Origin of the sequence: Cuneatibacter caecimuris (genome assembly GCF_004216775.1) — a bacterium.
Lineage (GTDB): Bacteria > Bacillota > Clostridia > Lachnospirales > Lachnospiraceae > Cuneatibacter > Cuneatibacter caecimuris.
The window spans coordinates 1-103,334 of the sequence record NZ_SGXF01000010.1 but is presented as its reverse complement, the minus strand read 5'-3'; the positions used below and the strand labels follow the sequence as shown (position 1 = coordinate 103,334).

Below are 103,334 nucleotides of genomic sequence, written 5' to 3'. Positions count from 1 at the left end.
GTCTGTGCACGTCAACTATTGAAACCGCCGTGTACCGAACGGTATGCACGGTGGTGTGAGAGGACGGGAGTTAATCACTCCCTCCTACTCGATTGTTGCATTTGAAGTATGGGGGCAGCGCCTTGCGCGGACTGTTCCGACATGATATACTTACCATAGAAATTCACAGGACAGAATGATCGTGTGCAGAAGTCAGAAAAATAAAGAGGCTGTATAAAATGAATATTAATGAACAGAGATTGTGGAATCAGCTGGAAGAGCTTGGGAAGATCGGCCGGCAGGAAGATGGAAGCATTACCAGATTCCCCTTTACAATGGAAGACCGCCAGGCAGAAGAACTGATTGCCGGTTACATGAAAGACGCCGGTTTGGAAGTATCCCGCGACGCGGCGGGAAATTTGATCGGAAGATGGGCAGGCGCTGAACCAGAAGCAAATGCTGTGATTTGTGGTTCCCATTATGATACCGTACAAAACGGCGGGAGATTTGACGGAAGCCTGGGCGTTTTGGGAGGGATTGAAGCGGTCAGGCAGCTTCGGGAAGAAGGATTTCGCCCCAGAAGGCCTGTACTAGTGATCGGGTTTAAGGATGAAGAAGGAAACCGTTTCGGGTACGGCATGGTGGGAAGTAAGTCCGTCTGTGGTTTTAGCAGCAAAGATGGTCTGCAGAGCAAAGATCAGGCGGGGTTTTCCCTTTATGAAGCAATGAAAGAAGCAGGGCTGCAGCCTGACCGGCTGGAATCCTGCCGTATCCCCAATATACGCTGCATGCTGGAACTGCATATTGAACAGGGCCGTGTTCTGGAAAACAGTAATTGTTCTGTGGGGATTGTTACTGGAATTGCAGGCCTGATCCGTCATATGGTTACAATTTATGGAGAAAGCGGACATTCCGGGGCAACGCCCATGGAAGGGAGAAAGGACCCGGCAGTTCAGATGTCCCGGTGGATACTCAGGATTACAGAACTGGCAGAAGCCCATGAAAATTGCGTGGCAACTGTAGGCAGTATCAAAACTTTTCCGGGACAGTGCAACATCATCTGCAGCCATGTGACATTTTCCCTGGATCTTCGCTGCACGGATGACAAGTATATTCAATATGTGCTGGACGAGATGCACTGTTTTGAAAAGCAACATTCCATGAAAGTTCAGTATCGGTTGGACCAGCAGCTGCCTGCGGCCCCCTGCGACCGGAATTTACAGATGAAAATGGAGGAAATCTGCAGAGAGAACCACATTTCTCACAGGCATTTCATGAGCGGAGCAGGACATGACGCAATGAATTTCAGGGGATTATGTCCAATCGGTATGATTTTTGTGCCATCTATGAATGGATATTCCCACAGAAAGGAAGAATTTACTTCTATGGAAGATTGCGGCAGGGGCGTTTTCGTGCTGAAAGAGATGCTGAGGTCTGAGGCTGAGGCTGCAAAACAGTAATTTTTATACTTTTTTTATAAATAGTTTACAAGTAAGGAAAAAGCGTTTATGATAGAAGGTAAATAAAACAAAAGGAGCAGAGATTATGGAAAAGATCAACCAGTTTTTCAAAATCAAAGAGCGAAAAACCAATCTCAGGACGGAAATCATTGCCGGTATCACCACCTTTATGACTATGGCCTATATTCTTGTCGTCCAGCCGGCCCTGATCGTAGGCAACGCCGGCACGATCACGGATGTGAACGGCGTTGTGATCTCAAAAGAAGCCATTATGGTTACCTGTGCCCTTGTCAGCGCCGTCATTACGATGTTCATGGCGGTGTATGCGAACCTGCCGTTTGCGCTGGCTACCGGCATGGGGAGCAACGCGCTGTTTGGCGGAATGCTGATCGCCGGAGAAATTTCATTTGGCGGCATTATGTCTATGACGCTGATTTCCGGACTTATATTCCTGATATTGACCATCTTTGGCATTCGGGATCTGATTGTGAAAACGATACCCAAAAATATCAAGGTGGCCATTGGAGTGGCCATCGGCTTTTATATCGCCTACCTGGGCTTTAAAAACAGTGGAATCGGAACTTTTGCCAATGGTATTTCCGCCGGAGATTTCACCCAGCCTTCTGTATACCTGGCAGTTTTCGGATTGATCCTGATCGCAGTTCTGAATGCAAAAAAGGTGACAGGCGCGATTCTTATCGGCATTGTGGTTGTAACGCTGCTGGGGATTCCTTTTGGAGTGACAACTCTGCCGGATACGATATTCAAGGTGCCTGATTTTAAGGGCTTGGGCAATGTGATGTTCCAGTTCGACTGGAAATCTGTGCTGACCTTCAGCGCGGTTCCCCTGATCTTTACCGCGTTCTGCGGAGACTTTTTCTCCACCCTGGGAACGATTCTGGGCGTGGGCGCGAAGGCCGGAATGCTGGACAAGGACGGCAATTTCCCGGATATTCAGAAGCCGTTTCTGGTGGATGCCATCGGTACCTGTGTGGGCGCCTGCACCGGTAATACTGTGATCACCACCTATGTTGAGTCCAGCGCAGGCGTAGAGGCAGGCGGCCGGACCGGATTTTCCAGCATTGTCACAGCAGTGCTGTTTTTGATCATGATCTTTTTGTCCCCGCTGGTGCTGATTATTCCCAACGCGGCCACCGGCCCGGCCCTGATTTTCGTGGGATTTCTGATGATCCAGGGTGTTACCAACATTGACTTTTCTGATTTCACAGAAGCGTTCGGCCCGTTTGTCATGATTATGTTTACCATTTTCATCGGCTCCATCGCCGGCGGTATCTCTGCAGGGATTATTGCTCATGTGCTGATCAAAGTGCTGACAGGCAGGTTCAAAGACCTGCATCCGTTCCTGTATATTTTATGTGTTCCCCTGATTCTGTACTTCATTTTCTGATAAGGAGAATTTATGAAAATTAAACCGAAAAATAAAAAGGCGCTGCTGAAAGCGGCTCTGGGAGAAATTGAATCTGATCTTCTGATCAAAAATGTTCAGCTGGTCAACGTGATTACCGGTGAAATTTATCCGGCAAATGTTTTTGTATACGATGGAATGATCGCCCATGTGGAATACCGCGATCTGTCTTTGGATACTGACAGGGCCAAAGAAGTGATCGACGCCCAGGGGAAATACCTGATTCCAGGCTTTATCGATGCGCATGAGCATATCGAAAGCTCCATGATGACGCCCAGGAATTTTGCCCGCTGTGTGATCCCGCACGGAACCACCACAGTGGTGACTGACCCCCATGAAATTGCCAATGTATGCGGGATGGAAGGCGTCCGCTATATGCACGAGGCTTCTGAGGGGCTTCCCATGCGCCAGCTGATCGACATACCCAGCTGCGTCCCCTCTGTTCCGGGTCTGGAACATGCGGGAGCAGTGTTTACAGCGAAAGAAGTGGAGGAACTTTCTCATTTGGACAGAGCCATAGGGCTGGCGGAAGTGATGGATTTCCTGGCGGTCATTCACGGCGAGGACAGGATGATGGATATCCTGGATGTGATGGACCGGCAGGGCCGTTATCTGCAGGGACATGCTCCCTATCTGTCCGGCCGCATGCTTTCCGCCTATCTCTGCGGCGGGCCGTCCACCTGCCATGAGACCAGGGATTCTTCGGAGGCTCTGGAGAAGCTGAGAAACGGGATGTATGTGGATGCAAGGGATTCTTCCATCACCAAAAACGTGAAAGCTATCTGGGAAGGCGTCAAAGATGTACGCTTTTTTGACCGCCTCTGTTTCTGCACAGACGACAGAGAGGCGGACGATATCCTGCATAACGGCCATATGAATGACGTGACCAGGGCGGCGATTTCTTATGGGATGGATCCGGTGGCTGCGATCAAGAGCACTACTTATAATACAGCTCAGGAAATTCATATTGAGAATCTGGGAGCCATCGCTCCGGGCTATGCGGCCGATATGCTGCTGGTGGAGGACCTCAGAGAATTGAAGCCGTCCCATGTGTTCTTTGGAGGAAAGCTGGTGGCAAAGGACGGGGAACTTTTGGAATCCATTGAAGAGAAATCTTATCCGTTAGAGCAGGAAAACACCATGTTTGTCAGAGAACTGTCCGCAGATGATTTCAGAATTAAGGCTCCGGTGGAAAACGGAACCGTTCAGGTCAACTGTATGGTGTACAAAGATCTGCTTTTATCATCCACTTTACTGGAGACCATCCAGCTTCCGGTGAAGGACGGCGCGGTCCTCCTGGATGATCCCGACCTGAAGTATGTGGCTGTAGTGAACCGCCACCAGGGACATGATACCATTGGACTTGGGATTGTAAAAGGGTTCGGGACAAACTGCGGAGCCCTGGCGTCCACGGTTTCCCATGACTGCCACAATCTGACTGTCGTTTATGATACGCCTGAAAACGCGCTGGCGGCGGCTCAGGCACTGGTCAGCTGCGGCGGAGGCATGAGCGCGGTGAAGGATCAAAAGCTGCTGCATGTTCTTGAGCTCCCTCTGGCAGGCCTGATGTCTCTGAAACCGGCAGGGGAGCTGGCGGAGGACAGCAGGAAGATGAAACAGGCTAACTATGAGCTAGGACTGACGGGCATGGAAAACCCTTTGCTCCGCATTGTAACGCTGGCGCTGCCGGTGATCCCCAATGTGAAAATGTCCGACTTGGGCATGATTGATGTGAACCGGAAAGAAATTATTCCGACGTTTGCAGAAAAATAAAATGTAGGAAAACGAGAGCCCGGAAAGCTGCAGCCGAGAATTTCCGGGCTCTTATTCTGCTGCTGCCGTGAGGCTGTTTTCAGAACGGTGATTGAGCCTTGCATTGGCTGGGGAAATATGCTAAAATAACTACCATAAAAATTTTTAAATCTGATAGATTTTGGAGGACCCATGAAAATATTGATTCGAGGCGGCCGGGTTTTGGACCCGGCTACAGGAACGGATGCAGTGATGGATTTGTTCCTGGAAAATGGAAGGATCAGCAAGCGGGGTACAGATCTGCAGGAAGCAGCTGAACGGGTGATCAACGCGTCCGGCTGCTATGTGCTGCCCGGATTAATTGACCTGCATGTGCACCTCAGGGAGCCTGGTCTGGAACATAAAGAAACAATCCGTACAGGCGGTGAGGCGGCGGCCCGAGGCGGTTTTACCACAATCTGCCCCATGCCTAATACAAAACCTGCCACCGACAGCCCGGAGATGATCGGGTATGTGCGGGAAAAGGCTGAGACGGACGCGCCGGTCCATGTGCTTCCCTATGGGGCTGTGACGGCGGGCCAGAAGGGGGAGAAGCTGGCGGATATCGCCGGAATGGCAAAGGCAGGGGCTGTGGGGATCAGCGAGGACGGAAAGTCAGTGATGAATTCCGCGCTGTACCGGAAAGGGATGCGGGAGGCCGCAAAGGCCGGCATTCCTGTGATGGCGCACTGTGAGGATATCGACCTGGTGGAAGGCGGCTGCATCAATGACGGCGAAAAATCCAGGGAACTGGGCCTGCCGGGCATCAGCAATTCTGTGGAAGATGTAATTACTGCCAGGGATATTCTCCTGGCGAAAGAGACCGGGGCCAGGCTCCATCTCTGCCATGTTTCCACTGCAGACAGCGTGAAGATGATCCGGGAGGCGAAAAGAGAAGGGCTGCAGGTGACGGCTGAGGTCTGCCCCCACCATTTTACGCTGACAGAGGATGATATTCCGTCTGCGGACAGCAATTTTAAAATGAATCCTCCGGTGCGCGGGGAGGCGGACCGCCAGGCGCTGATCGGCGGGCTGCAGGACGGGACCATAGACGCGATCGCAACAGACCATGCGCCCCACCATGCGGATGAGAAGGCAAAGCCCATTACAGAAGCGCCCTTTGGAATTGTGGGCAGTGAAACCGCCGTAGCCCTGACCATCACCCAGCTGGTGGAGCCGGGGATTTTGACTCCCATGCAGATGGCGGAACGGATGAGTCTGGCTCCGGCGCGGATTCTGGGCATTGACAAAGGCAGCCTGGAAGAAGGTAAATGCGCGGATGTGACGGTGATCGACCCTGCGGCGGAGTATGTGATCGATCCTTCCCAATTTGCTTCCAAAGGGAAGAATACCCCGTTTGCAGGCTGGAAAGTCCGGGGAAAAGTGGTGGCTACCATTGTGGACGGCAATGTGGTCTACCAGGCATAAATACCATATCGGAGGAACAGACAGATGATTAACGAATTAGTGAAAAAGATACAGAAACTGCAGGCGCCCGTAGTGGTGGGGCTGGACCCCATGCTGTCCTATGTGCCGGAACAGGTTCAGAAAAAAGCTTTTGCTGAGTACGGAGAGACCCTGGAAGGCGCTGGGGAGGCAATCTGGCAGTTTAATAAAGAAATTGTTGACAAGACCTGGGATCTGATCCCGGCAGTGAAGCCGCAGATCGCCATGTATGAGCAGTTCGGCGTGCCCGGTGTGGAAGCCTTCCGGAAAACAGTGGAATACTGTAAGAGTAAGGGGCTGGTGGTGATCGGAGATGTGAAGCGGGGCGACATCGGATCCACTTCAGCCGCTTACGCGGCGGGACATCTCGGAAACGTTCAGGTGGGAAACAGCCGTTTGACCGCTTTCGGTGAAGATTTTGCTACCGTGAATCCCTATCTGGGCACAGACGGGATCAAACCGTTTATTGATGTCTGCAAAGAAGAGAACAAAGGCCTGTTTATCCTTGTAAAGACTTCCAACCCTTCTTCCGGCGAGTTCCAGGACAGGCTGATCGACGGCCGCCCGCTGTATGAGTGGGTCGGAGAAAAAGTGGCCCAGTGGGGTGAAACGCACATGGGAGAAAGCTACAGCTATATCGGCGCTGTGGTAGGCGCGACTTATCCGGAAATGGGAAAAGTGCTGCGCCGGGTGATGCCGAAGTCTTATATCCTGGTGCCCGGCTATGGCGCGCAGGGGGGAAAAGCCGCGGATCTGAAGCCTTATTTCAATGAGGACGGCCTTGGCGCCATCGTGAATTCCTCCCGTGGTATTATCGCCGCTTATAAACAGGAGAAATACGCGCATATTGGAGCTGCGAACTTCGGTGACGCTTCCAGAGCGGCAGTAGAAGACATGATTGCGGATATCAACAGTATTTTCTAAGGATGGGCGGAATATGAGCAAATGTAAAATGCAGGCAGAGGTGCTGCGTCAAACGCAGCTGACAGAAGATATATTCGATCTCTGGATCAAAGCTCCGCAGATCGCGGAGGAGGCGAAGGCAGGACAGTTTGTGTCTCTGTATACAAAGGACGGGGCCCATCTGCTGCCCAGACCCATCAGCATCTGTGAGACAGACAGGGAAACGGGGTCGCTGCGTCTGGTTTACCGTATTGCCGGCTATGGCACCGGCGAGTTTTCCGGATACCGTCCGGGAGATTTTGTGGAGGCCATGGGCCCTCTGGGCAACGGCTTTCCCCTGAAGAACAAAAAGGCAATGCTGATCGGCGGCGGCATCGGGATTCCGCCGATGCTGGAATTGGCGAAGGAACTGGACGGGGAGAAGGAGATCGTGGCAGGATACCGGGATGTACTCTTTCTTACGGAAGATCTGGAAGCCCAGGGCAGGCTGACGGTGGCGACAGAAGACGGCAGCGCGGGCACCAGGGGAAATGTGCTGGACGCCATACGGGAGAAGGACATTCAGGCAGAGGTGATCTATGCCTGCGGCCCCACCCCCATGCTCCGCGCCGTCAAAGCCTATGCGGCAGAAAAAGGCATAGAGTGCTGGCTTTCCCTGGAAGAGAGGATGGCCTGCGGCGTTGGGGCTTGTCTGGCCTGCGTCTGCAAATCGAAAGAAGTGGATTCTCATTCTCATGTGCACAACAAGAGGGTTTGCAAGGACGGCCCTGTGTTCGAGGCAGGGGAGGTGGAACTGTGAGGAAGATCAATACAGAAGTGAATCTGGCGGGCGTGAAGCTGAAAAACCCAGTGATGGTGGCTTCCGGGACTTTTGGCTCCGGAGAGGAATACAGCGAGTTCGTGGATCTGAACCGGTTGGGCGCAGTGGTGACCAAAGGGGTGGCCAACGTCCCCTGGCCGGGAAATCCCACGCCCAGAGTGGCGGAGACCTGCGGGGGGATGCTGAATGCCATTGGCCTGCAGAATCCCGGGATAGATGTATTTGTGCAGAGAGATATTCCGTTCCTGCAGCAGTTTGATACAGTGAAGATTGTCAATGTCTGCGGCAGGACGGAGGAAGACTACCTGGAGGTGGTGGAGCGGCTGGGCGATCAGCCGGTGGACCTTCTGGAAATCAATATTTCCTGCCCCAATGTAAAGGAAGGGGGCATTGCCTTCGGCCAGGACCCGAAAGCAGTGGAAGCCATCACAAAAGCAGTGAAAGCAAAGGCAAAGCAGCCTGTGATCATGAAACTCAGCCCCAATGTGACGGATATTACCGTGATGGCGAAAGCGGCGGAGGCAGGGGGCGCTGACGTGCTTTCCATGATCAATACCCTGACCGGGATGAAGATTGACGTTAACCGCAGGACCTTTGCCCTGGCGAATAAAACAGGAGGCCTGTCCGGCCCGGCGGTGAAGCCGGTTGCAGTGAGGATGGTATATCAGGCGGCCCGGGCGGTGAAAATACCCATTATCGGCATGGGCGGCATCGCAACGGCGGAAGACGCCCTGGAGTTTATACTGGCGGGCGCTTCGGCAGTGTCGGTGGGGACCGCGAACTTTTATAATCCCTGCGCTACAGTGGAGATTATAGAAGGCATCGAAGAATATATGCAGAAGAATGAGATTCCGCGCCTGACGGATCTGGTGGGCGCTGTGAGATAAAATTTAAAAATTATTTGAGGTTAAGAATAAGCTGCCTATTGAAAATAATGGGGGCTTATTTTTTTATTACAGTACCTTTTATTAAGTAATATATAATTTTTGGCGTATACTCAGCCTAGAAAATGCTGAAAAAAGTCGAAATATGTCAGGATACGGTTTGACAATATTAAAAAACAAGAAATAATATCTAAAAAGTATTGACTTTTCTCGAAATAGAGAGTAAACTATAATCAAAAACAGGACGTGATCAAATCTTAAAATTGGGGTGATACCAATGGGGGACTTTTTGCAGTAAAGTAATGACTTAATTGTCTAATACAACTGAAAAGGAGAATGGGATATGAAGAAGAACTATAGCTTATTTATTATTTCGCTTATTGCAACCTTTTTATTTTCTGTGGTTTGTTTAGCCTCTTCTGATAATAATGTATATGAAGGGAAAATAAGAGATGGGATACCAGAGAAAATGGAGGAGGTTTCGACTGATTTAAATGAGGCTATATTAAGAAATCCGTTGTTTTATATTACAGATAATAGTATTCGTCTTGACGCGGAGGTGGGAACAGGTGAAAGTTTAGTTCCAATTAGTTTGTCAGGAAAAATCTTTAAATCTCAACAGTATAAGGGGTCGTATACAATCAAGGCTATTGATGATTCTAATCACTTTGAGGTGATGAATTTCCAGATTATTAAAAAATTGTTGCCTGAAGAGTTACTGATTCCAGACAATACTAGAATGACTTCCACCCTGCTACTGTATTTAAAAGAATTAAGTACTGGCAAGGTAGTCCTTTTTGAATTACCACTTGAAGATTTGCAAATTGATTTGTTTGGTGAAATTGAGGAAGATATTATTCCGGGGCTTTCAGACCCTGTCGAGGAACACTGGTGGTTAAATTATTTTTCTCCTTCTTCTGCAGCTATTATTGAACCGCGAGCTGTAGGGGCTGCAACAAGGGTGGTTACTTCATATCATGGAGTATACCGTTATACTATGACAATTAAATTAAACGTTGAGGCGAAAAATTATCCAAGCAGTAATATTTCGTTTGGAACGTCAATGGCGTCCAACTTGACAGTTGTTAGTCAGACCTATTATTATAACAATACATATCAAGGGAATGGGGATTATTTAAGTATTTATAATTGTATTGGTGAGATGGCTTTGAATGGAAGTAAAGATTATATTTTTACTGGTGGTTTTGGAAGTAAAAGTACAGAAACAAGCGGTGGATTTGTTGCATCTGCATCTTTTAATATAAGTTTAGGTGCATTTGGTATGAGCATCGCGTGGTCACCGTATGAAACGGTAACAAATTTGAGTGGCTCTTTTAATTTCGCTGGTAAGAATAATTCTGTAAATGGGGTTCAGATACCGTTACGACAGCCTCTTACAGCAGCAAATGATTCCTATTATATCAATTTGGATAATGTTTATAGAAATTCTTCTGGAGGCGGAGTTAGAAGCGTTACTGCAAAATATTCCTTTGATGTGGGGTATCAGGGAGCGAGTGGGCCCAGAGAAAGTTTTGTGATGACTGCAACTACAAATTATCAATGATGTAGAGAGGGACTTTAGTCTCTCTCTTATAAAATAGGGGAGGAGAATTATGAAAACTAAAATTTTAACTGTTGTTCTGATCATCGGATGCATATCTTTAGCCATTCTTTTTCAAGTGAACTATAACAAAATTTTACAGGATAAATCAGATAAAGCAAACGATATACAAATAACCTATGACCTTTTTAAAAATTCATTTCACAGCGCCGCAGTTTCTTATGAAAACAAGGATCTGGAAAATGCCTGGATAAGCTATGGAGAAGCGAAATATCTTGCTTCCCAAGTGGTAAAAAATATAAGGCCGTTATTAGGTGAGAAGGAACAATGCGATTTGGACAGGATTCTGTATCATATATCGTCTCGATGGTGGGCGGCAAGGGAAAACTGGTCGTCATATTCAGCTGAGACCAGCGAATATCTTTGGAAAGTAGATTCGTGGTTTCAGAAGGAAGAACAAAGTTCCCCTTTTTCATTGGAAATGTATAACTTTCAGTCATATCTTTCAGAGGAAACGGAGGAGTAGCTATGATGCAGGCGGAAAAAAAGAACAAAATAAAGAAGATATTGTTTATAATACTATGTCTGTTGTTTGTGGTCCTGGTTTTTATGGCAGGGTTAAGTCTGTGGAGAGTAAACAATATAAAGAAGGAACAGAGAGCGCAGGTATATAGAGATTATGATGAATTTCGCGGCTTATTTAATCAGGCTGCGGTGAGTTACCAGTCTAAGAAAACAGAAGACGCGGGATATTTTTTCATGCAGGCATTACAATGCAGTACCCAAATTCGTAAGACAGCAAAAAAATGTAAGACTGACGGAGAAAATAATGATTTAGAGGATATCATGGGGCAGATTTATTTGGCAGTTCATTTTTCTGAGGGAAAATGGAGTGAATATTCAACGGACACAGAGTATCTTTTGAATTTGGCAAACTTATGGTTTGCCGAATCGAATCATGAAGATCCATTCCAGATATATTTTCTGGATTTTCCGCCGATCTACTGATTTATTTGTTTTAATTCCAATGAAATACTTGCGGATTGCTGATTGAAAATAGATATTAAATATGTTAAAATTGGGGATGAATATTTTTATGGGATTCTTCCCCAATTTTTATAGTTATGGAGGTCTGAAAGAGAATGGAACAGTATAAACAGGAATTTATCGAATTTATGGTTGCCAGCGATGTTTTGAAGTTCGGAGATTTTACACTGAAAAGCGGCCGGAAATCCCCGTTCTTTATGAACGCTGGCGGATATGTGACAGGTTCCCAGCTGCGCCTCCTGGGCGAATATTATGCGAAGGCCATCCATGACAACTTCGGCCTGGATTTTGACGTGCTGTTCGGGCCCGCATACAAAGGGATTCCGCTGTCTGTGGCCACCGCCATGGCGATCAGCGAGCTGTACGGAAAAGATATCCGTTACTGTTCCAACCGAAAAGAGGTGAAAGACCACGGAGATACGGGAATCCTTTTAGGGAGCAAGATAAAGGACGGAGACAGGGTGGTGATCATTGAGGATGTGACCACATCCGGAAAATCCATCGAAGAGACCTTCCCGATTCTGAAAGCCCAGGGAAATGTGGAAATCAAAGGGCTGATGGTATCCTTAAACCGCATGGAGCGGGGCAAAGGGGAGAAGTCTGCGCTGGATGAGATCCAGGAGATGTATGGGTTCCCAGCTGCGGCTATTGTGACCATGGCTGACGTGACAGAGCACTTATATAACAGAGAGTGCCAGGGAAAAATAGTGATAGACGATCAGATAAAGGATGCAATCGATGCATATTATGAACAGTACGGCGCAAAACAGCAGTGACCACAAGGAGGCAGCGATGAACGAAAAGATTTATAAAGCAATGAGCCGCAGCGGCGTATCTAATCTGATTATCGGAATTATCTTGATTGCAACTGGTGTCGGGTGCGGCATCCTGGCAATTATCAGCGGCGCAAGGCTGCTGAAACGCAGAGGCGAGATAACCTTTTAGGGGATTGATGGCTTGAAAAAAAAGAAAAATAGCAGATGGCTGTTGTTTGCCGGATTCGCAGCTTATCTGGTGCTTCTGCTCTACCTGACCATGTTCGCGGAAATGCTCGGCAGGACGGGAGCGCATCGGGGTTATACCTATAATCTGGAGCCTTTCCGGGAGATCCGGCGCTTTATCCGCTATGCCCATGTACTGGGGTTTCCCGCAGTGTTTATGAACCTGGCCGGAAATGTGCTGGCTTTTATGCCGTTGGGCTTCATGACGCCGGTTTTGTGGAAGCGGCTGCGCAGCTTCTGGCTGGTGGCCCTGATTTCGCTGGCCGCCAGCCTGTGTATAGAAACGGTTCAGCTGGCATTCCAGGTGGGCAGTTTTGATGTGGATGACATTCTTTTAAATACTATCGGCGGTATGCTGGGATATGGGGCTTACCGCCTGTTCCTGCGTGGAGGAGACTGATGGCAAAAGAGCAACAGGAAAAAGCAAACAGGAAAGCGGCTTGGTGCGCCTGGCTTTCCTGCATTCTTGTCCCGGCGGCGGCCGGTTGTCTGTCCGCCGGCCTGCGCATGGCTTATCTTGCGGAGGGAAAGGGCGGCGGCACGGTAGGGCTGTTGGGTTTGTTGGGCCTGCTGCTGGCCGCGGCGGGTTTGATTTTAGCTGTTTCGGGAAGAAAAACGGAGGGGAAAACGCGCCGGGCTTTTATCGTGGGAACGGTTTTAAACGCGCTGATTCTGGCAGGGGCGGCCGCGTTGTTTGCGGCGGGCCTGCAGGCGGGCTGAGAATACAGCAGAGGAAGGATAAAAAAGATGAAAAAGATTGGAATTATCGGCGGCGGACAGCTGGGTAAAATGATGATTCTGGACGCGAAGAGGCTGGATTATCAGTTCATGATCCTGGACCCTGCGCCGGATTGCCCTGCGCACAGCATTGCGGATGTACATATTGTGGCAGATTTTGACGATGTGGATGCGATTCTGCGTCTGGCGGCGAAAGTAGACGTAGTGACCTATGAATTTGAGCATATCAGTCTGGCGGCTCTGCAGAAGCTGGAAACCATGGGACATAAGGTATACCCTTCCGCAGCCACGCTGGAACATATTCAGAATAAATACAGACAGAAGGTATGGCTGGAGAAGCATCACCTTCCGGTTCCTCAGTTCATCCGGGTGGAATCTGTGTCTGATATATCACAGGCGGAGCGGCAGTTCGGCTATCCGCTCATTCTAAAAACCTGCACTGGAGGATATGACGGCAAAGGGAATGCGGTGATCCGGAATGCGTCAGAAATTGAACCTGCCTATCAGGCCCTGGGAGCGGGGCGGCTGCCCCTCATGGTGGAGGAATGCGTTCCTTTTACAAAGGAAGTTTCCGTACTGGCCTGCCGCAGCACTAACGGGGAGAAAGCGGTTTTCCCTGTGGCAGAAAATGTGCATAAAAACAGTATTCTGGATGAGACCACAGTGCCCGCGGATATCAGCGGGGCTACTGCAAAGGAAGCCATGGAGGTGGCAGCCGCATGCCTGGACGCTTTTGATGCCTGCGGCATGCTGTGCGTGGAACTTTTTGTCACTCCGGAAGGACATGTGCTGGTAAATGAGCTGGCGCCCCGGCCGCATAATTCCGGGCATTATACCATTGAGGGGTGTTATACCTCGCAATATGAACAGCATATCCGCGCGATTTTAGGGCTGCCTCTGGGAAATACCGGATTAATCCGTCCCACAGCAATGAAAAATTTGATTGGTGACAGGTCCGGAAGAGCTGAGGTGTCCGGGTTGGAAACAGCTTATCAAAATCCAGATGTAAAAATCCATATTTACGGGAAATCTGCGGTGAAGCCGGGCAGAAAGATGGGCCATATTACAGCTACCGCGGAAACCATTGAAGAAGCGCTGCGCCAGGTTCGCTGCGCTCACCAGGCAATTACAATAGGAGAAGAGGAGGAGAAGCAATGAGTAAACCAGTTGTGGGAATTGTGATGGGCAGTGATTCCGACCTGCCGGTGATGTCCAAAGCTGCGGAAATTCTGGACAGGCTGCAGGTTCCCTATGAACTGACTGTGGTCAGCGCCCACCGGACGCCGGACAGAATGTATGATTATGCAAAATCTGCAAAGGAGCGGGGGCTGAAGGTGATCATCGCAGGGGCGGGAGGCTCCGCGCATCTGCCGGGAATGATCGCGGCAATGACTGTGCTTCCGGTGATCGGCGTGCCGGTTCAGACAAAAGCGCTGGGCGGCTTGGATTCCCTTTATTCGATTGTACAGATGCCGCCCGGAATTCCGGTGGCGGCTGTGGCGATCAATGGAGCGCTCAATGCGGGACTTCTGGCGGCCAAGATACTGGCAGCGTCAGATGAGGCGCTGGCCTCCAGAGTACAGGTATATGCGGAGAGCCTGAAAGTAATGGTAGAAGAGAAGGCTGAGAAGCTGGAGAATATCGGTTATGGAGAATATCTGAAACAGATGTAAATCCGTTTGACACAGAACTTCAGATCAGGTAAGATAAGGATGAAAATATTTGCAGTAGCATACAGGAGGAAAACATGGATTACAAGAACGCAGGAGTAGATATCGAGGCCGGATATAAAGCGGTGGAATTGATGAAAAAGCATGTGCAGGGAACCATGCGTCCGGAAGTTCTGACAAACCTGGGCGGTTTTTCCGGCGCATTTTCCATGGCGTCATTTAAGAACATGGAAAATCCCACGCTGGTTTCCGGTACAGACGGCGTAGGAACAAAACTGAAGCTGGCATTTATTATGGACAAGCATGATACCATCGGCATTGACTGTGTGGCGATGTGCGTGAACGATATTGCCTGCGCGGGCGGCGAACCATTGTTTTTCCTGGATTATATTGCCTGCGGCAAAAACGACCCGGAAAAGATCGCGACCATTGTAAAGGGAGTAGCAGATGGCTGCAGGCAGTCCAACGCGGCTCTGGTGGGCGGTGAAACAGCTGAGATGCCAGGCTTTTATCCCAAGGAAGAATATGATCTGGCCGGATTCGCGGTGGGGATTGTGGATGCCAAAGATATGATCACAGGCGCTGAGATCAAGCCTGGAGACGTGCTGATCGGGGTTGCTTCTTCCGGCGTACATTCCAACGGATTTTCGCTGGTCCGCAAGGTATTCACCATGACCAAAGAAGCCCTGAACACTTATTATGACGAGCTGGGCAGGACTTTGGGAGAAGCCTTGCTGGCGCCCACCAGAATCTATGTGAAGATGCTGCGCGGTGTGAAAGAGGCGGGCGTACGGGTGAAAGGATGCAGCCATATCACCGGCGGCGGCTTTTATGAAAATATACCGAGGATGCTGCATGACGGCGTGCGCGCTGTGGTGAAGAAGGACAGCTATCCGATTCCTCCGATTTTTACAATGCTGCAGCGGGAAGGCAACATTTCAGAACAGATGATGTACAATACATATAATATGGGCCTGGGAATGGTGCTGGCCGTGGATCCTGAAGATGTGGAGGCCACGCTGCGCGCAATCTCCGAGTCCGGTGAGGAAGGTTTTGTGATCGGCAGTGTGGAAGCCGGAGAAAAGGGTGTGACAGTATGCTGAAAATAGGCGTACTGGTGAGCGGCGGAGGAACGAACCTGCAGGCCATTATCGATCAGATCGCTGCTGGGCATATGAAAGATACAGAGATCGGCTTTGTAATCAGCAACAATCAGAATGCTTATGCGCTGAAACGCGCGCAGGCAGCGGGGATACCGGCGGAATGCGTGAGCCCCAGAGATTATGAGACCAGGGAAGCGTTTAACGAAGCCTTTTTGGATATCGTGGACGCTTATCAGGTGGATCTCATTGTGCTGGCAGGATTTCTGGTGATTATTCCTCCGGAGATGATCCGGAAATACAGAAACCGCATGATTAATATCCATCCGTCCTTGATCCCTTCTTTCTGCGGGACAGGCTTTTATGGGCTGAAAGTGCACCAGGCTGCATTAGAGCGGGGCGTAAAGGTAACTGGCGCAACGGTGCATTTTGTGGATGAAGGCACAGATTCCGGCCCCATCCTCCTTCAAAAGGCTGTGGCTGTGGAACAGGGCGATACGCCCGAGATTCTCCAGCGCAGAGTGATGGAGCAGGCGGAATGGATTCTGCTGCCCAAGGCAATCAGCCTGATTGCGGAAGGAAAAGTTCACGTGGAAGACGGAAAAGCAGTGATTGACGCATAAAGGAGACCAGAGAAGATGAAGGTTTTAATTGTTGGAAGCGGCGGAAGAGAACATGCGATTGCCTGGAAAGTGGCGCAGAGCCCCAGGGTGGAGAAAATCTACTGCGCGCCCGGCAATGCGGGAATTGCAGAATTTGCAGAGTGCGTGCCCATCGGAGCGATGGAATTTGATAAGCTGACTGCATTTGCAAAAGAAAATGAGATCGGCCTGACGGTGATTGGAATGGATGACCCTCTGGTAGGAGGCGTGGTGGACGCATTTGAGGCCGAAGGGCTTCGGGTATTCGGTCCCAGGAAGAACGCCGCTGTGTTGGAAGGCTCCAAGGCTTTTTCTAAAGAACTAATGAAAAAGTACGGCATTCCCACAGCTGCTTACGAGACATTTGACGACCCGGAAAAAGCGCTGGAATACCTGGAAACGGCCAAAATGCCCATCGTGCTGAAGGCGGACGGGCTGGCTCTTGGAAAGGGAGTGCTGATCTGCGGCAATCTGGAAGAAGCCAGAGAAGGAGTGCGGACGCTGATGCTGGACAAGCAGTTTGGTTCCGCGGGAAACACGATTGTGATTGAGGAGTTCATGACCGGCAGGGAGGTCTCTGTGTTATCTTTTGTAGATGGAAACACGGTTCGGATCATGACTTCCGCCCAGGATCATAAGCGGGCGAAAGACGGGGACCAGGGATTGAATACCGGAGGAATGGGGACATTTTCACCCAGCCCGTTCTATACTCCAGAAGTGGATTTATTCTGCAGAGAACATATTTACCAGGCTACGGTGGACGCTATGAAGGCTGAGGGGCGCCCGTTCCAGGGTGTGATCTTCTTTGGCCTGATGCTCACAGAAGAAGGGCCAAAAGTTCTGGAATACAACGCCAGATTCGGAGACCCTGAAACTCAGGTGGTTCTGCCCCGGATGAAGAACGATATTGTGGATGTGTTCGAAGCCTGCGTGGACGGAACGCTGGATCAGATCGAGCTGGAATTTGAAGATAACGCAGCCGTATGCGTGGTGCTGGCTTCCGACGGCTATCCGGAGCATTATGAAAAAGGGCTGCCTATCAGCGGGCTGGAGAATTTTCAGTCCCAGGACGGATATTATGTGTTCCATGCAGGCACCAGGTTTGCAGAGGACGGGCAGATTGTGACGAACGGAGGGCGCGTGCTGGGGGTGACTGCGAAGGGGACAGACCTGAGGCAGGCCAGAGCCAATGCTTATGCTGCCACGGAGTGGGTCCAGTTTGATAATAAATATAAAAGAAATGATATTGGAAAAGCAATTGATGAGATATAGAGGTCGAATGGTGTCAATTGGAATAGTTTAAGGAAATAATACTGTATAGTAAAATAGACTTCAGACACATTCATATAACAGGTGACGTTGAAAAGATAGATTGCTATTTCTGATATTATTGCGTATAATAAATATAGGAAAGCGAGCGTCAACTCGCTGGTGTGGCTGACACCTAAAATCCGAAAGCAATGCAGGGCGAATGTACCTGAGGTTGGCGGGCAACGATAAAATCAGTCAATAAGGGAGACGGACGGCATCAAGGTGTCGTAGTCTCCCTTTAAAATTTATTGGAAGAAGAAAAGTACGGGAAGAATAATTTTCTTGAGAGGTCAAAATAATAATTTTAGAGAGAATTCCGATTATTGATAGATTGGGTTGTGCGAAAGACTTTATTTTGTTACAATCAAGATAGGAAAGGAGGGTTGATATGCCGGGGGCAGTAAGAAAGCAGATTAATTATATGGTGGTTTGTGTGAGCGAATTTGCAAGAGCAAAGGCACTTCATCCGCGAATTGCATTCCAGTATTTGTATGGACATAAAGGAATTGATTTTTTAAAAGAACAGTATGAAGTGGAGCATACATTGTCCATTGAAGATGCAGTAGAGGATTTGAACATTATTTGTAAGAAAAAATATCTATTTCATCCAATCAAGAGAGGTTTAATGGATGAAATAGATATTTTTATGGACAGCTGTGTTTTGGCGAGCATAGTTGTTCTTTTTTGAAAAATATTAAAACTAAGTAAAATCAACGTTAAAATACGGGGTTATAGTAAATTGGATGTTGATTTCTGTAAATTTTTATACTGCCTTTTTTCGAATGAAGATAAATTGATGATTACAGTTCAGTAAAACTGTGGTATACTGTAATCAAAAAGAAGTCATGATGAGAGGGAAGGAGTGTATTGCTTGAATTATCCAGAAAAAAAGAATTATACCAGTCTGGCAGGGGGTTCATCCCGGAATTGACATTGAAATCTTATGAGCAGGCATTTGGAATAGAATACACTCACAACTAACCGCAATTGAGGACAATACTCTGACATTGATTGGAACTATTGAAAGATGAGATGGAACAGGAGCGCTTGATATAAAACGAGTATTAAAGAGTTCACATAAAAAGTAGAGATTATACATGTCGGGACAGGATGAAGCTGTCTGTTGTAGAAGTTGCAAATTAAGAAAAAACAGCTGCAATTTCTGCAGCTGTTTTTTCTTAATCTGAGGTCAGTTCCTGGGACTGGGATTTTTTATTCTCCCATTGCTGCATTTGATCGATATCCTCCGGCCGGATATGCAGATAGGCGCACAGGCGGAGCATTTCCTCTCCGTTTAACGGCCGCTGCGCGTCAGGCGTCAGTTTTATGTAGGGAATGCCGGTTTCTTCGGAGATAGTTTCCGGAGAATAGTTGTTTATTTGAATATAGGCCTGCAGTTTTCGCGTCATGGTATCTTTCATACGGTCCTCCTGATTCTCGGATATGGAGAATAAATTAGTATTTAAATCTATTTTATTCTTGTTAAACAAGAATGTCAATAACTTTTTTCTCGGTATCCGAGACCGTTATTGACAACAGGAGAAAATTGATTTATATTCAGAATATAATTAAAAGTTCGGAATTGTGGATATGATCCAGAAAGGGAATGGTATGGGAAATACAAAAATTGCTGAAATCCTGAAATATTACAGAAAATTAAACGATATGAGTGTGGAAGATGTTTCAGAAGAATTGAAGGGGCGAAATATCGTAGCCGCACCCAAGACAATTTACGGATGGGAAAGTGGAAGAACCAGTCCGGCTGCGGATACTTTAATGAATCTTTGTAAAATATATAACATAACGGACGTGCTGGCGGCTTTCGGTTATGCCGGTCAGGATGAAAGCCTGCTGCTCAAGGACTTGAACGAAGAGGAGAAAAAGGTTCTTTTGGCATATCGGAACCTGCCTCAGATGCAGCCTGCGGTCAAGAAATTGTTGGGAGTGGAGTCGGACAGCAGTACGAAATAAAAAGAATGGAGGGGTTTGCGGTGCTGGAGAAAATTGATCTGAGCAAAAAAATGGGGAAAAAAGACTTTAAAGAACGGATGGAGGTACTGGACCCGGAACTGGGCCGGCTGCAGCGCGCCTGCAAGGAAAAGGGAATCCCTGTTATCATTGTTTTTGAAGGCTTTGGCGCTTCGGGAAAAGGCACGATGATCAACAGGCTGATCGAACCTCTGGATCCCAGGGGTTTTAAGGTCTATACCACCCAGAGCGAAACCCTGGAGGAACACTATCGCCCGTTCCTGTGGCGCTTTTGGAATATGATGCCGGAAAAAGGCCGCATATCTGTTCTGGACAGAAGTTGGTACAGGATCCTGCTGAATGACCGGTTCGATAAGAAAACCACGGAAAAACAGCTGGGATATGCTTTTGACGAGATTGTGTCTTTTGAAAAACTGCTGACAGATGATGGGGTAGTGATCATCAAATTTTTCCTGCACATCTCTCAGAAGGAGCAGGCAAAACGTTTTAAGGCGCTGCTGGATTCCAAAGAGACGGCGTGGAGAGTCACGGAGGACGACAAGAAGAGGAATAAACACTTTGATGAGTTCCTCAGGATTAATGAAGAGATGCTCCAGAAAACAGACCGGGATAACGCTCCCTGGCATGTCATTGAAGCCCAGGACCGGGAATATGCCGCAGCCAAGGTTGTCTCCACTGTGGTGAACTGCCTGCAGGAAGCGATTCGTGCCAAAGAACGGAGAGATGCCCTTCCCAAACTGCCGCCGGAAGAAAGCGCCCAGATCCGCCAGGACCCTTACAGGACTTCCGCCCTGGCCGGTGTGAATCTAAACAAGGCGCTGGATAAAGAAGAGTATAAAGCGAGGCTGAGGGATCTGCAGGCCCGGATTTCTGTTCTGCACAATGAAGTATATAAGCGGAGAATCCCGGTTATACTTGCATTTGAGGGATGGGATGCGGGAGGAAAAGGCGGGGCCATCAAACGCCTGACCCAGGCCATGGACCCCAGGGGATATGAAGTACATCCCGTCTCCGCTCCAAATGATATCGAAAAAGCGCATCATTATCTGTGGCGTTTCTGGACGGCTCTTCCCAAAGCCGGCCATATCGCGATTTTTGACCGTTCCTGGTATGGAAGAGTGATGGTGGAGCGCATAGAGGGATTCTGTACAGAGGAAGAGTGGAGAAGAGCGTACAAAGAAATCAATGCCATGGAAGAGAGCTGGGCCAACGACGGCGCTGTAGTGCTTAAATTCTGGATGCAGATTGATAAAGAGGAACAGGAGAGAAGATTTAAAGAGCGCCAGGAAAACCCGGACAAACAGTGGAAAATCACAGAGGAAGACTGGAGGAACCGGGCAAAATGGGACGCCTATGAGGTGGCTGTGGATGAGATGCTGGTCCATACCTCCACGACTTACGCGCCCTGGATCATAGTGGAAGCCAATGATAAATACTATGCCCGGATTAAAGTGCTGGAAACCGTGGTCAGCGCCATAGAAAAACGGCTGAAATGATCGGATTTTGTTGAAAACATCAAATTTGCAGGAATGATCAGCAGCCAGTTTGAACGATAAGAGTTTGTAAAATTCTCCTGAAATCTTAAATGCAAAATTATCTATCTGGTTTGACGAATAACCTGAGGTACAGAGGAATAAGAATGTAGAAAATTGCCGAAAAACGGGACGGGTACACTTTGCAAAGTTGAAGTGTAAAAATGTTTGACAAATTTTTTACGGTATGGTATAGTTCTTCAAAACCTGAAAAGATCAGCCAGCCAGCCCGTTCTGGCAGTCCCTGCGAGGGGATACACAAATATTAGGAGAGTGGATCAAATGTATCAGAAAAATATTAAATTGAGCGCTGAAGAAGAAGTTCGCGAGTTCGTGCGGGCTGCCAATCGATGCGATTTTGATGTGGATCTGGGATATAACCGCGTTGTGGTTGATGCGAAGTCGATCCTAGGGGTTTTCAGCCTGGACCTGAATCAGCCTCTGGTGGTGAATTACCAGAAAGAAGACCCGGAATTTGAGCGCGTGCTGCAGCAGTATGTGATGTCCTGAATAATCTTAATACAATCAAAATATAAAATGAGCGGAGCCGCGCTGCTCCGAGGTCTGCCTGATTGCAGGGGAGCCTTCGGAGCGGTGCGGCTTCAGTTGCTTTCTGGCAGCGGCCCGGCGCAGGGGGAGCCGCCTGCAAGAGGGCTCCTTTTTTGGGGAAACAAGGGCGAAAAAGAAGAAAAAATGTAAAAAGGACTGGACGAATAGATGATTTTGTGAGAAAATACATGAAGGTACATATGCCTTATATTCTATTGTAAGCGAAAGGAGTTTTACGATGATTTATTCAAAGGAAGTAGAAGAAATGTGCACAGTGGCACAGGGCGTGAATCATGGCGCCGCTCCGATCCCTGAAGAAGCAAAATGGGTGAAGTCAAAAGAGGTCAAGGATATTTCCGGCCTGACACATGGTGTGGGCTGGTGCGCTCCTCAGCAGGGCGCCTGCAAACTGACTTTAAATATTAAGGAAGGCATCATTCAGGAGGCTCTGGTGGAGACCATCGGCTGTTCCGGAATGACTCATTCCGCAGCGATGGCAGCTGAAATCCTGCCCGGAAGAACCGTGCTGGAAGCGCTGAACACCGACCTGGTATGCGATGCCATTAACACTGCCATGCGCGAGCTGTTCCTGCAGATCGTATACGGACGTACCCAGTCCGCGTTTTCCGAGGACGGGCTGCCGGTAGGCGCCGGCCTGGAAGATCTGGGCAAGGGCCTGCGTTCTCAGGTGGGCACCATGTACGGAACGCTGAAAAAGGGTCCCCGTTACCTGGAAATGGCAGAAGGTTATGTGACTGGAATTGCTCTGGACGCTGAAGATCAGATCATCGGTTACCAGTTTGTAAATCTGGGCAAGATGACAGACTTCATCAAGAAAGGTGATGACCCCAACACTGCTTATGAGAAGGCAAAGGGTCAGTACGGACGTGTTGCAGACGCAGTGAAGATCATCGACCCGAGACAGGAATAATCCGGGAATATCAAGGAGGACAAGGAAATGGCTTTATTTGAATCATATGAAAGAAGAATTGATAAGATCAATGCCGTGCTGAACAGCTATGGCATCGCATCCATCGAAGAGGCTGAAAAGATCACTAAGGACGCCGGGCTGGAAGTGTATGACCAGATCAAGAAGATTCAGCCCATTTGTTTTGAAAACGCCTGCTGGGCTTATATTGTAGGCGCGGCAATCGCCATCAAGAAGGACTGCAGAAGAGCGGCAGACGCAGCTGCAGCCATCGGTGAAGGCCTGCAGGCTTTCTGCATCCCCGGTTCTGTAGCGGACCAGCGCAAGGTAGGCCTGGGCCATGGTAATCTGGGCAAGATGCTGCTGGAAGAGGAGACCGACTGCTTCGCATTCCTGGCAGGCCATGAGTCTTTCGCTGCTGCAGAGGGAGCCATCGGCATTGCCGAGAAAGCTAACAAGGTTCGTAAGAAACCCCTTCGCGTCATTTTGAACGGCCTGGGCAAGGATGCTGCGCAGATTATTTCCAGAATAAACGGCTTTACATTTGTAGAGACAGACTATGACTATTACACCGGAGAGCTGAAGGAAGTGTACCGCAAGTCTTATTCCGACGGCCTGCGCGCTAAGGTGAACTGCTACGGCGCCAACGACGTGCGTGAAGGCGTTGCTATCATGTGGAAGGAAGGCGTGGACGTATCCATCACCGGCAACTCCACCAACCCCACCAGATTCCAGCATCCCGTAGCAGGTACTTATAAGAAAGAATGTATCGAGAAGGGCAAGAAGTACTTCTCCGTTGCTTCCGGCGGCGGCACAGGACGTACCTTGCATCCCGACAACATGGCGGCGGGCCCTGCATCCTACGGCATGACAGATACCCTGGGACGTATGCACTCTGACGCTCAGTTCGCAGGATCTTCTTCCGTTCCGGCTCATGTGGAAATGATGGGCCTGATCGGCGCAGGCAACAACCCTATGGTTGGAATGACTGTGGCTGTGGCTGTAGCTGTGGAAGAAGCGGCAAAGGCTGGGAAATTCTAAGAAATCCAGTAAAATTAAGGATTTAAGATGTTGTTAAAAGTAGAAAAAAGTAGGGAAATGTATGTAACTCATACATTATCCCTACACTACTTCTACACCCATATTCCTACACTAAAAACAAGCTATTTTATTTTTTCTATATCTTCTCTCAGCCATTCCAAATCGCGGACAGTATAAGTAGATTCTGTTATGTCTTGTATGGTATGTCCAACCATTTCTTTAAGTGCATACTCATCCATACCGGATTTTTTCCCCATCGTAACAAAGGTTGTTCGTGGATCATGAGGTCTATGATTCGGGTTTAGATTCAATTGACTAATCACTTTTTCAAAACGATTAGCGTATTTGTCGTACGTTACAGACCAGGAACCGGAATGTGTCTGTCCTTTATCATTAAAAAGATATTCACTATTGATAGAAATTGCAAATTTATAATTACGTTCAACGAATTTTAGGATTCTTGGATGAATAGGAACTATCCGTTGCTTCCCTGCTTCTGTCTTCATTCCAGCTTGCATATACCTTTTTTCTAAATTGACCTCGTCCAACCGTAAGGTAGCGAGTTCTTGCGGGCGCCAACCCATATAACATTGAATGAGAATCCAATCAGCAAATTTTACATTATCAACATTTTGCCACAAAACTTTCATTTCATCATCGGTAAATGGAAAGTGTTTTTTCTTGTTTTTCTCTATTTCAACAATAATGTCTCCAGAAATTTCAAATGTTCTTGCATAATTCATAGGAACGATTTCATACTCAAGAGCGTAGTCAAACATAGTATTAAATAAAGATTTTATTCTGGATTTTGTACTTGGCGATGGATGGATTTTTTCTCCTTTCTTTTTTCCTCTCGTTTCGATTCGAAATCCCTCTTCCATACATCCTTTAATGTGTCGAGCCCTAACATCTTTTGCGCGCATATCGTATATGGAAGAACAATATGTCCATGCGGAATTTACAGAACGTATATAAGTATCAGATGCATCTTTTAAGTATTCACTGAGCCATTTTTCATACAGTTCCTTTATCGTAATATCTGGTTCCAGATCATACGGGTTTTTATTGTATTCCACCAGGGCCGTATATGCATCATTGTACGTTGGAAAATATGACTCCGGTTTTAATGGTTTACATATTGGACGTCCGGTGGATGTCTTTCCAACTGTGACCATAGCTCGAAAGGGGTTCCTGAGATTCCGATTTTTGATTTCGCTTATCTGTCCGAAACCGTTAGGAAGTCGCCTTCGCTTGTTATTTTTGCTTCGAGGCTTTCGTTGTTTGATATCGGGTTGTAGCGGATAGCCACAATGCGGGCAGAAAGTAGCTTTATCGCTAACCTGTAGATCACACTCGGGGCATTTTATCAACATTCTCAATACCTCCTTAAATATTTTATAAATCGAGATTTTTGTGCGGCAAGGTTGATTTATCATTAGTAATCATATATGATAGTGTAGGAATTGTCAACTCCTACACTTAAACTTTTTAAAGGGATGGATATATGGTTAGCAATGAGGAATTAACCTGCCGGAATTGCGGAGTAAGGTTAAAGAGGTACGATAATGTATTGAGAATTGTTCGGACTAAAGGAAGAAAAACTTCATGGGTAAAAGTAAATCGGTTTCGTTGTCCTTCCTGCGGACAGATACGCAGAGAATTGCCGGATTATATTTCCCCTTATAAGCAGTACGAAGCCGAAGTGATTCGTGGCGTACTAGAGGGATTCATTACCTGCGAGACATATGGATATGAAGATTATCCATGCGAGATGACGATGGCTCGATGGAAGAATTCGCAAGAATTACAACTCCTTTTGTGAAAGACAAAATCGAAAGGAGATTCAGGATGTCAAAAGAGGAAAAACACTTACAAACTAAGATTCGTATATTCGAGGATATGCTTTTACGATGTAAGAATTTTGGTCAGGCAGAAGCGATTCAAATTGAATTGACAAGAATGAGAGCAAAACTACAAAAATTGTATTTCAAGAGAATGGAGTCCTAACAAGGGCTCTTTCTTTTTTATCGTTTGGAGAACTATTTTTAAAGGGATGGAGAATGGTTAAAAATCAAAAGAAGCCGTTGGTGGCGGCTTCTCGTGATGAATTACTTTGTGTAGCATTGCCTGTAATTCATAGGCTTTTTGGTGTCTTTATTCTTCAGAAGGAAAAACAGGTACTCGGGTAAAAGTTTGGATTCCTCTTTCGGCTTAAAGCACTTAGAATAAGAGACGTACTGCTTTTTGACCAATGACCATCACCTCCATCCCTTTAAAAATAGTTCTCCTTTCGATACTTTACATTCTAACTGTGGTTTTTCATTCAGTCAATGTAAATAGCCACCGAGGTTGTTTTAACAAATTGCGGTTCTTATCCTAGAATAGCCGTTGAAAGGAGGTAACAGCCAATGGAAGAAATTATATTTGCGCCGGGGTCTGTTCCGGTAGCGGTCGTTGCCAGGGTGTATGGGAAAGATGCTTCCTGGGTTCGAGCCGGTATCATATCCGGATGGCTTCCTATTGGAAAGGCTACTAGAAACGGAAAGTTGATTACCAACATTGAAGAGATGAATTCGAAGTATGGACGCATTAACTTTTATATTTCTCCGAAGCGGCTCTGGGAAGAAACCGGATATTTATGGAAAGGAGAGAAGCGTTAATATGGGAACAACGATTCGCCCGGAATTATCTGAGAAAAATCCATATTGGATTGAACGTCATCGCTACTATGAACTGAAGCATTTCTGTTTACAGTATCCGATATGGAAGAAAGCATACGCCGCCCTGGATGGGCTTAGCCGGCGGCCTTCTGATATGGAAGTATTTTCAAAGAACAGGGTGGTTGGCGATCCGACTGCTCGATGTGCAGAAGCTCGATCTCACTATTTAGAGCGTATGAAGACGGTCGAGCAAACGGCGATTGCGACAGATGCGGAACTATCTAATTATATTTTAAAAGGCGTAACCGAAGGGTGGTCCTACGATATATTGAAAGCTAGGTTAAATATTCCATGCTGCAAGGATGTTTATTACAACTTGTACAGACGATTCTTCTGGTTACTGAATAAAGCGAGGGATTGAAATGAAGGTTGTAGACATAGCAGTCAAGAAAGTCTATCGGTTTAATTGCCCTAACTGCCAGAGCCGGTTGGAGGCGGATACGAAAGAACTGGAAGATATTGGCGGGAAGGTGTGTAAGTTCTATTGTCCGGTATGCAGAAAAGAACGATACATAACATGGTCTGAACTTCGTAAGAAGATTGTGTATGAGGGCGAAGGAACGCAGAAATAACATCTCCTATTGTGAAAGGAGAGTGACACATAATGGAAGAACTTATGAAAATCAACGCAAAAATTAGAAAACAACAAATTGGTAGACTGATTGCGGCTGGGATATGTGTGTTGCGGTATTGGATTGTTAGCGAGTTATAGCTACCAAAAAGGTATCACGGCATGCCAAAAATCAATAGCAAAGTTTTACCCAGATGAGTATGAATCTTTAACAGCGAAGGTTTTAGAAACATTTGAACGGGAAGGAGTTACTAAATTTTAAGAGATTGAGCCAGCAATGGCTCTTTCTTTTTATCCTAGGTTAAAACACAGTACCAAGGTATCTGAAAGACATGCTATGTTGATATTTGAAAAAATCCCGGGTGGAAAATTTAGAAAAATCTTTTTGAAAGGCGGGATGGAATATGGAGCTCATTCTTTGCATGATTGTTGGTATCATTATCGGAATTGTTTTCGGACGACAGGTATTCCGAAGGGATGTCGTTGGTTCGCTGCGAATCGATCAATCTGATCCGGACAGCGGACCTTATTTGTTTTTGGAGCTGTCCCATAAGGGAGCGGATGCGATATATAAGAAAAGATATGTAGTCTTGAAAGTCAACATCAAAGATTATATTTCGCACGAATAACAAGTCCTTTTATGGAACAGTTAATGAATTCACGAAAGGAGAACTAAAATGAGTGAAAACATCAAAGAATTGCTGAATGAGGAGATAGCAGCGGAGATTCAGGCGATATCTTCTCTGAATTCGGGTAGCGAAGAGAAATCAAAGGCTATAGAGGATCTGGCAAAGCTGTATCGTTTGAGAATTGAGGAAACTAAAAGTGAGCTGGACGCAGAGGATAAGCGAAGCCGGCGTACGTTGGATAGTGAAGCGAATGTCCGAGAGAACGAGATTAAGAAATCACAGTTGGACGAACAGATCAAAGCTGACGTACAGGATGAGCAGTATAAGCGTTCTCAGCTTGACGAGCAAGTGAAGGATCGATATTTCAAACTGGGGATTGCAGCGGCAGAGCTTCTCATACCACTGATGTTCTATGGCATCTGGATGCGGAAAGGATTTAAGTTTGAAGAAACGGGAACCTATACCTCAACAACATTCAGAGGATTGTTCAATCGTTTTAGACCGACAAAGAAGTAATTAACCGGTCAGAAATGAGGAGGGCGTGATTTATACATGTCCTCTTCGTTTTTGCGTGATTTTTACAGACGCTATTATGGAAAGGAGATGCTACAAAGAGCTCTTTGTCTCTTGACCGTACACCGGAAGAAACCGTACAATAATAGCGGTTCTTTCGAAAAACGAAAGGAGATAATATTTATGAGCCACAAAATTATCAAACCCGAAGGTATTGAATTGATTGAGTACCTGAATAACGGATATGCGATTTGTAATCGGTGTGGAGCCGTCATGAGGCAAACAGAAGATCCGAAGACTGGATGCGGAGTTTATATCTGTCCATCGTGTGGATTAAAGGTGGACGAAGAGGATTACGAGTATGAGTCCGATGAAGAAGTAGAATGGACGGAAGAAATGCTCGATATGGAACAAGGAGATATTCCGCCAGCCGGATGCAGAGCCTGCGGAGGACCATACCCGTATTGCAAAACGTCATGTAAGCTATTTGATGACTAAAAATATTATTGAGAGAAGGTCTATGCTTCGGCATAGGCTTTTTCTTTTTGGAGAATAAATGATGCGATACCATTATGAAAAACCGAACATCTATTTGTCGATGTACGGAAAAGTATATTTTTGTGACCATCCGGTCTATCATTGCTGCACGCTGTTCCAAATCGGAGAAAAGGGACTGGCAGTTATTCAGCAGAGATTTGACGAGAAAACAAAGAGTACCTGGTGGGGAGACGTGGACCCATGGATTACGGATGATTTATATTTGCATCCTCGTTTTAAAGAATACTTTGATACACATTCCGGAATGGCTACGGACGGGCTTTATTCCACTGTGACACTTCGCCAGATTATGTGGGCCTTAAAAATGAAGCCGATTAAGCGGGAACGATGGGAGACTGTATTTGACAGGAGAAATATTTAGTCCGCAAAAATCACAGCTCCTTTTATGGAAAACTGATTAAAAGCGAAAGGAGTTTAAGGTGATGGACGAAATGAAAATCAGCTCAAAATTTACACGGATGTTGCTTTCGAAATTAGCAAAAGGGGTATTACATAAAAAGCTTGGATATAACGTAGATATCCAGTTAAACGAGTTGAATGCTTCGATTTCAGATGAGAAAGCGCACGTACATGTGAGTATTGATGCAGATATGAGTAAAGAAGAACTCATGAAAATTCTGAAGAAAATCGGTTTAAATTAAGAGGATTGAGCCAGCAATGGCTCTTTCTTTTTACTTCGCAAAATTTACAATTCCTATTATGGAGAAACAGTTAGCTCATTGGTAGAGCGTCACACTTCCGTGGAGGTAATCGGTTCGAGTCCGATACTGGTTCTCTTTTATTTTTTATCAATCAAGAAAGGGGGATTTTAAGGAGGTGGTCAGAAATTTGAGTTTGGACGAATTGGCGTTGATTCTATGTGATATGTACGAAATGGACGAATGGTTGCCAAATCCGGTATTCGACAAGAAAGAGTTCACTAGGGTGAGCAATACATTGTGGGCGATTGGAGAATTTCGAAATTATGTAGCCGATCATATTTTTCCCCAGACCAAAACGTCCATAAAAAATTTAGAAGCGATGGCTCGATCATTTACAGAAAAAATGGATGACTTTGCTTCTATGAATCAACAGAACAGTTCTATATTTATCACCGCTAAGATGGTTGGAGAAAATATTCAAGATCTGTTATATGCCATGGAATAGGATAAAACGAAAGGAGAATATTATGCAAAAAGTTAAAATCTTGAAAAGAGTCGGGCGTCAATTATATCGCTCATCTCCGACAATTTTAACGGTAGTAGCTTCTATTGGAGTCATTGCAACAACCATTACGGCTGTTCAGGCAACCCCTAAAGCAATAAAATTGTTGAAAGAGGCAGAGCTGGAGAAGGGCGAAAATCTAACTAAATTAGAAATCGTCCGAGTAGCGGGGCCGACTTATATTCCTTCTGTACTGCTGGGAGTTTCAACTATTGCTTGTATCTTTGGAGCGAATGCATTAAATCAAAAGAAACAGGCTTCTTTGATGAGTGCATACGTTATGCTCAATGAATCCTATAAGCAATATCGGAAGTCAGCCAAGACAGTTTACGGAGAGGATGCGGATGATAAAATCCATGCGGAAATGGCGAAAGATGCCATGGTGTCTTCCTACGACTGGGGTTATCAGGTTTACAACATGGACATGGATTCTGAAAGTGAACGGTTGCTTTTCTATGATCTTGCCTCAAAGAAGTATTTTAGAACCACAATGGCAGCGGTGTTAAACGCCCAATATCATGTAAATCGGAATCTTTCCATTAAAGGCGATTGTTCATTAAATGAATACTTGTCATTTTTAGGTGTCGAAGGCATAGACGGAGGCGATGAACTCGGATGGGATATTACCTATATGGTGGAAGAAATGGATTGCTATTGGTTGGATTTTGATAATTACAAATCAACTTTGGAAGATGGATTGGAGTGCATCATTATCGATACCATGGCCGTCAACAAATTTGAATGATTCGCAAAAATTACAGACCGTATTATGAAAAGGAGGCTAATGCTTTATGAAAAACAAAAATTTTATCAAAGCCATTGGGATTGCAGTTACGGTGATCGGATTCGGAGTAAGTATCCTTACCGATTGGGTAAACGAAAAGAAAATGGATGAGAAAATTGAAGAAAAGGTAAACGAGGCACTTGCCAAAAAAGATGATGAAAACGAAGAGGAGTCCTAACATGGGCTCTTTCTTTCTGGTTTGGAGCAAGTGCCAATGAATGATGAGGCTATTCAAAAAATCATGAATTATACGAATATGCATCTGTTTGAGCCTGGTGTAAATTGGCCCAAATCAGCTATTAAGGAACGTTCGTATGAAAGATGGGCGGTTGATGAGATTCTACTGGCCCTCATGGATCACCCGATGACGGAAGCCGATTTGGTGATAGAAGGGTTCATATTAAAAATGGAGCTTTTTCTTTATCTGTCGGAAAATCCAGAAAATAACCACATATTTCAAGTTGCAGAAAATACGGCCGAGACACTTCTCGGTCTTATTTTATAACCACAAATTTTATATTTCGAAAGGAGAAGCATTATGAAGGTATTAAGAAAACAGGAAATCGAAACAGCAAACATCCAGGTAGGAGATCAGATAGTCATTCCACTGGCAGAACTTGGGGAGTTTACCGCGACTGCTCACAAGGTTACGGACGAGGGCGTCATGTTTATATTTGACGAATATGTTACCTGCCGGCCGATGAATAACCGGTCTACAAACAAAGGCGGTTTTGAAAAGTCCGATCTGAAGAAGTGGATGGATACAGTTCTGCTTATGGCATTCCCAGAAGAGTTGCGTGATAAGATTTACGGACTTACTATTCCAACCGTTGGACAGATTGTTGGTCATGAGGACGAATGGGATAACAAGAATCTGGAACCAGATAGCGATGAACAGCTTCCTTTGATGAAAGAGTGCAAGAATCGAATTGCTTGTTTTGAGGATCGGCTTACATGGGGATGGCTAAGAAATGCTACAAAAGAGGAGTTTTCTTCGGCTCTTTTCGCTCTTGTGGGCAGCAGCGGTGGCGCTCCGTACTCCAACGGCGCTTCGGGCTCTCTTGGGGTTCGTCCGGAATTCTGGTTGGTTAAGCAGGAATCCAGGGGCCCTGTGCCCCGTGAAGGCGGAGTTTCTCATGTCTCTTATAGGAGTTACTATGGAAGAAGGAACACAAAAGAGGTAACAAAGGAATCATTACAGGAAGAGATTTCTGAAAAGGAAAATGAAATTAAGCTTCTCAGAAAGGAAATCAAAAATCTGGAAGAAAAAGAGATGTTTGCAAAAGCTGCTTCTGAGATGAAGAATCTGAAGGATCGGTTTGTGGAAGCCGGCTTTACCGAAGATGAGGCGTTTCACATGGTTCTTGAATTATCCAAAACGGCTTTGGGAATTGGGGGAACGAAGTAATGAAAAAAGAAATAACCAAAAGCTTTTTGTCACTGAAAACGGCGATTAAAAAGCATAGTCCAGAGATTCTTACAGGAATTGGTATTGCCGGTATGATCACAACGACTGTCATGGCGGTCCGGGCAACGCCGAAAGCACAGATTCTCATTGAGGAAAGAAAAGAGGAAATTGGAGCCGAGGAGCTTGAAGTCGCAGATGTGGTAAAAACAACTTGGTTCTGTTATATTCCGGCAGCGATTACGGGAACCCTCTCCATTGCATGTTTAATTGGAGCCAGCTCAGTAAACGCTAAACGGAATGCGGCACTTGCAACGGCATATACCTTATCGGAATCCGCTCTCAAGGATTATCAGGGAAAAGTCGTTGAGATGTTCGGAGAGAAGAAGCACGAAACTGTGAAAGATGCCGTTGCAAAGGATAAAATCGAGAAAAATCCAGTGGTAACAAGAGAGGTAATCATTACAGAAAAGGGAAATACGCTCTGCTATGACGCGATTTCTGGCAGATATTTTAAAGGCGATATCGACAAAATTAAGAAAGCGGAATGTGAATTAAATCGTCAGATGCGCGATGAGATGTATGTATCCTTAAATGATTTCTACTACGAAGTCGGTCTGGATAATATCAAAATCGGCGATGAGTTGGGATGGAATATTGATAATGGGTATATTGATCTATCATTTAGTTCTCAATTGGCCAGCGATGGAACTCCCTGCCTGGTGATTGATTACAGTATTGCTCCGAGATACAATTTCAGTGAGCTGATGTGACGCGCGAAAAATACAGTGGCTTTAATGGAAGAAGAACCACACATTTTCAAAAATTGAAAGGAGAATAAACATGGAAACCAATGAAATCATGAACAACGAAGAGGTTATGGAGACAGCCACAGAGGAAATCGTTAAAGCGAGTTCTGGTAAGGGGTTTAAGGTTGCGGCCGGTATCGGTTTAGCCGTACTTGCAGGTGTTGTAATCTACAGGTATGTGGGTAAGCCGATGATTGCCAAAATCAAAGCTCAGAAGGAGCAGCAGATTATCGATGCTGAGTGGGATGAACCCGAAGAACCAATCATTGAGAATGAAAAAGAGGATTCCGAAGAAGCCTAAACGAAAAAATGTGTTTCAACACGAGGGAGAGTACCTGTAACAAGGTGCTTTCCCTTTTTTCTTTTATCCGGAGGTGAAATTTATGAACATGTATTCGTATGATGGCCCAGTTATGGAATTTGACAATTGTGTTGCAAATCGCTGGATTGCTTCTACACGGGCAGTTTCAGAAAAGAAAGCAAGGTCAAACCTTACTTATCAGTTTAAAAAGAAAAACAACCGACTTCCGGGTACAAAGATTATATTGCCTGGAAAGATCAGTTTGGTGAGCGGAAAGGAGACAACTTAATGGAGGAATATAAGCCGAATTCCCACAAATCAAAGGAGGAGCAGAAAAATCTTGTTCCTGAAAAACGTGTAGAGAAAGTGATTTCCGGGACGGTAAAATCAAAGAAAAAATCAGAAATGCAGAAGTTTGCAGATGTATTCATTTCTGAAGATGTCAATAACGTAAAATCTTATATTGTGATGGATGTTCTGGTGCCGGCAATAAAAAAGGCAATTTCCGATATAGTTACCAATGGTATTGATATGATCCTCTATGGAGAAACTGGGAAGTCAAAAAAGAACTCTACAGCGTCCAAGGTATCCTATCAGAAGTATTACGACAGCGGAAAGAAAGATTATACAGCACCGAAGAGCCGGACGAGCTACGAATATGATGAGCTTTTATTCGAAACTCGTGGAGATGCGGAATCGGTATTAGACGCCATGAACGAAATTATTGCACAGTATGAGGTAGTTAGTGTTGCAGATCTTTATGATTTGGCAAACGTGTCCAATGACAATTATGCTGCCAATAAATACGGATGGACTGATATTGCTGGATGCAGGGCGGTTCGAGTAAGGGATGGTTATATTTTAAAATTGCCTAAACCAATGCCGTTGTAAAGGAGGGATTCAAGATGTATGAGTCAAAAGACAGGATGGTATCTCATCCGGATCATTATATTTCCGAAACGGGTATGGAAGTTATTGATGTAATCGAAGCCTTTACTTCTGATTTAAAAGGAATTGAGGCTACCGTTGGAAGCAGAAAAACGGAATCCAGGATTTGGAAAAAATCCTTTGGTACGCCCAGCATTTGATCGACCATTTAAAGAAAACAGAAAAAGTAGAAGAGGAGAATAAATAATCATGAAAAAAGCAGAGATTGTAAAGAGCATGAATGGTTTTCTTAGTAAAACCAGTTTCCAGTTAAAGAAGCATAGTCCGGAGATTCTCGTTGTGGCTGGAGTTATCGGCGTGGTTACAAGCGCGGTAATGGCTTGTAAAGCAACGACAAAAGTGGGTGAAATTCTGGACAAGACAAAAGAAGATGTCGAAACAGTTCATAAATGTGAAGCAGACGAATCCGTGAAGGAGCGGTATTCCAGCGAGGATGCCCAAAAAGATTTGGCGATTGTTTATGTTCAGACCGGTATGAAATTTGCCAAACTGTATGGGCCTTCCGTCATACTCGGTGCATTGTCAATCACCAGTATTTTGGCATCTAATAACATTCTTCGTAAGAGAAATGTAGCTCTAAGTGCGGCTTATGCAGCTATTGATAAAGGATTTAAAGAGTATCGCAGCCGTGTGATCGAACGATTTGGCGAAGAGGTTGACCGTGAACTGAAATATAATCTCAAAGCCAAAAAGTTTGATGAAACGGTTATCGATGAAGAGACTGGAAAAGAGAAGAAAGTTAAGAAGAATGGTTTTGTGGTAAGTCCGGCGGATATCAGCGGTTATGCCAGATTCTTTGAAAAGTACACGCAGGATGAGGATGGAGATTCCATTCTTAATCCTCATTGGGAAAGCAACAATGAATATAATTTGATGTTCATCAAAGCCCAAGAGCGTTATGCAAACGACTTGTTGAAAGCAAAGAAGCGCGTATTTCTGAATGAAGTCTATGAGATGCTCGGACTTCCGAGAACAAAAGCCGGCCAGATTGTTGGTTGGGTTTATAATCCGGAAAATTCTAAAGGAGATAATTACATTGATTTCGGTCTGTATTCTGATAATCTGAGTTATTCGGATTATGTCAATGGATTCGACCAGGCAATCCTTTTGGATTTTAATGTGGATGGGAACATCTGGGATTTGATGTGAGAGATAAATTTATAACTATCCCTAGGAGTTATTACGATTCTTGGGGATAGTTTTTATTTGGGAGGAATTTATGCGCAAGTTAATCAAAGTAATAGCGGTTCCGATCTTGTGTGGTATCGTGATAGCATCTTCGTTCTTTGTATCTGAATTTCACTCAGAAGGGGAAGACGTTGTAGCAATACCTAGGGCCAGCATTGTCGAAAAGACAGAACCGGTTATTACAGTTTTGCAAGAGGAATCCATTCCAATTGCCACTGAGAAAATGGAGGGATCAGAAGAAGTTATACCGAAAATGTCGAGAGAAGATGTAGAGTTAATCGCCCTAGTTACTATGGCAGAAGCCGAAGGTGAATGTGAAGAAGGAAAACGCCTTGTTATCGATACTATATTGAATCGGGTAGATTCCGAACATTTTCCCGATACGGTATATGAAGTGGTTTATCAACCGAATCAATTTTCATCTATGTGGAATGGTCGAGTGGACATGTGCGAAGTCCGAGCGGATATTTGTGACCTTGTCTATGAGGAACTGGAGTCAAGGAGCAATTACAACGTTGTGTTCTTTACGGCAGGAGAATACAGTGCGTATGGCGTTCCGATGTTCCAAGTTGAAAATCATTATTTTTCAAGGTATGAGTGAAGAAAGGAGAATCATCATGCGTAATCTTTTAGCATTTGTGTCTTATACACTGGCGGCAATGTCCGGTATCTGCTTTGTTGGTGGAATCGCAATTCTATCAACGGGAAGGGAGCATTGATATGGACGGTCTGGAGAATGTGATATCGGTACTGGACTATGTTCTGGATACTAAGAGAAAAAGACATATTATGGGAGGCATTCTGTTGAGTGTCTCCTTTCTTTTTGGCGGTTTGGCAATAACCGTAATGACAATTAAAAACGAGGAGGAAGAGGATGAGCAGTAAAGGATTGACTTTCCTTGCTTTTATTGCTGGAGCAGGGATTGGTTCTGTATGTACATGGCAACTGCTGAAACGGAAATATGAGCTGATCGCTCAGGAAGAAATCGACTCCGTAAAAGCAGCTTATGCCGAAAGAGAAAGCGGGAAAGAGTTTCGTGATGGCCTTAAAGTAGCGGAAGATAGAACTCCGAAGGATGTAGACGACATGGATTTCAAAAAGTACGCGTCTATCATTCAGAAAGAGGGCTATACGGATTATTCCAAAACGGTTGAGGAAAAGAAAGGAGAGGCATTTGTGGAAAAACCTTATGTCATCTCACCAGAGGAATTTGGCGAATTTGAAGAGTATGAAAAAATCAGCCTCACTTACTATGCAGACGAAATTCTGGCTGACGAGAACGATGAAGAGGTAGACGATGTGGAGGAAATTGTCGGTAAGGAATCGCTGAATCATTTCGGGGAATATGAAGACGACTCCGTGTTTGTCCGAAATGACCGGTTAAAGTGTGATTATGAAATCCTGCTTGACCAGAGAAACTATTCCGATGTTGTAAAAACGATGCCACATCGAATGGAGGAGTAATGACAAAGAACGAGCTTAATGATGCATATTTTAACTGGATGTATCAGCTTGTATTTGATGGAAGATATTCAAAGAGATTATCGTATCAAAAGCTTTTAAGAGAGCTGCATCGAATCGAATTTACTTACAGTATTCCGATGGATGGAAATCGGGCGGAAGATGGAGTGGATTTAAGGTATCGGTTTGGTTATGAAAACGGATACAGCAGCTCGATGGTTTCCACCTATTTGGATAATCGGACTTGCAGTGTGCTGGAAATGATGATCGCGCTTGCGATTCGGTGTGAGGAACATATTATGGATGATCCAGACATTGGAAACCGAACTGGACAGTGGTTTTGGAATATGATTGTAAACCTTGGTCTAGGCTCTATGAACGATTCAAAGTTTGACCGGAACTATGTCGAGGACGTTATTCAGAAGTTTCTGGAACGAAAGTATAGCCGCAATGGTGACGGTGGGCTGTTTACCGTAAATCACAGCCGATACGATTTGAGATCTGTTGAAATCTGGTATCAGATGTGCTGGTACTTAGACGAAAATACTTAGAAGGAGAGATTACCATGAGCCACAGCGAAGTAATGAAGTGGTTTGAAAGTTATTTTCCTGATTATTCTGGAGATCGGATTGATATGTGGTTTCCAAATGGAAGGAACAGTATCCGTATCCGCCAGAAAAATGGCCAAGAATTTATATTCACTTATCACGGTCAGAAAGATTGGAGATTTGAGACGATTACCAGCTTTCTGAATGGAATGAAGGGAGGAAAAAAGTAAGATGTGTGAGGTTATGAATTATATTTTTGGAAGTCTTAGCAGCTCGGAAACAGCGATCCGATCCATTCGGAAATCCATGAATAAACAGGCACGTTATAATCGGAAATTAAGTACGCTTGTTCTTATCGTAACGGTTAATCTGGTTCTCCTGGAGCTGGATCGTATGGAGCAGAAAAAGAGGATTGAGAAACTGGAATCGACAATAGAGGAAATGAAGCGCGATAAAGGAGAGTAAAAAATGAGATGATCGACTTTTTGATGATTTCCACACGTAGTACAAAGCGTGGTGTAATTGAAATTTATCCGAAGTTCATTATTAAGAAAAGCTCCGATCTGATGATTCGAGGTGGTGACTTCTACGCTATCTGGATTGAGGAACGAGGTTTATGGTCTACAGATGAACAGGACGCTTTACAACTTATCGACCGTGAACTGGATAGGTACGCAGAAGAAAGCCGCCAGCGCTTTGACTCTGAAATAAAAGTTCTTCACATGTGGGATGCAGAGTCTGGAATGATTGATTCCTGGCACAAATATTGTCAGAAACAAATGCGGGATTCTTTCCACATGCTGGATGACAAATTGATATTCTCCAACACAAAAACCGATAAAAAAGATTACGCCAGTAAAAAGCTGAAATATCCGCTTGAAGCTGGCGATTTGTCTGCTTATGACCAATTGATGTCTACTCTGTACTCTGAGGCTGAGCGACAGAAAATTGAATGGGCTATCGGTTCTGTGGCATGTGGAGAATCGAAAAAACTGCAAAAATTTATGGTTCTGTATGGAGCTGCCGGAACAGGTAAATCCACAGTTCTCAATATTATTCAGCAGCTCTTTGAAGGGTATTATTCGGTCTTTGACGCAAAAGCTCTGGGGTCGTCCAGTAATTCTTTTGCATTGGAGGCATTCAAGAGTAATCCGCTTGTTGCGATCCAGCATGATGGCGATTTGTCAAGAATTGAGGATAATACCAGGTTAAACAGCTTGGTGTCCCATGAGCTGATGACCGTAAATGAAAAGTTCAAATCGACTTACTCCAACCGATTCAAATGTTTTTTGTTCATGGGTACCAATAAGCCGGTAAAGATTACAGATGCAAAATCTGGTTTGATTCGACGACTGATTGATGTGTCTCCTTCAGGAAATAAGCTGAACCCGAAGGAATACAAAGTAATTATGAAACAGATTGAATTCGAACTGGGAGCGATTGCATATCACTGCCGGGAAATCTATCTAAACAATCCCGGTCTGTATGATGACTATATTCCCATTGCAATGCTGGGCGCATCCAATGATTTCTATAACTTTATCATTGATTCCTACCATGTATTCAAACGGGAAAACGGCACGACTTTGAAAGCTGCCTGGGAGATGTATAAGACCTATTGTGATGAAGCCAAAGTAGGCTATCCATTTTCTCAGAGAATTTTTAAGGAAGAACTGAAGAACTATTTCCATGACTATAAAGAACGGTTCAACATGGAGGACGGTTCGAGAGTACGAAGTTATTATATCGGATTCCGGACTGAAAAATTTGAAGAGGAAATGGTTGCTGAAAAGCCGGAAGAGAAGCCTTCATTATTGCAGTTTAATACTGCCAAATCCATTTTCGATCAGGTATGTTCCGATTGTCCATCGCAGTATGCAACAGACAAAGAAACACCTTCCATGAAATGGGACAAGGTAAAAACGAAGCTATCGGATTTGGATACTTCTAAAATCCACTATGTTAAAGTCCCGGAAAACCACATCGTAATTGATTTCGATATTCCAAATAAGGAAGGGAATAAATCCTTCGAACGGAATGTAGAAGAAGCAAGCAAGTGGCCGGCGACTTATGCAGAGCTAAGCAAAAGCGGAAAGGGGGTTCATCTTCATTATATTTATACGGGAGATGTGAAAAAACTGAGTCGTATTTATGACGACCACATCGAAGTGAAAGTGTTCACGGGTAAAAGCTCATTACGAAGAAAACTTACAAAGTGTAATGATTTGCCCATCGCAACGATTAGCTCTGGTTTACCGATGAAAGGAGAAGATAAAATGGTAAATTTTGAAGCGATTAAAAGCGAGAAAGGGCTTAGAACACTAATCAAGAGAAATCTGAATAAAGAAATCCATCCGGGTACTAAGCCCAGTATCGACTTTATCTACAAAATACTGGAGGACGCATATTCCAGCGATTTGAGTTATGACGTGACGGACATGCGGAATGCGGTTTTAGCATTTGCTGCGAATAGTACGCATCAGGCCGAATACTGTATCAAGCTGGTTAATAAGATGCAGTTTAAATCAGCAGACCCTTCCACAGCGGGGAGAAACGAAGAAGCAAAGTTGGTATTTTACGATATTGAGGTATTTCCAAATCTGTTCCTTGTAAACTGGAAAATCGAGGGCGAAGGAAAGCCTGTGGTGCGTATGATTAACCCGACTCCAACGGAGATTGAGGAATTGATGCGATTCCGGTTGGTCGGGTTTAACTGTCGGCGATATGATAATCATATTCTGTATGCAAGACTCATGGGTTATACAAACGAGCAACTTTATAACCTCTCGCAAAAAATCATCAGCGGCAGCCCCAATTGTTTCTTTGGAGAAGCCTACAATGTTTCTTATACAGATGTGTATGACTTTGCATCTGCTGGAAATAAAAAGAGCCTGAAGAAATTGGAGATTGAGATGGGTATCCACCATCAGGAGTTGGGACTTCCGTGGGATCAACCGGTTCCGGAAGAAATGTGGACGAAAGTTGCCGAGTATTGTGATAACGATGTAATTGCAACCGAAGCGGCATTCCATTATCTGAAAGCTGACTGGACAGCACGACAGATTCTGGCAGATTTGGCTGGAATGACGGTGAATGATACGACCAATACGCTTACCCAGAAAATTATATTTGGAAATGAGCGGAAACCACAGGATCAGTTCAATTACCGAAATCTGGCAGAGCCAGTGCATCACCTTGATGAAGAAACCTATTCCTTCTTGGCCGAAGCGTGTCCTGAAATGATGGCGCAAACGCATGGCGATGAAGGAAGTCTCTTACCATATTTTCCTGGATACAAGTATGAGAATGGAAAATCGACATATCGAGGAGAAGAAGTTGGAGAAGGCGGTTATGTCTATGCAGAACCTGGTATGTACGGAAATGTGGCATTGCTGGATATTTCCTCTATGCATCCTCATAGTGCAATTGCAGAAGTTCTGTTCGGTGTGAAATTTACGAGAGCCTTCCGTGACATTGTGGAAGGACGAGTCAGCATCAAACACGAAGCTTGGGACGAAGTCAATCATATGCTGGATGGGAAGTTGACACCATATATCCAGAAGGTCATTGACGGAGAGATGACAGCAAAGGATTTAGCGAATGCTTTGAAGACGGCAATCAACTCGGTATACGGTCTGACTTCTGCTAACTTCGAGAATCCGTTCCGTGATCCGAGAAACAAAGATAATATTGTAGCCAAACGAGGAGCTCTGTTCATGATTAACCTCAAACACGAGGTACAGGAACGGGGCTTTACTGTTGCTCACATTAAGACGGATTCTATCAAGATTCCTGATGCGACACCGGAGATTATCCAGTTTGTTATGGATTACGGAAAGCGATATGGTTATACCTTTGAGCACGAGGCTACATATGACCGGATGTGCCTGGTAAATGACGCTGTCTATATTGCCAAGTATAAAGACGGAAAATGGACAGCCACAGGAACTCAGTTCCAGATTCCCTATGTCTTCAAAAAACTTTTCAGCGGCGAAGAAATTGTCTTTAAAGATATGTGTGAAACCAAGTCGGTAAGCAGCGCTTTATATTTAGACATGAACGAGAAACTTCCGCAGCTTACAACCGAGGAAGAAAGGGAATTAAGTGCCATCGACAAGGCTTGGAATAGTCAGGCTGGAGGGAAATCTCTTGAAGATGTCGCATCTAAATACGGATATACATACGAAGAAATAGGAGCAAGATACAGCGAGCTTTGTAAAAAAGACGAGGCGACTCACAATTATATTTTCATTGGACGAGTTGGTCAGTTCTGTCCAATTAAGCCTGGAGCCGGCGGCGGTTTGCTCATGCGGGAAAAAGATGGGAAATATTATGCAGCTACCGGATCAAAAGGCTATCGTTGGTTGGAGTCCGAAATGGTTAAAGAACTCTCCAAAGAGGATTCTATTGATCGTTCCTATTATGACAAGCTTGTAGACGACGCAGTGGAAACCATATCCAAATACGGTGACTTCGAATGGTTCATATCCGACGATCCTTATATTCCAAAACCTAAACTCGAGGACTTTATGAACATTCCAGAAGACGCTGATGAGGAAATACCATTTAATTAAAGAAGAGGAGAAGTATATTATGGCTTACAAAAATGTACCCAATATCATTATTGAAAACGCAAGAATTATTTTTCGAAACTTCCGAGGCGAAGAGTCTAAATACAATCGGGCTGGAAACCGGAACTTCTGTGTCATCATCGAAGATCCGGAACACGCGGAGAAACTCTCCAATGATGGATGGAATGTAAGAGTGCTGGCTCCGAGAGACGAGGATGAAGAGCCGAGACAATATATTCAGGTGGCAGTCAGCTTCGAGAATATCCCGCCTAAGGTGTATATGATTACCAGAAAGACAAAAACACCGTTGGATGATGAATCCATTTCCACTTTGGACTATGCGGAGATTCGGAATGTTGATTTGACGATTCGACCGTATTCTTGGGAAGTGAATGGTAAGACCGGAATTAAGGCTTATCTGAAGACGATGTATGTCACCATCGAAGAGGATGAGTTTGCTGAAAAGTATGCGGAGGAAGAAGGCCCGGAAGAAGTTCCATTCCACTAACAAGCGACAAATAGGGTGCCTGATATTGCCAGCAAGGTAAATGTCCTAAGGCTAGAGGAAACAGCCCTTTATTTTGCGAAAGGAGAAAAGCTATGGCATTTTGGAATCGGAAAAAGAAGCGAACCACAGCGAAATCGAAGATCAATGCTTCTATTTCCAAGGTCGAAAAACCAAAGAAAATATCAGAGAAGCACGAAAGCAACTAGAAAAAGAAAATTATAATTATCAAAACCATTTATTAGTTTCCGGACAAGACATTGAAGAAGTTCCAGCTTTGATGTGCTATATTCAACTTTCTCTTCTAGGAATTGCTGGATATTTTAAAGTTGGAAATTCTTTGATCAAACCAATGACTATGGCTGATGATTTGAAGAATTACTGGTTTACACCTATATATTTTTCAGATGTGTGGACTATGAGAAGATTATTTCACAGTATATGAAAGTTTATGAGGAGGGATAAGCGTGAATGAACGATTGAAAGCATTAGAAAAAGAGCTGGATAGTCTGTTAAATATGGCTCCCATAGAAGATGACTGCACGAAGAATGAAAACGAGATGTATTCGGATATGGCGAACCTGAAAAACAGCATAACAGCGGTTCTTGAGGAGCAACGGAATGGCCGTTGAATTGTATGACTATCAAATAGCAGTAGTAAAAAAAATGAGAAATGGTTGTATTCTGTGTGGCGGCGTTGGAAGCGGAAAATCAAGAACAGCATTAGCTTATTACTATCTCCAGAATGGCGGAAATCCGGATTGCTTGATGGGGGTTGAGGATTATGTTGCGATGGACGATCCCCCAAAGGACTTATACATCATCACAACAGCCAGAAAGCGGGACACGATGGAATGGGAGGGTGATCTTTCGCCCTTCCTTCTTTCGGTTCACGAGGATGTCAATCTATATTCAAATCAGATTGTCGTGGATTCCTGGAATAATATCAAGAAGTACGAGGATGTAAAGGATGCTTTCTTTATATTTGACGAGCAGAGAGTGATAGGCTCCGGAGCTTGGGTGAAGGCGTTTTTGAAAATCACCAAATCAAATCAGTGGATTCTATTGTCTGCAACTCCGGGAGATACCTGGCAGGATTATATTCCGGTATTCATCGCAAATGGGTTTTACAAAAACCGGACAGAATTCATCCGAGAACATGTGGTTTATAGTCGATTCAGTAAATACCCAAAGATTGACCGATATTTGAATACTGGGAGATTGATTCGACTCAGAAATTGTATTTTGGTGAATATGGATTTCAAGCGTCAGACGGTTTCTCATCACGAAGATATATTTGTTCGATACAGCATAGAGCGATACAAAGATGTTGGACGAACACGATGGGACCCGTATAAGAATGAGCCGATTGCGAATGCCGCCGGTCTTTGCTATGTATGGCGGAAAATCGTGAATACGGACGAGTCACGACAGATCGCCTTGATGGAAATTGTAGAGAAGCATCCCAGAGCCATTATATTTTACAACTTTGATTATGAGCTGGAGCTTTTGAACGGGTTGTTTCGAATTTATGAAGATGATGAAGACGATGGAGTCTTTGAAATTGCAGAGTGGAATGGTCACAAACACCAGCCAATCCCAGAGTCGAAAAACTGGGTGTATCTTGTTCAGTACAATGCTGGAGCGGAAGGATGGAACTGCATCAAGACAGATACCATTATATTCTACTCACAGAACTATTCTTACAAAATCATGCAGCAATCTGCGGGGCGAATAGACAGGTTGAATACGCCATTTAAAGATTTGTATTACTATCACTTGAAATCTCGTAGTGGGATTGATTTGGCAATTAGTAAGGCACTGAAAGATAAGAGAGATTTTAATGAATCGAGGTTTGCGAAGTGGTGAAAGGAGATCAACCATGAACGAAGAGTATTTGGAAGTGGATTTTAAAAAGTATTGTAAAACCTGTAATCACAAGGAATTGGGAGAAAAATTCGACCCATGTAATGAATGCTTGGATTATGGATACAATCTCAATTCCCAGAAACCTATGAAGTGGGAGGAAAAGAAAAAATGAGCTATCAATATGACCGATATTTGGCGCAACATAAATCCAACGTTGAAGCCGGATTTCGTTGGTTGCAGAAAAATCTTCCTGAAATTACAGAGGGCAGTGGTGCGGAACACAATATCGTATTTGCACATGACCAATCCAAAACAGAGCCTGATGAATATGGCCCCTATGATATTTATTTTTATGGAGGCAATCGCTCTTATGGAGTAGTTGAGGATTTCAGAAAAGCTTGGCTGTTACATATTCATCGAAACCCTCACCATTGGCAGTATTGGGTGCTTATCAATGACGATCCCGAAGAAGGAGAAATTATTTTGGAAATGCCTTGCTGTTATGTTCTGGAGATGATTTGTGATTGGTGGTCCTTTAGCTGGTTTAAAGGGAACCTGCTGGAGATCTTCTCTTGGTATGAGGAGCGGAAAAGCTATATAAAACTGCATCCGAATACGAGAAGATTGGTGGAGGATATCTTAGGGCATATCAAAAATAAGCTTGGGGAGGTGATGGCGAATGAAATCAACAGATAGTGTCATCGTGAGTTGGGATTTTTCTCATGGGAAAGATGTTGGTGTTCTGATTGTTGGAAAGCAGGAGAAAGGCAAAGTCGAAATCATCAACGCCTATCAGGGAGAAGAGGCCAAAGAAATTTATCAAAAGCTGGTATTCCCCAAATCAAAGAAAACCAGTTTTAGCAAGGAGAAAACCACATGAAGCAGCCGAAAAAATTAACCAGAGAGCAAAAAGAATGCTTATCTGCTCATTATTTAAACTGTGAAGATTGGATGTTGGTTGAGGAGACGGAATTCTATTACCGCATTATCAACAAGTATACAGGAACGATAAAGAGCGTGGATAAATTCAGAAGAGTAAAAAGGAGAAAAAATCATGAGAACAATTAAAAACAACTGGAAAGTAGCTTTAATTGTAGCAGTCGGTATTATTACTATTATTTTGTTAGGTATGTTTTGTATACAGAGTTCCCAGAACAGAGCATTTACCTTGGAAGAGCAAGTTAATACTGCTGATTCTGACATCAAAGTTCAGGAAAAACGACGTGTAGATTTGGTTTACAACCTTGCTAATTGTGTTAAGCAGTACGATAAGCATGAAGCGGAAACATTGACGGCGATTGTTGAAAATAGAGGATCTACCGGTGATATCGAAAACGTTACTACAGCTATCACGGCGGTGTCAGAAGCGTATCCAGAATTAAAATCTAATGAAAATTATAAAGAGTTAATGAATGAACTTTCAATTACAGAAAATTTAATTGCAGAATATCGGAGTAACTACAATAAGCAGGTAAAAGAATACAACCGATATATACGCAAATTCCCGACAAGATTTTTTCTCAATATTCTCGGATATGAGGTTCTGAAATATACCTATCTTGATTATAGTGCTTCTGCCGATGCTCCGCAGAATCTGTTTGGAGAGTAAAAGCTATGAGAGGACGCAAGCGTAGAAGTTTTGATTTCGGAAATTTCGAGATTACGAAACGGGAAATACTGGTAAGTGTATCGATTGTCGCTATTATGCTTCTGATTGGAGTCCTTATTGCTGGAAAAATCTCGGATTATCAATTGGATAAAAATGAAAAATACAACAAGGCAATAAAAATAGAATCGCGGGAACTGTTTGAGTATGGAATGAGGACGAATGCCGGGAACGCTTTTGTATATGGCGATTTGAAAGCAGTCGATACAGTTACATATCCTGAAATTGGTGGAGAATACATTTATATTGAAAAAGTGAAAGAACGATATACAATGCATACTCGCCAGGTTGCACATACAACAACTACGAATGGAAAAACCCATACTTACTATACAACGGAAACCTATTGGACATGGGATTATGCTGGTAGTGAGGAACGGATATGTGATGAAATATCATTTTTAAAACACGTTTTTTCAGTTAGTAAAATCGACCTGCCGGGAAAGGAATATATAGACACTGTTAAAGAATCCGAGCACATTCGTTATAAGTATTATGGAGTTGGTTTAAACTTTACCGGAACCATATTTACAGAACTGGCTGATAAAACAATAGCCGATAACTCACCATTTTATGAAAATATGAAGATTGATGAAACCGTAGAATACTTAGAAACCGATTTTGCAATGTGGATATTCTGGATTATTTGGATGGCCTTAATTGGAGTCAGTGTTTACAGTTTCTATTATATCGACAACAAATGGCTTGAGTAATTGGAGAATTTGGGAGAGGGTCGAGCAATAATGAGGGCGACCACAAGGCGGATATAGTAGTTGCATAAGGGATGAGTCCGCTATAAGAAAGCCTGCTAATAAAAAGTCAAGCACTTTTTGAAAATTTTTGTGAAGTGATTTTATGGCACAACTCTAAGACCGCCTCATCAGCCGGTCAAAAAGAAAGCCGTAATAGACGGAATGATTATTCGTTTTGTTCCAGACTGCGCAGATGTGCTTTTACCTTGCCGTAGTAGATGCGGAGGAACTTATTCGCACCAGCAGTCATGTACACATAGTAAGGTTTTCCTTCGGAACGCTTCCGGTTCAGAAACTGGTAGACAGGTTCATTCTCCGGGGCATTCTGGAGCAGGGTGGTCATGACCTGGAACAGGGTCTTACGGAGCCTGCCGGTTCCACATTTGGAAGCTTTGTTGCTCTTTGAGTTGTGCTGCCCTAACTGCTCCACACCGGGATCGACACCTGCAAAAGCAGTGATTGCCTCCCGATGGGTAAATCTTGAAACATCGCCAATCTCAGCAATGAGCTGGGGACCGTAAGTTTTGCCCACGCCATACATGCCCATGACAACCTCGTATTCTGGGAGCGTGGAAGCAAGTGCATTCATCTCCCTGCGGAGCTGTTCGATATGGGCAGAGGCAAGATTGAGCTGCTGGATACTCTGCTGGATCAGAAGCTTATAGGACGTCTCCTTTGGGAACACGGCAACAAGCTCTTTAGAGGCGTTAAACAGTTCTTCTGGTTTGGAAGGCTGATAAATATAATGGTGTTTCCTGCAGAAAGCTTCATAGCGCACTGTAAAAGCTTTCAAGCCGGTTTTACGGACACAGTCCACATGCCAGAATGAGTAAGCGTAATCGACCCATTTTTCACTGCCATCTTCACGGGCAGGGCTGTTGAACAGTTTATTTACACCGGGGTATGTATTATCCAACAGTGCAATCAGGTTTGCCTTTGCGGCAACCTTTTGCTTCATAAAGAAGCTGAATTGTGAATTTAAGGTTTTCAATTGGTTACGTGTATTGTCCATACATGAATACTGCCGCAGTTCAGCCCAGTTGTCAAGGGTATAGCGTGCTATCTTTTTAGCATCAGCAGGGTCAGATTTGACCTTGCGCAACGTATTGTTACCAAAGTTTTTAATCAGATGCGGATTGACGACAGTTACAAAAAACCCGGCATTAGAGAGGGAGTTAGCCATGGACTCATGGTATCTGCCAGTACACTCCATTACAATCCTTGTATCCCCTTCAAGTGAAGCCAGATAATTTGATAGTTCTTTTAAGGATTGGGAAGTGTGAAAAACATCAAAGGGTTTCCTGACAATGACGCCTCCGGGCTGCAGGACTGCGATGGTGCTCTTGCCCTTTGAGACATCAATACCGACAGCGTTGTACATCCTAATGTACCTCCTGAAAATGAATTTGCATGGTATCCAGCATTCCTCACTGCTTATTCAATCTCCTGGGGTATCAAACGGACATGTACAAGGACAGTCCAACCTGCATAAATCGAACGGCTGCAAATGATAGGCTGGCTGACTGGCTTTCTTGCGGACACCTAAAGTGGTCCTAGGAGGTGTCGTCATACCAATGCCTAATCATTATACAGCTTAAACAATGAGAGGATTAAGTCCCAACTGGCTGTTGGGTACTGAAACCCTACACTTATATATTAGGAGGAGGAAAAACGTATGAATCTTAAATCAGTGAAAATTATTGCAGTAGATTTCGATGGAACTTTATGTGAGAACAAGTGGCCGGAGATTGGAGAAGCGAACGAAGAGATGATTGCATATCTTCAGAACCGGAAGAAAAACGGAGACAAGCTTATTCTCTGGACTTGTCGTGTTGGTGAGATGCTTGAGAACTCAGTGAGGTGGTGCATGGAACGTGGTCTTGCGTTTGATGCGGTCAATGAGAATCTTCCGGAGATTGTGAAGTCATTTGGCTCTGATACAAGAAAGATTTTTGCGAATGAGTACATAGATGATCGAAATATTCCTTTGTCATCCTGCCGGGAAAAATCCAATATACAGACATGGGCTGAAAAAGAGGTAGAAATTGCTTGTGAGCACGAAAGAAAAGCCTCCGGAACAAAAGAAGATGAGTGGGATTATGGTTGCGCCTGCTACGAAAGTGCTCTGAAAGCCTATCACAGTCTGGCCGAGGACGGTCATAGTGGATTCAGCATTGGTATGACTAAACATATTCTGAATCGCCTAATCGATGGAAAGCCGCTTACACCTATCGAGGATACGGAGGATGTTTGGAGTGATATTACGGACCTTTCGGGACATCGCGGTGAAATTGTAAACTATCAGTGTAAGCGGATGAGTTCTTTATTCAAGTATGTATACTCTGATGGAACCGTAAAGTATCGCGATATAGATAGATTCTGCGGAATCAATCTGAACAATCCATATGCTTCCTATCACAGTGGCTTGATCAATCAGGTAATGGAAGAGAAGTTCCCTATTACCATGCCATATTTTCCGGCAAGTAAACCATTTAAGGTCTATTGCGAAGATTTTTTAGTTGATCCGGAAAATGGAGATTACGACACGGTCGGAATTTTCTACGCAATTACACCAGAAGACTGTAAAGTGGAGCTTAATCGCTTCTTTAAAGAAGAGAATGACGAATTTATTGAAATAACCAAGGCTGAGTATGATATGAGGAAGCATTGCCATGGCTGTTTCGGAGCAGCGAACAATGATTGTCAACGTTGTGAGGAGGAACTTCGGCATAAATCGGAGTAGGTTTATCCAAGGGTTGAAAAGCGATATCCAGCTTTCAGAAAAAGAACGGAAGCGGATCATTCGCAGAAGCCTTCAGAAGTACCCATGGAAATTGAAATGCACTGTGGCGATGGAGGAACTTGCAGAATTACAGCAGCAGATCAGCAAACAAGTTCGTGGTTATGGCGACAGAATCGGACTCTTGGAAGAGATGGCAGATGCGTATATTTGTCTGAACTTCCTGGAGTCCATTTTTGACATCAAGCCAGAAGATTTACAGAAAGCCATTGATGTCAAGCTGGAACGAGAAAGGGAAAATTGTCAGTAATGAGATTATCAAAGCTTTCAGAAGAATGCAAGAATTGTCCGTTTGTCAGTCGGTGTAAAAATAAGCGAATGGAAGCACTGGCGTATATGACTGAAACACAAGTTTTAGCAAACGCGGCAGGTCCAAGTTCCGAAAACTTAGCAGCGCCTTTATTACGGAGAAACTATGACAATTATGGTAAACGGTACGCCAACCAAGGTTTATAAAGACGAAATAGAAAAACAGATTTATTTCCAGTTATATTCAGGGTTAGGCTTGAAATTAGGAAGTTAAAAAAGGAGAAAGTTTATGAATGAAAACCATTTGAGTCCTCTACCACAGTATCATATCGACAGAGATAAACTGTGTGAGATTGTAAAAGAAACTGTTGGCTACGATAGACTTATGGACGCATTCTGTCATGGAACTGTCGTTTGTGATGAATTTGCTTGGTTTTCTAACTCCGATGAGTATTACATCATCCATTTGGAAAGTGGCATGATGGTAAATTGGTATAAACATCTCGGAAGAACAAACACTTGCTCTCAGAAAGACAGAACTATTGATGATTATTACGAGTTCTTCAGATTATTTAAAGAAGAATTGGACTATTTTGAGAGGAAAAATTGCGAATGAAGAGGGGGAGAAAGCGACGATTGAAAGTTTGTTAAAAGAACTGGGAGAACGCCATTTTGAAATCCTTTGGAGATATGAGAGCGCAACGAATTCTATCGTTATTCAGATGGATAAAAGAGACTGTCATCAACGGCATAGGTTGGTTCGTAAAGTTATGTTCGATGACTTTCATCGTATTAGAAGCAATCAGTTTGAATTTGTTATGGTTCAATTTTTAAAAGACATGGCTCAGGAATTGGAGTATCAAATTAAAGTTGCAGCAGAACCCATGAAAGGAGAAGACAATGATTAAAATTGAAAATGTTGAAGTTATGGGATGGGAACACGCTATCCGAGGGATACGGAATACGATGAACAGTTGGGAGAAATCGGATAGTGGAATCTGCAAAGGTGGGGATGATGGTATCGGATGTGAGAACTGTGCCAATTATGATTCCTGCGAGCATACATATGATCATTCCTGGCAGCTCGGTAAAGCAGACCACGATTTGATGATGCGGCTTGCGGATGTGAGGTATCGGCGAATGATTACGGTGAATCTGGACATCACGGCTCCGCTGTATTGGTGGAAAGATTTTTATACCTACGAGGTTGGTACAGTTGTTGATACCCGCTCTGTGATGTCTGAACTGGCAGCGAAGGCGTTTACATTGGACGATTTCTCATATGAGCATCTGGTCGATGAAGGTGACAACTGCTGGTTTTGTAATTTTGACGTCATCATCGATTCATTAAATTCGGCACGAGAGATGTTTTTAATAACCAAAGACAAGAAATATTGGTGGCAGATGATTCAGCTTCTTCCCGCGTCCTATCATAATCAGAAACGTACTGTGATGACGAATTATGAAACACTAACCAGTGTTTATCCCATGCTAAGAAATCATGAGCTGGATGAGTGGGTAAAATTCTGCAAGTGGATTGAGATGCTGCCGTATTCGGAGATTATTGTTGGAGAGGAAGTTAAATTATATGCCGATGGACAGGAGGTAAACTTATGAACTTAGTCGAAACTATTAAATCTATGGTGGATGATGGCTACGTGATTAGTTTTTCCAAAGCAGACCTCCCCATGGATGGCATTTATATTACCATTAAAAAAGACGGAATCAATACCAGGCAAGTTATTCCAGAAGATGAATTGAAATCGTCGAATTTATCAGCCGATGAACTGCTTGCAACGGTTATCGAGCATTTGAAAGGGTGGTATTTATGATTTTTATGGAAACCTTGATTTGTATTTTACTGGCATATCTCTGCCTGTATGCGCTAATTGCCAGGATTTGTAAATGTATTGAACATTGTGCTTCGGCCAAAGGATATGCGAAATTGGAAGAGGTAAAAATTCTTGCCAAAGAACAGAGTAAGGGAGAGTAATTATGTGGAGTCGTAAATTGATAAAGAATAAGATTTATGCAGTCATTCTGATTGCTCTTGGAGCGTTCTCAGTCCCAATCGAATGGGACGGAACGTTCTTTTTATTTACTCTGCTGTTAGGCGGATATTTGTTCTTTTCTGAAGAGAACTGGATTATGTAGAGGAGGCGGCGTTATGGGCCGGGCTGAAAGGAGACGCGCTCAGAAAACTGAGCAGAAAACAAAAACCGCTACATACAATCTGACAAAGGCACAGCTTGACGCTATGGTTCGGGAAAAGATTGGAGGGGAGCTGGGCAGAGTAAAGAAGGAGGCTACGGAGGATGCCGTAAACACGGCGATGGTACTGCTCCTTACGCTTCCTTTGGAAGTCTTGATGGATCACTACTGGAAGAAATCCTATGCCAAACGAATTCCGGAATTTACAAACTATGTTCTTAATTATTATGAAAAATGGCAGAACGGAGAGTTGGACATGGACAAGCTGAAAGAAGATCTTTGGGAATATGGCGGTGTAAAATTAGTAGAAGGAGATGGTTAGCTATGGGATATACATTTATAGCGGCAGTTTTATTGATTGCCGGACTTGTAGGTGTTGTGGCAGTAAAAGCAGTTCATGCTGCTGCAACTTGTATGGATGATTCGTTCCGTTGGGGAGGCAGAAATGGGTAAAGAGGATTGGTGAAAGAATGCGGAAGGATATTCCGATCCGACTGCTTATGAAGCTTTAAGAAACATCGAACGGGAAGATGAGAGATTCTATAAGCTGCTGGATACGATATTTAACTTATGCGAATTGTCTGATTTTCACATTGAGGAGCGTATCGTGATTAAGGACAAGCGGACTGGAAAGGTGTGGAGGTGAATTTTCGATGGATAAAAAACGAGGACGTCCGCCAAAAAACGATACCAAAACAGACCAGTATCGATTGAGATTGAATGATGAGGAGCGAACTATGCTGGAGCATTTGGCAGAAGAATCTGGCGTGAGTATGTCGGAAATTCTAATAAGAGGTCTTAGAATGCAGTATAATCTGGCAAAATTTTCGGATTAAAACGGATATCCAATAATCAAATTTCTGCCCACTTTTGGGTTTTGAAAAATGGGCTTTGACCACTTTTATGTGGGCTTTTTGAGAAACGCAGGAAATTTTGGGGAAGGATTCGGACGATTTTGGTCAAATTTGTGGCCATTTGCCCACTTTCTGCCCACTTTTAAAACCCCGATTTGGTCAGTAAAAACCCAGTATTTATGCGGGTTTGCGGGCTCAAAGCCCACTTTCCCACTTTTTTTCTTAAACTATTATGATAGAAAGTTTAAAAGTATATAGTAATAGCGAAAAAAAAGTGGTTTTTTGGCCACGAGCAAAAAATGGAGGAAAACATGAGCAAAATTAGTTGGGAGAGTTTGTATGAAAATTTTAAGTCGATTTATCCAAGGTTGTCGCGGTCATCCGTATATTTTCGTCCGTTCGGTTATATGAGTATAGTAGTGTATTTTGAGAATGGAATGAAGATGGTCTATGATGATCTCAGAAAACAGGCATATATCACAGCTTAAAGAAAATGTCAAGAGATAATGAAAAATTTCTTTTCTTCTGGAAAAATTTGTGATATACTGTAAGAGCCACACAATCTAATATCGAATCCGTTTAAGGGAATTCACTTTGGTAAAAGGTGTATTCTCTCTTTACTCATACCTTAAACGGAACGAGATTGTGTGGCAACAATGGGAGAACACTTTTTTAGGTGCGTCTCTTGTTGGGGCCGCACCTTTTTTATTGTCCTAAAAAATCTGAGTGGAGGAGAAAAAGATGAAACGAAAGTTTCTAGTGATTGTAGCAATTTTGACAGTTTTGTTGGTTGGATGCAGCAGTGAGGATGATGGTAGAATCCATATGCCATTTGGTGGAAACGATTATGACGGCGCTAATTACCAAGAGATAGTCTCACAATTGGAGGAAGCCGGTTTTACAAATGTACGAAAAGAGCCCCTTGGTGATTTAGTAACAGGATGGTTAAACGATGAAGGAGAAGTGGATGAAGTCTCTGTTGATGGCGATACCGTATTCAGCACCGATTCTAAATATTTTCCAGATGTTGAAATAGTGGTTTCATATCACACATTCCCTGGTGAGGAAGAATCATCTACCGAAGATGAAAACTTGAATTCAGAAAGTAATAAGGAATCCTCTGAAGTTGAAAATGAAACTTCTGAAAATACAGAGTCCACTAATGAAGTTCCAGAAGAAAATTTAACGCCAGAGAATAATGAAGATTTAGTAGCAGTTTTATCAGCAACGAATGAGCTTGATCCAATTTACTCGGAATTTGCAGAGAAGTATAAAAATCGAATTATCGAGTTTGATGCGTGTATTACCTATTTGGCAAATCACGGAGATAATGACACAAGATATGACTTATTATTGTCTGCTGGTGATTATGTAGACGAGAATACAGTAAATCCCGGACCCATTTTCAAATTTGAAGATGTAAATACTTATGGAATGGGAATCGAAGATTTGTATCTTCCAGACTATATAAGTATTGGATCAAATATACATGTGACTGCCGAAATCCAATCATTTAGTGAGAACGAAGGAGTGTTCTTTCTTAATCCCGTGAAAGTCGTTTCCCGATAAATATAAAAATTCTTTAGCCTGTACCTATTGATTTAGGTATGGGCTAATTTTATGTCTACATTTGTTTTGTTTTTTCGCGCGAAAAATACATCGACTGTTATGAAGAGAGAGGGTTAAAATGGCCATTCTCTCTTTTGTTTTGGAGAAAGGAGGCTCACTTATGCTGGAAAGCGAATTTCAGAACAAATTGATTCAAGAACTGAAAAGAATGTTCAAAGGCTGTATCGTAACAAAACTGGATTCCAGTCATATCCAGGGAATTCCTGATTTGCTGATTCTTTATAACGATAAGTGGGCCACTTTAGAATGTAAAAAAAGCGTTCGCGCCAAGAAACAACCGAACCAAGAATATTATGTTGGACGAATGAACGAGATGTCATTCTCAAGATTTATTTGTCCCGAAAATAAGGAGGAAGTGTTACATGATCTTCAACAAGCATTCGGCTCTTGAAGGGCAACACGCCTTTCTTGGCGCAAGCAAATATCACTGGATTAACTATGACGAATCCAAAGTTGCAGAATCATATTCAAAATTCCTTGCAACTCAAAAAGGAACAGAGCTTCACGATTTTGCGGCAAAATGTATCACACTTGGACAGAAACTTCCGAAGTCCCAGAAAACATTGAATATGTATGTGAATGATGCCATAGGATTCAAGATGGTTCCTGAGCAGCCTCTTTTCTATTCGGAGAATTGCTTTGGAACAACAGATGCGATTGCATTTCGAAATCGTATGCTTCGTATCCACGATTTAAAAACCGGCGTCATTCCGGCGCACATGGAGCAGCTTGAAATATACGCTGCTCTTTTTTGTTTGGAATATAAAATCAAGCCGGCCGACATTGAAATGGAACTTCGGATTTATCAGAACAACCAGATTCTTTATGAGAATCCAACGGCTGAAACCATCGTTCCCATCATGGATAAGATTATCACATTCGATAAAGTAATCAACAAAATCAAAGAACAGGAGGGCTAAATTATGAATCCGATTGCGGAAGAAATTTTGATGCATTATGGAATGCCCCGACGTTCTGGACGCTATCCTTGGGGCTCTGGCGAAAATCCATATCAGCATAGTGGAGATTTTCTGAGTCGAGTGGATGAATTAAAAAGTCAGGGTATGAGCGATACGGAGATTGCAAAAGCTATGGGTTTAACCACTACCCAATTCCGTACGCAGAAATCGTTAGCAAAAGATGAACGTCGTGCGCTGGATGTGGCGAGAGCAAAATCTCTTCGAGAAGATGGTTTGAGCTTAAATGAAATTGCGAAAGAAATGGGCTTCGCAAACGACTCTTCTGTTCGTTCGCTTTTGAATGAAAATTCTGAGGTTCGTATGAACCAAGCTAAGACAACTGCTGAAATTATCAAAAAGCAAATTGACGAAAAAGGCATGATTGATGTTGGTGCCGGTGTGGAACGTGAACTTGGAATTTCCAAGGAGAAACTGAATGAAGCACTCTATATGCTGGAGATGGAGGGTTATCCTGTTTACGGCGGACGAGTGGATCAGGTAACAAATCCTGGGAAGAAAACAACGCTTCGTGTGATTTGTCCTCCTGGAACAGAGCATAAAGAGATTTACGATTTTGAGAATATCAATTCTCTGAAAGATTATGTCTCTCATGATGATGGGGAATCTTTTGATCCCAAATTTGTTTATCCCAAAAGCATGGATTCAAAGCGGTTGCAGATTCGGTATTCGGAAGATGGCGGCGAATTGAAGGATGGTGTTGTGGAAATTCGAAGAGGTGTTGACGACCTGTCTCTTGGAGAATCCCATTATGCTCAGGTTCGCATCTTAGTTGACAAGACACACTACATCAAAGGGATGGCGGTTTATTCAGATGACCTTCCTGATGGTGTGGATGTTATGTTCAACACCAATAAGAAAAAAGGGACACCTAAAATGGATGTTCTGAAACCAATCAAAGATGACCCGGATAACCCGTTCGGTTCTTTAATTAAAGAGGGAGTTAATGACCCGGATAACCCCACTACTGAAAGAGGAGGTCAGAGTTACTACTATGATAAAAATGGGAAGAAACAGCTTTCCCTTATCAACAAGCGAGCAGAAGAAGGGGATTGGGGCGAATGGGCAGACAAGCTTCCATCTCAGTTTCTGTCGAAACAGAGTAGAACTTTGATAAAGAAGCAGTTGAATTTAGCGGCCGCAGACAAGCAGTCTGAATTTGATGAGATTTGCTCTCTTACGAATCCAACAGTGAAAAAGGTTCTTTTGAAATCTTTTGCTGATGACTGCGATGCAGCCGCTGTTCATTTACAGGCAGCCGCTCTTCCCAGACAGAAGTATCAAGTTATTCTTCCATTGACATCTATCAAAGACAATGAGGTCTATGCTCCGAACTACAAGAATGGAGAAACAGTAGCTCTTGTGCGGTATCCACATGGTGGAACTTTTGAGATTCCAATCTTAACTGTTAATAATAAGCAGCCAGAAGGAAGAAGAGTTCTTGGGAATACACCGGCAGACGCTATTGGCATTAACAAAAAGGTTGCTGACCGTCTTTCCGGAGCTGACTTCGATGGTGATACTGTCATGGTGATTCCTTGTAATTCTTCTAATAGTAGGGTGAAGATTACTTCCACTCCACAATTAAAGGGGTTGGAAGGATTCGATCCTAAGATGTCTTATGGGACCGTTAAGAAAGGTGACGATTATTGTAACAGCAGCGGTCAGAAGATTAAGATTATGAAAAATACCCAGACAGAAATGGGTAAGATTTCAAACTTGATTACTGATATGACTTTGAAAGGTGCTACTCAAGATGAGCTTGCAAGAGCTGTACGTCACAGTATGGTCGTCATCGACGCAGAGAAGCATAAGCTAGACTACAAGAAGAGTGAGCAGGACAATGGTATTACGGCTTTGAAGAAGAAGTACCAGGCTCACGATGACGATGATGGTTATGGGGGAGCTTCTACGCTGATTTCTCGTGCCAAGTCTGAGACTTCTGTGTTGAAAAGAAAAGGAAGCCCGATCATTGACAAGGAAACCGGAGAGCAAAGCTGGAAGAGCGTCAGGGAGGAGTACATAGATAAGAACGGAAAGACCCAGGTGCGGACTCAAAAGAGCACCAAGATGGCAGAAACCAGAGACGCTCGCACTCTCTCTTCTGGGACACCACAGGAAGAGGCGTATGCAGACTATGCAAATACTATGAAGTCCCTGGCGAATCAGGCCCGTAGGGAGATGGTTAATAGTGGAAAGATAGCCTATTCTGCATCAGCAAAACAGACATACCAGACAGAGGTTGATTCTCTTATGGGTAAACTTAATGTGGCTTTAAAGAACGCACCTCGCGAGCGTCAAGCACAGACCATGGCAAACTCTATTGTGGCCGCTAAGAAGAAAGACAACCCCGATATGACAAAGGCTGAAATCAAGAAGGCTAATCAACAGGCCCTTACCGCGGCCCGTACTGCTGTTGGTGCCAAGAGAACCCCTGTCGAGATTACAGATCGTGAGTGGGAAGCGATTCAAGCTGGCGCTATCAGCGAGAACAAGCTTACTCAGATCCTCAACAATACAAATATTGATACAGTCAGACAGAGAGCTACCCCTCGTGCAACAACAACCCTTAGCTCTGCCAAAGTAAATCGTATTGCGGCGCTGAATGCTTCTGGCTATAGCACTGCTGAGATAGCAGCAGCTTTGGGCGTTTCCAGTTCTACTGTGTCGAAGTATCTGAATGGAAAGGAGTGAACAAAGTAAATGGCGAAGAAGTGTATGCTTACAACCATTGACAATCCTTTTGATCCATTTGAACAGTTCACTTCATGGTTACTGTTTGATGAGGAAAAAGGTTATCATTCATGTTCGTATCTTGGTAGAATTGCCAGAACCTCGGATCAACTCTCCGATGAAGAGAATGACTTGGAAGTTGAACGAGCAATTGACGAGATTGTAAAATACGATTTCCGAAATATTTACAAAAAAGTTACGCGAGATGCGGTGGCTGTCTAGGTATCAGATGGTATAGGGGGGGGGGCAAAAAACGCGCCCCCTCCGTCATCGCGGCGGTCTTTAAAAATTCCCCGGGGGTATTTTTCGGAGAATGTTTTTACCTTCCGGCAGTATTTAACAGAGCTCATAAGGTTGGCTAAGTAATAAGCTGTGGTTCTTTTTACTCTTTTTTCTCCTTTCGGTAAAAAAGTTACAGTCAGCCTTGTGGGTTCTTTTAAATACTGCCGGAAAACTTTTATGAAACTATTGAAGAACAGACGGGAAGGAGGCAGTAAATGGCTAGAAAAGTAAAGAGTTCTGAATCGACAGGTTCTTCCAAAAAGATTCGTCCTGCTTTGACTCCGGAAGCAAGGGAACTTCAGATGATTTCTCTGGCTGTTGACCTAGCTGAAAGACAATTGCTGGAAGGGACTGCTTCTTCTCAGGTCATTACTCACTATTTGAAACTGGGCTCTTCCAGAGAGAAGCTTGAGAGGGAGAGACTGGAGGAAGAGAACAATCTGTTGCGGGCAAAAGTAAGAGCTATTGACTCCACAGATGAGATAAAAGATCTCTATAAGGACGCCATCAATGCGTTTCGTATATACAGTGGACAGGGTAACGATGATGATTAGGACATATTCGGAATTATCAAAATTGAAGACTTTTAAAGAACGATACGAGTATCTTCGTTTGGGCGGAGTCGTCGGGGCAGACACGTTTGGGTTTGACCGATATCTGAATCAGATTTTCTATCGGTCTATGGAGTGGAAGTCAGTTCGTGATTTTGTGATTGTGAGGGATAACGGATGTGACCTCGGAATAGAAGGTCGTGAGATATGTGGGAAGATATTGATTCACCATATGAATCCGATTTCCGTGGAGGATATTTTAAAGAGAAGCGATTTTCTTTTAAATCCAGAATTTCTCATCTCAACAATTCTTACAACACATAATGCCATTCACTATGGAGATGAAAGTCTTCTTGTCACAGAACCTATTGTTCGAAGCAGAAACGATACATGTCCCTGGAAACATTGATGGAGAGGAGGTTATAGCGATTATGGAAAGCATACTGACATCAATTAAAAAGATGCTGGGTATTACAGAAGAGTATGAGCACTTTGATTCAGATCTTATCATACATATCAATTCAATATTTATGATCTTGACGCAACTTGGTGTTGGTCCACCATCTGGATTCTCTGTTCAGGATAAAAGTGCTACATGGAAAGAATTCATTTCTGACGAGACAAAGTTGCAATTGGTAAAGTCGTATATGCAGATGAAGGTAAAGCTCCTGTTCGATCCGCCTTTGAGTTCTGCCGTAATAGCATCCATGGAAAAGATGATTGCTGAGGCGGAGTGGAGACTGAATGTTGCAGCCGAAACTGACGAGGAAAAGTCTGAAGAATACGAGTCCTACGATGGCGAGTATAGGGTAACGCCGAAAGCATTCCAATCTCAAATGCTGGATACTGAGAATAAAGTTCTGGATCGAAATATTGTGGTAACAGAAGTTCCGTATTACGAGACTGGGAACGCAGCAAACGGAGTGACATCATATATCGCAAAGGAGGGAGATTCAAAATGAGTAATGAAGCATTACTACAGCATCACGGGATTCTTGGGATGAAATGGGGCGTCCGAAGAACTCCCGAACAACTTGCAAGAGCAAGTGGAAAGAAGACGAGTTCCGATGATGAGGTGAAGAAGATGTCTGATTCGGAACTCCGCTCAAAGATCAACCGTCTTCAAATGGAAAAGCAGTATAAACAGCTTACCAGTTCAGAAATTTCTGTCGGTAGAAAGTTTGTACAGGATGTGCTGACCAATGCCGCAAAGCAGACCGCCACCAATTATGTATCGAAGTACATGACGAAGGGAATTGACGCGGTCATCAAGAAAGCAACAAGCAAGTAGGTGATTCAATTATGGCATTATCAAACACTGCCGTTCCCAAATACTACGGCATGTTTCGGGATGCCGTAATCAGGGGAGAGATACCGGTTTGTAAAGAAGTCTCTATGGAGATGAACCGAATTGACGACCTAATAGCCAATCCTGGTATTTACTATGATGACCAGGCCGTCGAAGGATGGATTGCCTATTGCGAATCAGAACTAACATTGACGGACGGTTCTGATTTGAATTTGCTGGACTCGTTTAAATTGTGGGGCGAGCAGCTTTATGGATGGTACTACTTCGTCGAACGAAGTGTGTGGGAGCCAAGTTCTGACGGACATGGTGGCCGATATGTGAATAAAAGAATCAAGCAGCGTCTGACGAAGAAACAATATCTTATCGTTGGGCGAGGAGCTGCTAAATCTTTGTATGACACCTGTGTTCATTCCTATGGATTGAATATCGACACATCCACGACTCATCAAGTCACGACAGCCCCTACCATGAAACAGGCTGATGAGGTGATGTCACCTTTTCGCACTGCGATTACAAGGTCGAGAGGTCCATTGTTCCGGTTTCTGACAGAGGGCTCTTTGCAGAATACGACTGGTTCTAAAGCAAAGAGAATGAAATTGGCCTCCACCAAAAAGGGTATTGAGAATTTTCTCACAGGTTCGCTTTTGGAAGTGCGGCCAATGTCCATCGCAAAGCTTCAGGGATTACGACCTAAGATTTCTACAGTGGATGAGTGGCTGTCCGGTGATACTAGAGAAGATGTGGTTGGCGCTTTGGAGCAGGGGGCGTCTAAATTGGATGATTACATCATTGTCGCCACGAGTTCTGAGGGAACAGTGAGAAATGGAGCAGGCGACACAATCAAAATGGAGTTGATGGACATTCTCAAAGGAGAATATATCAATCCTCATGTTTCCATCTGGTGGTACAAACTCGATTCTATCGATGAAGTGGGCAATCCAGATATGTGGCTGAAGGCAAATCCCAATATTGGTAAAACGGTAAGCTATGAGACCTATCAACTCGATGTGGAAAGAGCGGAGAAGTCTCCGGCGGCCAGAAACGATATCTTGGCTAAGAGATTTGGATTGCCGATGGAGGGCTACACCTATTACTTCACATATGAAGAAACTCTTCCTCATAAGAAGAGAAGCTATTGGCAGATGCCCTGCTCTTTGGGAATTGATTTGTCGCAGGGGGATGATTTCTGTGCTTTTACGTTCCTTTTCCCGTTATCGAATGGTTCCTTTGGAGTTAAAACCAGGAACTACATTTCTTCATCGACTCTGATGAAACTTCCGGCAGCAATGAGAATCAAATACGACCAATTCATGGATGAAGGAAGCCTGATTGTCCTAGAGGGAACCGTTTTGGATATGATGGAAGTCTATGAAGATTTGGATAACCATATCACAGAATTTGGCTATGACGTTCGTTGCTTGGGGTATGACCCATACAACGCAAAGGAGTTCATTGAGAGATGGTCTTCTGAAAATGGTCCGTTTGGAATCGAAAAGGTAATACAGGGTGCTAAGACGGAATCCGTTCCTTTAGGAGAGTTAAAGAAACTTTCTGAGGAGCGGATGCTTTTGTTTGATGAAGAACTTATGACCTTTGCAATGGGGAACTGTATCGTTATGGAAGATACGAATGGAAATCGTAAATTGCTGAAAAAGCGATATGACGCAAAGATTGATGCTGTGGCAGCTATGATGGATGCGTTTGTTGCTTTCAAGCTGAACAGAGATGCTTTTGAATAGGAGGTGACGATTTCAAAATGGAAGTTTCAATCGGTTCCAGGATTAAACATGCCTGGAACGCTTTTTTAAATAGAGACCCAACAGGTTTCTATCGGGACATAGGGGTTGGATATTCGTACAGGCCCGACCGTCCAAGACTCACAAGAGGAAATGAAAGATCTATCGTTACCTCTGTATATAATCGAATCGCATTGGATTGCGCTTCAATTAACATTCAACATGTCCGTCTGGACGACTCCGAAAGATTTCTTGAAAAAATTTCTTCGGGGCTAAATGATTGTCTGAATTTATCAGCCAACATTGACCAGACTGGGCGGGCTTTCCTTCAGGATGTTGTTTTGTCAATGCTCGATGAGGGATGTGTGGCGATTATCCCGGTGGATACGGATGATGACCCTGACACTACAGGCTCATATAAAATCGAGTCAATGCGAACCGGGAAGATTCTGGAATGGTTTCCGAATCATATCAAAGCAAGAGTTTATAATGAGCGGACTGGATTAAAGGAAGACATTGTAGTTCCAAAAGATACGGTCGCCATTATTGAAAATCCGCTTTATGCGGTGATGAATGAGCCAAACTCAACGATGCAGCGTTTGATAAGAAAACTGAATTTATTGGACGTTGTTGATGAGCAGAGCAGTTCAGGAAAACTCGATTTAATTATCCAGCTTCCCTATGTGATAAAAACAGAAGCAAGGCGTCAACAGGCTGAGAAGAGGCGTGTCGAGATTGAGCGTCAGTTGGCCGGTTCTAAATATGGTATTGCGTATACCGATGGTACGGAGCGAATCACACAGTTGAATCGTTCTGTGGAAAATAATCTGATGAAGCAGATTGAATATCTAACGAGTATGCTATACAGCCAGTTAGGTATCACTCAGAGCATATTGGATGGTTCCGCAGACGAGAAGACCATGCTGAATTACTACAACCGTACTATTGAGCCGATCATTTCAGCAATCGTTGACGAAATGAAACGTAAGTTCCTTACTAAAACAGCCAGGTCTCAAAAGCAATCGATTCTGTTCTTCCGTGACCCCTTCAAACTTGTACCAGTAGCTGATCTGTCAGAAATTGCTGACAAATTCACAAGAAATGAGATTATGACATCAAACGAAATTCGCCAGATTATTGGTATGAAACCGTCTGATGATCCAAAAGCTGATGCGCTGAAGAACAGCAATATCAGTGAGGCCAAATCTGATCCTTCAAACGGTAGTTCTGATGTCGAATCCAATGAAAGTGATGCCGGAGCCGATTATGACAGTATCGTAAACGAGCTGCTTGACGGTCTTGAAAAGGAGATTGATGAAATTATAGGAAGCTATGTTTCGGATGATGAGGAGGAGACCTAATGGATATTAACGAGCCTCTTCAACACTATGCATCTCCTTATTACGACCCGGTGAAAGCTCATGAATATTATATGAGAACCAGAGAACTCAAAGGGCGTCGTTCCACAACGAAGCTTAACGATGAGGGAAAGAAAGTCTGGGCTTATACAAAAAATGAGATTTCTGGTGAGAAGAAGGAAAAGGTAAAAGAAGAACAGGAAAAACGGAAACAAAAAATTGCTGAGCTGAGAGCAAAGGCCAAGGCGACCCGAGAGCAGATCTCGGCTAAATTAAAGGAACTGAATACTCAGCTTACCGAGGAATCTTCATCGAGAAGGAGTGGGGTTGACTCCCGTAAAAAATCTGATTTGGAGGATATTGGAGAAGAAGCAGAAGACCAGAAAGAGCGTATCGATGAAAAGAAGAATACTGAGATCGAACGCTTAATGGCAATAGAAATTCCATCCGGGTTATCCAAAGAGGAAAGGGCAAAGCGAGTAGCGGAGCGAAATGAGAAAATCGCAAAGCTTCGTGATGATGCCAGCGAGGATAAATCTAAGGTGAGTGAGCAGGCGAAAGCTGAAAAGGAAGAGGTGAGAACTTCCGCAAGTCTTAAGAAGAAGCGAATTACCGAGGACACCAAAGAAGAAAGGGCTGATAATTCTGCGAATGCTAAATCGGAAAGAGAAAAAGTTAGTACAGAGTTAAAGGCTGCCGTTACCGCCGCAAGGGAAGCTTATAAAGCGGCAAAAGAAAATCTTGATGCCACTTATGAAGATCTTTATCAGCAAGAGTTTGACAAGATAGCTTCCGAATATAAAGCGGTAAAGAAGAGGAAACGGAGGAAGTAGCAATGGCTTTCGCACAATACTGATAGAAGGAGTGATTTTCAAAATGGAGAAATACGATTTTAGTGGTTGGGCCACTAGAAACGAACTTCTTTGCACCGATGGTCGTACCATCAAAAGGGATGCGTTTAAGAACCAGAATGGACAAACTGTTCCCCTAATTTGGGGACATAATCATTCTGATCCCAATTGTGTACTCGGTCATGGGGTACTGGAAAATCGTGATGAGGGCGTCTATGCCTACTGTAGTTTCAATGACAGTGAATCCGGACAGGCAGCGAAAAAGTTGGTTAAGCATGGAGATGTTCGTTCACTTTCTATTTGCGCTGGTCAGCTTAAACAGGCCGGAGCGAATGTGGTGCATGGGGTTATCTATGAGCTGAGTCTTGTTCTGGCTGGAGCTAATCCGGGAGCTTTCATTGATTCTGTCATGGCTCACGGTGAGACTTCAGAAGACCGTACCATTATTGGATATGACGAGAACATTATGATTTATCATTCCGCCGAGGAGGATGACAAGTCCGAGGAAAAGGAGACGGAGGAGAAATCCGAATCTAAGGAAGATAAGACTTCTGAAGAAAAAACTGAGGAAGATGACGAGACAATTGAGCAGGTATTTAATACCCTCAATGAAAAGCAGAAAAATGTGGTTTATGCAATGATCGGACAGGCTATTGGGGAAACCGATAAGCCTGAAGATAAAAATGATGACGATTCTAAAGGAGGAAATGTCGAGATGAAGCATAATGTGTTTGACAACGATAAGAAAAACGAAACCGGTGGCTTTCTGACGCATTCCGCGCAGGAAGATATCATCAAGATGGCGAAGACCAGCCAGGTTGGTACTTTCCAGACAGCGCTTCAGCTTTATGCGGAGCAGAACGGTCTTCAGCATGATGCTGTCAGCGGAGGATTTGTTCAGACCGGCGATGGAAACGTGACGAGTCTGTTCCCGGAATATCAGGAAGTGCGTCCGGGGGCTCCCGAACTCATTACCAATGACCAGGGCTGGATTACCAATGTGATGAAGAAGGTACATAAGAGCCCGATTTCCAGAATCAGAACCAGCCAGACCGATATTCGCGGTATTGATACACTTCGCGCCAGGGGCTACAAGAAAGGAAAAGAGAAGAAGCAGGCCGGAAATTTCAAGCTGGTACGCAGAACCACCGATCCGCAGACCGTTTATGTGAAGAATGCTCTGCATCGCGATGACATTGTCGATATCACGGATTTCGATTATGTAAAGTATCTGTATGACATCGACCGCCTGATGCTCAATGAAGAGCTAGCTATTGCAATGATGCTGGGGGACGGTCGTGATGATGGTGATGAGGGTAAGATCGATCCGGATAAGATCAGACCTATCTGGACCGATGATGACCTGTATACCATTCATGTAGATTTGGATGTTGCCGCCGCAAAAAAGGAACTTCAGGGTACTAATACCGGTGTGAACTTTGGCGAGAACTATATTTACGCTGAATCAATGATCAATGCGGTTTTGTATGCAAGAGAGGATTATAAGGGTACTGGCACTCCCGATATGTACATCACTCCTCACATGCTCAATGTAATGCTCCTGGCTCGTGATATGAACGGCCGCCGCATTTATAGCTCTAAATCAGAGCTGGCTTCTGCTCTGAATGTCGGGGAAATCCATACGGCTGAGCAGTTCGAAGGCAAGACTCGTAAGACGGACGACAGCAAGACCAAGAAGCTGCTTGCCATCATCACGAACCTGAATGACTACTCTCTGGGTGCTGCGAAAGGCGGCGAAGTTACCCACTTCACGCAGTTCGATATCGACTTTAACCAGGAGAAGTCCCTTCTGGAAACCAGATGCTCCGGCGCTCTGACCAGAGTGTACTCTGCCATTGCGATTGAAGAGGACGTAACGGTAAACCCTTAATCAGCTTCTCCGTTAGTCCCGAAGATGGAGAAGCCAATCTGTTCGGGAAAACCGTAAATTCGTTACAGGAGAATATTGTTATCGGAGAGTCTGAGATTACCGGTACATTGAAGCATGTTACTGGATACACGGGATTTAGCAGTAATACTTCTGAGCAGGAAGGAAACTATCTTGCTTTGAAAGTTGATGCTGATTTCGAAGATGCGGTTGCGACCGTTGAACTCGTAGGCGGTACTAAAGGGCCGGTCACGCTTGATGATGACATGAACATTGTACTCCTTATCAAGAATAAGGATACTCAGAGCATTAAGGTGACGGTATACGATGGAGAAAATTCCACTACGAAGACTTATGGGCTTACTGGATTGACTTTGGAGACAGAGTAAAGGAGAAAATTCAAAATGGCAAAGTTTTTTGGGAAAATCGGCTATGCAGTATCAAAGGATGTTCGTCCGGGTGTTTGGGACGGGGAAATTACTGAGCGAGAGTATTTCGGCGATTTGATTCGGAATACCAGTCGGTATCAGACTTCCGATAAACTCAATGACGATATCAACATTTCCAATGAGATCAGCATCGTGGCCGATCCTTTTGCCTATCAGAATTTTCACGCAATGCGGTATGTCGAGTTCATGGGAGCTAAGTGGAAGATTTCCAGTGTTGAAGTACAGTATCCGCGTCTGATTCTGACGGTAGGAGGTGTATATAATGACTGATCGACGACTCGCATTCCACAATCTACTGTGCAAGATTTTATCTTGCCCGATAGAAGGCGAACAGTGCCGATGTTATTTTCAGCCTCCGGAATCTATTAAGATGAATTACCCCGCCATTGTATATAGCCTTGATGATGTAGACAAGACATATGCAAACGATGGGGTATATTTATCTAATCGAAGATATGCCGTTACCGTTATTGATAAAGATCCGGATACAGACTTGGTGCAGAAAGTAACGAATTTACCGATGAGCCGGTTTGACCGGCATTTCAAAAAAGATAACCTGAATCACTACATTTTTAATGTGTTTTTCTAAGATTGGAGGAATAATTCAATGAAACTTGTTTGGGATAAAGTTGGAGAACGGTTATATGAAACCGGTTGCGATCATGGTGTTCTTTATCCGATTCAGACCGGCGGAAAGTACAACAAGGGTGTTGCATGGAACGGTCTGAGTGCTGTAACGGAGAGCCCTTCCGGAGCAGAGCCTTCCCCGATCTATGCGGATAATATCAAGTATTTGAATCTGATGTCCGCAGAGGATTTTGGCGGTACGATCGAGGCGTATACCTATCCGGATGAATTCGCAGAATGCGATGGTTCTGTAGAGATTGCGCCTGGTGTGTTTGCGGGGCAGCAGAGCAGAAAGGTATTTGGCCTTTCTTATCGTACTATCCTGGGAAATGATGTGGATTCTGATGACTATGGTTACAAGCTTCATCTGGTGTATGGCTGTTTGGCATCGCCTTCTGAGAAAGGCTATCAGACCAAAAATGACAGTCCGGAACCGATTGCACTTTCCTGGGAGTTCAGCACAACTCCAGTAGAGATTACGAAACTGATTGAGGGAAAGCGAATTCGTCCTACCGCAATTCTCACTTTTGATTCTACAAGAGTAGATGCCAAGAATTTGGCCACTCTTGAGGAAATTCTTTATGGCAAAGATCCGACTGGGCCGGAAGGAGAAGACGGTGTCGAGCCCAGACTTCCTCTCCCGGACGAAGTGATTGCGATCATGACAAAGGAAAACCCTTAATGAGCCTTTCTGTTAAGCCTGAAGACGGAGAGGCTGTTTTATTTGGAAAAGCAGTGAATGAATTGCAGAGTGATGTGGTTGTTGCTGATGATGAAGTGACAGGCACTCTGAAGTATGTCGATGGTTATGTTAATTTCAGCAGTAATACTTCTGAACAGTCGGGAAATTACCTGGCTCTTAAGATTGAAGCTGAGCCGGCTGAAGCAGAAACGGTTGTTGAGCTTGTTGGCGGCACCAAAGGACCGGTTACGCTCGATGACGATATGAACATCGTACTCCTTATCAAGAATAAGGATACTCAGAGCATTAAGGTGACTACCACATATAACGAGGAAAGCATCACAAAGACTTATGGTCTTTCTGGGCTTACCTTAGAAACAGAATAACGTATAGGAAGCCTCGTATTCAATGTGCGGGGCTTCTTTTTATTTGAAAGGAGAAAAAAATATGTTGAAGAAAGCTATTCCCTATATCGATCTGAACGGTGTCGAAAGAAAAGAGGATTTCTATTTCCATCTGTCAAAGCCGGAAATTGTCAAGATGCAGACAAGCGTAAAGGGCGGCTATGATGTACAGCTCAAAAGTATTGGTGCCGGTGCTGATGGCGGCCAGATTATGGAATTCTTTGAAGACCTCATTAAGAAAGCTTACGGTGTTAAGAGTGAAGATGGCCGTCGCTTTATGAAGTCGGAGGAGATTTCCAGATCCTTTATGGAATCTCCTGCTTATGAGGTTCTCTTTGAGGAACTAGTTACGAATGACAAGGCGGCAGCAGACTTTGTGAATGCAGTGATGAACATCGGCAATTCTGCCACGACTTCTGCAATCGCTGCAAACACTCAGAATTAAAGGAGAGGTGAGAGATGCTCCGAATCACAATACCATCCACAGAATTCTGGGATGAAGTGAAGCAAGAGTTTGTTTACACAAAGGCTCAGACCTTGCAATTGGAGCATTCTCTTGTTTCTCTTTCAAAATGGGAATCGAGATGGAATAAGCCGTTTCTGACGAAGCAGGAAAAAACTTTGGAAGAAACCATCGATTATGTAAAATGTATGACTCTTACACAGAACGTGAACCCGGAAGTTTATAACTATCTGACAAACAGTAATATCAACGAGGTCAATCGGTATATTGCTCTTCCTATGACTGCCACCCGGTTTTTCGAGGAGAAAAAAACGCAGGGAAGCAGGGAGCAGATTACGGCAGAACTCGTTTATTACTGGATGATAGCTTTAAACATTCCATTTGAATGTCAGAAATGGCATCTCAATAAACTGTTCACTTTGATAAGAGTATGCGATGTGAAGAGCAGGCCGCCGAAGAAACATAGCCGCAGAGAAATTATGAAACGGAATGCGGCACTAAATGCGGCTCGTAAAAAGAAGTGGAACACGAAAGGGTGATTACTATGAGTAACAGCAGTTTGGTGAATTGTACGGTAAAAAGTCCAAACCATAGCGGAGCCAGAACGCATTCAATCGACCGGATCACTCCGCATTGTGTGGTCGGTCAGCTTTCAGCAGAATCTATTGGAGGCTGTTTTGACAGTAGTAACGTACAGGCTTCTTGCAACTATGGAATTGGTAGTGACGGACGTGTGGTTCTTTGCGTGGATGAAGCAAACAGAAGCTGGTGTTCTTCCAGCAATGCGAATGATCAGCGTGCTGTGACGATTGAATGTGCCAGTGATATGACTCATCCGTATGCCATGACTGATGCGGTATATGAAAAGCTGGTTGCTCTGTGTGTTGACATCTGCCGGAGAAATGGTAAGACAAAACTCCTTTGGTTTGGCGACAAAGACAAATCTCTGAACTACAGTCCCAAATCAAACGAGATGATTCTTACGGTTCATCGGTGGTTTGCCAACAAATCTTGTCCTGGGGATTGGCTGTATTCCAGGTTGGGGAATCTTGCGAATCGGGTGACTGCTCAGCTTGGCGGAAGTGCGACTGACAGCGTCCAGAAAACCTACAAAACTGGACTTTACAAAGTCAATGTCGGTGATTTGAATATTCGCAAAGGTCCCGGAACGAATTACGGAACCAATGGAATGATTACTGACCGAGGTACTTACACGATTACCGAAATTCAGAATGGTTACTGGGGCAGGTTGAAATCCGGCGCAGGATGGATCAGCGTTCATGAAGCTTACTGTACCTATAAAGGCGCAGCTTCTTCTGATTCTGGTGGATCAGTAGAGAAGCCTTCTGGAAATTTTCTGGTTCAAGTGGACATTTCCGATCTGTATATCCGTAAAGGTCCCGGAACGAATTACGGAACCAATGGTTTCTGTCCGAAAGGAGTCTACACCATCGTCGAGGTTAAAACTGGCGCTGGTTCTGATGCTGGATGGGGTAAGTTGAAATCTGGAGCAGGATGGATCTCACTGGATTACGCAACTCGAATTTAAAGAGGATACACGATGATAAGTTTCAGACAAAAGGGTGACTTCTCCAAGTTGACACGCTTTCTGGAGAGAGCAAAAGAAGCGGTTCACATCGGAGACCTGGACAAGTTTGGTAAAGAGGGAGTAGCCGCCCTTGCGTCTGCAACACCAGTGGATTCTGGGGAGACGGCGAATTCCTGGTATTACGAAATTGAGAATCGGAAAGGTTCGGTTACAATTTCATTTCATAATTCAAATGTTCAAAATGGAGTTCCAATCGCTGTTATTTTGCAGTATGGACACGGAACTCGAAACGGCGGCTGGGTACAGGGGCGAGATTACATCAATCCTGCTATCCAGCCTATTTTTGACGAAATTGCAAATAACGCATGGAAGGAGGTTACTAAGCTATGAGTAAGACGATTGATGAAAGAGTCGTTGAAATGCGATTCGATAACAAACAGTTTGAGCAGAATGTTCAGACCAGTATATCTTCAATTGAAAAGCTCGAAAAAAGCTTAAACTTAAAAGGTGCCTCCAAAGGATTGGATGACGTTAATGCCGCAGCAAAAAATTGCAATATGACTCCGCTTTCCAATGCGGTCGAAACAGTAAAGATGCGATTTTCGGCGTTGGAAGTCATGGCAGTTACGGCTCTGGCGAACATCACAAATTCAGCGTTAAATGCTGGTAAAAATATTGTTTCTGCACTGACAATCGATCCGATTAAGACTGGATTTCAGGAGTATGAAACACAGATCAATGCAGTTCAGACCATTCTTGCCAATACACAGAGCAAGGGGACAACCATTGACCAGGTAAATGCTGCTCTTGATGAGTTGAACAAATACGCTGATCAGACGATTTACAATTTTACGGAAATGACCCGTAACATTGGTACTTTCACGGCTGCCGGTGTTGACTTGGATAAATCAGTAACGTCAATCAAAGGTATTGCCAACTTAGCAGCAGCTTCGGGTTCTAATGCTTATCAGGCCAGTACCGCCATGTATCAGCTTTCGCAGGCGATTGCAGCGGGCAAGGTTAGTTTGCAAGACTGGAATTCCGTTGTAAATGCTGGAATGGGCGGTCAGCTATTTCAAGATGCCTTAACTCGAACCGCAGAACATTTCGGAACCAACATGGACGCGATGATTGAACAGTATGGTTCATTCAGAGCTTCTCTGACCGAAGGTGGATGGCTGACAACAGAGGTGTTGACCGAAACTCTGACACAGTTGTCTGGAGCTTACTCGGAAGCAGATCTTATCGCTCAGGGATATACGGAAGAACAAGCTAAAGAGATTACAAAACTGGCTCAGACAGCATTGGATGCAGCTACCAAGGTAAAGACATTCACGCAGTTATGGGACACCTTGAAAGAATCTGTTCAGTCTGGTTGGACTCAGAGTTGGGAAATCATCATTGGTGATTTCGAAGAGGCAAAAGAACTTTTAACTGAGGTTAGCAACGCCCTTGGCAACATGGTAAATGCTTCTGCCGAAGCGAGAAATAAGATGTTGCAGGATTGGAAAGATCTTGGCGGACGAACTGCGTTGATTGAAGCAGTAAGGAATGCTTTCGAGGGTGTTTTAAGCATTATAAAGCCAGTTAAAGAAGCGTTTAGAGAAGTCTTTCCGCCGATGACTGGAGAACAGCTTTACAATCTCACTGTAGGATTACAGGAACTAACAGAAAAATTCAAAATGGGCGAAGAAACAGCGAATAACCTGAAGAGAACATTCAAAGGGGTATTCGCTTTATTTGATATTGGACTTCAAGGTGTCAAAGCGCTTGTTGGTGGATTTGCAGATTTGATTGGTTATGTGGCTCCGGCCGGAGATGGAATTCTTGGGTTTACAGCCAGCATTGGAGATTTCATTGTTGGTATTGATGAAGCTATTAAATCGTCTGATGCCTTTAACAAAGCTATCGAAGGAATCGGGAATTTCCTGAAACCAATTGCGGATGGAATAAAGACTTTTGTAAAAACAGTTGCCGATGCGTTCAGCGAGTTTGCGAATGTTGATACCAGTGGTCTCGATAATTTTGCGGATAAGGTACAGACTCGGTTTGAACCGTTTGTAAAATTAGGAGAGTTGGTAAAGAAGGCATTTGAAGGAATTATTGGGATTGTCGAGAAGGTAGCGCCTGTTTTATCGAAGCTGGGTTCCATTGTCGCAAATGCGTTTGGAAACCTTGGAGAAGCAATTCTTACAGCATTTGATACAGCGAGTTTCGATCCGATTTTGGACTTAATCAATACGGGATTGTTTTCTGCAATTCTGATTGGAGTGAAAAAATTCATTGACTCTTTATCGGAGATCACAGAAAATGGCGGCGGAATTCTTGGTTCGTTCAAAGATATTTTGGATGGAGTTAAGGGGAGCCTCGAAGCATGGCAGTCGAGTCTAAAGGCCGGGACTCTTCTGAAAATTGCCGGCGCTATGGCAATCCTGACCGCAGCGATTGTGGCATTGTCTCTGGTTGATTCCGAGAAGCTAAATGCGTCCTTGGGGGCTTTGAGTGTTCTGTTTGTTGAACTGCTTGGTTCAATGGCCATCTTTGAAAAGATAATGAACGGAGCAGCAATCAAAGGAATGGGACAGTTGACCATTGCGATGATTGGGATGTCTACTGCCGTTCTTATTCTTGCAGGCGCAGTTCAGAAACTATCTGGTTTGGATTGGGACGAGCTTCTGAAAGGATTGGTCGGTGTTGCTGGGTTATCTGCTATTCTGGTAGCGTCTGCAACAGCGCTTTCCAAAACATCGAAGGGGCTGATAAAAGGTTCAGCCGGTTTGGTAGTATTTGCGGCAGCGATTCGAGTTCTTGTAGGAGCAGTTGAAGATTTAGGAGCTTTGGATGTGGGCTCTTTGGCTAAAGGTCTAATCGGAGTCGGCGTTCTTTGCACAGAACTGGCGTTGTTCCTGAAGGCTACAGATTTGGATGGAATGGGTGTTCTGAAAGGAACCGGATTGGTTCTTCTTGCAGCGTCCATCAATATTCTGGCGGATGCGGTTAAGGCATTTGGAGATCTGGACACTTCAAACCTGATTCAAGGACTATCTGCGGTTGCCGTGGTTCTTACCGAACTGGCGGTATTCACCAAAGTTACGGCTAACGCGAAGCATGTAGTTTCCACCGCTACAGCGATGACGATTCTTGGAGCAGCCATGCTCGTGTTTGGAGAAGCAGTGAAAAAGATGGGGAACCTGACTTGGGGAGAGATTGGACGAGGTCTTACCACGACGGCCGGTTCTCTGGCGGCCGTGACAGTTGCGATGAATCTACTTCCAAAAGGAATGGTGTCGAAAGCGACTGGAATGGTAGAGGTCGGTGCAGCATTACTCATTATCGGCGAAGCAGTCCGAAATATGGGCGGAATGTCCTGGGATGAAATCGCCAGAGGACTGGTAACCCTTGCAGGTTCCATGACCATTCTTGTTGTGGCACTCAACGCAATGAAAACTGCACTTCCGGGTGCGGCAGCGGTTCTTACCGTGTCCGCTGCATTGGCGATATTTACCCCGGTTCTCAAGTCATTGGGGAATATGTCTTGGGAGAGCATCGCCAAAGGGTTGGTGGCACTGGCAGGTTCTATCACGGTTCTCGGTGTCGCAGGAGTGGCATTAGGGCCATTGACCCCAGCTATTTTAGGACTTTCGGCCGCCATTGCTGTGTTGGGAGTAGGATGTCTGGCCGCAGGTGCTGGCATTCTCGCATTTTCCACTGGACTTTCTGCTTTGGCAGTATCTGGAGCGGCGGGAGCAGCATCTCTAGTAGTGGCAGTATCCAGTATTCTCAGTTTGATTCCGTTGCTGTTCGAATCTATCGGGGAAGGAATCCTTTCTCTTGCTGGAGTAATCGCAAATGGCGGGCCAGCTATTGCCGAGGCATTTACAGTATTGGTTCTTGCCGCAGTCGATGCTTTGGTTACGGCTGTACCAGCAGTTGTGGACGGGCTATTTGTCCTGATCGACAGTGTCCTTTCGGCTCTGGTCGAACACACACCGACCATCGTGGAGCAGTTATTCGATATTCTGATTGGGATTATTCAGGCTATCACAACGAAACTACCGGAATTGATTAAAGCTGGCGTAGAGTTACTGATGGCTTTCTTTGACGGGGTAATCGACGCCTTGAGTGGTCTTGATGTGAATGTACTCATCAAAGGAATCGCTGGAATTGGTTTGCTTTCAGCAATCATGCTTGCTCTTAGTGCAGTGGCATCGTTGGTACCAGGAGCCATGCTTGGCGTTCTCGGGATGGGAGCAGTCATTGCAGAGTTGGCATTGGTTCTGGCGGCTGTCGGTGCCTTGGCTCAGATTCCGGGATTGGAATGGCTTATCGGTGAGGGCGGAAATCTTCTTCAGGGAATTGGTACGGCTATCGGTCAATTTGTTGGTGGAATTGTCGGTGGTTTCATGTCTGGAGTTTCAAGTCAATTCCCTCAAATTGGTTCAGATCTTTCTGCGTTTATGACGAATGTGCAGCCATTTATCGAAGGAGCTACACAGCTTAATCCTTCTATGCTGGACGGCGTAAAAGCATTGGCAGAAACAATTCTTATTCTGACCGCTGCTGATATTTTGAACGGATTGACTTCCTGGATTACAGGAGGATCTTCTCTGAGCGACTTTGCTACTCAACTCGTTCCATTCGGCGAAGCGATGCGAGATTTCTCTATTGCCATTGCTGGTATGGACGGGGAATTGGTGGCAAATGCGGCTACGGCGGGAAGAACACTTGCAGAGATGGCGGCAACCCTTCCGAATTCCGGAGGAGTCATCGGCTTCTTTACGGGTGAGAACGATATGAGTGCTTTCGGAGCCCAGCTTATTCCATTTGGCGAAGCAATGATGGGATTTGCAAATGCCGTAAGAGGACTGGATGCGGATACTGTAACGAATGCTGCCACCGCAGGAAAGGCTATGGCTGAAATGGCAACCACAATTCCGAATTCTGGAGGCGTGGTCGGTTTCTTTGCTGGCGAAAATGACATGGATGCGTTTGGCGAACAGCTTGTACCGTTTGGCGAGGCGATGATGCTGTTCTCTCAGGCGGTAAGAGGTTTGGATGCGAATGTAATCGTGGAATCTGCTACTGCGGGAAAGGCTTTAATCGAATTGGCAAATACCGTTCCGAATAGTGGCGGTGTCGTTGGCTTCTTTACCGGAGAAAACGACATGGATACGTTCGGGGAAAAGCTGGTGCCGTTTGGTAGAGCGATGAAATCCTACTCTGACGCAATTGCAGGCATTGATGTGGAAGCTGTTACAAATTCCGCAACGGCTGGCAAAGCGGTGGTTGAGCTGGCGAATACGTTACCGAATACGGGTGGATTGGTAAGCTGGTTTACCGGAGACAACGATATTGCAGTCTTTGGTACGAGCTTGGTTTCCTTTGGTAAGAGTTTCGCACAATACTCCGACTATATGAAGGATGTGGATGCGAATATCGTTACTACTACAACCAATGCGGCGACATCCATCGTTGAGCTTCAGAAAAGTCTTCCCAAAGAAGGCGGATGGTTCTCCGATGATATGACGCTTGCCAGCTTCGGCAGCGACATGGCTTCATTCGGAGCTCATTTCAGCAATTATTACAACAGCATCAGTGGTATTGATACGACATTGCTATCCGGAGTAATTACCCAGACAAATCGGCTTGTAAGCATGGCAAATGGGATGGTTGGTCTGGATACGAGCGGTATGACTTCTTTCAGTTCCGCACTAACAACGCTCGGTGAAACTGGCGTAACTGGATTTATCAATGCGTTCAATAATGCAGAATCGAAAGTAACAGCCGCGGCTTCAAGTATGTTGTCGTCCTTCATCAATGGTGCAAATGCGAAGAAATCCGAACTGACAACGACATTCACTACGCTGGTTCAGGCTGTGCTGACGGCAATCAATGGAAAACAGGGAGAGTTCCAAACCAGTGGCTCTACACTTATGGTTAAATTTATCGCCGGTGTACGGTCTCAGGACAGCTCTTCCAGAACAACTTTTACCAATATCGTTAGCGGTTGTTTGACGGTAATACGAAATAAGTACGGGGAATTTACGTCAACCGGAACCCAGACGATGGTGAAGCTTATTGCCGGTGTCAGATCGCAGGACAGTAGTGCGAGGCTGGCGTTTACAAACATTATCAGCGCTTGTCTTACGGTGATTAAAAATAAATATGCGGAGTTTACCTCGACTGGTAGAGAGTGCATGGTTAAATTTATCGCCGGTATGAAAAGCAAAGACGGTGAACTCCGAACAGCTTTTACAACTACACTGAGTGGCTCTGTAACCGCCATCAAAGACTATTATAGTCAGTTCAAATCTGCCGGTTCATACTTGGTCGATGGTTTCTGTGATGGTATCAGCGAAAATACTTGGAAAGCGGAAGCAAAAGCAAGAGCTATGGCAGCCGCAGCGGCTGAAGCAGCGGAAGACGAACTGGACGAGCATTCTCCTTCCAAACGCTTTTATGGAATTGGTAACTTTGCAGGAGTCGGCTTCATAAATGCGTTGATCGATAATGTCTCCAAGGCTGGAAAGGCTGGACGGGAAATTGCCAGATCTTCTATTGACGGGCTGAACGACATCATTTCCAGAATTGCAGATTATGTGGACGCAGATATGGATGTTCAGCCTACCATTCGACCGGTTCTTGACCTGTCCGCTGTGGAAGCAGGGACTGGAAGGCTGAATGCTTTGTTTAGCAGAAATCAGGCATTATCTGTCAGCACTGGGATGAATGACCGAGTTTCCGAGATAGAAGTTCAAAATGGAGAAAGTTCTCCTACAGGAAATACCTATCAATTCACGCAAAACAATTATTCGCCTAAGGCTCTGTCGAGAATTGATATTTATCGGCAGACAAAGAATCAATTTTCGGCGATGAAAGGGCTGGTGGGTAACACATGATTAGAGCAGTAACTGTAACTAATTATTTGGGCGAATCAAAAAGATTTGAATTAGCGTTCCCGGAGGAATCCGGGTTCGCCGTTCAATCTATCAGCGGATTGGGACCGAGCAAAGCAGATATTAACACGACAGAAATCTCTACGAATGACGGATCGCTGTATAACTCGGCAAGAGTAAATTCCAGAAATATTGTTATGTCTCTGAAACTGATGTTTAATCCTCAGATTGAAGACACAAGACATGACTCCTACAAATACTTTCCAATAAAGAAGAAAGTAACGCTTCTCATAGAGACAGATAATCGTATTTGTGAGACTTATGGTTATGTGGAATCAAATGAACCAGATATTTTCAGCAGCGATGAGACGACGCAGATTTCCATCGTGTGTCCTGATCCTTATTTTTATTCTGCTGGTCCGGATGGAACTAATACCACTATCTTCTATGGAGTGGAACCTCTGTTTGAGTTCGCTTTTTCGAATGAATCTTTAACCGAGTCCTTGATTGAATTTGGCGAGATTAAGAATGAAACCGAGCAGACGGTATATTACTCCGGTGATGCCGAGATCGGGGTTGTGATTACCATTCATGCCATCGGAAATGTGAGAAATATCACGATTTACAATACCGGGACGAGAGAGGTAATGCGTATTGATACAGATAAATTGGAGCAGCTAACCGGTTCTGGAATGGTTGCCGGCGATGAAATCATTATCTCCACCATTAAAGGGGATAAATCAATTACGCTTCTTCGAAACGGTATCTACACCAATATTTTAAACTGCCTTGATAAAGATTCTGACTGGTTTCAGCTATCCAAAGGCGATAATATTTTCGCTTATGTGGTGGAAGAAGGAACGACCAATGTGCAGTTTAAGATTGAAAACAGAACAGCGTTTGAGGGGGTATAGTTATGGAATTGATTGTTCTGGACACTTCTCTGAAAATGCTTTCTGTGCTTGATACCTTTGAGTCTCTGATATGGACGGAGCGGTATTCTGCCTATGGAGATTTCGAGGTATATACAAGCATTAACGATTCTGTTCTTGAAATCCTGAAAGACGACTACTATCTCTGGCTGAAAGAATCCGACCAGACCATGATTGTCGAGGACAGAAAGATTGAGTCTGATGCCGAAAACGGAAACCACTTTACGGTCACTGGAAGGTCATTGGAATCCATTCTGGAGCGCCGCATTATTTGGAAGCAAACGATTCTGAGCGGAAACTTTCAAAATGGAATCAAAAAGCTGCTGGATGAGAATATCATCAATCCTTCCGATGCTTCCCGAAAGGTAGAAGGACTGATATTCGAGGCATCCACGGACCCGGCGATTACCGGACTGACGGTAGATGCACAGTTTACCGGAGACAATCTGTATGATGCCATTAAAAAGCTGTGCGATTCCAAGAATGTCGGTTTCCGAATCAAGCTGTCCGATGATAACAAGTTCGTCTTTAAGCTCTATGCAGGCGCAGATCGTTCTTACGACCAGTTTACGAATCCATATGTCATCTTTTCTCCAAAATTTGAGAATGTAATCAATACCAATTATCTGGAATCAAAGAAGACTTTGAAAACAGTTACTTTGGTTGCCGGAGAGGGGGAAGGAGCCGATCGGAGGACTACAACCGTGGCTTGTGCATCTGGTGCCGGAACAGGTTTGAATCGAAGGGAGCTTTATACGGATGCTAGGGATGTTTCTTCGACCGTGGATAATGAAACCTTGACGGACACTGAGTATAATGCACAGCTTTCTCAAAGAGGTTTAGAGAATCTGGCTGAGAACATCGCAACCAAATCCTTTGAGGGAAAGGTTGAATCAACGAGGATGTACCGATATGGAGAGGATTTCTTCTTAGGCGATATGGTACAGATTGTGAATGAATACGGAATTGAGGGGAAAGCTCGGGTAACGGAATTCATTCGCTCTCAGAGCAAAGAAGGACTCGACTCGTATCCGACATTCGTTACCGTAGAATAGCAGGAAAGGGGTGAAGAAAAATGAGTGTCACTTATGGGTTCTATAACTCAAAGAATAAAGACCGGAGATACGATGCCATTCAAATGTCAAGCATTTTTGACGGGATCATACGTGACGGCATTTTGCAGCATGTTGGGACTGCTATGATGGTGAAAGAGTCTACTGGCATGATGGTGAATGTCGGAATTGGCCGAGCTTGGTTTAATCATACATGGACGTTGAATGACGCCTTGCTTCCTTTGACCGTACCACAATCGGAAGTGATTCTAAATCGGATTGATGCAGTTGTTTTGGAAGTAGATGCTCGTGAATCTGTTCGTGCAAATGCGATTAAAATCATCAAAGGTACGCCAGCTACTAATCCAGCAAAACCAACAATGATTAGCACGACCGACCGTTGGCAGTATCCATTGGCCTATATTCGGGTAAATTCTGGCGTTACATCCATCCGTCAGGCGAATATCACCAATGCTGTTGGTACATCGGAGTGTCCGTTCGTAACAGCTCCACTGGAGAAAATGTCCATTGACGCCTTGGTTGCTCAGTGGAAAGACCAGTGGGATGCATTTTATGAAAAAGAGACATCTGATATGGAAGCGACAAATGCTTTCTGGAAAGACCAGTGGTCAAAATGGTTCAGCACCCAGTCGGAAGAAATCCAGAAATCTTATCTGGCATGGGAAAAACAATGGAACGATTGGTATGCTGCTCAAACGGCAGATATGCAGGAAACAAGTGCTTACTGGAAACAGTTATGGGCGACCTGGTTTAACGAGTACACAAACAATAATACATCTGAAATGGCTGCATGGAGAGAAAATGCTCAGGCATTGTTTGATGAGTGGTTCCAGCAGTTGAAGGATACTCTTTCGGAGGATGTAGAAGCAAATCTGGCAAACCAGATATTAGAGTTACAAAAAAGGACATCAATTCTTGAAGAAATTGTAGAGGGGATTCGGACGGAATTCACCGTATACAACAATCTTTATGACAATGGATACGAGAACTACGATAATCTTCTCGATTCATCAGAAGGAACTATCATTGACAGTAACGTGGACCCGATTGTGGCGCGTGCATATTCCAGCTCCTTAATTCTGGATAGCAACGGGCAGCCAATTGATGGCCGCGTTATTTTTTGTATTAGGTAAAAGGAGGACATATCGAGATGAAAATTACGGATTATCAGAAGGTCCAGACGCTAGATGAAAGCAACATCGTCTTAATTGATGGTAACAATGGAACCAAAACAATTATGGTGACTGATTTTATTAAATCTTTGATCGGACTTACCAGTTCTCAGGATTTTATTTCTGGCGTCAATCTGTCGGAACTTACGCAAATCAATACGTTGTCTGCGGATGATAAATTATTGATTGGCACCGCAGCAGGGAACAAAGCGATTGGTGCGGACGATGCACTCTTTGCAATTCTGGACGCTTTTGTTCCGAAGGAGCAGCGCCGGATGATTTACAGAGGAAAAAATCTGGGGAGCGTTATTACAGAAGACCAGAAGGCAAATATCAAGAACGGAACCTTCAAAGGATTTTTCCTTGGAGATTACTGGTCTATCGGCAGCTATACATGGAGAATCGTGGATTTCGATTACTGGTATAATTGCGGCGATACGGTTTTCACCAAGCCCCATCTGGTTATCATGCCGGATAAACCTCTTTACAACGCACAGATGAACGAGACAAACATTACAACTGGTGGCTATGTTGGTTCTAAAATGTATAAGGAGAATCTGAGTCAGGCGAAAACTCTGGCAGCGAGTGCCTTCGGCAATCTGATTCTTACGCATCGTGAACATTTGACAAATGCTGTAACGAATGGATATCCGTCTGGCGGCTCGTGGTATGATTCGACCTTGGAACTTCCTAATGAGATTATGATGTACGGTTCACATGTTTTTGCTCCGTCTGGAAATGGAACAATTATTCCGAATAGATACACCATTAGTAAAACCCAGCTTGCTCTGTTTTCAGTCGTTCCGAAGCTGATTTCCAATCGCGCAACGTTCTGGCTCAGAGACGTCGTTTCTTCGGCTTATTTCGCTATTGTGGGCGGCGTTGGCTATACGGGCTCCTACGGCGCTTCGGGCTCTCGTGGAGTTCGTCCGGTCTTCGCTATTGGTTAGTCTGAATCCGGGGGGCCCTGTGCCCCCACGAAAACCGTACGCAGGTGACAACAATCTGTGCTATAAAATAAGAAGAATCTAAATGAAAGGTGTGAATCAAAATGGATGATAAGATTTATAAGATTACTCTGTCCGATGAAACTGTTCTTGATAATTTGAGGTTGAACGGTAATAACTTTATATCTTCATCGGAAATCGATGAGTCCGTTTTTGACGGAAATTGTTCGATCGTAACAATCAACGATGGTGAAAAGGATGAAGTTCACATGAACATGGAACTTGTCCAGATTATCAAGGTCAATGACAAATATTGGTTTGTCTTGCGGGATGTTCCAGAAACCGAGCTGGCCTTTGTTAAAATGCAGTCGGATATCGAATATGTTGCCATGATATCTGAAATCGAACTATAAAAGGAGGAAACAGTTATGGAACATAGCAAGAATTACGGCAAGGTAAAACGCTACTACAATTTGGGTATGTGGAATGAAGTACGGGTTCGGAATGCAGTGAAAAAGAACTGGATTACGGAAGAAGAATTCAAAGAGATCACAGACAAGGATTATGCATGAGTGTCCTTGTGAGTGACCGGACTGAATCCAAATTTGAAGCGATTACATATTCCATTGAATTGCATGATATGTTGATTGACCTTATGCAGCGTAGTTTCGGAGTGAAAGATTTGGATCAGCTTGTTCGGGTAAGATATGCTCACGGAAAGGATGCAACAGAAGATTTTTCAAGGTATAGATATTTAATGCTGAATTATAAAAATCGAATTGACCAGTTGGCTTCTATGCTGACTAGCAATGTCCGAGCGGCTAATTCTATCTATCCGACTACGCTGCACGAATATGAGCAAAGAAGAGATTATCAGAATACAGCCATAGTAAACTGCGAGCAGCTTTTGAAAGAGTTGCAACGAATAGTTGAGATATTCGAAGTGGACGTTAATCTCTACAGTCGCTATGTTAAAGCTATCGACCGAGAAATCGGATTGATAAAGAAGTGGCGTCAACGAGATAACCGAATCAAGTCACAGTTAAAAGGGTAATGTCTAATTATGCGTCGTTTCTTCGGCTAATTTCGCTAATGTGAACAACAATGGCAATACGAACTACAACAACGCTTCGAACTCTAATGGAGTTCGTCCGGATTCTCTGCTTAACCAACAGAGAAGGAGGCATTGTCCTTTCCGAATGGATAAATAGCAAAGCCGGACGCAATTTACTACGGTAAGTATTGCTATCACGGTGAATGATTTATGAACTATGAGGAGATTATCTGTGACGCCAACAATTTGTATAGAGCTTACAAGGTTTCTGTCAAAACCAGCAAGTGGAAGGAAACAACGCAGAAATTCATGATGAATTTTCTTCGGTATATCTTTTCCATTCAAGACGACCTGATGAATCGGACTCTTCAAAATGGACCGACACAGGAATTCACGCTGTTTGAGAGAGGCCGAGTAAGACCTATTACAAGTATTCAAATTCGGGATCGCATTATTCGGCATGTTTTGTGCGATGAAGTCTTGCTTCCCGAAGTGAAGAAGCATATTATCTATGACAATTGTGCTTCGATTAAAGGAAGAGGTATCTCTCATCAGCGGGACAGGTTCGAAGTTCATCTCCGTAAATACTATCGGTTGTATGGAAATGAAGGATGGATATTGTTCGGAGACTTTTCCAAGTTTTACGATAATATCATTCATGAAATTGCCAAACGGGAATTGTTAAAGCTGTTCGATGATGACGAATTCATTGACTGGTTGCTAACACAGATTTTTGACGGATTTAAAATCGATGTTTCTTACATGACGGACGAGGAATATGCCACATGTATGTCTGACACTTTCAACAAGTTAGATTATAGGAACATTCCAGAGTCAAAGCTGACAGGCGAAAAGTGGATGGAGAAGTCGGTTAATATTGGAGACCAGCTATCACAAGTCATCGGGATTTATTATCCGTATCGGATTGATAATTACGTCAAATATGTAAGAAGCCAGAAGTTTTATGGAAGATACATGGATGACTGGTATATCATGAATCCGAGTAAAGAAGAACTCTTTGATCTGCTAGATCATATTCATCAAATTGCAGAAGAATATGGAATCCATATCAATAAGAAGAAAACTCGAATTGTGAAGATTTCCAGCACGTACAAATTTCTGCAAATAAAATACAGTTTAACAGATTCCGGAAAGGTAATTAAGCGAATCAATCCGAAGCGGGTTACTACGATGCGCAGAAAGCTCAAGAAACTCGCCGTCAAAGTGAAAAACGAGGAGATAACGTATGAAAATGTAGAGAATATGTTTCGGGGCTGGATGGGAAGCTTTTACAAACTTTTGTCGAAGGAACAAAGAAAAAATTTGATAGGTCTCTATGAAGATTTATTTGAAAAGTCGATTACAATCATCAGCAAAAGGATGATCATAACCGATAAAATCAAATAGTTATGGAGGATACTAAAATGGAACCATGGTTTCAAATGGTGGTGACGATTGTGTGTGCAGTCGTCGCCTCTTCTGGTTTTTGGGCGTATATCCAGAAGAAAAGTGAGAAAAAAGATGTGAGGACGCAGATGCTGATTGGTCTTGCTCACGATAGAATTATCTATCTGGGAATGTCCTACATCGAGCGGGGATGGATCACGCAGGACGAATATGAAAATCTGCACGATTATCTCTACAAGCCCTATGAAGAGATGGGCGGAAATGGCTCAGCTAAGAAAGTCATGCAGGAGATCAATAAGTTGCCTATTCACAAATCAACCTATATTCAAGAAAATCAGTAGGAGGAATTAAAATGATGGAACAGATTATGAACTATGTGCAGCCTGAGTTAATCGTTGTGGCGATTGTCCTTTACTTCTGCGGTATGGGTCTGAAGCAGACTCAGGCAATCAAGGACAAGTATATTCCGTTGATCCTCGGTGTCGGCGGCATCGTCCTTTGCGGAATCTGGGTTTTGGCCACTTCTCCATTAGGGAGTGGTCAGGAGATTGCAATGGCTATATTTATCGCAATTGTTCAGGGAATTTTAATGGCCGGTCTCAGTACCTATGTAAATCAGATCATTAAGCAGGCAAATAAAGATGAGTAGCAAGCGGACAGAGCGTGAAACCGTTCTTTTTTTTATTTCCAAAAGAGAGGATGAGAGAATATGGCTATTAACAAAGTAATCTATGGTGGAGAGACACTGATCGACCTGACCGGCGATACCGTAACCGCTGATAAGATTCTTTCCGGCTTTACCGCCCATGACAAAGGAGGGGAGCCGATCACAGGTACTTGTGAATATGACGTAGATTCTTCTGATGCAACAGCCGCTGTTGCTGAAATTCTTCAGGGAAAGACCGCGTATGTACGAGGTCAGAAACTGACGGGAACCATGAAGAATAACGGAGCTGTGACAGGTACAATTTCTTCAAAGGATGAAGAGTACACCATTCCGCAGGGACATCACGATGGTTCTGGTAAAGTTGGGATTTCGGCAGCAGAAAAAGAGAAAATCATTCCGGATAATATTCGAGAGGGTATTACTCTGCTTGGTGTAGAAGGTTCTATGTCAGGTACGGAAGATGCCAAACCACAGGCAAAGACAGTTACACCTTCTACAAAGGAGCAGACAGTGCTTCCGAATTCTGAGGAAGGATATAACTACTTATCGCAGGTTACAGTCAAAGCAATCCCATATAACGAAAGCGAGAATCCCGCTGGAGGTACTACGGTAACTATCGGGTAGGAGGGAGGCTTAAATGGCTACAAATAAAGTCGTTTACAGCGGCAGAACCCTCATAGATTTGACTGGGGATACTGTGACAGAAGAAACTCTGCTAAGAGGTTATACGGCTCACAGAGCAGACGGGACGCAGATTGTGGGAACAGCATTTGCCGATTATCCGGAGCGATATTCGTTTCTTGACCCTCTTCAGGATTCAAATGGAGAAAAGATCCTTGATAATTCGAATAATGTACTACAGGGTGAAACGGTGTATAAAAAGGTGTAGAAATGTCGTTTACTTCTTGAATATTCCTATACTTTTGATAAAAGAATGGCTAAAAATCAAGGTTTCCTGTTTCTGTGGAAGAGGCTGCTAAGGAAGGAAAGTTCTGAGAAAAATTTTAGAAAAAGAGCAAAAATTACCGCACCGGCCTGATATGGCTGGTGCGGATTTTTTATATCTTGCGGCGTTATACAGAATTTATCTGTGTTCCTGTATTGCCTGGATTTCACCTGTAGCGGCATGGATGTAGTAATCATATCTGGAGAGATCGGATTCCGTTTTTAAGACTACCTTCCACACAGGGACATGGCGATGCGAAAGAATATCCTGCAGTAATGCGTCTTCTCCCTGAGAGGGCTCTTTTGCGTAAATCAATTCCATACTTTCTATTTCAAATGTGGTTCCTTTCGTGAGTGCCTGGGACAGGAGGTTCAACGCTGTACGGGGAGAGAGTATGCTAGCGATCGTCTGATCCCTCAGCTCTGTCCGGCAGACACGCATACAGTCCACAGAGCAGTCCAAATTGCCGGATTCTATCATCATGCCGCCATAAAAACAATCGAAAGGGATTCCCTGGTAAACCTTTCTTGCATAGAGTTTATATGCATTTACATCATCAATTATGGAGCATACCAGTACTCTATAGACTTCATATGTAATGTCTGGATTGGGGTTTTCGTAGAATAGTCCACATTAATTTCTGGGTATAAAAATCTCAATTGCTTTTTGTATGCTGACCACTTCTGTTTCTAATTTCAACGATAGATCAGGTATCCCGTTGCGAAGATCATAGTACTCACCCGAATATGCAGCGATGCCTGGATGGGGCATGATTGAAACCAAATCTGAAAAGGTTTGATGCGCGGCGAACCTGTGGAATAATTCCATCCCCGCCGCCCATACTATTCCCGAGGTGATTTCATGGACAAAAAAGAGCAGGAAAAATTAAACAGAAAAAAGAGCAACGAGAAGTACAACAGCATTACACAGAAGGTAAAACCGGAAAACCAGAACCAGTCTCACAATGTGAGATCTGAGGCAGTGGAACCAAAGATCAGACAGGTATAATAACATTTAAAAATGCCGCAGGCCAGCGACAGGAGAGGAAGCGGGCCTGCGGTATTTTCCGGATTTGGAAAATTAGTAGAGATTATCACATTTTTGTGGTATAATTAACGCGGATTTTTATATTCAGGAAATTGACTTTTGAACGGAGACGAAATGCTGTGCAGCACTTTTATGGTCTGCCCGATAATATCATCCTTCGGGATATGTTAAAGTCCGACCTTGAGGACTATGTACATTGGTTTACTTCTGAAACTGAGTGGGTGAATACAGATGCTCCGTGGGGGCCTATGGAATCGGATACAGACATATTGGCTGGGTAAGCCCCTATTCCATTGACGAGAACTATGAATGGATTGGCGTTCGTTTAAAAAACAGGAGGATTTATGGGAAGAATTGTAGCGATTGCCGGCGGCGATTTGCTGTCCACCCGGCAGTTAAACGCTTACACCATTAAATTGAGCAACAAAAGGACTCCTAATGTCCTTTTTATAGGTACTGCCAGTCACGATGCAGAAGGATATATCGAATCAATCACGAAAGAATATGCATTTCTTGGCTGTAATGTAAAAAGCCTTTGTTTGATGACTGATTCTTATAGCGGGCATGAAATAGATACCCTTTTGTCGTGGGCAGACATCGTTTATGTTGGCGGCGGAGACACTGTTTTTATGATGCAGACGTGGAAAAAGTTTGCTTTAGATGAGAAGCTGAAAAGAATATATGAGCAGGATTTGGCAGTATTAACCGGCATTAGTGCAGGTGCGGTTTGTTGGTTTAACTGCGGTTACAGCGATAGTGAGTCTTTTCAAAACGGAGAAAACTGGAATTATTGTTGGGCAAATGATATGCTGGATATTTTTCACATGGCATATTGCCCCCACTACAATGAAGAAGGACGGGATACCTTTGACACAATGCTGGTGCAAAAGGATATGATTGGTTTGGCAATGGAGAACAACACAGCGTTTGTATGCCACTGCGGTAATCAGTATTTTATCAGAAGCACTCCTGCTGCAAACGCATTTTTCGTCCAATATAAGGATGGAATGATTGAAAAACAGGGAGTAACCTTTGAGGATATATAAGGGAGAAAGCTGATGTAAAATGGAAGGGGATTAAGATTCCAGATTCCGGAAAATCAGGAGGGAAACATGAAAGAAATTAGCATCAAATCTATTCCCAATATAAAAATCGGCAACGCCCAGAATGAAAAGGCAGGGACAGGCTGTACGGTGATCCTCTGCGGCAATGGAGCGCGGGCAGGCTTGGACGTGCGCGGAGGTGGGCCGGCTTCCCGGGAAAGCGAATTGTTAAAGCCCATGGCAGCTGCACAGAGCATCCATGCAGTGCTGCTTTCCGGCGGAAGCGCCTTTGGACTGGACGCGGCAGGAGGCGTACAGAGATATCTGGAAGAGCGGGGAATCGGCTTTGATGTTGGGATAACAAAAGTCCCCCTGGTGTGCCAGTCCTGCCTGTTTGATCTCACGGTGGGGGATATGATGACCAGGCCCGACCAGTCCATGGGTTATGAAGCATGCAGGAATGCAGAATCCGGAAATTACCGGGACGGAAATGTGGGGGCAGGGACAGGCGCCACTGTGGGAAAGCTTAAGGGAATGGAATACTGCATGAAGTCAGGAATCGGCAGCTTTGCGGTACAGATCGGAAAACTGCAGGTGGGGGCTCTGGCGGCAGTGAACGCCCTGGGAGATATTTATGACTGGAAAACCGGGGAAAAGGCAGCGGGCCTGCTGGATGAGAATAAAACGGATTTTCTGTCCTCGGAAGAGGAGGCATTTAAGAGCTATGAAGCAATCCATAATAAATTTGTGGGCAACACCACCATCGGAGCAGTGGTCACCAACGCAAAATTTGACAAGTCCCAGCTGTGCAAAATTGCAGGAATGGCCCAGGACGGCTATGCCCGTTCCATCCGCCCTGTACATACTTCCGCAGACGGAGACAGCATCTATGCCCTTTCCGCAGGAGAAATCGAAGCAGATCAGGACATGGTGGGAGCCCTGGCGGCGAGAGTGATGTCAGAAGCGATCCTGAACGCGGTGAAAAATGCGGAATCAGCATATGGTTTTCCCTGCAGGAAGGAGATTTTGGAGAAACAGATTATTTCCCGCAGATAATTTGCTTGAAAAAATAGTCCCAATATGATAAAAATGATAATACGCGTCTAAACTAAAGAATGGGGGAAGCAAATTACCATGTGGAAAACATTAAAAAAGAGATTTATTGGAGATAAGCGGTTTTACCTGATGGTTCTGGCAATTGCTGTTCCCATCATGATCCAAAACGGCATTACGAATTTTGTCAGCCTGCTGGATAACATCATGGTGGGCCAGATCGGCACGGAGCAGATGTCCGGCGTGGCCATTGTGAACCAGCTGATATTTGTCTATAATCTATGTATCTTCGGAGGCCTGTCCGGTGCGGGGATATTCACCGCCCAGTATTTCGGACAGGGAGACGACGAGGGCGTCAGGAATACGTTCCGCTTTAAAATCTGGCTGGCGGTACTGCTCACTGGCCTTGCCATTGTGATTTTTCTGACTTTGGGAGAGCCTTTGATCCGGATGTATCTCAGCGGCAGCAGCGACGGAGGGGATCTGGAAGCGGCGCTGCGCTACGGAAAAGAGTATCTTCTGGTCATGCTTCTTGGTCTGCCGGCGTTTATGATGGTGCAGATTTACGCCAGTACCCTGAGAGAATGCGGAGAAACCGTGCTTCCCATGAAAGCCGGCATTATCGCTGTAATCATAAACCTGGTTTTGAACTATGTGCTGATTTACGGAAAATTCGGCGCGCCGGCCCTTGGCGTGGTGGGCGCCGCAGTGGCAACAGTGATCTCCAGATATGCGGAAGCTGCCATTGTTTTGATTGCCTCCCACCGGGATAAAGAAAAAAACCGGTATCTCACCGGGCTGTACAAGACCCTGAAGGTTCCGGGCTACCTGATCAGAAATATTATCATTAAGGGTTCTCCTCTGCTGGTAAACGAGACGCTGTGGTCGGCTGCCATGGCGATGCTGGCCCAATGTTACTCCGTAAGGGGGCTGAACGTGGTGGCGGGCCTCAATATCTCCAATACCATCGCAAACCTTTTTAACGTAGTATTTATCGCACTGGGGGACTCCGTAGCTATTGTGGTGGGCCAGCTGCTGGGCGCGGGGAAAATGAAAGAGGCCCGGGATACGGATAACAAGATGATTGCCTTTTCCGTATTCTGCTGCCTTGGGGTAGCGCTCCTCATGCTGGTGATCGCGCCTCTGTTCCCGCGGATCTACAACACGACTGAGGCCGCCCGGGAGGTGGCGGCAGGATTTATTGTGATACAGGCCATATTTATGCCGCAGAACGCATTTCTCCATGCCGCATATTTTACGCTTCGGTCAGGAGGCAAAACTCTGGTCACATTTTTCTTTGACAGTGTGTTCGTGTGGTGCGTCAGCGTGCCCATCGCCTATTTCCTGAGCCGGTATACCAGCCTTCCGGTTCTGGTGATTTTTACGCTGGTACAGATCGGTGACTGGATCAAGTGCGGGATAGGTTTTGTTTTGGTGAAAAAGGGAGTCTGGCTGCAAAATATTATTACAGAAAAAGGAGCTTAGAATGAAGCGAGAGAAATTTTCTTCCCGCCTGGGTTTTTTATTACTTTCAGCAGGGTGCGCCATCGGTTTGGGAAACGTATGGCGCTTCCCTTATGTTACTGGAAAATATGGCGGGGCGGCGTTTGTCTGTCTGTACCTGTTGTTTCTGGTTCTGCTGGGCCTGCCGATTCTGGTGATGGAATTTGCAGTGGGGCGGGCGGCGCAGAAAAGCGTGGCAAAAGCTTTTGACACGCTGGAACCCAAAGGTACAAAATGGCATCTGAATAAATACTTTTCGCTGGCCGGGAACTATCTGCTCATGATGTTTTATACAACTGTAGCCGGGTGGATGATCGTATACTGTATCAAGATGATATCCGGAGAGTTTTCCGGGACAGACGCGGTCCAGGTGAAGGTCATTTTCGATCAGATGAAATCAGACGCTCCTTTGATGATCGCAGCCATGGGAACAGTGGTGGCAGGCTGTCTGCTGGTCTGTTCCATGGGGCTTCAGAAAGGGGTGGAGAAGGTTACTAAAGTGATGATGATCTGCCTGTTAGGCATTATGGCCGCGCTGGTGGTCTATGCGGTCACCCTGCCGGGAGCTGCAGAGGGGCTGTCTTTCTACCTGAAGCCGGACTTTGCAAAGCTTTTACAGGAAGGTGGTTTCGAGGCGGTTTTTGACGCAATGGGACAGGCCTTTTTTACACTGAGCATCGGCATGGGGTCCATCGCTATTTTTGGCAGTTACATCGGAAAAAGCCACAGTCTTACCGGGGAAGCAGTGCGGGTGACTGTTTTGGATACCGGAGTGGCGCTGGCTGCCGGCCTGATTATTTTCCCCGCCTGCTTTACCTTCGGCATACGGCCGGACAGCGGGCCGGACCTGATTTTTGTCACTCTCCCCAATGTGTTCGCCTCCATCCCAGGGGGCAGGGTCTGGGGGAGCCTGTTTTTTATCTTCCTTCTGTTCGCGGCGCTTTCCACTGTAATTGCAGTATTTGAAAATATTATCTCCTGGTGGATGGACGCACGAGGATGGAGCCGCAAAAAGGCAGTGTTTGTGAATCTCTTCGCCCTGTTCTTTCTTTCCCTGCCCTGCGTATTAGGATTTAATGTGCTGAAAGGCATCGCGCCGCTGGGGCCCGGAAGCAATATCATGGACCTGGAAGATTTTCTGGTGAGCAACAATATCCTTCCGCTGGGCTCTCTGGTGTTTCTGCTTTTCTGCACCAGAAGATACGGATGGGGATGGGATAACTTCAGGCAGGAAGCAAATACCGGCAGCGGGCTGAAATTCCCTGGCTGGGCCAGGCTTTATGTCAGCTATATTCTGCCGCTGGTGGTGCTGGGGATCTTTATACAGGGATACCTTTCAAAATTTTTTCTTTGACCGGCAGGCCTCCTTATATTCCTTCCGGATTTCTTTACAGGTATTCTGTTCAAAGATCAGCCCGGCCGCGAACCATGCCGGGGCGTAATCCAGGCGGATCAGGCCGTCCACGTTCAGGGGCGCGTCGCTGTAATCCCAGGGACACACGCCGAGCCTGCGCAGAAACCAGCCTGTGGAATATTCTGCGGCGAAAATCATCGTCATATATACTGTGCCGCGGACCAGCATATTGCGTTTGCATAGCAGCTTTCCCACCGGAGCCATAGCGGCAGCCATTCCGTAGATGGGGAACATCAGCAGAGAGGTGTTGCCCATAAGCCGTTTATCGCCGTTTTTATGATAATTTCCCAGGCTGGTGGCGAACAGCTCAATGGTCCAGCCAATAAAACCACATTGAATAAATTTATTTTTCATGAGAGTAGTATGGGTCTGCCTGAAAAAAATATGCGTTGAAAAAAAACAGCAAATCAATTATACTTGTAGGAAATGACAGGTATAAGGAGTTTGACGGAATGAAGATTGCAGTTTATGACGTGATGGATTTTGAATACCCTATCCTTGCCCGGATAAAAGAGGAGGGGAAAGCGGAACTGATTCTGACGGAGAAGCGTCTGGATAAGGAATCCATGGACTTTGCCGCGGGCTGTGACGGCGTAACGATCCTCGGTCCCAGCGTGATGGACCGGGGCCTTCTGGAAGAACTGAAAAACAGAGGGATCAGCTATCTGTCCACCAGGACCATCGGCTTTGATCATATTGATGTACAAGCGGCAAAAGAGCTGGGGATCCATGTGAGCAATGCCAGCTATGAACCGTATAATGTGGCGGATTTCACAGTAATGCTGATGCTCATGCTGCTGCGCAAGACGAAGGTATCCATCTGCCGGGCGCTGGTCAATGACTTTTCCCTGGGCGGAATGCAGGGAAGAGAGATGCGCAATATGACTGTAGGGGTGGTGGGCACCGGCAAGATCGGGTCCCATGTGGTGCGGAATCTGACCGGATTCGGCTGCCGGCTGCTGGCTTGCGACAAGTATCCCAGCCAGGCCGTGGCGGAAGATGCGGAATATGTTTCCTTAGAGAAAATATATCAGGAATGCGATATCATAACCCTTCATACGCCCCTGACGGATGAAAACTACCATATGATCGATAAGGAAGCGATATCAAAGATGAAGGATGGCGTGATCCTGATCAATACAGCCAGAGGCGCCCTGATCGACACGGAAGATCTCATTTCTGCCCTGGAAAGCGGTAAAGTGGGCGGTGCGGGCATTGACACCCTGGAGGAGGAAAAGGGTATCGTGCATCATGATATCGGAACTGATGTGGTGGAAGAGCGCTCGCTGTTCTATCTGAAGCAGTTTCCCAATGTGGTATTTACCCAGCACTACGCATTTTTTACAGCAGAAGCCTGTGAGTCCATGGTGCGCTGCGGGATTGATTCCCTCTGTCTGGGAGCCGGGGGCGCTTTTAACCCTTATGAGATCAGATGAATTTGAATAAAAATGATTAGAAAGCAGAGAAAGGGAGAGGAATACATTATGGGAAAGATTATATTGACTGGAGACCGCCCCACAGGAAGGCTGCATATCGGGCACTATGCCGGATCGCTGAAGCGCAGGGTGGAACTGCAGAATTCAGGAGAATATGAAAAAACGTACATCATGATCGCGGACGCCCAGGCGCTGACGGATAATGCGGACAATCCGGAAAAGGTGCGCCAGAATATCATCGAAGTGGCGCTGGACTATCTGGCCTGCGGCCTGGACCCTGAGAAATCCACGCTGTTCATCCAGTCCCAGATTTCCGAGCTGTGCGAGCTGACATTTTATTATATGGATTTGGTAACAGTTTCCAGGCTGCAGCGCAACCCTACCGTGAAAGCTGAAATTCAGATGAGGAATTTCGAAACCAGCATACCGGTGGGCTTTTTCACTTATCCCATCAGTCAGGCTGCGGATATCACCGCATTTAAAGCCACTACCGTGCCGGTGGGAGAGGATCAGCTGCCCATGATCGAGCAGACCAGGGAAATTGTGCGCAAATTCAATACTGTGTATGACGAAGTTCTGGTGGAGCCGGATGCGCTTCTGCCGGAGAACCAGGCATGCATGCGCCTGCCCGGAACAGACGGCAAAGCGAAGATGAGCAAATCCATCGGTAACTGCATCTATCTGTCTGATTCAGCGGATGAAGTGCGCAAAAAGGTGATGGGCATGTATACGGACCCGCTGCACCTGCAGGTCAGTGATCCCGGGCATCTGGAAGGTAATACGGTATTTATTTATCTGGACGCGTTTTGCCGCCAGGAGCATTTTGAACGCTACCTGCCGGAGTACGCAGGCTTGGATGAGCTGAAGGCTCATTATCAGCGGGGAGGGCTGGGTGACGTAAAAGTGAAGAAATTCCTGAACAATGTCCTTCAGGAAGAACTGGAACCTGTGCGCAGCCGGAGGAAAGAATACGAAAAGGATATTCCCGCTATATATGATATTCTGAAGAAAGGAAGCGGCGAGGCCAGGGAAGTTGCCGCTCAGACACTTTCTGACGTAAAACGGGCCATGAAAATAAATTATTTTGACGATGCGGATTTAATCCAGGCACAGGTGGAAAAATATCGGTAAGGAGCCGGAAACATATGGGAGAAATCGGAGCACAGGTATCCAGCCTCAGGCCGTACCTGCAGGATCTGGGATCTATGCGGGCTTCCTTCCGGAAGCTGTCTGAAATGGGATACAGGATCGTTCAGCTGCAGTGGATCTGCCCCGGGATCAGTCCGGAAGAAATCGCGGAAGGGCTGCAGGACAGCGGCCTGACCAGCGTTTCCACCCAGGACTTTTATGAAGAGGTCCGGACGCGCTTTCCTTATTTTCTCCGGCTGAATGAACTGTGCGGCAGCAGGCATCTTTGCTTCAGCGGGATTCCTGAAAAACTGCGGAGCAGCAGAGAGGGGTGCATTCAGTTTGCCTCTGAAATCACAGAGCTGTCAAAAGCGGCAGAGGACCGGGGAATGATTCTGGTTTTCCATCCCAGGAGTCAGGAGCTGGCGCAGATAGAGGGAAAAACCGCGTCGGAATGGCTTATGGAGCATGTGCCTGCTTCGGTTCAGATGGGTTTGGACCTCTATCATGTGAACAAAGCCGGTCTGAATATGGCTGACTGGATCAGAAAATTCCGGGGGCGGATGGATTTTGTGCATTTTAAAGATGAGAAGTTTCTGCCGGACGGAAGAAAAATCCTGGTTCCTGTGGGCCAGGGGGATACAGACTGGGAAGACGCGGTCAGCGCCTGCAGAGAGACTGGACTGCGCTGGATATTTGCAGAGCAGGAACGCTGGGAAAAGGATGCTTTTGTCTGCATGCGGGAAAGCCTGGAGTGGCTGGACGGGCATATATAAGGAGGTGGCGGCATGGCGCAGGTTTTGTTTCAGCAGCTGTTCGGAAAAAGCAGCGTGGCTTATCTGGTTCTGGAAAAGTGGGAGCAAAAACTGCCGTCAGTGACCTATGCGAATCCTGCAGCCTGTGCTTTTCTGGATACAAAAGAGGATAAGCTGTTGGGAAAACAGCTTTTTTCTGTTTTTGGAAATCTTCCTGCCGAACAGGAGGAAAAGCTAAAGGGCTGCTTTGATGATTTGGGCAACGGCCTGATCGCTGTAAATACCCAGAACAGAAAAATTTTGCTGGGAGTGTCTGAAATTGCCGGCGGCGCGTGGAGCTGTGCCCTCCGGGATCTTTCAAACTGCAGCCGGAGACAGGAAATTAATGAGAATCCCCGGCAGAAAGCGCTGGAACGGGCTTTGGAAGCGGCAACCGCAGCGAGCCAGGCAAAGTCCAGTTTCCTTTCTCAGATGTCTCATGATATCCGTACTCCTATGAACGCCATCATAGGTATGACAGAGATTGCCCTGAGGCATGAAAATGATCCTGTGAGAGTGAAGGACTGCCTGCAGAAAATCAAGAGCGCTTCAGGCCATATGATGCAGCTCATCAATGAAGTGCTGGATATGTCCCGCATTGAAAGCGGCAAGATCGTCCTGGAGGAAGAAGAGATGGATTTGGCGGACTTCCTTCACGGCCTGATGGCGGTGATCCGGCCTCAGGCAGATGAGAAGGGCCTGAAGGTTCATCTGGAAATAGGAAAGCTGTGTTCAGAACGGATGAAGGCAGATGAACTGCGCCTCCGCCAGATTTGCATGAATTTATTGTCAAATGCGGTGAAGTTTACGCCGGAAGGCGGTTCTGTAACTGTCTGGATGCAGGTGGAAGGCAGAGCGGAAAAAGGCAGGTTTTCATTCCGGGTCAGCGATACCGGTCCCGGCATGTCCAGGGAATTCATGGACAGGCTGTTCCAGCCATATGAGCGGGAACGCAGTATGACAGTGAACAAAATCCAGGGAAGCGGCTTGGGGCTTTCCATTGTAAAAAGCCTGACAGAACTGATGGGCGGATCGGTTGAAGCGGAGAGCGAACCAGGCCAGGGGGCCAGCTTTCTCGTACGGATACCGGTTCAGCTTCTGGAAGAAGATGTGGAGAAATTCAGCAGGGCTCTGCAGGGCGCTGCCGTATTGGTGCTGGAACCAGATTCAGGCAGACTGGCCGGGCTGGTTTCCGCGCTGGATCAGTATGGAATTAAGTGGGATCATGCTGCGTGCGGGAATGACGCTGTGGATTTGCTGAATGAGGCCGCTTTTTCCGGAAAAGATTACTTTGCCCTGCTGACCGCAGAGGAGATCCCTGATATTGAAATTACGCAGCTGCTACCTGAGATTCGGCGCAGGATGGGGATTGATTTTCCAATGGTTATGATGTCAGAACATGACTGGTCACAGATGGAATATATCCTGAAACGGTCAGGCGTTTCTGAATTTTTTCCGCTGCCAGTTTTTGCAAGCAGGCTGCTGGCCCTCCTTTATTCCTTTACGGAGGAAGGAAAAATAGAAATTGAAGAAAAAAACCGTCCTGTCCGGAGGAGCTACCAGAACCGCCGCCTGCTGCTGGTGGAAGACAATGCGCTGAACTGCGAGATTGCAACAGAAATCCTCTCCGTATCAGGCATTCAAATCGATACTGCTGAAAACGGCCTTAAGGCAGTGGAACGATTCCAGGGCATGCCTGAAAATTATTATGATTTGATTCTCATGGATATACAGATGCCTGTGATGGACGGGCTGGAGGCGGCCAGACGGATTCGCGCTCTGGAACGGAAAGATGCAGGGAGCGTTCCGATTGTGGCGATGACTGCCAATGCCTTTGTGGAAGATGTACAGGACTCTTTGAAGGCGGGAATGGATGCGCATATATCAAAACCTCTTGACGCGGACCAGGTGCTGCACTGCCTGGATCAATGGGCGGGAGGTGATTGAGTTGAAGATATATCAGAAAAAATATCTTGAGAACCTCCGGAAAACCGCGAGGATATCAGAATATGGAAATGACAGGTATAAGGATTTTGATGATTTTCTGACCGACAGGAGCAGACGTCAGGATCTGCTTCTCCAGTACAGCCGGGAGAATACCGGATTGCTCAGAGATAACCTGATGCCGCTGCTGGACGATATACTCAGCGCTTCAGAGGAAGATATCAGAGAGCTGACGGAATTTTCCGGTGCGCTGATGGGCGACCATAAGGACACAGTGCTTCAGTATTATATTTCTTACGCGGTGGTTACATATGCCAGAAAATATGGGAAACGGGATCTCCTGATCCGGGAACTGTATCAGACAGGAATGTCCCTGTATTATCTGGAGAGCATGATGAGGCGGGTGAATCTGAGCAGGTATTGCTGGAAAATGCGCATGATGTTCGGAGAAGCAGCTTCGTTTATCAGGATTTATGATGAAATAGAGGATACGGAGACCCGGGGGTATATTCACAGGGCAATGGGAAATCTGGCGCTGACTTATTCAGTTCTGAATCAGGACGGTCTGCACAAAAAGATGGCTGCCATCAGAAATTCTCTGGAGATACTGAATGATCCGGTTTATCAGGAGAAAACACCCTCTCTTCCATGGGATATTTATATTTATAAAAGCCATCAGGAAAGGACTGCCGCATTGGGCGGCCTCAGGGAAAACTGTGGGAACCTGCAGTTTGTCCGGGAAGTAATGGAGTCCGCTCAGTATATTCATGCCAGCCAGCTGGAAGCTTCCAGGATGCGTGGAGAGCCCATGCAGCCGCAATGGCAGTATGCTTATGAAGCGGCCCAGTACCACTGCGGTATTTTTTCGCTTTCTGATTTGATGCATGCATTGGAAGGGATTTATACTGGTATTTCCCCAAAGGATTTTTCCCAGCAGGGTATGTTCGCCAATGTTTTTCTGCCCGGCGTTTATGCCAGCTATATGGCGAAGGAGCCGGACTTCCTGCAAAGCAAGAAATCTGTCCTGACCTATATGTACAGCCGCTTGATACAATATATGAAATCCGCGCCCAACGACAGGAATCAGGAGAGGCTTTTTTTCTATCTGCTTTCAACAGTGATGACTTTTGTGGAATATCCCGGCGGCATACAGCTGAAAGATCTGGCCATGGAGCTGATCGCCGCCCGGGGGCCTCTGACATATATTCATTCCGGTATGACTGCCAGACTTGCAAAATTGATGGCGGAAGAGGCTGTTGAGAAAATTCCGGAGACGCTGGTGGGAATAGCAGGTACAGGAAATATAGAAGAAGTGCGCCTGAAGAAAGAAGATATCTGTTCTCAGGCATACAACAGCGGATTCCTTCATGATGTAGGCGTTCTGAATTTTCTCAGCCTGGTCACCCTGACCGGCAGACAGTGGATGGAGGAAGAACGGCTGTTATTCCAGTTTCATACTTCTGCGGGCAAAAAGATTCTTGCGCAGAGCCAGTCCACAAAGCTTTATGCCGCAGTAGCGGAGGGACATCATAAATGGTATGACGGGACAGGCGGCTATCCGGATCTGTATGTTAGGCCGGAAGGGCCGGAAGCGATATTGACTGATCTGGTATCCATTGCGGATAAACTGGACGGGATGACTGATGACAAAGCTCTGCATCTCAGAAAAGCAGTATCGCTGGACGACGCGGTGGAAAAGATCTGCCGGGAGGCAGGAACCAGATATGCGCCTCATTTTGCCGCGCTTCTGGGGCCTCTCAGGCCCAGGCTGCAGAAAATACTGGAGGAAGGCAGAAGAGAGGCTTACGCGGAGATATACCGTATGACAGCAGATCAGGATTAAGGGGAGTGAAACAGGTAATTTTATGAAAATTCAGAGACACAGCAAAATAGTGGAGTTAATCGGGAAATATGACATTGAGACTCAGGAAGAGCTGGCGGAGCTGCTCAATGAGTCTGGCTTTCGGGTGACTCAGGCCACTGTATCCAGGGACATTCGGGAGTTGAAGCTAACCAAAGCCGCGGGCCCTGAGGGCAGGCAGAAATATATGATTCTGCAAAACCGCGAAAATGAATTGAGTGAAAAATATGTGAGAGTACTGCGGGACTGTTTTATTTCAATGGATATGGCGCAGAATATTCTTGTAATCAAAACGGTATCGGGAATGGCAATGGCCGCCGCCGCGGCGCTGGATGCCGTCCATTTTTCCGAAATTGTGGGCTGTATTGCGGGAGACGACACGATCATGTGCGCGGTGCGTTCTGTGGATGAGACAATCGTGCTGATGGACAAATTAAATAAAATAATTTATCCTGACTGAAAATACAAAGGAGGGGAAATATGCTGCTGAATCTGCATGTAAAAAATCTGGCGCTGATCGATGAAGCGGATGTGGAATTCGGAGAGGGCCTTCATGTGCTGTCAGGTGAGACCGGAGCAGGCAAATCGATCCTGATCGGCTCCATGAATCTGGCGCTGGGAGAAAAGGTTCCCAGAGACGTGATCAGAAGCCATGCGGACTATGCCTATGTGGAAATGGTATTCCAAATTGAAGAGGATAAGCTGCCTTTTTTAGAAGAGGAGGGAATCTTTCCGGAGGACGGCCTGCTGATTATTTCCAGAAAAATCCTGCCGGGCAGGAGCGTCAGCAGGATCAACGGCGAGACGGTGCCTGTTTCAAAGCTTCGGCGGCTGACCAGCCGGCTGATGGATATTCACGGCCAGCATGAGCATCAATCGCTGCTCTATCGGTCCAGACATCTGGAAATCCTGGATATGTTCGGCGGCACACAGATCCGGGAGCAGAAGAAACTGGTTTCTGAATCATATAGAAAATTGGAAGTCCTGAAAAAAGAAATCGCACGTTTTTCCATGGATGAAGAACAGCGCCGCAGGGAACTATCTTTTATAGAATTTGAAATTCAGGAATTGGAGGAAGCGTCGCTTGTTTCCGGAGAAGAGGAGGAACTGACGGCTTCGTACCGGAAACTGCTTCACAGCAGAGAGCTTGCGGAAGGTTTGGCGCAAGTCTGCGCAGCTGTCAGCGGAGAGGGCGGCAGCGCTTCGGAATCCCTGGGGTCGGCTCTTCATGCAATGCAGCATGTGATCCAGTATGATGAAGAAGGCCTGGCCCCGCTGCAGCAGCAGCTCTATGATATTGAAAGCCTGCTGGCAGATGTGAGCCGGGACGCCGGAGATTATCTGGAAAATATTGATGTGGAAGAAGAAGCGCTGGATCAATTGCAGAAGAGGCTGGATTTGATTCATGCGATGAAATCCAAGTATGGCGGAAGCGTGGATGCGGCGCTGGAATATTTGAAGGAGCAGAGGGAACGGCTGGAGGAGCTTCGGAATTATGAAGCCTGCAGAGCGCAGCTGTTGGCGGAGTCAGATTCTGTCGAAAAACATCTCAACCTGCTTTGCCAGGAGTTGCGCAGGCTGCGGGGGGCTGCGGCGAAACCGCTGGCGGAGCAGATTTGTGTTCATTTGAAAGATTTGAATTTTTTAAATGTAGAATTTGAAATTGCTTTAACGCAGCTGGCAGAAGCAACTGCCGGAGGCACGGATGAAGCAGAGTTCATGATTTCCCTGAACCCAGGTGAAAAGCTGAGGCCATTGGGTCAGGTCGCCAGCGGAGGCGAGCTGTCCAGGATTATGCTGGCTCTGAAAACTGTGCTGGCGGAAAAGGACGATATTCCCACCCTGGTTTTTGATGAAATTGATGCCGGCATCAGCGGCAGAACGGCGGGAAAGGTAGGAGAAAAACTCAGGCAAATCGGAAGAAGCCATCAGGTAATCTGCATATCCCATTTGCCGCAGATTGTGGCTATGGCTGACAGCCATTATCTGATCCGCAAACAGGCGGAAAAAGACTCTGCAAAAACAATGATCCAGAAACTGGACAGAGAGGAAAGTGTGACAGAGCTGGCCAGGCTGATCGGCGGGGTTTCGATCACTGAAACTACCATTCAGAGCGCCCGTGAAATGAAGGAATTGGCAGAGGCAACAAAATAATACCAGAGAGTTTTCCGCTCCCTATCACATACTAAGCAGGACAAAAATGCAAAGGTGGTGATGAGGTGCCGGAAAGCAGAAAAAAGAAACTTCTGTGTGTGATATGGATTTTGGCGGCAGTGTTTTTGATAACCGGGGGAATATGGAACCGGCTGTCAGGAAGTATTCCTGAATATGTCAGAGTCTGTGCTTCCAAAGAAGAAGCTTTAACGCTCCCTGCTGCCTGCAGTGTCAGTGCCAGCGACCAGAATGTACTTCTTCAGCGCGGAGAAAACGGTGTTCAGATCTATGCCGGTAAGACGGGAACCTACCAGTTAGGCGTCCGCCTCTTCGGTTTCTGGAAGCTGGATGACATTACGCTGGAAGTGGTGGACCAGGAATATCTGGTTCCCGGAGGGATGCCTGTGGGGATCTATCTGAAATCTGACGGCGTGATGGTCATAGGGACCGCAGATGTTTCTGATATAAATGGGTTGACGGTGAATCCGGCAGAAGGAAAGATTGAGCCAGGAGATTATATTCTGGCTGTGAATGGAAAGAATGTTTCAGGTAAAGAGGAACTGCTACAGTTTATAGCTGAAAACGGGGGAAAAGACGATATCCTGACAATCAGGAGAAATGAGTCGGTATCACAGGTAAAACTAACGCCTGTCAATACTGCGCCGGGAGAATACCGGCTGGGATTGTGGGTAAGAAGCGATCTGCAGGGAATCGGGACGCTGACGTATATGGATCAAAAGGGAAATTTTGGCGCCCTTGGCCATGGAATCAGTGATATTGATACAGGAGAAGTTGTGAATTCCTGTGATGGGACGCTTTATGCGGCTCAAATCCATGGCGTAACGAAAAGCACTTTCGGCAAGCCCGGATGCCTGTCTGGTTCGATCCGGTATGAAGAGGACCTGGAATATGGAAAGATAGTAAAAAATACATCCCAGGGAATTTTCGGGAAAATCAGCGAAAATTATCAGAAGGAATACCAGCAGGAAGCTGTGCCGGTAGCCGGGAAACAGCAGGTTCATACAGGAACCGCTTATATTCGCAGCTGGCTGTCAGGTAAACAGGAAGATTATGAGGTACAAATAACAAGTTTGAATATGTCAGATCATAATCAGAATAAGGGACTGGTGTTAGAGGTTACCGACCCCAGGCTGTTGGAGCTGACAGGGGGCATTGTTCAGGGAATGAGCGGCAGCCCGATCCTGCAGGATGGGAAATTTGTCGGAGCAGTTACGCATGTGTTTGTACAGGATTCGACGAAAGGTTACGGTATTTTCATAGAAGACATGCTCCGAATGCAAGATAAAAGTTGAAAATACAAAAGATTTGGTGAATTATACGCCAATAGATGTATCCGGGGGTTCTGCTGCGGCAGTTCCCCCGGATTTTTGGACAAAAGAAGAAAAATGTCGAAGAGTGCGAAATTCCGTTATTGAAAATGAAAAATCCCTTTCGTATAATACAAATGCTGTAAAAAAAGAACGAAAATGAAAATACGGAGGAAATCATGGAAAAGTTGAATGTGGCGCTTGCTGATGATAATGAACGAATTTTGGCACTGTTAACGGAAATATTGAGATCAGATCCTGAGATCAATGTTGTGGGGACGGCCAGCGATGGGGAGGAGGCATATGAAATGATTTTGGAGAAAAAGCCAGACGTGGTCTTATTAGATCTAATCATGCCGAAAGTTGACGGTTTGACTGTAATGGACCGGATCAGAAAGGAAAAAGACCTGAAGAAAAAACCTTCTATCATTGTTGTGACCGGAGTGAGCAGCGAAGCGATCACGACAGACGCTTTTGAGATGGGCGCCGCATATTACATATTGAAACCATTTGACCATTCCACGATCCTGAGCCGCGTAAAACAGATCGGGAGTGCCAGAGAAAAAGGGCTGAGCGGAAGAGTCTACAGCGCAGATGTCAAGAGCGGCGGGGTTTCCTTCGAGAACACAGAGAAATTTACGGATATGGAATGGAGCCTGGAAGAGAATATCACATCCAAACTTCACGAACTGGGAGTTCCTGCTCATATTAAGGGCTATCAATATATGAGAGATGCGATCCTGATCTGTGCAAAAAATCCGGAAATGATTAATTGTATTACAAAATCGTTATATCCGGAGATCGCCAGAAAATATCAGACTACTGCCAGCAGAGTGGAGAGGGCGATCCGGCACGGCATTGAAGTGGCCTGGAACCGTGGGAGAACAGATACAATTGAAGCAGTTTTTGGATATACGGTACATACAGGAAAAGGGAAACCCACCAATTCAGAATTTATCGCCTTGATAGCAGACCGGCTGCGTCTGGAATATAAAGTAAAATAACGCATAATATTTTGAATAAATTTTATATCTAATTTTTGATTATCCGCAAAAATACTACACTTTCAAGCATTTTGAAGTATAGAAAAACACTCATTTTACCACGAATTTAC

Annotated in this window: 126 protein-coding genes and 1 tRNA gene; 122 read left to right on the top strand and 5 right to left on the bottom strand. The window is 45.0% G+C overall.

Features of this window, described 5'->3' with window-relative positions:
* Positions 1 to 218 precede the first annotated feature (218 nt).
* The 20 genes from EV209_RS16060 to EV209_RS15970 all read left to right on the top strand — a co-directional run bounded on the left by EV209_RS16060 (position 219) and on the right by EV209_RS15970 (position 18,466).
* On the top strand, positions 219 to 1,439 hold the full coding sequence (locus EV209_RS16060) for a M20 family metallo-hydrolase (protein WP_130436457.1): 1,221 nt from the start codon (positions 219 to 221) through the stop codon (positions 1,437 to 1,439).
* A gap of 85 nt (positions 1,440 to 1,524) precedes the next feature.
* A complete protein-coding gene (locus EV209_RS16055; RefSeq protein ID WP_130436456.1) occupies positions 1,525 to 2,847 on the top strand; it encodes an NCS2 family permease in 1,323 nt (440 codons plus the stop codon).
* A 12-nt stretch (positions 2,848 to 2,859) separates the two neighbouring features.
* The gene (ade, locus tag EV209_RS16050; RefSeq protein WP_130436455.1) at positions 2,860 to 4,638 is read left to right on the top strand and encodes an adenine deaminase; all 1,779 of its coding nucleotides are present in this window, start codon (positions 2,860 to 2,862) and stop codon (positions 4,636 to 4,638) included.
* A gap of 171 nt (positions 4,639 to 4,809) precedes the next feature.
* Positions 4,810 to 6,084 carry a dihydroorotase gene (locus EV209_RS16045; protein ID WP_130436454.1) on the top strand — a complete coding sequence of 425 codons (1,275 nt, stop codon included), beginning with the start codon at positions 4,810 to 4,812 and terminating at the stop codon, positions 6,082 to 6,084.
* Positions 6,085 to 6,108: 24 nt separating this feature from the next.
* On the top strand, positions 6,109 to 7,026 hold the full coding sequence (pyrF, locus tag EV209_RS16040; protein ID WP_130436453.1) for an orotidine-5'-phosphate decarboxylase: 918 nt from the start codon (positions 6,109 to 6,111) through the stop codon (positions 7,024 to 7,026).
* Positions 7,027 to 7,039: 13 nt separating this feature from the next.
* Entirely contained in the window at positions 7,040 to 7,804 is a 765-nt protein-coding gene (locus tag EV209_RS16035; RefSeq protein WP_130436452.1) for a dihydroorotate dehydrogenase electron transfer subunit, read from the top strand.
* Between the two features lie 5 nt (positions 7,805 to 7,809).
* Positions 7,810 to 8,712, top strand: a complete 903-nt coding sequence (locus EV209_RS16030; protein ID WP_130436462.1) for a dihydroorotate dehydrogenase — start codon at positions 7,810 to 7,812, stop codon at positions 8,710 to 8,712.
* 340 nt (positions 8,713 to 9,052) lie between these two features.
* Positions 9,053 to 10,273, top strand: coding sequence for a hypothetical protein (locus EV209_RS16025; protein WP_130436451.1), 1,221 nt, complete (start codon positions 9,053 to 9,055; stop codon positions 10,271 to 10,273).
* Between the two features lie 49 nt (positions 10,274 to 10,322).
* Entirely contained in the window at positions 10,323 to 10,796 is a 474-nt protein-coding gene (locus EV209_RS16020) for a hypothetical protein (RefSeq protein ID WP_130436450.1), read from the top strand.
* 2 nt (positions 10,797 to 10,798) lie between these two features.
* Positions 10,799 to 11,278, top strand: a complete 480-nt coding sequence (locus EV209_RS16015; RefSeq protein ID WP_130436449.1) for a hypothetical protein — start codon at positions 10,799 to 10,801, stop codon at positions 11,276 to 11,278.
* 134 nt (positions 11,279 to 11,412) lie between these two features.
* Positions 11,413 to 12,093: an orotate phosphoribosyltransferase gene (pyrE, locus tag EV209_RS16010; RefSeq protein ID WP_130436448.1), complete on the top strand. Its 681-nt coding sequence runs from the start codon at positions 11,413 to 11,415 to the stop codon at positions 12,091 to 12,093.
* 16 nt (positions 12,094 to 12,109) lie between these two features.
* The gene (locus EV209_RS16440) at positions 12,110 to 12,262 is read left to right on the top strand and encodes a hypothetical protein (protein ID WP_165388960.1); all 153 of its coding nucleotides are present in this window, start codon (positions 12,110 to 12,112) and stop codon (positions 12,260 to 12,262) included.
* Positions 12,263 to 12,274: 12 nt separating this feature from the next.
* Entirely contained in the window at positions 12,275 to 12,718 is a 444-nt protein-coding gene (locus EV209_RS16005) for a VanZ family protein (RefSeq protein WP_243647620.1), read from the top strand.
* A complete protein-coding gene (locus EV209_RS16000) occupies positions 12,718 to 13,038 on the top strand; it encodes a DUF6142 family protein (RefSeq protein ID WP_130436447.1) in 321 nt (106 codons plus the stop codon). Before EV209_RS16005 ends, EV209_RS16000 begins: the two co-directional genes overlap by 1 nt.
* A gap of 27 nt (positions 13,039 to 13,065) precedes the next feature.
* Positions 13,066 to 14,214, top strand: coding sequence for a 5-(carboxyamino)imidazole ribonucleotide synthase (locus EV209_RS15995; protein ID WP_130436446.1), 1,149 nt, complete (start codon positions 13,066 to 13,068; stop codon positions 14,212 to 14,214).
* A complete protein-coding gene (gene purE, locus EV209_RS15990) occupies positions 14,211 to 14,729 on the top strand; it encodes a 5-(carboxyamino)imidazole ribonucleotide mutase (RefSeq protein ID WP_130436445.1) in 519 nt (172 codons plus the stop codon). Before EV209_RS15995 ends, purE begins: the two co-directional genes overlap by 4 nt.
* A gap of 74 nt (positions 14,730 to 14,803) precedes the next feature.
* Positions 14,804 to 15,829: a phosphoribosylformylglycinamidine cyclo-ligase gene (gene purM, locus EV209_RS15985; RefSeq protein WP_130436444.1), complete on the top strand. Its 1,026-nt coding sequence runs from the start codon at positions 14,804 to 14,806 to the stop codon at positions 15,827 to 15,829.
* Positions 15,823 to 16,449, top strand: coding sequence for a phosphoribosylglycinamide formyltransferase (gene purN / locus EV209_RS15980; protein WP_130436443.1), 627 nt, complete (start codon positions 15,823 to 15,825; stop codon positions 16,447 to 16,449). Before purM ends, purN begins: the two co-directional genes overlap by 7 nt.
* A gap of 15 nt (positions 16,450 to 16,464) precedes the next feature.
* Complete coding sequence (gene purD / locus EV209_RS15975) at positions 16,465 to 17,739, top strand: phosphoribosylamine--glycine ligase (protein ID WP_130436442.1); 1,275 nt, start codon at positions 16,465 to 16,467, stop codon at positions 17,737 to 17,739.
* Between the two features lie 427 nt (positions 17,740 to 18,166).
* Positions 18,167 to 18,466: a DUF3791 domain-containing protein gene (locus EV209_RS15970; protein WP_130436441.1), complete on the top strand. Its 300-nt coding sequence runs from the start codon at positions 18,167 to 18,169 to the stop codon at positions 18,464 to 18,466.
* 490 nt (positions 18,467 to 18,956) lie between these two features.
* On the opposite strand, the gene EV209_RS15960 is transcribed toward EV209_RS15970, so the two are convergent.
* On the bottom strand, positions 18,957 to 19,199 hold the full coding sequence (locus EV209_RS15960) for a hypothetical protein (protein ID WP_130436440.1): 243 nt from the start codon (positions 19,197 to 19,199) through the stop codon (positions 18,957 to 18,959).
* Positions 19,200 to 19,389: 190 nt separating this feature from the next.
* On the opposite strand from EV209_RS15960, the gene EV209_RS15955 reads away from it, so the two are divergent.
* The 5 genes from EV209_RS15955 (at position 19,390) to EV209_RS15935 (ending at position 23,817) form a co-directional block, all read left to right on the top strand.
* A complete protein-coding gene (locus tag EV209_RS15955) occupies positions 19,390 to 19,749 on the top strand; it encodes a helix-turn-helix domain-containing protein (protein WP_130436439.1) in 360 nt (119 codons plus the stop codon).
* A gap of 20 nt (positions 19,750 to 19,769) precedes the next feature.
* Positions 19,770 to 21,263 (top strand): polyphosphate:AMP phosphotransferase, encoded by a 1,494-nt coding sequence (gene pap / locus EV209_RS15950; protein WP_130436438.1) that lies wholly within the window; start codon positions 19,770 to 19,772, stop codon positions 21,261 to 21,263.
* 318 nt (positions 21,264 to 21,581) lie between these two features.
* The gene (locus tag EV209_RS15945) at positions 21,582 to 21,809 is read left to right on the top strand and encodes an HPr family phosphocarrier protein (RefSeq protein WP_130436437.1); all 228 of its coding nucleotides are present in this window, start codon (positions 21,582 to 21,584) and stop codon (positions 21,807 to 21,809) included.
* Between the two features lie 277 nt (positions 21,810 to 22,086).
* Entirely contained in the window at positions 22,087 to 22,779 is a 693-nt protein-coding gene (locus tag EV209_RS15940; RefSeq protein WP_130436436.1) for an iron-sulfur cluster assembly scaffold protein, read from the top strand.
* Positions 22,780 to 22,806: 27 nt separating this feature from the next.
* Positions 22,807 to 23,817: a GGGtGRT protein gene (locus tag EV209_RS15935; RefSeq protein WP_130436435.1), complete on the top strand. Its 1,011-nt coding sequence runs from the start codon at positions 22,807 to 22,809 to the stop codon at positions 23,815 to 23,817.
* A 122-nt stretch (positions 23,818 to 23,939) separates the two neighbouring features.
* Here the strand turns inward: EV209_RS15935 and EV209_RS15930 are convergent, their stop codons facing one another.
* On the bottom strand, positions 23,940 to 25,190 hold the full coding sequence (locus EV209_RS15930) for a site-specific integrase (RefSeq protein ID WP_006781060.1): 1,251 nt from the start codon (positions 25,188 to 25,190) through the stop codon (positions 23,940 to 23,942).
* Positions 25,191 to 25,321: 131 nt separating this feature from the next.
* On the opposite strand from EV209_RS15930, the gene EV209_RS17010 reads away from it, so the two are divergent.
* From EV209_RS17010 to EV209_RS15750, 38 genes are all read left to right on the top strand, one after another.
* Positions 25,322 to 25,639 carry a DUF6431 domain-containing protein gene (locus EV209_RS17010; protein ID WP_081034798.1) on the top strand — a complete coding sequence of 106 codons (318 nt, stop codon included), beginning with the start codon at positions 25,322 to 25,324 and terminating at the stop codon, positions 25,637 to 25,639.
* Positions 25,640 to 25,877: 238 nt separating this feature from the next.
* Positions 25,878 to 26,006: a hypothetical protein gene (locus EV209_RS16820; protein WP_279387348.1), complete on the top strand. Its 129-nt coding sequence runs from the start codon at positions 25,878 to 25,880 to the stop codon at positions 26,004 to 26,006.
* Positions 26,007 to 26,225: 219 nt separating this feature from the next.
* Positions 26,226 to 26,477 (top strand): hypothetical protein, encoded by a 252-nt coding sequence (locus EV209_RS15920; protein ID WP_006781058.1) that lies wholly within the window; start codon positions 26,226 to 26,228, stop codon positions 26,475 to 26,477.
* A 1-nt stretch (position 26,478) separates the two neighbouring features.
* Positions 26,479 to 26,898, top strand: a complete 420-nt coding sequence (locus EV209_RS15915) for a hypothetical protein (RefSeq protein WP_054346215.1) — start codon at positions 26,479 to 26,481, stop codon at positions 26,896 to 26,898.
* Between the two features lies 1 nt (position 26,899).
* A complete protein-coding gene (locus tag EV209_RS15910; RefSeq protein ID WP_107435918.1) occupies positions 26,900 to 27,109 on the top strand; it encodes a DNA-directed RNA polymerase in 210 nt (69 codons plus the stop codon).
* 403 nt (positions 27,110 to 27,512) lie between these two features.
* Positions 27,513 to 27,737, top strand: a complete 225-nt coding sequence (locus EV209_RS15900; RefSeq protein ID WP_006781054.1) for a hypothetical protein — start codon at positions 27,513 to 27,515, stop codon at positions 27,735 to 27,737.
* 48 nt (positions 27,738 to 27,785) lie between these two features.
* Positions 27,786 to 28,253 (top strand): hypothetical protein, encoded by a 468-nt coding sequence (locus tag EV209_RS15895; protein WP_130436434.1) that lies wholly within the window; start codon positions 27,786 to 27,788, stop codon positions 28,251 to 28,253.
* Positions 28,254 to 28,433: 180 nt separating this feature from the next.
* Positions 28,434 to 28,748 (top strand): hypothetical protein, encoded by a 315-nt coding sequence (locus EV209_RS15890; RefSeq protein WP_006781052.1) that lies wholly within the window; start codon positions 28,434 to 28,436, stop codon positions 28,746 to 28,748.
* A 100-nt stretch (positions 28,749 to 28,848) separates the two neighbouring features.
* Positions 28,849 to 29,169: a hypothetical protein gene (locus EV209_RS15885; protein ID WP_330521534.1), complete on the top strand. Its 321-nt coding sequence runs from the start codon at positions 28,849 to 28,851 to the stop codon at positions 29,167 to 29,169.
* Between the two features lie 61 nt (positions 29,170 to 29,230).
* Positions 29,231 to 29,449, top strand: coding sequence for a hypothetical protein (locus EV209_RS15880; protein ID WP_006781050.1), 219 nt, complete (start codon positions 29,231 to 29,233; stop codon positions 29,447 to 29,449).
* Between the two features lie 63 nt (positions 29,450 to 29,512).
* A tRNA-OTHER gene (locus EV209_RS15875) sits at positions 29,513 to 29,583 on the top strand.
* Positions 29,584 to 29,636: 53 nt separating this feature from the next.
* Positions 29,637 to 29,954, top strand: coding sequence for a hypothetical protein (locus EV209_RS15870; protein WP_130436433.1), 318 nt, complete (start codon positions 29,637 to 29,639; stop codon positions 29,952 to 29,954).
* Positions 29,955 to 29,976: 22 nt separating this feature from the next.
* A complete protein-coding gene (locus tag EV209_RS15865) occupies positions 29,977 to 30,756 on the top strand; it encodes a DUF6353 family protein (RefSeq protein WP_130436432.1) in 780 nt (259 codons plus the stop codon).
* A gap of 46 nt (positions 30,757 to 30,802) precedes the next feature.
* Positions 30,803 to 30,973: a hypothetical protein gene (locus tag EV209_RS16435; protein WP_006781047.1), complete on the top strand. Its 171-nt coding sequence runs from the start codon at positions 30,803 to 30,805 to the stop codon at positions 30,971 to 30,973.
* Between the two features lie 36 nt (positions 30,974 to 31,009).
* Entirely contained in the window at positions 31,010 to 31,300 is a 291-nt protein-coding gene (locus tag EV209_RS15860) for a hypothetical protein (RefSeq protein WP_130436431.1), read from the top strand.
* Between the two features lie 33 nt (positions 31,301 to 31,333).
* Complete coding sequence (locus EV209_RS15855; RefSeq protein WP_130436430.1) at positions 31,334 to 32,203, top strand: DUF6273 domain-containing protein; 870 nt, start codon at positions 31,334 to 31,336, stop codon at positions 32,201 to 32,203.
* On the top strand, positions 32,203 to 32,973 hold the full coding sequence (locus tag EV209_RS15850) for a DUF6353 family protein (protein ID WP_130436429.1): 771 nt from the start codon (positions 32,203 to 32,205) through the stop codon (positions 32,971 to 32,973). Before EV209_RS15855 ends, EV209_RS15850 begins: the two co-directional genes overlap by 1 nt.
* Positions 32,974 to 33,043: 70 nt before the next feature.
* Positions 33,044 to 33,310: a hypothetical protein gene (locus tag EV209_RS15845; protein WP_006781043.1), complete on the top strand. Its 267-nt coding sequence runs from the start codon at positions 33,044 to 33,046 to the stop codon at positions 33,308 to 33,310.
* Positions 33,311 to 33,392: 82 nt separating this feature from the next.
* Positions 33,393 to 33,599 (top strand): hypothetical protein, encoded by a 207-nt coding sequence (locus EV209_RS15840; protein WP_007868844.1) that lies wholly within the window; start codon positions 33,393 to 33,395, stop codon positions 33,597 to 33,599.
* Entirely contained in the window at positions 33,599 to 34,201 is a 603-nt protein-coding gene (locus EV209_RS15835) for a hypothetical protein (RefSeq protein WP_006781041.1), read from the top strand. The genes EV209_RS15840 and EV209_RS15835 overlap by 1 nt, the downstream gene beginning before the upstream one ends.
* Positions 34,202 to 34,215: 14 nt before the next feature.
* The gene (locus EV209_RS15830; protein WP_243647619.1) at positions 34,216 to 34,398 is read left to right on the top strand and encodes a DUF3310 domain-containing protein; all 183 of its coding nucleotides are present in this window, start codon (positions 34,216 to 34,218) and stop codon (positions 34,396 to 34,398) included.
* Between the two features lie 49 nt (positions 34,399 to 34,447).
* Entirely contained in the window at positions 34,448 to 35,407 is a 960-nt protein-coding gene (locus tag EV209_RS15825) for a DUF6353 family protein (protein ID WP_130436428.1), read from the top strand.
* 70 nt (positions 35,408 to 35,477) lie between these two features.
* The gene (locus EV209_RS15820) at positions 35,478 to 36,047 is read left to right on the top strand and encodes a cell wall hydrolase (protein WP_130436427.1); all 570 of its coding nucleotides are present in this window, start codon (positions 35,478 to 35,480) and stop codon (positions 36,045 to 36,047) included.
* A 77-nt stretch (positions 36,048 to 36,124) separates the two neighbouring features.
* Positions 36,125 to 36,331, top strand: a complete 207-nt coding sequence (locus EV209_RS15815) for a hypothetical protein (protein ID WP_330521526.1) — start codon at positions 36,125 to 36,127, stop codon at positions 36,329 to 36,331.
* Positions 36,321 to 36,911 carry a peptidase associated/transthyretin-like domain-containing protein gene (locus EV209_RS15810; protein ID WP_130436426.1) on the top strand — a complete coding sequence of 197 codons (591 nt, stop codon included), beginning with the start codon at positions 36,321 to 36,323 and terminating at the stop codon, positions 36,909 to 36,911. Before EV209_RS15815 ends, EV209_RS15810 begins: the two co-directional genes overlap by 11 nt.
* Complete coding sequence (locus tag EV209_RS15805) at positions 36,911 to 37,459, top strand: hypothetical protein (RefSeq protein WP_130436425.1); 549 nt, start codon at positions 36,911 to 36,913, stop codon at positions 37,457 to 37,459. The genes EV209_RS15810 and EV209_RS15805 overlap by 1 nt, the downstream gene beginning before the upstream one ends.
* Positions 37,460 to 37,473: 14 nt before the next feature.
* Positions 37,474 to 37,686, top strand: coding sequence for a methionyl-tRNA synthetase (locus EV209_RS15800; RefSeq protein ID WP_130436424.1), 213 nt, complete (start codon positions 37,474 to 37,476; stop codon positions 37,684 to 37,686).
* Between the two features lie 76 nt (positions 37,687 to 37,762).
* Entirely contained in the window at positions 37,763 to 37,921 is a 159-nt protein-coding gene (locus EV209_RS15795) for a hypothetical protein (RefSeq protein ID WP_243647618.1), read from the top strand.
* Between the two features lie 8 nt (positions 37,922 to 37,929).
* Positions 37,930 to 42,030, top strand: a complete 4,101-nt coding sequence (locus EV209_RS15790; protein WP_130436422.1) for a DUF5906 domain-containing protein — start codon at positions 37,930 to 37,932, stop codon at positions 42,028 to 42,030.
* A 19-nt stretch (positions 42,031 to 42,049) separates the two neighbouring features.
* Positions 42,050 to 42,535 (top strand): hypothetical protein, encoded by a 486-nt coding sequence (locus tag EV209_RS15785; protein WP_130436421.1) that lies wholly within the window; start codon positions 42,050 to 42,052, stop codon positions 42,533 to 42,535.
* Positions 42,536 to 42,635: 100 nt separating this feature from the next.
* Positions 42,636 to 42,977: a hypothetical protein gene (locus tag EV209_RS15780; protein ID WP_243647617.1), complete on the top strand. Its 342-nt coding sequence runs from the start codon at positions 42,636 to 42,638 to the stop codon at positions 42,975 to 42,977.
* A 22-nt stretch (positions 42,978 to 42,999) separates the two neighbouring features.
* Positions 43,000 to 43,164, top strand: a complete 165-nt coding sequence (locus EV209_RS16430; RefSeq protein ID WP_006781028.1) for a hypothetical protein — start codon at positions 43,000 to 43,002, stop codon at positions 43,162 to 43,164.
* Positions 43,154 to 44,401 carry a DEAD/DEAH box helicase family protein gene (locus tag EV209_RS15775; RefSeq protein ID WP_130436420.1) on the top strand — a complete coding sequence of 416 codons (1,248 nt, stop codon included), beginning with the start codon at positions 43,154 to 43,156 and terminating at the stop codon, positions 44,399 to 44,401. The genes EV209_RS16430 and EV209_RS15775 overlap by 11 nt, the downstream gene beginning before the upstream one ends.
* A 105-nt stretch (positions 44,402 to 44,506) precedes the next feature.
* Positions 44,507 to 45,097 carry a DUF5662 family protein gene (locus EV209_RS15770; RefSeq protein WP_330521521.1) on the top strand — a complete coding sequence of 197 codons (591 nt, stop codon included), beginning with the start codon at positions 44,507 to 44,509 and terminating at the stop codon, positions 45,095 to 45,097.
* Positions 45,081 to 45,281, top strand: a complete 201-nt coding sequence (locus EV209_RS15765; protein ID WP_054346237.1) for a hypothetical protein — start codon at positions 45,081 to 45,083, stop codon at positions 45,279 to 45,281. Before EV209_RS15770 ends, EV209_RS15765 begins: the two co-directional genes overlap by 17 nt.
* On the top strand, positions 45,278 to 45,469 hold the full coding sequence (locus EV209_RS15760) for a DUF6906 family protein (RefSeq protein ID WP_130436418.1): 192 nt from the start codon (positions 45,278 to 45,280) through the stop codon (positions 45,467 to 45,469). Before EV209_RS15765 ends, EV209_RS15760 begins: the two co-directional genes overlap by 4 nt.
* Positions 45,456 to 46,010, top strand: coding sequence for a LemA family protein (locus tag EV209_RS15755; protein ID WP_130436417.1), 555 nt, complete (start codon positions 45,456 to 45,458; stop codon positions 46,008 to 46,010). The genes EV209_RS15760 and EV209_RS15755 overlap by 14 nt, the downstream gene beginning before the upstream one ends.
* A 5-nt stretch (positions 46,011 to 46,015) precedes the next feature.
* A complete protein-coding gene (locus EV209_RS15750; RefSeq protein ID WP_130436416.1) occupies positions 46,016 to 46,780 on the top strand; it encodes a hypothetical protein in 765 nt (254 codons plus the stop codon).
* A 205-nt stretch (positions 46,781 to 46,985) separates the two neighbouring features.
* Here the strand turns inward: EV209_RS15750 and EV209_RS15745 are convergent, their stop codons facing one another.
* Positions 46,986 to 48,200, bottom strand: a complete 1,215-nt coding sequence (locus EV209_RS15745) for an IS110 family RNA-guided transposase (protein ID WP_130436415.1) — start codon at positions 48,198 to 48,200, stop codon at positions 46,986 to 46,988.
* A 294-nt stretch (positions 48,201 to 48,494) separates the two neighbouring features.
* Here EV209_RS15745 and EV209_RS15740 point away from each other — a divergent pair, with 294 nt between their 5' ends.
* From EV209_RS15740 to EV209_RS15525, 45 genes are all read left to right on the top strand, one after another.
* Positions 48,495 to 49,562 (top strand): hypothetical protein, encoded by a 1,068-nt coding sequence (locus EV209_RS15740; RefSeq protein ID WP_130436414.1) that lies wholly within the window; start codon positions 48,495 to 48,497, stop codon positions 49,560 to 49,562.
* Complete coding sequence (locus EV209_RS15735) at positions 49,549 to 49,869, top strand: nucleoside triphosphate pyrophosphohydrolase family protein (RefSeq protein ID WP_130436460.1); 321 nt, start codon at positions 49,549 to 49,551, stop codon at positions 49,867 to 49,869. The genes EV209_RS15740 and EV209_RS15735 overlap by 14 nt, the downstream gene beginning before the upstream one ends.
* Before the next feature lie 288 nt (positions 49,870 to 50,157).
* A complete protein-coding gene (locus EV209_RS15730; protein ID WP_130436413.1) occupies positions 50,158 to 50,484 on the top strand; it encodes a hypothetical protein in 327 nt (108 codons plus the stop codon).
* Positions 50,411 to 50,776: a hypothetical protein gene (locus EV209_RS15725; protein ID WP_165388959.1), complete on the top strand. Its 366-nt coding sequence runs from the start codon at positions 50,411 to 50,413 to the stop codon at positions 50,774 to 50,776. Before EV209_RS15730 ends, EV209_RS15725 begins: the two co-directional genes overlap by 74 nt.
* Complete coding sequence (locus EV209_RS15720) at positions 50,769 to 51,485, top strand: hypothetical protein (RefSeq protein WP_130436411.1); 717 nt, start codon at positions 50,769 to 50,771, stop codon at positions 51,483 to 51,485. Before EV209_RS15725 ends, EV209_RS15720 begins: the two co-directional genes overlap by 8 nt.
* On the top strand, positions 51,482 to 51,700 hold the full coding sequence (locus EV209_RS15715) for a hypothetical protein (RefSeq protein ID WP_130436410.1): 219 nt from the start codon (positions 51,482 to 51,484) through the stop codon (positions 51,698 to 51,700). Before EV209_RS15720 ends, EV209_RS15715 begins: the two co-directional genes overlap by 4 nt.
* Positions 51,697 to 51,861 carry a hypothetical protein gene (locus EV209_RS16425; protein ID WP_165388958.1) on the top strand — a complete coding sequence of 55 codons (165 nt, stop codon included), beginning with the start codon at positions 51,697 to 51,699 and terminating at the stop codon, positions 51,859 to 51,861. Before EV209_RS15715 ends, EV209_RS16425 begins: the two co-directional genes overlap by 4 nt.
* Before the next feature lie 2 nt (positions 51,862 to 51,863).
* Positions 51,864 to 52,022, top strand: a complete 159-nt coding sequence (locus tag EV209_RS16420; protein ID WP_165388956.1) for a hypothetical protein — start codon at positions 51,864 to 51,866, stop codon at positions 52,020 to 52,022.
* 13 nt (positions 52,023 to 52,035) lie between these two features.
* Positions 52,036 to 52,401, top strand: a complete 366-nt coding sequence (locus tag EV209_RS15710) for a hypothetical protein (protein WP_130436409.1) — start codon at positions 52,036 to 52,038, stop codon at positions 52,399 to 52,401.
* A 2-nt stretch (positions 52,402 to 52,403) separates the two neighbouring features.
* Positions 52,404 to 52,532: a hypothetical protein gene (locus EV209_RS16815; RefSeq protein ID WP_279387347.1), complete on the top strand. Its 129-nt coding sequence runs from the start codon at positions 52,404 to 52,406 to the stop codon at positions 52,530 to 52,532.
* A gap of 200 nt (positions 52,533 to 52,732) precedes the next feature.
* Complete coding sequence (locus tag EV209_RS15700; RefSeq protein WP_130436408.1) at positions 52,733 to 52,915, top strand: plasmid mobilization protein; 183 nt, start codon at positions 52,733 to 52,735, stop codon at positions 52,913 to 52,915.
* Positions 52,916 to 53,674: 759 nt separating this feature from the next.
* Positions 53,675 to 54,502, top strand: a complete 828-nt coding sequence (locus EV209_RS15695; protein WP_130436407.1) for a DUF4839 domain-containing protein — start codon at positions 53,675 to 53,677, stop codon at positions 54,500 to 54,502.
* A 160-nt stretch (positions 54,503 to 54,662) separates the two neighbouring features.
* Complete coding sequence (locus tag EV209_RS15690) at positions 54,663 to 54,953, top strand: hypothetical protein (RefSeq protein WP_024738768.1); 291 nt, start codon at positions 54,663 to 54,665, stop codon at positions 54,951 to 54,953.
* Positions 54,925 to 55,482, top strand: a complete 558-nt coding sequence (locus tag EV209_RS15685; RefSeq protein ID WP_007868754.1) for a PD-(D/E)XK nuclease family protein — start codon at positions 54,925 to 54,927, stop codon at positions 55,480 to 55,482. The genes EV209_RS15690 and EV209_RS15685 overlap by 29 nt, the downstream gene beginning before the upstream one ends.
* Before the next feature lie 3 nt (positions 55,483 to 55,485).
* Positions 55,486 to 58,233, top strand: a complete 2,748-nt coding sequence (locus tag EV209_RS15680) for a helix-turn-helix transcriptional regulator (protein WP_130436406.1) — start codon at positions 55,486 to 55,488, stop codon at positions 58,231 to 58,233.
* Between the two features lie 9 nt (positions 58,234 to 58,242).
* Positions 58,243 to 58,494 carry a hypothetical protein gene (locus EV209_RS15675; RefSeq protein WP_006781005.1) on the top strand — a complete coding sequence of 84 codons (252 nt, stop codon included), beginning with the start codon at positions 58,243 to 58,245 and terminating at the stop codon, positions 58,492 to 58,494.
* Positions 58,495 to 58,769: 275 nt separating this feature from the next.
* A complete protein-coding gene (locus EV209_RS15670) occupies positions 58,770 to 59,108 on the top strand; it encodes a hypothetical protein (protein ID WP_006781004.1) in 339 nt (112 codons plus the stop codon).
* A gap of 365 nt (positions 59,109 to 59,473) precedes the next feature.
* Positions 59,474 to 60,067: a phage head-tail connector protein gene (locus EV209_RS15660; protein WP_243647615.1), complete on the top strand. Its 594-nt coding sequence runs from the start codon at positions 59,474 to 59,476 to the stop codon at positions 60,065 to 60,067.
* The gene (locus tag EV209_RS15655) at positions 60,064 to 60,396 is read left to right on the top strand and encodes a DUF7211 domain-containing protein (RefSeq protein WP_007868739.1); all 333 of its coding nucleotides are present in this window, start codon (positions 60,064 to 60,066) and stop codon (positions 60,394 to 60,396) included. The genes EV209_RS15660 and EV209_RS15655 overlap by 4 nt, the downstream gene beginning before the upstream one ends.
* 11 nt (positions 60,397 to 60,407) lie before the next feature.
* Complete coding sequence (locus tag EV209_RS15650; protein WP_130436404.1) at positions 60,408 to 62,153, top strand: terminase TerL endonuclease subunit; 1,746 nt, start codon at positions 60,408 to 60,410, stop codon at positions 62,151 to 62,153.
* A 17-nt stretch (positions 62,154 to 62,170) separates the two neighbouring features.
* Positions 62,171 to 63,511, top strand: a complete 1,341-nt coding sequence (locus EV209_RS15645) for a phage portal protein (protein WP_130436403.1) — start codon at positions 62,171 to 62,173, stop codon at positions 63,509 to 63,511.
* Entirely contained in the window at positions 63,511 to 64,341 is an 831-nt protein-coding gene (locus tag EV209_RS15640) for a hypothetical protein (protein WP_130436402.1), read from the top strand. Before EV209_RS15645 ends, EV209_RS15640 begins: the two co-directional genes overlap by 1 nt.
* Positions 64,342 to 64,384: 43 nt before the next feature.
* Positions 64,385 to 66,250, top strand: coding sequence for an HK97 family phage prohead protease (locus EV209_RS15635; RefSeq protein ID WP_130436401.1), 1,866 nt, complete (start codon positions 64,385 to 64,387; stop codon positions 66,248 to 66,250).
* 263 nt (positions 66,251 to 66,513) lie between these two features.
* Complete coding sequence (locus tag EV209_RS16810) at positions 66,514 to 66,636, top strand: hypothetical protein (RefSeq protein ID WP_279387346.1); 123 nt, start codon at positions 66,514 to 66,516, stop codon at positions 66,634 to 66,636.
* A gap of 15 nt (positions 66,637 to 66,651) precedes the next feature.
* Positions 66,652 to 66,966, top strand: a complete 315-nt coding sequence (locus tag EV209_RS15625) for a DUF7253 family protein (protein WP_130436399.1) — start codon at positions 66,652 to 66,654, stop codon at positions 66,964 to 66,966.
* Positions 66,959 to 67,285: a hypothetical protein gene (locus tag EV209_RS15620; RefSeq protein WP_130436398.1), complete on the top strand. Its 327-nt coding sequence runs from the start codon at positions 66,959 to 66,961 to the stop codon at positions 67,283 to 67,285. Before EV209_RS15625 ends, EV209_RS15620 begins: the two co-directional genes overlap by 8 nt.
* A gap of 18 nt (positions 67,286 to 67,303) precedes the next feature.
* Positions 67,304 to 68,005 carry a hypothetical protein gene (locus tag EV209_RS15615; protein ID WP_130436397.1) on the top strand — a complete coding sequence of 234 codons (702 nt, stop codon included), beginning with the start codon at positions 67,304 to 67,306 and terminating at the stop codon, positions 68,003 to 68,005.
* Positions 68,005 to 68,391, top strand: a complete 387-nt coding sequence (locus EV209_RS16520; protein ID WP_207220621.1) for a hypothetical protein — start codon at positions 68,005 to 68,007, stop codon at positions 68,389 to 68,391. The genes EV209_RS15615 and EV209_RS16520 overlap by 1 nt, the downstream gene beginning before the upstream one ends.
* 61 nt (positions 68,392 to 68,452) lie before the next feature.
* Positions 68,453 to 68,854, top strand: a complete 402-nt coding sequence (locus EV209_RS15605) for a hypothetical protein (RefSeq protein WP_130436396.1) — start codon at positions 68,453 to 68,455, stop codon at positions 68,852 to 68,854.
* A 14-nt stretch (positions 68,855 to 68,868) separates the two neighbouring features.
* On the top strand, positions 68,869 to 69,411 hold the full coding sequence (locus EV209_RS15600) for a hypothetical protein (RefSeq protein WP_006780990.1): 543 nt from the start codon (positions 68,869 to 68,871) through the stop codon (positions 69,409 to 69,411).
* A gap of 5 nt (positions 69,412 to 69,416) precedes the next feature.
* Positions 69,417 to 70,421: an N-acetylmuramoyl-L-alanine amidase gene (locus EV209_RS15595; protein WP_130436395.1), complete on the top strand. Its 1,005-nt coding sequence runs from the start codon at positions 69,417 to 69,419 to the stop codon at positions 70,419 to 70,421.
* Positions 70,422 to 70,433: 12 nt separating this feature from the next.
* Complete coding sequence (locus EV209_RS15590; protein WP_006780988.1) at positions 70,434 to 70,811, top strand: HK97 gp10 family phage protein; 378 nt, start codon at positions 70,434 to 70,436, stop codon at positions 70,809 to 70,811.
* Positions 70,808 to 77,320 carry a tape measure protein gene (locus tag EV209_RS15585; RefSeq protein WP_130436394.1) on the top strand — a complete coding sequence of 2,171 codons (6,513 nt, stop codon included), beginning with the start codon at positions 70,808 to 70,810 and terminating at the stop codon, positions 77,318 to 77,320. The genes EV209_RS15590 and EV209_RS15585 overlap by 4 nt, the downstream gene beginning before the upstream one ends.
* Entirely contained in the window at positions 77,317 to 78,231 is a 915-nt protein-coding gene (locus EV209_RS15580; protein WP_006780986.1) for a phage distal tail protein, read from the top strand. The genes EV209_RS15585 and EV209_RS15580 overlap by 4 nt, the downstream gene beginning before the upstream one ends.
* Positions 78,232 to 78,233: 2 nt before the next feature.
* Positions 78,234 to 79,304, top strand: a complete 1,071-nt coding sequence (locus tag EV209_RS15575) for a siphovirus ReqiPepy6 Gp37-like family protein (RefSeq protein WP_054346258.1) — start codon at positions 78,234 to 78,236, stop codon at positions 79,302 to 79,304.
* Between the two features lie 20 nt (positions 79,305 to 79,324).
* Positions 79,325 to 80,455: a hypothetical protein gene (locus EV209_RS15570; RefSeq protein ID WP_130436393.1), complete on the top strand. Its 1,131-nt coding sequence runs from the start codon at positions 79,325 to 79,327 to the stop codon at positions 80,453 to 80,455.
* Between the two features lie 17 nt (positions 80,456 to 80,472).
* Entirely contained in the window at positions 80,473 to 81,444 is a 972-nt protein-coding gene (locus EV209_RS15565) for a hypothetical protein (RefSeq protein WP_130436392.1), read from the top strand.
* Between the two features lie 101 nt (positions 81,445 to 81,545).
* Complete coding sequence (locus tag EV209_RS15560) at positions 81,546 to 81,854, top strand: hypothetical protein (RefSeq protein WP_130436391.1); 309 nt, start codon at positions 81,546 to 81,548, stop codon at positions 81,852 to 81,854.
* Between the two features lie 15 nt (positions 81,855 to 81,869).
* On the top strand, positions 81,870 to 82,013 hold the full coding sequence (locus EV209_RS15555; protein ID WP_006780981.1) for an XkdX family protein: 144 nt from the start codon (positions 81,870 to 81,872) through the stop codon (positions 82,011 to 82,013).
* A gap of 8 nt (positions 82,014 to 82,021) precedes the next feature.
* Positions 82,022 to 82,495, top strand: coding sequence for a hypothetical protein (locus EV209_RS15550; protein ID WP_227072432.1), 474 nt, complete (start codon positions 82,022 to 82,024; stop codon positions 82,493 to 82,495).
* Between the two features lie 210 nt (positions 82,496 to 82,705).
* On the top strand, positions 82,706 to 83,902 hold the full coding sequence (locus tag EV209_RS15545) for a reverse transcriptase domain-containing protein (protein WP_054346262.1): 1,197 nt from the start codon (positions 82,706 to 82,708) through the stop codon (positions 83,900 to 83,902).
* Between the two features lie 17 nt (positions 83,903 to 83,919).
* Positions 83,920 to 84,243 carry a hypothetical protein gene (locus EV209_RS15540; RefSeq protein ID WP_006780978.1) on the top strand — a complete coding sequence of 108 codons (324 nt, stop codon included), beginning with the start codon at positions 83,920 to 83,922 and terminating at the stop codon, positions 84,241 to 84,243.
* An 11-nt stretch (positions 84,244 to 84,254) separates the two neighbouring features.
* A complete protein-coding gene (locus EV209_RS15535) occupies positions 84,255 to 84,551 on the top strand; it encodes a phage holin family protein (RefSeq protein WP_007868689.1) in 297 nt (98 codons plus the stop codon).
* A gap of 60 nt (positions 84,552 to 84,611) precedes the next feature.
* Positions 84,612 to 85,193, top strand: a complete 582-nt coding sequence (locus tag EV209_RS15530; protein ID WP_007868688.1) for a hypothetical protein — start codon at positions 84,612 to 84,614, stop codon at positions 85,191 to 85,193.
* 13 nt (positions 85,194 to 85,206) lie between these two features.
* Positions 85,207 to 85,458 (top strand): hypothetical protein, encoded by a 252-nt coding sequence (locus EV209_RS15525; RefSeq protein WP_006780975.1) that lies wholly within the window; start codon positions 85,207 to 85,209, stop codon positions 85,456 to 85,458.
* A gap of 195 nt (positions 85,459 to 85,653) precedes the next feature.
* Here EV209_RS15525 and EV209_RS15520 read toward each other — a convergent pair whose 3' ends face one another.
* A complete protein-coding gene (locus tag EV209_RS15520) occupies positions 85,654 to 85,998 on the bottom strand; it encodes a two-component system regulatory protein YycI (RefSeq protein ID WP_130436390.1) in 345 nt (114 codons plus the stop codon).
* Positions 85,999 to 86,376: 378 nt separating this feature from the next.
* On the opposite strand from EV209_RS15520, the gene EV209_RS16415 reads away from it, so the two are divergent.
* The 5 genes from EV209_RS16415 (at position 86,377) to EV209_RS15500 (ending at position 91,515) form a co-directional block, all read left to right on the top strand.
* Positions 86,377 to 86,523, top strand: coding sequence for a hypothetical protein (locus EV209_RS16415; RefSeq protein WP_165388957.1), 147 nt, complete (start codon positions 86,377 to 86,379; stop codon positions 86,521 to 86,523).
* Between the two features lie 383 nt (positions 86,524 to 86,906).
* Positions 86,907 to 87,608: a Type 1 glutamine amidotransferase-like domain-containing protein gene (locus EV209_RS15515; RefSeq protein ID WP_130436389.1), complete on the top strand. Its 702-nt coding sequence runs from the start codon at positions 86,907 to 86,909 to the stop codon at positions 87,606 to 87,608.
* A gap of 66 nt (positions 87,609 to 87,674) precedes the next feature.
* Positions 87,675 to 88,661, top strand: coding sequence for a P1 family peptidase (locus tag EV209_RS15510; protein ID WP_130436388.1), 987 nt, complete (start codon positions 87,675 to 87,677; stop codon positions 88,659 to 88,661).
* A gap of 78 nt (positions 88,662 to 88,739) precedes the next feature.
* Entirely contained in the window at positions 88,740 to 90,143 is a 1,404-nt protein-coding gene (locus EV209_RS15505) for an MATE family efflux transporter (protein ID WP_130436387.1), read from the top strand.
* Position 90,144: 1 nt separating this feature from the next.
* On the top strand, positions 90,145 to 91,515 hold the full coding sequence (locus EV209_RS15500; protein ID WP_130436386.1) for a sodium-dependent transporter: 1,371 nt from the start codon (positions 90,145 to 90,147) through the stop codon (positions 91,513 to 91,515).
* Here EV209_RS15500 and EV209_RS15495 read toward each other — a convergent pair.
* Positions 91,498 to 91,929 carry a putative ABC transporter permease gene (locus tag EV209_RS15495; protein ID WP_130436385.1) on the bottom strand — a complete coding sequence of 144 codons (432 nt, stop codon included), beginning with the start codon at positions 91,927 to 91,929 and terminating at the stop codon, positions 91,498 to 91,500. The genes EV209_RS15500 and EV209_RS15495 overlap by 18 nt on opposite strands.
* A gap of 98 nt (positions 91,930 to 92,027) precedes the next feature.
* Here EV209_RS15495 and EV209_RS15490 point away from each other — a divergent pair, with 98 nt between their 5' ends.
* The 9 genes from EV209_RS15490 to spo0A all read left to right on the top strand — a co-directional run bounded on the left by EV209_RS15490 (position 92,028) and on the right by spo0A (position 103,224).
* The gene (locus EV209_RS15490) at positions 92,028 to 93,011 is read left to right on the top strand and encodes an NAD(P)-dependent oxidoreductase (RefSeq protein WP_130436384.1); all 984 of its coding nucleotides are present in this window, start codon (positions 92,028 to 92,030) and stop codon (positions 93,009 to 93,011) included.
* A gap of 48 nt (positions 93,012 to 93,059) precedes the next feature.
* Positions 93,060 to 94,142, top strand: a complete 1,083-nt coding sequence (trpS, locus tag EV209_RS15485; RefSeq protein ID WP_130436383.1) for a tryptophan--tRNA ligase — start codon at positions 93,060 to 93,062, stop codon at positions 94,140 to 94,142.
* A gap of 14 nt (positions 94,143 to 94,156) precedes the next feature.
* The gene (locus EV209_RS15480; RefSeq protein ID WP_130436382.1) at positions 94,157 to 94,915 is read left to right on the top strand and encodes a sugar phosphate isomerase/epimerase family protein; all 759 of its coding nucleotides are present in this window, start codon (positions 94,157 to 94,159) and stop codon (positions 94,913 to 94,915) included.
* 12 nt (positions 94,916 to 94,927) lie between these two features.
* Positions 94,928 to 96,880: a hybrid sensor histidine kinase/response regulator gene (locus EV209_RS15475; RefSeq protein ID WP_130436381.1), complete on the top strand. Its 1,953-nt coding sequence runs from the start codon at positions 94,928 to 94,930 to the stop codon at positions 96,878 to 96,880.
* A 1-nt stretch (position 96,881) separates the two neighbouring features.
* Positions 96,882 to 98,720: an HD-GYP domain-containing protein gene (locus EV209_RS15470; RefSeq protein ID WP_130436380.1), complete on the top strand. Its 1,839-nt coding sequence runs from the start codon at positions 96,882 to 96,884 to the stop codon at positions 98,718 to 98,720.
* Positions 98,721 to 98,742: 22 nt separating this feature from the next.
* The gene (gene argR / locus EV209_RS15465) at positions 98,743 to 99,198 is read left to right on the top strand and encodes an arginine repressor (protein ID WP_130436379.1); all 456 of its coding nucleotides are present in this window, start codon (positions 98,743 to 98,745) and stop codon (positions 99,196 to 99,198) included.
* A gap of 20 nt (positions 99,199 to 99,218) precedes the next feature.
* Positions 99,219 to 100,892, top strand: a complete 1,674-nt coding sequence (recN, locus tag EV209_RS15460) for a DNA repair protein RecN (RefSeq protein ID WP_130436378.1) — start codon at positions 99,219 to 99,221, stop codon at positions 100,890 to 100,892.
* Between the two features lie 65 nt (positions 100,893 to 100,957).
* The gene (gene spoIVB, locus EV209_RS15455; protein WP_130436377.1) at positions 100,958 to 102,205 is read left to right on the top strand and encodes a SpoIVB peptidase; all 1,248 of its coding nucleotides are present in this window, start codon (positions 100,958 to 100,960) and stop codon (positions 102,203 to 102,205) included.
* A 194-nt stretch (positions 102,206 to 102,399) separates the two neighbouring features.
* Complete coding sequence (gene spo0A, locus EV209_RS15450; RefSeq protein ID WP_130436376.1) at positions 102,400 to 103,224, top strand: sporulation transcription factor Spo0A; 825 nt, start codon at positions 102,400 to 102,402, stop codon at positions 103,222 to 103,224.
* Positions 103,225 to 103,334: the final 110 nt, after the last annotated feature.

Excerpts from the sequence above, each read along its gene's own strand:
- EV209_RS15910 (WP_107435918.1), top strand. The coding sequence starts at position 26,900 with ATGAAGGTTGTAGACATAGCAGTCAAGAAAGTCTATCGGTTTAATTGC.
- EV209_RS15920 (WP_006781058.1), top strand. The coding sequence starts at position 26,226 with ATGGAAGAAATTATATTTGCGCCGGGGTCTGTTCCGGTAGCGGTCGTT.
- ade (WP_130436455.1), top strand. The coding sequence starts at position 2,860 with ATGAAAATTAAACCGAAAAATAAAAAGGCGCTGCTGAAAGCGGCTCTG.
- EV209_RS15760 (WP_130436418.1), top strand. The coding sequence starts at position 45,278 with ATGAAGCAGCCGAAAAAATTAACCAGAGAGCAAAAAGAATGCTTATCT.
- EV209_RS15885 (WP_330521534.1), top strand. The coding sequence starts at position 28,849 with ATGTACGGAAAAGTATATTTTTGTGACCATCCGGTCTATCATTGCTGC.
- EV209_RS15675 (WP_006781005.1), top strand. The coding sequence starts at position 58,243 with ATGGCGAAGAAGTGTATGCTTACAACCATTGACAATCCTTTTGATCCA.
- EV209_RS16035 (WP_130436452.1), top strand. The coding sequence starts at position 7,040 with ATGAGCAAATGTAAAATGCAGGCAGAGGTGCTGCGTCAAACGCAGCTG.
- EV209_RS15505 (WP_130436387.1), top strand. The coding sequence starts at position 88,740 with ATGTGGAAAACATTAAAAAAGAGATTTATTGGAGATAAGCGGTTTTAC.
- EV209_RS15590 (WP_006780988.1), top strand. The coding sequence starts at position 70,434 with ATGATAAGTTTCAGACAAAAGGGTGACTTCTCCAAGTTGACACGCTTT.
- EV209_RS15850 (WP_130436429.1), top strand. The coding sequence starts at position 32,203 with ATGAAAAAAGAAATAACCAAAAGCTTTTTGTCACTGAAAACGGCGATT.
- EV209_RS15570 (WP_130436393.1), top strand. The coding sequence starts at position 79,325 with ATGAGTGTCACTTATGGGTTCTATAACTCAAAGAATAAAGACCGGAGA.
- EV209_RS16440 (WP_165388960.1), top strand. The coding sequence starts at position 12,110 with ATGAACGAAAAGATTTATAAAGCAATGAGCCGCAGCGGCGTATCTAAT.
- EV209_RS15745 (WP_130436415.1), bottom strand. The coding sequence starts at position 48,200 with ATGTACAACGCTGTCGGTATTGATGTCTCAAAGGGCAAGAGCACCATC.
- EV209_RS15605 (WP_130436396.1), top strand. The coding sequence starts at position 68,453 with ATGTTGAAGAAAGCTATTCCCTATATCGATCTGAACGGTGTCGAAAGA.
- EV209_RS15500 (WP_130436386.1), top strand. The coding sequence starts at position 90,145 with ATGAAGCGAGAGAAATTTTCTTCCCGCCTGGGTTTTTTATTACTTTCA.
- pyrE (WP_130436448.1), top strand. The coding sequence starts at position 11,413 with ATGGAACAGTATAAACAGGAATTTATCGAATTTATGGTTGCCAGCGAT.
- EV209_RS15510 (WP_130436388.1), top strand. The coding sequence starts at position 87,675 with ATGAAAGAAATTAGCATCAAATCTATTCCCAATATAAAAATCGGCAAC.
- EV209_RS15810 (WP_130436426.1), top strand. The coding sequence starts at position 36,321 with ATGAGCAGTAAAGGATTGACTTTCCTTGCTTTTATTGCTGGAGCAGGG.
- EV209_RS15860 (WP_130436431.1), top strand. The coding sequence starts at position 31,010 with ATGAATGATGAGGCTATTCAAAAAATCATGAATTATACGAATATGCAT.
- EV209_RS15755 (WP_130436417.1), top strand. The coding sequence starts at position 45,456 with ATGAGAACAATTAAAAACAACTGGAAAGTAGCTTTAATTGTAGCAGTC.
- EV209_RS15585 (WP_130436394.1), top strand. The coding sequence starts at position 70,808 with ATGAGTAAGACGATTGATGAAAGAGTCGTTGAAATGCGATTCGATAAC.
- EV209_RS16420 (WP_165388956.1), top strand. The coding sequence starts at position 51,864 with ATGTGGAGTCGTAAATTGATAAAGAATAAGATTTATGCAGTCATTCTG.
- EV209_RS15580 (WP_006780986.1), top strand. The coding sequence starts at position 77,317 with ATGATTAGAGCAGTAACTGTAACTAATTATTTGGGCGAATCAAAAAGA.
- EV209_RS15825 (WP_130436428.1), top strand. The coding sequence starts at position 34,448 with ATGAAAAAAGCAGAGATTGTAAAGAGCATGAATGGTTTTCTTAGTAAA.
- EV209_RS15800 (WP_130436424.1), top strand. The coding sequence starts at position 37,474 with ATGAGCCACAGCGAAGTAATGAAGTGGTTTGAAAGTTATTTTCCTGAT.
- EV209_RS15880 (WP_006781050.1), top strand. The coding sequence starts at position 29,231 with ATGGACGAAATGAAAATCAGCTCAAAATTTACACGGATGTTGCTTTCG.
- EV209_RS15805 (WP_130436425.1), top strand. The coding sequence starts at position 36,911 with ATGACAAAGAACGAGCTTAATGATGCATATTTTAACTGGATGTATCAG.
- EV209_RS15495 (WP_130436385.1), bottom strand. The coding sequence starts at position 91,929 with ATGAAAAATAAATTTATTCAATGTGGTTTTATTGGCTGGACCATTGAG.
- EV209_RS15685 (WP_007868754.1), top strand. The coding sequence starts at position 54,925 with ATGATCTTCAACAAGCATTCGGCTCTTGAAGGGCAACACGCCTTTCTT.
- EV209_RS15835 (WP_006781041.1), top strand. The coding sequence starts at position 33,599 with ATGGAGGAATATAAGCCGAATTCCCACAAATCAAAGGAGGAGCAGAAA.
- EV209_RS15845 (WP_006781043.1), top strand. The coding sequence starts at position 33,044 with ATGGAAACCAATGAAATCATGAACAACGAAGAGGTTATGGAGACAGCC.
- EV209_RS15565 (WP_130436392.1), top strand. The coding sequence starts at position 80,473 with ATGAAAATTACGGATTATCAGAAGGTCCAGACGCTAGATGAAAGCAAC.
- EV209_RS15645 (WP_130436403.1), top strand. The coding sequence starts at position 62,171 with ATGGAAGTTTCAATCGGTTCCAGGATTAAACATGCCTGGAACGCTTTT.
- EV209_RS15525 (WP_006780975.1), top strand. The coding sequence starts at position 85,207 with ATGGCTACAAATAAAGTCGTTTACAGCGGCAGAACCCTCATAGATTTG.
- EV209_RS15690 (WP_024738768.1), top strand. The coding sequence starts at position 54,663 with ATGCTGGAAAGCGAATTTCAGAACAAATTGATTCAAGAACTGAAAAGA.
- EV209_RS15765 (WP_054346237.1), top strand. The coding sequence starts at position 45,081 with ATGAAATCAACAGATAGTGTCATCGTGAGTTGGGATTTTTCTCATGGG.
- EV209_RS15480 (WP_130436382.1), top strand. The coding sequence starts at position 94,157 with ATGGGAGAAATCGGAGCACAGGTATCCAGCCTCAGGCCGTACCTGCAG.
- spo0A (WP_130436376.1), top strand. The coding sequence starts at position 102,400 with ATGGAAAAGTTGAATGTGGCGCTTGCTGATGATAATGAACGAATTTTG.
- EV209_RS15960 (WP_130436440.1), bottom strand. The coding sequence starts at position 19,199 with ATGAAAGATACCATGACGCGAAAACTGCAGGCCTATATTCAAATAAAC.
- purD (WP_130436442.1), top strand. The coding sequence starts at position 16,465 with ATGAAGGTTTTAATTGTTGGAAGCGGCGGAAGAGAACATGCGATTGCC.
- EV209_RS16060 (WP_130436457.1), top strand. The coding sequence starts at position 219 with ATGAATATTAATGAACAGAGATTGTGGAATCAGCTGGAAGAGCTTGGG.
- EV209_RS16810 (WP_279387346.1), top strand. The coding sequence starts at position 66,514 with ATGAACATTGTACTCCTTATCAAGAATAAGGATACTCAGAGCATTAAG.
- EV209_RS15970 (WP_130436441.1), top strand. The coding sequence starts at position 18,167 with ATGCCGGGGGCAGTAAGAAAGCAGATTAATTATATGGTGGTTTGTGTG.
- EV209_RS15520 (WP_130436390.1), bottom strand. The coding sequence starts at position 85,998 with ATGATGATAGAATCCGGCAATTTGGACTGCTCTGTGGACTGTATGCGT.
- EV209_RS15540 (WP_006780978.1), top strand. The coding sequence starts at position 83,920 with ATGGAACCATGGTTTCAAATGGTGGTGACGATTGTGTGTGCAGTCGTC.
- EV209_RS15840 (WP_007868844.1), top strand. The coding sequence starts at position 33,393 with ATGAACATGTATTCGTATGATGGCCCAGTTATGGAATTTGACAATTGT.
- EV209_RS15775 (WP_130436420.1), top strand. The coding sequence starts at position 43,154 with ATGGCCGTTGAATTGTATGACTATCAAATAGCAGTAGTAAAAAAAATG.
- argR (WP_130436379.1), top strand. The coding sequence starts at position 98,743 with ATGAAAATTCAGAGACACAGCAAAATAGTGGAGTTAATCGGGAAATAT.
- EV209_RS15670 (WP_006781004.1), top strand. The coding sequence starts at position 58,770 with ATGGCTAGAAAAGTAAAGAGTTCTGAATCGACAGGTTCTTCCAAAAAG.
- trpS (WP_130436383.1), top strand. The coding sequence starts at position 93,060 with ATGGGAAAGATTATATTGACTGGAGACCGCCCCACAGGAAGGCTGCAT.
- EV209_RS15535 (WP_007868689.1), top strand. The coding sequence starts at position 84,255 with ATGATGGAACAGATTATGAACTATGTGCAGCCTGAGTTAATCGTTGTG.
- EV209_RS15600 (WP_006780990.1), top strand. The coding sequence starts at position 68,869 with ATGCTCCGAATCACAATACCATCCACAGAATTCTGGGATGAAGTGAAG.
- EV209_RS15770 (WP_330521521.1), top strand. The coding sequence starts at position 44,507 with ATGCTTGGATTATGGATACAATCTCAATTCCCAGAAACCTATGAAGTG.
- EV209_RS15655 (WP_007868739.1), top strand. The coding sequence starts at position 60,064 with ATGAGTAATGAAGCATTACTACAGCATCACGGGATTCTTGGGATGAAA.
- EV209_RS15855 (WP_130436430.1), top strand. The coding sequence starts at position 31,334 with ATGAAGGTATTAAGAAAACAGGAAATCGAAACAGCAAACATCCAGGTA.
- EV209_RS15740 (WP_130436414.1), top strand. The coding sequence starts at position 48,495 with ATGAATCTTAAATCAGTGAAAATTATTGCAGTAGATTTCGATGGAACT.
- EV209_RS15475 (WP_130436381.1), top strand. The coding sequence starts at position 94,928 with ATGGCGCAGGTTTTGTTTCAGCAGCTGTTCGGAAAAAGCAGCGTGGCT.
- EV209_RS15635 (WP_130436401.1), top strand. The coding sequence starts at position 64,385 with ATGGAGAAATACGATTTTAGTGGTTGGGCCACTAGAAACGAACTTCTT.
- EV209_RS15830 (WP_243647619.1), top strand. The coding sequence starts at position 34,216 with ATGTATGAGTCAAAAGACAGGATGGTATCTCATCCGGATCATTATATT.
- EV209_RS15640 (WP_130436402.1), top strand. The coding sequence starts at position 63,511 with ATGGATATTAACGAGCCTCTTCAACACTATGCATCTCCTTATTACGAC.
- EV209_RS16425 (WP_165388958.1), top strand. The coding sequence starts at position 51,697 with ATGATTTTTATGGAAACCTTGATTTGTATTTTACTGGCATATCTCTGC.
- EV209_RS15515 (WP_130436389.1), top strand. The coding sequence starts at position 86,907 with ATGGGAAGAATTGTAGCGATTGCCGGCGGCGATTTGCTGTCCACCCGG.
- EV209_RS16020 (WP_130436450.1), top strand. The coding sequence starts at position 10,323 with ATGAAAACTAAAATTTTAACTGTTGTTCTGATCATCGGATGCATATCT.
- EV209_RS16815 (WP_279387347.1), top strand. The coding sequence starts at position 52,404 with ATGGGATATACATTTATAGCGGCAGTTTTATTGATTGCCGGACTTGTA.
- EV209_RS16820 (WP_279387348.1), top strand. The coding sequence starts at position 25,878 with ATGGTTAAAAATCAAAAGAAGCCGTTGGTGGCGGCTTCTCGTGATGAA.
- EV209_RS15820 (WP_130436427.1), top strand. The coding sequence starts at position 35,478 with ATGCGCAAGTTAATCAAAGTAATAGCGGTTCCGATCTTGTGTGGTATC.
- EV209_RS16520 (WP_207220621.1), top strand. The coding sequence starts at position 68,005 with ATGAGCCTTTCTGTTAAGCCTGAAGACGGAGAGGCTGTTTTATTTGGA.
- EV209_RS15955 (WP_130436439.1), top strand. The coding sequence starts at position 19,390 with ATGGGAAATACAAAAATTGCTGAAATCCTGAAATATTACAGAAAATTA.
- purE (WP_130436445.1), top strand. The coding sequence starts at position 14,211 with ATGAGTAAACCAGTTGTGGGAATTGTGATGGGCAGTGATTCCGACCTG.
- EV209_RS16055 (WP_130436456.1), top strand. The coding sequence starts at position 1,525 with ATGGAAAAGATCAACCAGTTTTTCAAAATCAAAGAGCGAAAAACCAAT.
- EV209_RS15995 (WP_130436446.1), top strand. The coding sequence starts at position 13,066 with ATGAAAAAGATTGGAATTATCGGCGGCGGACAGCTGGGTAAAATGATG.
- EV209_RS15715 (WP_130436410.1), top strand. The coding sequence starts at position 51,482 with ATGAACTTAGTCGAAACTATTAAATCTATGGTGGATGATGGCTACGTG.
- EV209_RS16045 (WP_130436454.1), top strand. The coding sequence starts at position 4,810 with ATGAAAATATTGATTCGAGGCGGCCGGGTTTTGGACCCGGCTACAGGA.
- EV209_RS15625 (WP_130436399.1), top strand. The coding sequence starts at position 66,652 with ATGGCAAAGTTTTTTGGGAAAATCGGCTATGCAGTATCAAAGGATGTT.
- EV209_RS16000 (WP_130436447.1), top strand. The coding sequence starts at position 12,718 with ATGGCAAAAGAGCAACAGGAAAAAGCAAACAGGAAAGCGGCTTGGTGC.
- EV209_RS15490 (WP_130436384.1), top strand. The coding sequence starts at position 92,028 with ATGAAGATTGCAGTTTATGACGTGATGGATTTTGAATACCCTATCCTT.
- EV209_RS15750 (WP_130436416.1), top strand. The coding sequence starts at position 46,016 with ATGAGAGGACGCAAGCGTAGAAGTTTTGATTTCGGAAATTTCGAGATT.
- EV209_RS15785 (WP_130436421.1), top strand. The coding sequence starts at position 42,050 with ATGGCTTACAAAAATGTACCCAATATCATTATTGAAAACGCAAGAATT.
- EV209_RS16025 (WP_130436451.1), top strand. The coding sequence starts at position 9,053 with ATGAAGAAGAACTATAGCTTATTTATTATTTCGCTTATTGCAACCTTT.
- EV209_RS15720 (WP_130436411.1), top strand. The coding sequence starts at position 50,769 with ATGATTAAAATTGAAAATGTTGAAGTTATGGGATGGGAACACGCTATC.
- EV209_RS15615 (WP_130436397.1), top strand. The coding sequence starts at position 67,304 with ATGAAACTTGTTTGGGATAAAGTTGGAGAACGGTTATATGAAACCGGT.
- EV209_RS15900 (WP_006781054.1), top strand. The coding sequence starts at position 27,513 with ATGGAGCTCATTCTTTGCATGATTGTTGGTATCATTATCGGAATTGTT.
- EV209_RS15935 (WP_130436435.1), top strand. The coding sequence starts at position 22,807 with ATGGCTTTATTTGAATCATATGAAAGAAGAATTGATAAGATCAATGCC.
- EV209_RS15545 (WP_054346262.1), top strand. The coding sequence starts at position 82,706 with ATGAACTATGAGGAGATTATCTGTGACGCCAACAATTTGTATAGAGCT.
- EV209_RS15555 (WP_006780981.1), top strand. The coding sequence starts at position 81,870 with ATGGAACATAGCAAGAATTACGGCAAGGTAAAACGCTACTACAATTTG.
- EV209_RS15890 (WP_006781052.1), top strand. The coding sequence starts at position 28,434 with ATGAGCCACAAAATTATCAAACCCGAAGGTATTGAATTGATTGAGTAC.
- EV209_RS15730 (WP_130436413.1), top strand. The coding sequence starts at position 50,158 with ATGAATGAAAACCATTTGAGTCCTCTACCACAGTATCATATCGACAGA.
- EV209_RS15790 (WP_130436422.1), top strand. The coding sequence starts at position 37,930 with ATGATCGACTTTTTGATGATTTCCACACGTAGTACAAAGCGTGGTGTA.
- EV209_RS16435 (WP_006781047.1), top strand. The coding sequence starts at position 30,803 with ATGAAAAACAAAAATTTTATCAAAGCCATTGGGATTGCAGTTACGGTG.
- EV209_RS15595 (WP_130436395.1), top strand. The coding sequence starts at position 69,417 with ATGAGTAACAGCAGTTTGGTGAATTGTACGGTAAAAAGTCCAAACCAT.
- EV209_RS15695 (WP_130436407.1), top strand. The coding sequence starts at position 53,675 with ATGAAACGAAAGTTTCTAGTGATTGTAGCAATTTTGACAGTTTTGTTG.
- EV209_RS15560 (WP_130436391.1), top strand. The coding sequence starts at position 81,546 with ATGGATGATAAGATTTATAAGATTACTCTGTCCGATGAAACTGTTCTT.
- EV209_RS15895 (WP_130436434.1), top strand. The coding sequence starts at position 27,786 with ATGAGTGAAAACATCAAAGAATTGCTGAATGAGGAGATAGCAGCGGAG.
- EV209_RS15865 (WP_130436432.1), top strand. The coding sequence starts at position 29,977 with ATGCAAAAAGTTAAAATCTTGAAAAGAGTCGGGCGTCAATTATATCGC.
- EV209_RS15930 (WP_006781060.1), bottom strand. The coding sequence starts at position 25,190 with ATGTTGATAAAATGCCCCGAGTGTGATCTACAGGTTAGCGATAAAGCT.
- EV209_RS15680 (WP_130436406.1), top strand. The coding sequence starts at position 55,486 with ATGAATCCGATTGCGGAAGAAATTTTGATGCATTATGGAATGCCCCGA.
- EV209_RS15945 (WP_130436437.1), top strand. The coding sequence starts at position 21,582 with ATGTATCAGAAAAATATTAAATTGAGCGCTGAAGAAGAAGTTCGCGAG.
- purN (WP_130436443.1), top strand. The coding sequence starts at position 15,823 with ATGCTGAAAATAGGCGTACTGGTGAGCGGCGGAGGAACGAACCTGCAG.
- EV209_RS15575 (WP_054346258.1), top strand. The coding sequence starts at position 78,234 with ATGGAATTGATTGTTCTGGACACTTCTCTGAAAATGCTTTCTGTGCTT.
- EV209_RS15710 (WP_130436409.1), top strand. The coding sequence starts at position 52,036 with ATGGGCCGGGCTGAAAGGAGACGCGCTCAGAAAACTGAGCAGAAAACA.
- EV209_RS16415 (WP_165388957.1), top strand. The coding sequence starts at position 86,377 with ATGGACAAAAAAGAGCAGGAAAAATTAAACAGAAAAAAGAGCAACGAG.
- EV209_RS15650 (WP_130436404.1), top strand. The coding sequence starts at position 60,408 with ATGGCATTATCAAACACTGCCGTTCCCAAATACTACGGCATGTTTCGG.
- EV209_RS15940 (WP_130436436.1), top strand. The coding sequence starts at position 22,087 with ATGATTTATTCAAAGGAAGTAGAAGAAATGTGCACAGTGGCACAGGGC.
- EV209_RS15795 (WP_243647618.1), top strand. The coding sequence starts at position 37,763 with ATGAATAAACAGGCACGTTATAATCGGAAATTAAGTACGCTTGTTCTT.
- EV209_RS17010 (WP_081034798.1), top strand. The coding sequence starts at position 25,322 with ATGGTTAGCAATGAGGAATTAACCTGCCGGAATTGCGGAGTAAGGTTA.
- EV209_RS16015 (WP_130436449.1), top strand. The coding sequence starts at position 10,799 with ATGATGCAGGCGGAAAAAAAGAACAAAATAAAGAAGATATTGTTTATA.
- EV209_RS15700 (WP_130436408.1), top strand. The coding sequence starts at position 52,733 with ATGGATAAAAAACGAGGACGTCCGCCAAAAAACGATACCAAAACAGAC.
- EV209_RS15530 (WP_007868688.1), top strand. The coding sequence starts at position 84,612 with ATGGCTATTAACAAAGTAATCTATGGTGGAGAGACACTGATCGACCTG.
- EV209_RS15915 (WP_054346215.1), top strand. The coding sequence starts at position 26,479 with ATGGGAACAACGATTCGCCCGGAATTATCTGAGAAAAATCCATATTGG.
- recN (WP_130436378.1), top strand. The coding sequence starts at position 99,219 with ATGCTGCTGAATCTGCATGTAAAAAATCTGGCGCTGATCGATGAAGCG.
- purM (WP_130436444.1), top strand. The coding sequence starts at position 14,804 with ATGGATTACAAGAACGCAGGAGTAGATATCGAGGCCGGATATAAAGCG.
- EV209_RS15620 (WP_130436398.1), top strand. The coding sequence starts at position 66,959 with ATGACTGATCGACGACTCGCATTCCACAATCTACTGTGCAAGATTTTA.
- pyrF (WP_130436453.1), top strand. The coding sequence starts at position 6,109 with ATGATTAACGAATTAGTGAAAAAGATACAGAAACTGCAGGCGCCCGTA.